Origin of the sequence: Filomicrobium insigne, assembly GCF_900104305.1 — a bacterium.
Classification (GTDB): Bacteria; Pseudomonadota; Alphaproteobacteria; order Rhizobiales; family Hyphomicrobiaceae; genus Filomicrobium; species Filomicrobium insigne.
The window spans coordinates 610543-724575 of record NZ_FNJC01000001.1 but is presented as its reverse complement, the minus strand read 5'-3'; the positions used below and the strand labels follow the sequence as shown (position 1 = coordinate 724575).

The 114033-nt window shown below is 57.7% G+C and carries 112 protein-coding genes, 1 tRNA gene and 2 pseudogenes (1 of these 115 only partly in view); 65 read left to right on the top strand and 50 right to left on the bottom strand.

Annotated elements, in window-relative coordinates; all coding sequences use genetic code 11:
- Positions 1 to 384 carry the 3' portion of a hypothetical protein gene (locus BLS30_RS03290; RefSeq protein ID WP_046477626.1) on the top strand. 42 nt of this gene lie to the left of the window's left edge, so only the last 384 of its 426 coding nucleotides appear in the window; its start codon lies off the left edge, out of view; the stop codon is at positions 382 to 384.
- A gap of 172 nt (positions 385 to 556) precedes the next feature.
- On the opposite strand, the gene phaR is transcribed toward BLS30_RS03290, so the two are convergent.
- Positions 557 to 1207 carry a polyhydroxyalkanoate synthesis repressor PhaR gene (gene phaR, locus BLS30_RS03285; RefSeq protein WP_046477627.1) on the bottom strand — a complete coding sequence of 217 codons (651 nt, stop codon included), beginning with the start codon at positions 1205 to 1207 and terminating at the stop codon, positions 557 to 559.
- Between the two features lie 268 nt (positions 1208 to 1475).
- Between phaR and BLS30_RS03280 the strand changes: the two genes are divergently transcribed.
- Both BLS30_RS03280 and phbB read left to right on the top strand, forming a co-directional pair.
- The gene (locus tag BLS30_RS03280; protein ID WP_090226547.1) at positions 1476 to 2666 is read left to right on the top strand and encodes an acetyl-CoA C-acetyltransferase; all 1191 of its coding nucleotides are present in this window, start codon (positions 1476 to 1478) and stop codon (positions 2664 to 2666) included.
- Positions 2667 to 2769: 103 nt separating this feature from the next.
- Positions 2770 to 3495 (top strand): beta-ketoacyl-ACP reductase, encoded by a 726-nt coding sequence (gene phbB / locus BLS30_RS03275; protein ID WP_090226545.1) that lies wholly within the window; start codon positions 2770 to 2772, stop codon positions 3493 to 3495.
- A 76-nt stretch (positions 3496 to 3571) separates the two neighbouring features.
- Here phbB and BLS30_RS03270 read toward each other — a convergent pair whose 3' ends face one another.
- The 3 genes from BLS30_RS03270 to BLS30_RS03260 form a co-directional block, all read right to left on the bottom strand.
- The gene (locus tag BLS30_RS03270; protein ID WP_244465033.1) at positions 3572 to 3766 is read right to left on the bottom strand and encodes a hypothetical protein; all 195 of its coding nucleotides are present in this window, start codon (positions 3764 to 3766) and stop codon (positions 3572 to 3574) included.
- 179 nt (positions 3767 to 3945) lie between these two features.
- The gene (polA, locus tag BLS30_RS03265; protein WP_090226539.1) at positions 3946 to 6942 is read right to left on the bottom strand and encodes a DNA polymerase I; all 2997 of its coding nucleotides are present in this window, start codon (positions 6940 to 6942) and stop codon (positions 3946 to 3948) included.
- Positions 6943 to 7069: 127 nt separating this feature from the next.
- Positions 7070 to 7279, bottom strand: coding sequence for a hypothetical protein (locus BLS30_RS03260; RefSeq protein WP_046477631.1), 210 nt, complete (start codon positions 7277 to 7279; stop codon positions 7070 to 7072).
- Positions 7280 to 7521: 242 nt separating this feature from the next.
- Here BLS30_RS03260 and BLS30_RS03255 point away from each other — a divergent pair, with 242 nt between their 5' ends.
- Positions 7522 to 8169, top strand: a complete 648-nt coding sequence (locus BLS30_RS03255; protein WP_090226537.1) for a cation efflux transmembrane domain-containing protein — start codon at positions 7522 to 7524, stop codon at positions 8167 to 8169.
- A gap of 39 nt (positions 8170 to 8208) precedes the next feature.
- On the opposite strand, the gene BLS30_RS18460 is transcribed toward BLS30_RS03255, so the two are convergent.
- On the bottom strand, positions 8209 to 8457 hold the full coding sequence (locus tag BLS30_RS18460; protein WP_342027531.1) for a TrmO family methyltransferase domain-containing protein: 249 nt from the start codon (positions 8455 to 8457) through the stop codon (positions 8209 to 8211).
- Positions 8430 to 8687 carry a hypothetical protein gene (locus BLS30_RS18455; RefSeq protein WP_342027530.1) on the bottom strand — a complete coding sequence of 86 codons (258 nt, stop codon included), beginning with the start codon at positions 8685 to 8687 and terminating at the stop codon, positions 8430 to 8432. Before BLS30_RS18455 ends, BLS30_RS18460 begins: the two co-directional genes overlap by 28 nt.
- 120 nt (positions 8688 to 8807) lie before the next feature.
- Between BLS30_RS18455 and BLS30_RS03245 the strand changes: the two genes are divergently transcribed.
- From BLS30_RS03245 to BLS30_RS03225, 5 genes are all read left to right on the top strand, one after another.
- Positions 8808 to 8884, top strand: a tRNA-Arg gene (locus BLS30_RS03245).
- Positions 8885 to 9135: 251 nt separating this feature from the next.
- Positions 9136 to 9891, top strand: coding sequence for an outer membrane protein (locus BLS30_RS03240; protein WP_170832399.1), 756 nt, complete (start codon positions 9136 to 9138; stop codon positions 9889 to 9891).
- 268 nt (positions 9892 to 10159) lie between these two features.
- Entirely contained in the window at positions 10160 to 10756 is a 597-nt protein-coding gene (locus BLS30_RS03235) for a GNAT family N-acetyltransferase (protein ID WP_170832398.1), read from the top strand.
- Between the two features lie 166 nt (positions 10757 to 10922).
- Positions 10923 to 11165, top strand: a complete 243-nt coding sequence (locus BLS30_RS17950; protein ID WP_139165283.1) for a hypothetical protein — start codon at positions 10923 to 10925, stop codon at positions 11163 to 11165.
- Between the two features lie 11 nt (positions 11166 to 11176).
- On the top strand, positions 11177 to 12187 hold the full coding sequence (locus BLS30_RS03225; RefSeq protein WP_170832397.1) for a CoA transferase: 1011 nt from the start codon (positions 11177 to 11179) through the stop codon (positions 12185 to 12187).
- Positions 12188 to 12272: 85 nt separating this feature from the next.
- On the opposite strand, the gene BLS30_RS03220 is transcribed toward BLS30_RS03225, so the two are convergent.
- Together BLS30_RS03220 and BLS30_RS03215 are read right to left on the bottom strand one after the other, a co-directional pair.
- The gene (locus BLS30_RS03220) at positions 12273 to 13253 is read right to left on the bottom strand and encodes an MBL fold metallo-hydrolase (protein WP_076605292.1); all 981 of its coding nucleotides are present in this window, start codon (positions 13251 to 13253) and stop codon (positions 12273 to 12275) included.
- A gap of 132 nt (positions 13254 to 13385) precedes the next feature.
- On the bottom strand, positions 13386 to 13970 hold the full coding sequence (locus BLS30_RS03215; protein ID WP_210183994.1) for an OsmC family protein: 585 nt from the start codon (positions 13968 to 13970) through the stop codon (positions 13386 to 13388).
- Between the two features lie 150 nt (positions 13971 to 14120).
- On the opposite strand from BLS30_RS03215, the gene BLS30_RS03205 reads away from it, so the two are divergent.
- Entirely contained in the window at positions 14121 to 15155 is a 1035-nt protein-coding gene (locus BLS30_RS03205) for a GlxA family transcriptional regulator (RefSeq protein ID WP_210183993.1), read from the top strand.
- 162 nt (positions 15156 to 15317) lie between these two features.
- Entirely contained in the window at positions 15318 to 16199 is an 882-nt protein-coding gene (locus tag BLS30_RS03200; protein WP_046477653.1) for a helix-turn-helix transcriptional regulator, read from the top strand.
- A gap of 95 nt (positions 16200 to 16294) precedes the next feature.
- On the opposite strand, the gene BLS30_RS03195 is transcribed toward BLS30_RS03200, so the two are convergent.
- The 5 genes from BLS30_RS03195 to BLS30_RS03175 form a co-directional block, all read right to left on the bottom strand.
- Positions 16295 to 17146, bottom strand: coding sequence for an ABC transporter substrate-binding protein (locus BLS30_RS03195; RefSeq protein ID WP_052743766.1), 852 nt, complete (start codon positions 17144 to 17146; stop codon positions 16295 to 16297).
- Between the two features lie 27 nt (positions 17147 to 17173).
- A complete protein-coding gene (locus tag BLS30_RS03190; RefSeq protein ID WP_170832396.1) occupies positions 17174 to 17944 on the bottom strand; it encodes an ATP-binding cassette domain-containing protein in 771 nt (256 codons plus the stop codon).
- Positions 17937 to 18644, bottom strand: a complete 708-nt coding sequence (locus tag BLS30_RS03185) for an ABC transporter permease (RefSeq protein WP_046477658.1) — start codon at positions 18642 to 18644, stop codon at positions 17937 to 17939. The genes BLS30_RS03190 and BLS30_RS03185 overlap by 8 nt, the downstream gene beginning before the upstream one ends.
- A 228-nt stretch (positions 18645 to 18872) precedes the next feature.
- Entirely contained in the window at positions 18873 to 19712 is an 840-nt protein-coding gene (locus BLS30_RS03180; protein WP_170832395.1) for a quinoprotein dehydrogenase-associated SoxYZ-like carrier, read from the bottom strand.
- A gap of 88 nt (positions 19713 to 19800) precedes the next feature.
- Positions 19801 to 20535, bottom strand: coding sequence for a thermonuclease family protein (locus BLS30_RS03175; protein WP_082101057.1), 735 nt, complete (start codon positions 20533 to 20535; stop codon positions 19801 to 19803).
- 323 nt (positions 20536 to 20858) lie between these two features.
- Between BLS30_RS03175 and BLS30_RS03170 the strand changes: the two genes are divergently transcribed.
- From BLS30_RS03170 to speE, 3 genes are all read left to right on the top strand, one after another.
- Positions 20859 to 23171 (top strand): AsmA family protein, encoded by a 2313-nt coding sequence (locus BLS30_RS03170; RefSeq protein WP_170832394.1) that lies wholly within the window; start codon positions 20859 to 20861, stop codon positions 23169 to 23171.
- Between the two features lie 324 nt (positions 23172 to 23495).
- Positions 23496 to 24053, top strand: coding sequence for an adenosylmethionine decarboxylase (speD, locus tag BLS30_RS03165; RefSeq protein ID WP_076605293.1), 558 nt, complete (start codon positions 23496 to 23498; stop codon positions 24051 to 24053).
- Between the two features lie 283 nt (positions 24054 to 24336).
- Positions 24337 to 25344: a polyamine aminopropyltransferase gene (gene speE, locus BLS30_RS03160; protein ID WP_090226515.1), complete on the top strand. Its 1008-nt coding sequence runs from the start codon at positions 24337 to 24339 to the stop codon at positions 25342 to 25344.
- Between the two features lie 80 nt (positions 25345 to 25424).
- Here speE and BLS30_RS03155 read toward each other — a convergent pair whose 3' ends face one another.
- The 3 genes and pseudogenes from BLS30_RS03155 to BLS30_RS03150 form a co-directional block, all read right to left on the bottom strand.
- Positions 25425 to 26042 carry a pyridoxamine 5'-phosphate oxidase family protein gene (locus BLS30_RS03155; RefSeq protein ID WP_090226513.1) on the bottom strand — a complete coding sequence of 206 codons (618 nt, stop codon included), beginning with the start codon at positions 26040 to 26042 and terminating at the stop codon, positions 25425 to 25427.
- A 3-nt stretch (positions 26043 to 26045) separates the two neighbouring features.
- Positions 26046 to 26348, bottom strand: a pseudogene (locus BLS30_RS18450) (gamma-butyrobetaine hydroxylase family protein); the annotation flags it as partial.
- A gap of 27 nt (positions 26349 to 26375) precedes the next feature.
- Positions 26376 to 27572, bottom strand: a pseudogene (locus BLS30_RS03150) (Mrp/NBP35 family ATP-binding protein); the annotation flags it as partial.
- Between the two features lie 429 nt (positions 27573 to 28001).
- Here BLS30_RS03150 and fdhD point away from each other — a divergent pair.
- A complete protein-coding gene (fdhD, locus tag BLS30_RS03145; RefSeq protein WP_090226510.1) occupies positions 28002 to 28880 on the top strand; it encodes a formate dehydrogenase accessory sulfurtransferase FdhD in 879 nt (292 codons plus the stop codon).
- A 97-nt stretch (positions 28881 to 28977) separates the two neighbouring features.
- On the opposite strand, the gene BLS30_RS03140 is transcribed toward fdhD, so the two are convergent.
- Positions 28978 to 29256 (bottom strand): hypothetical protein, encoded by a 279-nt coding sequence (locus BLS30_RS03140; RefSeq protein ID WP_139165282.1) that lies wholly within the window; start codon positions 29254 to 29256, stop codon positions 28978 to 28980.
- A 155-nt stretch (positions 29257 to 29411) separates the two neighbouring features.
- On the opposite strand from BLS30_RS03140, the gene BLS30_RS03135 reads away from it, so the two are divergent.
- Positions 29412 to 30206: an aminoglycoside phosphotransferase family protein gene (locus BLS30_RS03135; RefSeq protein ID WP_210184010.1), complete on the top strand. Its 795-nt coding sequence runs from the start codon at positions 29412 to 29414 to the stop codon at positions 30204 to 30206.
- Between the two features lie 3 nt (positions 30207 to 30209).
- Here the strand turns inward: BLS30_RS03135 and BLS30_RS03130 are convergent, their stop codons facing one another.
- Positions 30210 to 30563 (bottom strand): VOC family protein, encoded by a 354-nt coding sequence (locus tag BLS30_RS03130; RefSeq protein ID WP_090226504.1) that lies wholly within the window; start codon positions 30561 to 30563, stop codon positions 30210 to 30212.
- A 25-nt stretch (positions 30564 to 30588) separates the two neighbouring features.
- Positions 30589 to 31386 (bottom strand): alpha/beta hydrolase, encoded by a 798-nt coding sequence (locus BLS30_RS03125; RefSeq protein ID WP_090226501.1) that lies wholly within the window; start codon positions 31384 to 31386, stop codon positions 30589 to 30591.
- A 56-nt stretch (positions 31387 to 31442) separates the two neighbouring features.
- Between BLS30_RS03125 and BLS30_RS03120 the strand changes: the two genes are divergently transcribed.
- Entirely contained in the window at positions 31443 to 32651 is a 1209-nt protein-coding gene (locus tag BLS30_RS03120; RefSeq protein WP_090226498.1) for a glycosyltransferase family 4 protein, read from the top strand.
- A gap of 166 nt (positions 32652 to 32817) precedes the next feature.
- Positions 32818 to 33357 carry a translation initiation factor IF-3 gene (gene infC, locus BLS30_RS03115; RefSeq protein WP_046477675.1) on the top strand — a complete coding sequence of 180 codons (540 nt, stop codon included), beginning with the start codon at positions 32818 to 32820 and terminating at the stop codon, positions 33355 to 33357.
- Between the two features lie 159 nt (positions 33358 to 33516).
- On the opposite strand, the gene BLS30_RS03110 is transcribed toward infC, so the two are convergent.
- A complete protein-coding gene (locus tag BLS30_RS03110; protein WP_244512350.1) occupies positions 33517 to 34008 on the bottom strand; it encodes a CBS domain-containing protein in 492 nt (163 codons plus the stop codon).
- A gap of 352 nt (positions 34009 to 34360) precedes the next feature.
- Here BLS30_RS03110 and BLS30_RS03100 point away from each other — a divergent pair, with 352 nt between their 5' ends.
- The 7 genes from BLS30_RS03100 (at position 34361) to BLS30_RS03070 (ending at position 41608) form a co-directional block, all read left to right on the top strand.
- Positions 34361 to 34831 carry an aminoacyl-tRNA deacylase gene (locus BLS30_RS03100; protein ID WP_090226491.1) on the top strand — a complete coding sequence of 157 codons (471 nt, stop codon included), beginning with the start codon at positions 34361 to 34363 and terminating at the stop codon, positions 34829 to 34831.
- 337 nt (positions 34832 to 35168) lie between these two features.
- Positions 35169 to 35369, top strand: coding sequence for a 50S ribosomal protein L35 (gene rpmI / locus BLS30_RS03095; RefSeq protein ID WP_046477681.1), 201 nt, complete (start codon positions 35169 to 35171; stop codon positions 35367 to 35369).
- A 57-nt stretch (positions 35370 to 35426) separates the two neighbouring features.
- Positions 35427 to 35807, top strand: a complete 381-nt coding sequence (gene rplT / locus BLS30_RS03090) for a 50S ribosomal protein L20 (protein WP_046477682.1) — start codon at positions 35427 to 35429, stop codon at positions 35805 to 35807.
- A gap of 177 nt (positions 35808 to 35984) precedes the next feature.
- Positions 35985 to 37058, top strand: coding sequence for a phenylalanine--tRNA ligase subunit alpha (gene pheS, locus BLS30_RS03085; protein WP_090226487.1), 1074 nt, complete (start codon positions 35985 to 35987; stop codon positions 37056 to 37058).
- A 74-nt stretch (positions 37059 to 37132) separates the two neighbouring features.
- The gene (locus BLS30_RS03080; RefSeq protein ID WP_139165281.1) at positions 37133 to 37741 is read left to right on the top strand and encodes a hypothetical protein; all 609 of its coding nucleotides are present in this window, start codon (positions 37133 to 37135) and stop codon (positions 37739 to 37741) included.
- A gap of 43 nt (positions 37742 to 37784) precedes the next feature.
- Entirely contained in the window at positions 37785 to 40220 is a 2436-nt protein-coding gene (pheT, locus tag BLS30_RS03075; protein ID WP_046477688.1) for a phenylalanine--tRNA ligase subunit beta, read from the top strand.
- A gap of 59 nt (positions 40221 to 40279) precedes the next feature.
- Positions 40280 to 41608, top strand: a complete 1329-nt coding sequence (locus BLS30_RS03070) for an NAD(P)/FAD-dependent oxidoreductase (protein WP_046480109.1) — start codon at positions 40280 to 40282, stop codon at positions 41606 to 41608.
- A 58-nt stretch (positions 41609 to 41666) separates the two neighbouring features.
- On the opposite strand, the gene BLS30_RS03065 is transcribed toward BLS30_RS03070, so the two are convergent.
- The 4 genes from BLS30_RS03065 to BLS30_RS03050 form a co-directional block, all read right to left on the bottom strand.
- A complete protein-coding gene (locus BLS30_RS03065) occupies positions 41667 to 42146 on the bottom strand; it encodes a copper chaperone PCu(A)C (RefSeq protein WP_046477690.1) in 480 nt (159 codons plus the stop codon).
- A gap of 110 nt (positions 42147 to 42256) precedes the next feature.
- Positions 42257 to 43999: a carbamoyltransferase family protein gene (locus BLS30_RS03060; RefSeq protein WP_046477692.1), complete on the bottom strand. Its 1743-nt coding sequence runs from the start codon at positions 43997 to 43999 to the stop codon at positions 42257 to 42259.
- Between the two features lie 413 nt (positions 44000 to 44412).
- Positions 44413 to 45624, bottom strand: a complete 1212-nt coding sequence (locus tag BLS30_RS03055; RefSeq protein ID WP_046477694.1) for a lytic murein transglycosylase — start codon at positions 45622 to 45624, stop codon at positions 44413 to 44415.
- 245 nt (positions 45625 to 45869) lie between these two features.
- Positions 45870 to 46394: a hypothetical protein gene (locus BLS30_RS03050; protein WP_046477696.1), complete on the bottom strand. Its 525-nt coding sequence runs from the start codon at positions 46392 to 46394 to the stop codon at positions 45870 to 45872.
- Positions 46395 to 46709: 315 nt separating this feature from the next.
- On the opposite strand from BLS30_RS03050, the gene lepA reads away from it, so the two are divergent.
- Positions 46710 to 48512, top strand: coding sequence for a translation elongation factor 4 (lepA, locus tag BLS30_RS03045; protein ID WP_046477698.1), 1803 nt, complete (start codon positions 46710 to 46712; stop codon positions 48510 to 48512).
- 117 nt (positions 48513 to 48629) lie between these two features.
- Here lepA and BLS30_RS03040 read toward each other — a convergent pair whose 3' ends face one another.
- The 6 genes from BLS30_RS03040 to ftsE form a co-directional block, all read right to left on the bottom strand.
- On the bottom strand, positions 48630 to 49061 hold the full coding sequence (locus tag BLS30_RS03040; RefSeq protein ID WP_046477700.1) for a hypothetical protein: 432 nt from the start codon (positions 49059 to 49061) through the stop codon (positions 48630 to 48632).
- A gap of 344 nt (positions 49062 to 49405) precedes the next feature.
- Positions 49406 to 51826 (bottom strand): adenosylcobalamin-dependent ribonucleoside-diphosphate reductase, encoded by a 2421-nt coding sequence (locus BLS30_RS03035; protein WP_046477703.1) that lies wholly within the window; start codon positions 51824 to 51826, stop codon positions 49406 to 49408.
- Between the two features lie 104 nt (positions 51827 to 51930).
- Entirely contained in the window at positions 51931 to 52698 is a 768-nt protein-coding gene (locus BLS30_RS03030) for a lysophospholipid acyltransferase family protein (RefSeq protein ID WP_090226485.1), read from the bottom strand.
- A 12-nt stretch (positions 52699 to 52710) separates the two neighbouring features.
- Positions 52711 to 53358, bottom strand: coding sequence for a YdcF family protein (locus BLS30_RS03025; RefSeq protein WP_046477710.1), 648 nt, complete (start codon positions 53356 to 53358; stop codon positions 52711 to 52713).
- A gap of 227 nt (positions 53359 to 53585) precedes the next feature.
- Positions 53586 to 54668, bottom strand: a complete 1083-nt coding sequence (locus BLS30_RS03020) for a cell division protein FtsX (protein WP_090226482.1) — start codon at positions 54666 to 54668, stop codon at positions 53586 to 53588.
- The gene (gene ftsE, locus BLS30_RS03015; protein WP_046477713.1) at positions 54652 to 55308 is read right to left on the bottom strand and encodes a cell division ATP-binding protein FtsE; all 657 of its coding nucleotides are present in this window, start codon (positions 55306 to 55308) and stop codon (positions 54652 to 54654) included. Before ftsE ends, BLS30_RS03020 begins: the two co-directional genes overlap by 17 nt.
- 255 nt (positions 55309 to 55563) lie before the next feature.
- Here ftsE and hpt point away from each other — a divergent pair, with 255 nt between their 5' ends.
- Both hpt and BLS30_RS03005 read left to right on the top strand, forming a co-directional pair.
- Positions 55564 to 56127, top strand: a complete 564-nt coding sequence (gene hpt, locus BLS30_RS03010) for a hypoxanthine phosphoribosyltransferase (protein ID WP_090226479.1) — start codon at positions 55564 to 55566, stop codon at positions 56125 to 56127.
- 64 nt (positions 56128 to 56191) lie between these two features.
- Complete coding sequence (locus tag BLS30_RS03005; RefSeq protein ID WP_046477717.1) at positions 56192 to 56551, top strand: response regulator transcription factor; 360 nt, start codon at positions 56192 to 56194, stop codon at positions 56549 to 56551.
- A 46-nt stretch (positions 56552 to 56597) separates the two neighbouring features.
- Here the strand turns inward: BLS30_RS03005 and moaA are convergent, their stop codons facing one another.
- Positions 56598 to 57641: a GTP 3',8-cyclase MoaA gene (gene moaA, locus BLS30_RS03000; protein ID WP_046477718.1), complete on the bottom strand. Its 1044-nt coding sequence runs from the start codon at positions 57639 to 57641 to the stop codon at positions 56598 to 56600.
- Positions 57642 to 58190: 549 nt separating this feature from the next.
- Here moaA and BLS30_RS02995 point away from each other — a divergent pair.
- The 12 genes from BLS30_RS02995 to BLS30_RS02945 all read left to right on the top strand — a co-directional run bounded on the left by BLS30_RS02995 (position 58191) and on the right by BLS30_RS02945 (position 68727).
- On the top strand, positions 58191 to 58712 hold the full coding sequence (locus BLS30_RS02995) for a TorD/DmsD family molecular chaperone (RefSeq protein WP_210183992.1): 522 nt from the start codon (positions 58191 to 58193) through the stop codon (positions 58710 to 58712).
- Between the two features lie 130 nt (positions 58713 to 58842).
- Entirely contained in the window at positions 58843 to 59049 is a 207-nt protein-coding gene (locus tag BLS30_RS02990; protein ID WP_046477721.1) for a twin-arginine translocation signal domain-containing protein, read from the top strand.
- A 75-nt stretch (positions 59050 to 59124) separates the two neighbouring features.
- A complete protein-coding gene (locus BLS30_RS02985; protein WP_046477723.1) occupies positions 59125 to 62061 on the top strand; it encodes a formate dehydrogenase subunit alpha in 2937 nt (978 codons plus the stop codon).
- Positions 62062 to 62064: 3 nt separating this feature from the next.
- A complete protein-coding gene (gene fdh3B, locus BLS30_RS02980) occupies positions 62065 to 62658 on the top strand; it encodes a formate dehydrogenase FDH3 subunit beta (protein ID WP_046477725.1) in 594 nt (197 codons plus the stop codon).
- Positions 62659 to 62901: 243 nt separating this feature from the next.
- Positions 62902 to 63096 carry a hypothetical protein gene (locus BLS30_RS02975; RefSeq protein WP_046477728.1) on the top strand — a complete coding sequence of 65 codons (195 nt, stop codon included), beginning with the start codon at positions 62902 to 62904 and terminating at the stop codon, positions 63094 to 63096.
- A 108-nt stretch (positions 63097 to 63204) separates the two neighbouring features.
- Entirely contained in the window at positions 63205 to 64362 is a 1158-nt protein-coding gene (locus BLS30_RS02970) for a formate dehydrogenase subunit gamma (protein WP_046477730.1), read from the top strand.
- A 6-nt stretch (positions 64363 to 64368) separates the two neighbouring features.
- The gene (locus tag BLS30_RS02965; RefSeq protein ID WP_090226476.1) at positions 64369 to 65934 is read left to right on the top strand and encodes a c-type cytochrome; all 1566 of its coding nucleotides are present in this window, start codon (positions 64369 to 64371) and stop codon (positions 65932 to 65934) included.
- Positions 65931 to 66053, top strand: a complete 123-nt coding sequence (locus BLS30_RS18385) for a hypothetical protein (protein ID WP_280140607.1) — start codon at positions 65931 to 65933, stop codon at positions 66051 to 66053. Before BLS30_RS02965 ends, BLS30_RS18385 begins: the two co-directional genes overlap by 4 nt.
- A gap of 185 nt (positions 66054 to 66238) precedes the next feature.
- Positions 66239 to 66430, top strand: a complete 192-nt coding sequence (locus BLS30_RS02960; protein ID WP_046477733.1) for a DUF6494 family protein — start codon at positions 66239 to 66241, stop codon at positions 66428 to 66430.
- Positions 66431 to 66474: 44 nt separating this feature from the next.
- Positions 66475 to 67227 (top strand): biotin/lipoate--protein ligase family protein, encoded by a 753-nt coding sequence (locus tag BLS30_RS02955; RefSeq protein WP_046477735.1) that lies wholly within the window; start codon positions 66475 to 66477, stop codon positions 67225 to 67227.
- On the top strand, positions 67224 to 67721 hold the full coding sequence (locus BLS30_RS02950) for a DUF6505 family protein (protein WP_046477737.1): 498 nt from the start codon (positions 67224 to 67226) through the stop codon (positions 67719 to 67721). The genes BLS30_RS02955 and BLS30_RS02950 overlap by 4 nt, the downstream gene beginning before the upstream one ends.
- A complete protein-coding gene (locus BLS30_RS02945) occupies positions 67711 to 68727 on the top strand; it encodes a DUF6352 family protein (protein WP_046477739.1) in 1017 nt (338 codons plus the stop codon). Before BLS30_RS02950 ends, BLS30_RS02945 begins: the two co-directional genes overlap by 11 nt.
- A gap of 150 nt (positions 68728 to 68877) precedes the next feature.
- Here the strand turns inward: BLS30_RS02945 and BLS30_RS18380 are convergent, their stop codons facing one another.
- Positions 68878 to 69000 carry a hypothetical protein gene (locus tag BLS30_RS18380; RefSeq protein ID WP_280140606.1) on the bottom strand — a complete coding sequence of 41 codons (123 nt, stop codon included), beginning with the start codon at positions 68998 to 69000 and terminating at the stop codon, positions 68878 to 68880.
- A 136-nt stretch (positions 69001 to 69136) separates the two neighbouring features.
- Positions 69137 to 71191 carry a 4Fe-4S dicluster domain-containing protein gene (locus BLS30_RS02940; protein ID WP_090226473.1) on the bottom strand — a complete coding sequence of 685 codons (2055 nt, stop codon included), beginning with the start codon at positions 71189 to 71191 and terminating at the stop codon, positions 69137 to 69139.
- 134 nt (positions 71192 to 71325) lie between these two features.
- Here BLS30_RS02940 and BLS30_RS02935 point away from each other — a divergent pair, with 134 nt between their 5' ends.
- Complete coding sequence (locus BLS30_RS02935) at positions 71326 to 71913, top strand: DUF3305 domain-containing protein (protein WP_052743771.1); 588 nt, start codon at positions 71326 to 71328, stop codon at positions 71911 to 71913.
- Entirely contained in the window at positions 71910 to 72617 is a 708-nt protein-coding gene (locus BLS30_RS02930; RefSeq protein ID WP_052743772.1) for a DUF3306 domain-containing protein, read from the top strand. The genes BLS30_RS02935 and BLS30_RS02930 overlap by 4 nt, the downstream gene beginning before the upstream one ends.
- Before the next feature lie 26 nt (positions 72618 to 72643).
- Here the strand turns inward: BLS30_RS02930 and BLS30_RS02925 are convergent, their stop codons facing one another.
- From BLS30_RS02925 to BLS30_RS02890, 8 genes are all read right to left on the bottom strand, one after another.
- Positions 72644 to 72952: a DUF3144 domain-containing protein gene (locus BLS30_RS02925; protein ID WP_052743773.1), complete on the bottom strand. Its 309-nt coding sequence runs from the start codon at positions 72950 to 72952 to the stop codon at positions 72644 to 72646.
- A 37-nt stretch (positions 72953 to 72989) separates the two neighbouring features.
- On the bottom strand, positions 72990 to 73871 hold the full coding sequence (locus tag BLS30_RS02920; protein WP_046477743.1) for a S8/S53 family peptidase: 882 nt from the start codon (positions 73869 to 73871) through the stop codon (positions 72990 to 72992).
- A complete protein-coding gene (gene mobB / locus BLS30_RS02915) occupies positions 73868 to 74443 on the bottom strand; it encodes a molybdopterin-guanine dinucleotide biosynthesis protein B (RefSeq protein ID WP_090226471.1) in 576 nt (191 codons plus the stop codon). The genes BLS30_RS02920 and mobB overlap by 4 nt, the downstream gene beginning before the upstream one ends.
- A 35-nt stretch (positions 74444 to 74478) precedes the next feature.
- Positions 74479 to 75147: a molybdenum cofactor guanylyltransferase MobA gene (gene mobA, locus BLS30_RS02910; RefSeq protein WP_244512349.1), complete on the bottom strand. Its 669-nt coding sequence runs from the start codon at positions 75145 to 75147 to the stop codon at positions 74479 to 74481.
- The gene (locus BLS30_RS02905) at positions 75144 to 76616 is read right to left on the bottom strand and encodes a hypothetical protein (protein ID WP_090226468.1); all 1473 of its coding nucleotides are present in this window, start codon (positions 76614 to 76616) and stop codon (positions 75144 to 75146) included. Before BLS30_RS02905 ends, mobA begins: the two co-directional genes overlap by 4 nt.
- Before the next feature lie 182 nt (positions 76617 to 76798).
- Positions 76799 to 77686 carry an SDR family oxidoreductase gene (locus tag BLS30_RS02900; protein ID WP_046477746.1) on the bottom strand — a complete coding sequence of 296 codons (888 nt, stop codon included), beginning with the start codon at positions 77684 to 77686 and terminating at the stop codon, positions 76799 to 76801.
- Positions 77683 to 78834: a tRNA epoxyqueuosine(34) reductase QueG gene (queG, locus tag BLS30_RS02895; RefSeq protein WP_076605387.1), complete on the bottom strand. Its 1152-nt coding sequence runs from the start codon at positions 78832 to 78834 to the stop codon at positions 77683 to 77685. The genes BLS30_RS02900 and queG overlap by 4 nt, the downstream gene beginning before the upstream one ends.
- Positions 78827 to 79522 (bottom strand): glutathione S-transferase family protein, encoded by a 696-nt coding sequence (locus tag BLS30_RS02890; protein ID WP_046477749.1) that lies wholly within the window; start codon positions 79520 to 79522, stop codon positions 78827 to 78829. Before BLS30_RS02890 ends, queG begins: the two co-directional genes overlap by 8 nt.
- Before the next feature lie 393 nt (positions 79523 to 79915).
- Here BLS30_RS02890 and BLS30_RS02885 point away from each other — a divergent pair, with 393 nt between their 5' ends.
- Positions 79916 to 80713 (top strand): undecaprenyl-diphosphate phosphatase, encoded by a 798-nt coding sequence (locus BLS30_RS02885; protein ID WP_046477750.1) that lies wholly within the window; start codon positions 79916 to 79918, stop codon positions 80711 to 80713.
- A gap of 99 nt (positions 80714 to 80812) precedes the next feature.
- Here BLS30_RS02885 and ptsN read toward each other — a convergent pair whose 3' ends face one another.
- From ptsN to BLS30_RS02855, 6 genes are all read right to left on the bottom strand, one after another.
- Positions 80813 to 81277: a PTS IIA-like nitrogen regulatory protein PtsN gene (gene ptsN, locus BLS30_RS02880; protein WP_046477753.1), complete on the bottom strand. Its 465-nt coding sequence runs from the start codon at positions 81275 to 81277 to the stop codon at positions 80813 to 80815.
- A 106-nt stretch (positions 81278 to 81383) separates the two neighbouring features.
- Positions 81384 to 82010, bottom strand: coding sequence for a ribosome hibernation-promoting factor, HPF/YfiA family (gene hpf, locus BLS30_RS02875; protein WP_046477755.1), 627 nt, complete (start codon positions 82008 to 82010; stop codon positions 81384 to 81386).
- A gap of 306 nt (positions 82011 to 82316) precedes the next feature.
- Positions 82317 to 83849 (bottom strand): RNA polymerase factor sigma-54, encoded by a 1533-nt coding sequence (gene rpoN / locus BLS30_RS02870; RefSeq protein ID WP_046477757.1) that lies wholly within the window; start codon positions 83847 to 83849, stop codon positions 82317 to 82319.
- A 37-nt stretch (positions 83850 to 83886) separates the two neighbouring features.
- Positions 83887 to 84696, bottom strand: coding sequence for an LPS export ABC transporter ATP-binding protein (lptB, locus tag BLS30_RS02865; RefSeq protein ID WP_090227354.1), 810 nt, complete (start codon positions 84694 to 84696; stop codon positions 83887 to 83889).
- A gap of 211 nt (positions 84697 to 84907) precedes the next feature.
- Positions 84908 to 86917, bottom strand: coding sequence for an LPS export ABC transporter periplasmic protein LptC (gene lptC / locus BLS30_RS02860; protein WP_090226464.1), 2010 nt, complete (start codon positions 86915 to 86917; stop codon positions 84908 to 84910).
- A gap of 328 nt (positions 86918 to 87245) precedes the next feature.
- Entirely contained in the window at positions 87246 to 87866 is a 621-nt protein-coding gene (locus BLS30_RS02855) for a ribonuclease D (protein ID WP_046477761.1), read from the bottom strand.
- 431 nt (positions 87867 to 88297) lie between these two features.
- On the opposite strand from BLS30_RS02855, the gene BLS30_RS02850 reads away from it, so the two are divergent.
- Positions 88298 to 89035 (top strand): WD40 repeat domain-containing protein, encoded by a 738-nt coding sequence (locus tag BLS30_RS02850; RefSeq protein ID WP_139165280.1) that lies wholly within the window; start codon positions 88298 to 88300, stop codon positions 89033 to 89035.
- On the opposite strand, the gene BLS30_RS02845 is transcribed toward BLS30_RS02850, so the two are convergent.
- Genes BLS30_RS02845 through BLS30_RS02835 form a run of 3 tightly spaced genes read right to left on the bottom strand, consistent with a single transcriptional unit; the run spans position 89024 to position 91635 of the window.
- Entirely contained in the window at positions 89024 to 89758 is a 735-nt protein-coding gene (locus BLS30_RS02845) for a DJ-1/PfpI family protein (RefSeq protein WP_090226459.1), read from the bottom strand. The two genes, BLS30_RS02850 and BLS30_RS02845, sit on opposite strands and share 12 nt — an antisense overlap.
- 19 nt (positions 89759 to 89777) lie before the next feature.
- On the bottom strand, positions 89778 to 90812 hold the full coding sequence (locus BLS30_RS02840; RefSeq protein WP_046477767.1) for a carbon-nitrogen hydrolase family protein: 1035 nt from the start codon (positions 90810 to 90812) through the stop codon (positions 89778 to 89780).
- Positions 90813 to 90834: 22 nt separating this feature from the next.
- Positions 90835 to 91635, bottom strand: a complete 801-nt coding sequence (locus tag BLS30_RS02835; protein WP_090226456.1) for a TrmB family transcriptional regulator — start codon at positions 91633 to 91635, stop codon at positions 90835 to 90837.
- Between the two features lie 159 nt (positions 91636 to 91794).
- On the opposite strand from BLS30_RS02835, the gene BLS30_RS02830 reads away from it, so the two are divergent.
- From BLS30_RS02830 to BLS30_RS02725, 21 genes are all read left to right on the top strand, one after another.
- Positions 91795 to 92745: a branched-chain amino acid ABC transporter permease gene (locus BLS30_RS02830; protein WP_244512348.1), complete on the top strand. Its 951-nt coding sequence runs from the start codon at positions 91795 to 91797 to the stop codon at positions 92743 to 92745.
- A complete protein-coding gene (locus BLS30_RS02825; protein WP_090226454.1) occupies positions 92742 to 93779 on the top strand; it encodes a branched-chain amino acid ABC transporter permease in 1038 nt (345 codons plus the stop codon). The genes BLS30_RS02830 and BLS30_RS02825 overlap by 4 nt, the downstream gene beginning before the upstream one ends.
- 1 nt (position 93780) lies before the next feature.
- On the top strand, positions 93781 to 94554 hold the full coding sequence (locus BLS30_RS02820; protein ID WP_244465037.1) for an ABC transporter ATP-binding protein: 774 nt from the start codon (positions 93781 to 93783) through the stop codon (positions 94552 to 94554).
- Entirely contained in the window at positions 94551 to 95255 is a 705-nt protein-coding gene (locus BLS30_RS02815; RefSeq protein ID WP_090226451.1) for an ABC transporter ATP-binding protein, read from the top strand. Before BLS30_RS02820 ends, BLS30_RS02815 begins: the two co-directional genes overlap by 4 nt.
- A 25-nt stretch (positions 95256 to 95280) precedes the next feature.
- A complete protein-coding gene (locus BLS30_RS02810; RefSeq protein WP_090226448.1) occupies positions 95281 to 96615 on the top strand; it encodes an ABC transporter substrate-binding protein in 1335 nt (444 codons plus the stop codon).
- 216 nt (positions 96616 to 96831) lie between these two features.
- Positions 96832 to 97296 carry a hypothetical protein gene (locus BLS30_RS02805; RefSeq protein WP_046477775.1) on the top strand — a complete coding sequence of 155 codons (465 nt, stop codon included), beginning with the start codon at positions 96832 to 96834 and terminating at the stop codon, positions 97294 to 97296.
- A gap of 102 nt (positions 97297 to 97398) precedes the next feature.
- Positions 97399 to 99150: an efflux RND transporter periplasmic adaptor subunit gene (locus tag BLS30_RS02800; RefSeq protein ID WP_052743776.1), complete on the top strand. Its 1752-nt coding sequence runs from the start codon at positions 97399 to 97401 to the stop codon at positions 99148 to 99150.
- Positions 99151 to 99179: 29 nt separating this feature from the next.
- A complete protein-coding gene (locus BLS30_RS02795; RefSeq protein WP_090226446.1) occupies positions 99180 to 102434 on the top strand; it encodes an efflux RND transporter permease subunit in 3255 nt (1084 codons plus the stop codon).
- Positions 102435 to 102785 (top strand): copper-binding protein, encoded by a 351-nt coding sequence (locus BLS30_RS02790; protein WP_090226444.1) that lies wholly within the window; start codon positions 102435 to 102437, stop codon positions 102783 to 102785.
- 204 nt (positions 102786 to 102989) lie between these two features.
- Positions 102990 to 103709, top strand: a complete 720-nt coding sequence (locus BLS30_RS02785) for a Crp/Fnr family transcriptional regulator (RefSeq protein ID WP_046477780.1) — start codon at positions 102990 to 102992, stop codon at positions 103707 to 103709.
- 138 nt (positions 103710 to 103847) lie between these two features.
- Positions 103848 to 105794, top strand: coding sequence for a TRAP transporter permease (locus BLS30_RS02780; protein ID WP_090226442.1), 1947 nt, complete (start codon positions 103848 to 103850; stop codon positions 105792 to 105794).
- 9 nt (positions 105795 to 105803) lie between these two features.
- Positions 105804 to 106499, top strand: a complete 696-nt coding sequence (locus BLS30_RS02775; protein ID WP_090226439.1) for a haloacid dehalogenase type II — start codon at positions 105804 to 105806, stop codon at positions 106497 to 106499.
- An 83-nt stretch (positions 106500 to 106582) separates the two neighbouring features.
- Positions 106583 to 107608 carry a TAXI family TRAP transporter solute-binding subunit gene (locus BLS30_RS02770; RefSeq protein ID WP_090226438.1) on the top strand — a complete coding sequence of 342 codons (1026 nt, stop codon included), beginning with the start codon at positions 106583 to 106585 and terminating at the stop codon, positions 107606 to 107608.
- Positions 107609 to 107637: 29 nt separating this feature from the next.
- Positions 107638 to 107961, top strand: a complete 324-nt coding sequence (gene nrtS / locus BLS30_RS02765) for a nitrate/nitrite transporter NrtS (protein WP_090226435.1) — start codon at positions 107638 to 107640, stop codon at positions 107959 to 107961.
- 14 nt (positions 107962 to 107975) lie between these two features.
- A complete protein-coding gene (locus tag BLS30_RS02760; RefSeq protein ID WP_046477788.1) occupies positions 107976 to 108245 on the top strand; it encodes a DUF2849 domain-containing protein in 270 nt (89 codons plus the stop codon).
- Between the two features lie 158 nt (positions 108246 to 108403).
- Positions 108404 to 109939: an amidase gene (locus BLS30_RS02755; RefSeq protein WP_090226431.1), complete on the top strand. Its 1536-nt coding sequence runs from the start codon at positions 108404 to 108406 to the stop codon at positions 109937 to 109939.
- 97 nt (positions 109940 to 110036) lie between these two features.
- Positions 110037 to 110528 carry a methylated-DNA--[protein]-cysteine S-methyltransferase gene (locus BLS30_RS02750; protein ID WP_090226428.1) on the top strand — a complete coding sequence of 164 codons (492 nt, stop codon included), beginning with the start codon at positions 110037 to 110039 and terminating at the stop codon, positions 110526 to 110528.
- A 761-nt stretch (positions 110529 to 111289) separates the two neighbouring features.
- Entirely contained in the window at positions 111290 to 111997 is a 708-nt protein-coding gene (locus BLS30_RS02740) for a hypothetical protein (protein ID WP_090226422.1), read from the top strand.
- An 86-nt stretch (positions 111998 to 112083) separates the two neighbouring features.
- Entirely contained in the window at positions 112084 to 112272 is a 189-nt protein-coding gene (locus BLS30_RS02735) for an excisionase family DNA-binding protein (RefSeq protein WP_090226420.1), read from the top strand.
- 10 nt (positions 112273 to 112282) lie between these two features.
- Positions 112283 to 112555: a hypothetical protein gene (locus tag BLS30_RS02730; protein ID WP_090226417.1), complete on the top strand. Its 273-nt coding sequence runs from the start codon at positions 112283 to 112285 to the stop codon at positions 112553 to 112555.
- Positions 112556 to 112599: 44 nt separating this feature from the next.
- Entirely contained in the window at positions 112600 to 113406 is an 807-nt protein-coding gene (locus tag BLS30_RS02725; RefSeq protein ID WP_090226414.1) for an AAA family ATPase, read from the top strand.
- Positions 113407 to 114033 lie beyond the last annotated feature (627 nt).

The window sequence follows — 114033 nt, the reverse complement described above, 5'->3', positions numbered from 1 at the left end:
TTCTATAATATCGTTGTGTTGCTAGGCGGCAGCGCGGCGCCTGACGACGTTCTGCGTCAAGAAATCTTCCAGTTGCCGTCCTTCCGCGGTGGCGAACGGGTGTGGAGCTTCAACTGGGGCGATCTTATTTTGCTCGTCACCATGCTGATGCTCTTCGCTGAGATCTTGAAGGCGACATACACGTCGACGGCGTCGTTGCTCGATCACGGATTATCGATGGTGGTGTTCATCGCGTGCCTTATCGAGTTTCTGCTCGTGGATGCGGCCTTCACCAGCGTGTTCTTCCTGATCATGGTTGCAACCCTGATCGACGTGGTCGCTGGATACACAATAGGAATTCGTGTGGCGCGCAGGGATATTGGCTTTGGTGGCTTAGACCACTAGTGACGACGGTCGTCCTTTAAGCGAACCGAACATCGACGCGCCAACATCTCGTTGGCGCGTCTTTTTTATCTTGAAGCGTTATGAATTCTGCAAAGGCGTTCGGCTCACGGTAGGAACCGTCTGAGTAACGGGGGCCAGCGTGGGGGATATCCGCCACCTGTTCAGCGTGAACTCAGTCCTGGTCGCGGGAGAGTTTCTCGATTTTCTGCTGCATCGCCGCCAACTGAGACTTCAGCTCGGCAATATCGTCGAGGGAAGCGCTATTTGTTGCTGACGCGGATCCACTTTCCGAGGACTCCGTCTCTGAGCCGGGCTGTGGGGTGCTTTGGGCCGCGTCCGCACCTTTCGGTGAAAAAGGCGTCCACATCGACATGGCCTGCTCAAAAATTGCCATGTTGCGCCGAGCTTGCTCTTGGTATGCCTCGAACGCAGCGGAAGGGTTGCCGAAGGCCGTTGCGAACTGACTGCGGAAGCGCTCTTGTTCCTTCACCAGTGCCTCAAGACTAAATTGCAGGTAGGTGGGCACCATCCGCGCAATACTGTCATCGTAGAAGCGGATCAACTGCCTGAGGAACGGAATAGGCAGCAGCGTCTGTCCCTTGCTTTCCTGGTCGACAATGATTTGCGTTAAAACAGAATGGGTTAGTTCATCGCCGGTTTTAGCGTCGTAGACAACGAAATCGCGATCGGAGCGCACCATGGCCGCCAGATCGTCGAGCGTTACATAGGTGCTCGTTTCGGTATTGTAGAGGCGGCGGTTGGCGTACTTCTTGATGACGACGGTTTCACGCTTCTCGCCGGACGCTTCAGGTTTGTTCAGCATATTCGAAAAATCCCGATGTCCTGCATTGTTGTGCGCTGCATGAAAGTAACATAGCAGCCGGTGCTCTTGAAAGCCGTTTGTGCTGATTGATTAGGCATACTGAGACAATTGACCCTCGTTAGTCCCGATTGCCGTCGTGATCGACTAACTGCTATCACCGCTAGAACGGGTTTCCAGCCAATCGTGTTACGACGCTTGGTCATCACGCCCCGATCCGATTAAATTTATCATTAAGCGGCCGGCATAGACCCGGCGAAGGAGACGCTACATGAGCCAAGATAATGAGACGATCGTAATTGCTAGCGCGGCACGCACGCCCGTCGGTTCGTTCAATGGCTCGTTAGCGGCGGTTCCAGCCCACGAACTCGGAAAAGTCGCCATTACGGCGGCGTTGGAGCGGGCTGGCGTTCAACCCAACGAGGTCTCCGAGGTTATTCTCGGTCAGGTTTTGACGGCCGGTGCCGGTCAAAATCCAGCCCGTCAGGCGTCCATCGCGGCGGGTCTCCCGATTGAAACAACCGCTTGGGGTATGAACCAGGTCTGCGGCTCCGGTCTGCGCGCCGTGGCGCTCGGCGCTCAGCAGATCATGACTGGGTCGGCTTCCATTGTTGTCGCCGGTGGCCAGGAAAACATGAGCATGTCGCCCCACTGCATGCATCTGCGCGACGGTGTGAAGATGGGCGACGCCAAGATGATCGACACCATGATCCGCGATGGCCTGTGGGACGCCTTTAACGGCTATCACATGGGAACGACCGCTGAAAACGTTGCCCGCCAGTTTCAGATTACTCGCGAAGAGCAAGACGCCTTCGCAGCTGCGTCTCAGAACAAGGCGGAAGCAGCCCGCAAAGCCGGTAAGTTCAAGGATGAAATTGCACCGGTGACGGTCAAGACGCGCAAGGCCGAGGTGGTCGTCGATCAGGACGAGTACATCAAGGAAGGCGTCACTGCGGAATCGATTGCGAAGCTGCGTCCGGCTTTTGATCCTAAGGAAGGCACCGTAACGGCCGCTAACGCATCCGGCATCAACGACGGTGCGGCGGTTGCACTGCTGATGACGGCGGCTGAAGCCAAGCGTCGTGGCTTGACCCCATTGGCGCGCATCGTGTCATGGGCAACGGCCGGCGTCGATCCGTCCGTCATGGGTACCGGCCCGATTCCAGCAGCCAAGAAAGCACTCGAAAGGGCTGGCTGGTCAGCGGATGACCTCGATCTTATTGAGGCCAATGAAGCCTTCGCGGCGCAGGCTTGCGCGGTCAACAAGGGACTCGGCTGGGACGTTTCCAAGGTCAACGTCAACGGCGGCGCTATTGCTATCGGCCATCCCATCGGAGCTTCGGGCTGCCGCATTCTCAATACGCTGCTGTTCGAAATGCGTCGTCGTGATGCGCGCAAAGGCCTGGCAACCCTGTGCATCGGTGGCGGTATGGGCATCGCTCTTTGCGTCGCCCGCGATTGAGGTTTCACGCAATTACTTTAGGGTTCCGGAGGCGCAGCTTTGCCCTCCGGCATTTTTCAGTTCGAAAAACATAAGCGTTTACAACTAGGAAGAGGAAGAAAACATGGCAAGGGTAGCCGTCGTTACAGGTGGTACGCGCGGTATCGGTCACGCCGTTTCTGTTGCACTCAAGGAAGCCGGATATCGTGTTGCCGCCAACTACGCCGGCAATGATGAGGCAGCTGAGAAATTCAAGGCGGAAACTGGTATTCCGGTTTTCAAGTGGTCGGTTGCTGACTTTGACGCGTGCGCCGAAGGCATCAAGCGCGTTGAGGCCGAGGTCGGTCCTGTGGATGTCCTCGTCAACAATGCCGGCATTACGCGTGACGGCATGTTCCACAAGATGACACGTGAGCAGTGGGACGCGGTCATCGGCACCAACCTCAACGGCTTGTTCAATATGACCCGGCCCGTCTGGGAAGGCATGCGTGATCGCAAGTTTGGCCGCATCATCAATATCTCGTCGATCAATGGCCAGAAGGGCCAGATGGGCCAGGTGAACTACTCAGCCTCGAAGGCCGGCGATCTCGGGTTTACGAAAGCGCTCGCACAGGAAGGTGCATTCAAGGGCATCACCGTCAATGCGATCTGCCCGGGCTACATCGGCACCGAGATGGTGCGCGCCATCGACCCTGCGGTACTTGAAAAGAACATCCTGCCGTACATTCCTGTCGGCCGATTGGGTGAGCCTGAAGAAATCGCACGTATTGTAGTATTCCTGGCGTCCGAAGATGCTGGTTTCATCACCGGTTCGACGATCTCGGCCAACGGTGGCCAGTACATGGTCTGATCGTTTTTTCTCGATCGAGAATCCACGTTGGAGGGAGCCTCAGGGCTCCCTCTTTTTTTGAAGGCGGCCTCGGATCTCACGGATGTGCGATGCGCTCTTCGGGAGGGTTGCGCTTATCGCCCCGTTGATTGCTTCTCCGGGAATAGGTGATCATCGCTTCGGGATGAACAATCTTCGCCTTAAGGGCGGCGACGAGCGCATCTTCCGCCTCAACGACAACGTGGTTCGCTTTCCCCTCAAGTTTGAGGCCGACAGTGAATTTCTGGGTCACAGGGCACCTCTTGATCAAAAGCATCGCCGAAGTGGCACCCGAGAGTAGATCAAACAGCCCGGTAGTGCATCTTCAACGTGCCGGAGCCGCGAGGGAGACTAACCGAGTCACGTCTCAAACAGTCGAATACGGACAACGGCAATCCCATCAATTTGGTTCGGCAGCCCGTGAAGCGTTGCTCAATGCGCCGCTTCCCAGTTGTCTGCAGCCTTCGCGTCGACATGGATTGGCACGCTAAGCCTGACCGCCGGTTCCGCTGCACCCTCCATCACAGAGCGCACGGTTTCGATTGTACGATCGACGTCCGCATCGGCAACCTCGAAGATCAATTCGTCGTGGACCTGCAGGAGCATGCGTGCGGAACGCAGGTTCGCGTTTTCGAGTGCCGCGGGCATGCGCACCATGGCGCGCCGGATGATATCGGCGGCCGAGCCCTGTATCGGCGCGTTGATCGCCGCACGTTCCAAGAAGCCACGCATGGACGGATTACGCGTATTGATCTCGGGATAATGGACATGACGGCCAAAGATCGTGGTCACGTAGCCATTCTCGTGGGCGAACTTCTTGGTCTGATCCATGTAGTCGCGAATGCCGGGGAAGCGCTCGAAGTAGGTTTTAATGTATTGACCGGCTTCTTCGCGTGAAATTCCGAGCTGATTGGCGAGCCCGAACGCCGAAATCCCATAGATGATCCCGAAGTTGATCGCTTTGGCGCGCCGCCGCACTTCGCCGGGCATGCCTTCCACAGGCACCCCGAACATCTCGGACGCAGTCATCGCGTGAATGTCGAGGCCGTCTGCGAACGCCTGCTTCAACTGAGCGATATCCGCAATATGCGCGAGAACCCGCAACTCGATCTGCGAATAGTCTGCCGAAATGAGCTTAGCCCCCTCCGATGAAATGAAGGCAGTACGGATTTCACGTCCTTCTTTCGTCCGAATCGGAATGTTCTGGAGGTTGGGATCCGACGAAGCCAGGCGCCCAGTCGTCGTCGACGCCATGGCATACGACGTATGAATGCGACCGCTTTCGGGATGAATGTAATTCGGCAAGGCGTCCGTATAAGTCGATCGTAGCTTTGAGAGCTGCCGCCACTCCAGCATTGTCAGGACTAGACGACGAGCATCTTCAGGAAGGTCCTCGTTGTTCGCGAGATCATCCAGCAGGCTTGCGCGCGTTTCCCACTGTCCGCTTTTCGTTTTCTTCCCGCCTGGCAACTTCAGTTTGTCGAACAGCAGAACGCCGAGCTGCCGCGGGGACCCGAGATTGAACGTATCCCCCGCCAATTCGTGGACCTCAGCCTCTAGAGCCGCGATCCGCTGCTGGAACGTGCCGGACAAACGCGAGAGGATCGTTCGGTCGACCTTGATCCCACAACATTCCATGTCGGAGATGATGCGCACGAGAGGTCTCTCCAGCGTTTCGTAAACACTGGTCATGCGTTCGGCGACGAGACGTGGCTTCAGCTTATGCCACAGCCGCAGCGTCACCTCAGCGTCTTCCGCGGCGTACTCTGTCGCTTTGTCGATCGGCACCGCTGCAAACGTTTTCGTCGCCTTTTTTCCGCCCGGCGCCGTCTCAATTACTTTTGAGAATGGCACGCAGCTATGGCCGAGATGGCGCATGGCCAGTTCGTCCATGCCGTGGCCGCCGCGGCCGCCGTCGAGGGCATAGGAGATCAGCATCGTATCGTCGAAGCTGTTCAACCGAATGCCGTAGCGCTGCATGACGAGGCAGTCGTACTTTAGGTTCTGCCCGATCTTCAGAATGCTGGGGTCTTCGAGCAGGGGTTTGAGCAGGTCGAGCGCCTCGCGTATGGGCATTTGCACGAGGTCGCTCTCACCACCAAAATCGAGCCCGCCGCCCGCCGCGACGTGACCCAGCGGCACGTAACAGGCCGCACCTGGTTCGGTGGCCATCGAAAGGCCAACGAGATGCACCTGCATGGCGTCGAGCCCTGTGGTCTCCGTGTCGAAGGCGAAATGGCCGGTTTCATAAGCACGTGTGATCCAGTCGGACAACTGTTCCGTCGTCGTCACCGTCTCATATTTAGTCCTGTCGATCGCGGGCTCTGTCGCGAGCAGATTTCCATGCGCAACCGAGGCGCCAGGTGTGCCCGCCCCACCTGGAGACGACGCAGCACGCGATGTGTCGTCGACCACAGTAACGGTCTTCACTTTCGCGACCGTCACGCCCACGGAAACCTTCAAAGCGGGCGGTGGCTCCGCACCGAGCTTCTCCGCGATGCGCCGCGTCAGCGTGTTAAATTCCATCTGCTGGAGGAAGCCGAGCAGGGATCCCGCCTCAGGATCACGAACGCCAAGGGCTTCCAGCTTGACGTTGACGGGAACATTAGCGTCGAGCCGAACGAGATCGCGGCTGACCCTGGCCTGATCGGCAAACTCGGTGAGCCGTTCACGCCGCTTTGGCTGTTTGATCTCTCCTGCACGTTCCAACAAGGCATCGAGATCGCCAAACGTATTGATCAGTTCGGCCGCCGTCTTAACACCGATTCCCGGCACCCCCGGAACGTTGTCGACGGAATCCCCTGCAAGCGCTTGCACGTCGACGACTTTGTCGGGCGGAACGCCGAATTTTTCGCGCACCTCGTCCGGACCGATGCGCTTGTTTTTCATGCCATCGATCATGACCAGGCCGGGTCTGACGAGCTGCATCAGATCCTTATCGGACGAGATAATCGTAACGTCGGCACCTGCGTCGAGCGCTTGCCGTCCGAATGTCGCGATCAGGTCGTCCGCCTCGTAGCCTTCCTGTTCGATGCAAGCGACATTGAAGGCCTGCACCGCCGTTCGGATAAGCGGAAATTGCGGGATCAGCTCTTCCGGCGGTGGCGGCCGGTTGGCCTTGTAGTCGGCATAAATATCGTTGCGAAACGTCTTGGCGGAATGGTCGAACACCACCGCGATGTGGGTCGGAGCCTCCGACGCCTTGCTGTCGGCGAGCAGCTTCCACAGCATTTGACAAAAACCGTGGACCGCTCCGACCGGCAACCCGTCCGAGGGACGCGTCAACGGCGGCAAAGCGTGAAAAGCTCTGAAAATATATCCGGAGCCATCGACCAGATAGACGTGGCTGCCCTTGATGACCGGCACCGGCTCGCCTTCCGGCACCGTACACGTCGTGGTGATGGAGTCTGCTATTTTGGATGTGCTCATGGGCCGGGACTATAGGCTGAAACCGAAGCCCCGGTCACCTGCAGTCCGCTAAACTCCTGCGTCAAATCGTTGGACCCTGTTTCGCGGCCCCTCGCTGGCCGCGAATCGCTCTGGAGAAGACGCCGGATTAGCGGTTTGATCCAGCCGGGCGGTCGGCGTCCAGGGCTTCGCGCGCCACTTCGGCGACATCGGACCAATTCATCGGGGCATAGCCCGGCACACCTTCGGCCGCAGTCAGGATACGTTGAAGCGCGCGGCGCATGCGCGTTTCACGTGCCCGGTTGCGGGCAGCTTCAGCCTCGATCAGGCTACCTTGGACAGAGCGGAACTCCATCATCGTCGTCGTGCTCCCTTAGCTGTCGCGTAACAGTCGCGATAAGCCAAGTGTGACGCAAAAAGGCTTGCTGCATGAAGATGTTAGATGGCAACAGTGGACGGTCTGTGAACATCCTGTTGGCAACTGATCCGCAGCCCTCAGTCGATTCTGACGATGTCTCCGATCGATAGTCGCCATGTGTTGACCCTATAATGATGACAGGGTTCATTTGAATCGTGGGCCGAATTTGACAAGGTGACGATATGGTCGGCTGCTGCCAACACGATACCTGCTCGTCCAGCAATCCAAACAATAGTCCGCAGTGGCGGCAGGCACTTTGGATAGCGCTTGCTGTCAACGCCGGTATGTTCCTCGCAGAGATCGTGGCCGGCGTCGCAGCCGGCTCGGCCTCACTCCAAGCTGATGCCATCGATTTCCTGGGAGATTCCGCCAACTACGCGATCAGTCTCTGGGTCGCGGGCATGGCACTCGCGTGGCGAGCACGTGCTGCGCTGGTCAAGGGGTGGTCGCTCGCGGTACTGAGCACCGCCGTGCTGGCCTCCACTGCATGGCACTCATATGCGGGGACGTTACCTGAAGCCGGTACCATGGGAGTTGTCGCCGTTCTCGCGCTCCTTGCCAACGCGGGCGTGGCGGTGATGCTTTACCGCTTTCGGACCGGGGATGCGAACATGCGGTCGGTCTGGATCTGTTCGCGCAACGACGCGATTGGCAACATCGCCGTTCTGGCTGCCGCTGCAGGTGTTTTCGGGACCGGCACGGCATGGCCAGATCTGATCGTCGCAACAATCATGGCGGCACTTGGCGCCAGTGGCGGATGGCAGATCATCCGGCAGGCGCGAACAGAGTTGCGCCAACCCGAACTGACACCGGCGCAAGCGGCGAGCTAGTCGCCTCGCGTAAAATTCACGCTCTATACAACATGCCCGTTAGGGTCGCTGTGCGTCTGGATAGCTGTCCGTCGTCGAGAAGTAGGGTTTGAGATCGAGAAGAGGCGTCCCGTCGGCGCAATCGATATTGCGGATGGTCAAAACGTTGTCCGCGACATCAACAAGTTCGATGACGGACAACCCGATAGGGTTGGGTCGTACAGGCGATCGAAGCGCGAAAACGCCACGCGGGGCATCGAGATGGCTCGGCGATTGGACGATCAGATCACGTCGTGACTGGTCAAGCAATAAAGCGCAATGAGATGGTCGAACAGCGCAATATCTTTCAGGCCGGGCGCGAACAGCGGCGACACTTCAATTTTTGCCTCCACATCTTTCCGTTCCGCGGAGTTCTTCGGGCAGTCCGATGGTGTGGGCCACGGGGTCCGGATCACCCCGATGAACTGCAGTCCGGCATCGATTTCGGGCGGCAGTTCGATTTTCAGTTCACCCGGCCGCAGCGGCTTGAATTCTGGCATTGACGCTTGTCTCCTGCGCTTTTTGGCCCGTCCGGGCCAACCCGATTTCGGCTGGAGACTATTTACCGGCATCTGCTCAATTGCGCACGCGGTCCGGATAGGCTATCTACGTGCCTTCAAGCACCCGTAGCTCAGCTGGATAGAGTGTCGGATTCCGATTCCGAAGGTCGCAGGTTCGACTCCTGCCGGGTGCGCCATCGATATTTCCTGCCCTTTGGGCCATATCTCCCTTCCCCCCCATCTCAAATCGCGACGTTGGGACGGCGAGTTCGTGTCGTTCTCATAATTCGGACGATGTAATCCCTCGCGCCGTGAGCTGACGTATGGCTCGCCGAGCGAAGAAAGTCACCACTGCACGTTGCATTATGGCAACCACCGACGAGCACCTTCGGGATATAAGCTAAGCAGTTGGGAATATTCAGTTTCGTGCGTACCCGGTGTGTTTGCAGTGTCAGTTTTGCGTCAGTTTTGGATCGCAAATGCCGCTTTTATTCTCGGCACTCTCGTGCTGTCAGCTAACGCGACAGCTCAGGAGCCTGACTGGACGAAGCCCTATATCGGCGGCCAGCTCGGATACAGTTGGGACAATATCGACGTTTCCAGCAATCCGCCCGGAGCTTTCAGCAACCTCGGTGATTTCGGGGGAGCGATCGGTGGGATTCAGGGCGGCGGCAACTTCATTCAACAAGGCGGCCTCGTCTTCGGCCTCGTGACCGATTTCAACTGGCTCGACGGCAGCGCGCATGCGTCAACCTCCCAGTCCGCCATGGCGATTGTAGATGTCTGCGGTGACGGCTGCCTTGAGGAAACAACGGTCGAGGGCCAAACTGCGGTTGGGTTGGATCTCGAATGGAAGGCCAGTGTTCGCGGCAAAGTCGGCGTCCTCGCTGCCCCCAACGTCCTCCTCTACGCCACCGGCGGCATAGCGTTTGCCCGGCTTGAGGCAAACGCTTCACAATCCACCACTGTCACGACCATTTCGCCTTCGCAAACAACGACGTCAGCGGGCTCCGATAATGCGATCCTGACTGGCTTTGTGCTGGGCGCAGGAGCAGAAGTTTTGGTGACCCCTGCCATCGGCGTGTTTGCGCAGGTGCTGCATTACGAGTTCGAAACCGAGAGCTTGGATCTGCTCGGATCAACCGTGAATGTTGATCTCGATGAAACGATCGCAATGTTTGGCGTGAGCTTCTATCTCAACTGACGGCCGTCCGCCGGACATACGACGGAGTGAGGCTCCTGGGCCTCCTCAGAATTCACTCAATTTCTGAGATGGGCCCGACGGCTCCCGCAATATCAAACACTCGCATTTTTCACGCGTTACACTCGGAACAGAAACTCTCGGATATCTGCCGTATGAGCGCCCTGTACAAACATTTGGGAGCGCTTATGACGAATTTTGGCAGATTGCACATTGGCTCCCGCTCCGTCGCAATGCGCCGCGTTGCGACGCCGATCAGGAGGTCATGCTGATGGATCTGAAACTTAGGCCGGGCAAACGAGAAGACGCGGACGTGCTGGCCAAATTGGTCAACTACGCAGGCGAGGGGCTTCCTCGCTACCTCTGGGAGCAATTGGCCATGTCGGGTCAATCGGCGTGGGATGTTGGCCTTGAACGCGCGCGGCGCGACGACGGTAGTTTCTCCTATCGCAACGCCACGGTCGCTGAGGTGAACTGGCGACCGGCCGGATGCCTGATCGGCTATGAAATCAGCTCGGCGCCAGAACCGATTCCTGACGACATGCCAGCGATGTTTGTTCCCCTGCAGCAGTTGGAGAACCTTGCCCCGGATACGTGGTACGTGAATGTCCTGGCGGTGATGCCAGAGTACCGAAATCAAGGTCTCGGGTCTGCGCTCCTCGATTTCGCCGACACCTGCGGTAAACAGAGCCTTAGAAGTGGCATAAGCGTAATTGTATCGGACGCCAACCCATCCGCACGTCGATTGTACGAACGCCATGGCTATGTCGAGAAAGCACGCCGGCAGATGATCAAGGAAGGTTGGCAGAACGACGGAAGTTCGTGGGTGCTACTCGCGAAATCTTTCGGCGGAAACTCGACGATCTAGGTTCGCAGACAAAATGTGCCGCGGTGGTGCGATCTACGCGGCCCTAATTGCCGCCAGGACCCAGGCTGGAGGACGAGGTGCTAAACGTCTCTTGGATCAGGCGCTGGGAAGGGCAAGGGGAGGCGACCGCTCGTCCAGTATGCGGATCAGGTTGGTCGAGGGCGAAATGTTGTCGTACCTGATCCTCGAACACATAGGCACAAGCCCATACCGGCGAGGCGGAGTCCACCACCAGATCAAGGTTCAGCTGAGAATTGCAGGCTCGGGGAGGTGCAACGTTGCCGACAAGACGTCAGCCAATCGCTTTGGTGGAAGCTCGAAGAACGAGTTCTGTATCGAACTGATTATGGACGAGCGGCGTGCTATCCGGATCGGCGATATGTGCCGTGAGCAATCTTCCGGCGACTGACCCAATTCGGTTTGCGGGAATGCGGACGGTGCGGCAATGACGTTATCGCCCACGCTGCAATCTATGCTGCACAACGCGCCGGTCTCCACATCCCTGACGACATCTCCATTATGGGTATCGGGGACTATGCAGCCTCATCGGCTATAATGAAACGGTTGGGATTGGATTACGATACGGCTGCCAAGATTAATCCGCGCCTCATTTATTGCTCGATTTCCGCATTCGGGCAGACGGGTCCGCGCGCTTCGCAGGGCGCTTTCGACGTTACGATGCAGGCGATCGCGGGCATCATGAGCGTCACTGGCCATGAAGGTGGCGAGCCCGTAAAGTGCGGTGTGCCGATTGCTGACTTCGCCACGGGCCTCTACGCGGCCTACAATATTTCCACGGCATTGCTGGCGGCACGCGAAACCGGCCAGGGGTGCCATATCGATGCGTCGATGCTGGGCTGCTCACTTGGCATTGCGGCGCTTCAGACCAGTGAGTATTTCGCGAATGGCAAGGCTCCCAAGAAACTTGGTTCAGCCCATCCGAGAAATGCCCCTTATCAGGCATTCCGCGCGCAAGACGGATTTTTCGTTATCGCAGCGGGCAACGACCGCCTTTGGGAAATGGTCTGTGACGTAACCAATCTTCCGGAACTGAAAAGCGATCCGCGTTTCACCACCACGACGGATCGCGCTAAGAACCAGGAAGCACTCAAAGAACTTCTCGAGGAGAAGTTTGCTGCCGATACCGCTGAGACATGGTTGACGCGTTTCTCTAACGCTGGTGTCCCGTCGGCGCCGATCAATGATTATGGGGCCGCGCTCGCAGATCCTCAGGTCGACGCGATGGGATGGATCGAAACGATCAGCCTGCCGTCGGGACGAGAGATCAAAACCTTCGGACCGCCGGTCGCCATGTCCGGGCAGGATTTCCGGATTCGTCGTGGTCCACCAGCGCTCAACGGCGATCGCGACGCGCTGCTGCACGAAATAGAGACACAGCGGTCACAACAACTGGCACCGCAGTCTTCCTGATTTTGGTACGTGCGTAATCCGCCGTCGCTGTTCGCGACGGCGGATTTGTATCGTCCTGCGTGCGCCGCGAGACCAAGGCAAGCACTCACAAATTGAACTGATAGCTGGCTGGTACCCAGCGATAGCCTTCAGTCGTCTTCTCCACGAAGCCAACGGCTGGGAACGGCATGTGATAGCCAATGGCCGGGATAGCATCGGTCGCGACCATATCGAGGATACGCCTGCGTGTAGCAACGGCATCCTCTTTGGAGTGGTCAAAAGACACGTGCCACTCGGGTTTCATGAGAGACATCACGTAGTGGTTGGTGACGTCGGCCCAAAGCAAGAGGCGTCGCCCCTCGCTTTCAATGTTGTACGCTAGCATCCCCGGCGAATGCCCGAAGGCATCGACGGCGGTAACGCCTGAGACGACGTTTTGGCCTGGAGCGATGAACGTGGCCTTATCCGCAATGGGTACAGCAACCTTGAGAAAAAGCTCGCGGTTCTTCTGGCGGGCTTCGGGGACATCTTTACCGGCCTTCCAGTAGTCGAACTCGACTTGGCCAAAAACGTAGCGCGCGTTCGGGAAGGTCGGGCGACCGGCTGACATCAACCCGCCGATATGGTCGGGATGCCCATGCGTTATGACAACGATGTCCACCTGTTCCGGCTTATAACCCGCTTGAGGCAAGAGCTCAGCGAGCATGCCGACATCGCTGCCGCGCGCGCCACCGTTCCCCGTGTCGAACAGCACAAGGTCGTTGCCGGTGTTCACGAGCGTAACGATGTAGGGGTTCTCTAGCGTCGTGTCGGGAAGCTGGTTGGCCCGCGCGAACTCCTGGACGACTTGCACGGGCTGGTCATGTCCGAAAATGGGGTGCGGACCCGAGCGCTGCAGGACACCGTCCAGAATATTCGTGATCTCGAACGCGCCGAGTTTGAAACGGTAGATCTTTGGCCGTTTAACGCCGAGCATAGGCGCGGCGGCAAAGGCGCCGGTCTGCTCCCAACCCAGAGTGCACAGAGCTGCAGATGCCATGCCGAGCGAAAGGGCGCGACGCGTGACGTGAAGTGATCCTCTTTTCATGAAAGCGATACTCCAAAGACCAATAATTCCTCGTCGGCCATTTGGGAATGCTCAACTCAATGCGCAAACGCCGACGCGCTATTGAGTAGCGCGTCGCTGGTTTCATCTGGGAGCAGTTTTTCCGAAGGGCACTCAACCCTTGGCCCGTTCAATGACCACAGGCACCGGTCGGCAGACGGTATTGCAAACCGGTGAATGCTGTTGGGCATAGGTCATGAGGTCTTCCAGATCCTTCTCAGAGCAATCAGCTTCGACGTGCATGCGGATGCGAATCTGTTCGTAGCCCGGCGGCACACTTTCATCGATCCCTAGCAGGCCTTGGAGATCGATATCGCCTGCAAGCTCCGTCGAAAGGTCGCGGATGTGGATGCCGCGCGCCATCGCATGCAAAACGAAAGTCGTCGTGACGCAACCGGCGAGGGCATGCAGCAGGAACTCAACCGGGTTTGCCCCCTCGTTGTCACCGAGTAGAACGGGCGGCTCTCCGTTGGTGAATTCGAACGTCATAGTACGTGAATCGTCTTCCCGCCCTACTCCATAAAAATCCCGGATCGTCGAGCGGTTCTCGCCGCCGCTAATCCACGTGTTGCGCGCACGAAATTGAAACCGTGCCAAAGATTTGTCCGCCTGGATGGCTGCAATAGTGTTCCGGGCGGCCGTAACGTCCAATCCGTTGATGAGTAATGCTTCCTCGGCGATCATCGCATGCTGTTCCATGGTCATGCTCCTTTGCATCTGGATCACAAATCGCGCAGCTCACTGGAAGGAGGGCAGCGCTGATCCTGAAACATTGCGCTTGACACCGTCGCGACATCAGATCGAGTTTCGCCAAAAGCGATCTTTTCATGCCACGAACGCGGATGAAACGTGGAGCAGCCTGAGCCGATCGAAGCATTCATAATAGCTTTGCCGGAGACGGCCGGGTCCGCGCTCTATGGGATGGTCGACGTGCTTTCAGCCACGGGAACGCTCTGGCAGGAATTGGTTGGAGAAGGGGCAGGCGGTACGTTGATACGCCCTAGAATTGTTTCGCTGAACCGAAAGCCCTTCTGCTGCGGCAATGCCATTCCAGTCAGTCCCGATCTAGACTTGGCGACCGCCGCCACAGCCGAGCTGATAATACTGCCCGAACTTTGGCTCGCCCCAACTGACGACCTTAGCGATCGCTACCGGGAGTTAAAGGAATGGCTCGTGCAGCGTTATCACGATGGCAGCACGATCTATTCGGCCTGCTCGGGTTCCGTTCTGCTCGCGGCGAGCGGTTTGCTTGAAGGTCGTGAGGCGACGTCGCACTGGGGCTATGAGGATCTGTTCCGCAGAAGTTTCCCACGCGTTCGGTTCAAACCCGATCCCAATCTCGTTTTCGCCGACCCGTCAGGACGCATCGTTACCGCAGGCGGTGCCACGTCGTGGCACGATCTCGCCATTCATATCATTTCTCGTCATTGCAGCCCGGGAGAAGCAATGCGGATAGCGAAGGTCTATCTGTTGAAATGGCACTGCGAAGGACAGCTTCCCTATGCGAGCCTCATGCGCCTCCAGCCACACGCGGATTCAGCCGTACGCCGCGCCGAAGACTGGCTCGCCCGTCATTTCCGCGAAGCGAATGCAGTTTCAGGAGCGGTGGCAGCATGTGGGATTCCCGAACGGAGCTTAAAGAGGCGCTTCAAAACTGCCACGGGCGCCACCCTCATGCGTTATGTCCAGAACCTGAGAATTGAAGACGCCAAACGATTGCTCGAAACCGAACGCGGCCCGTCCGAAGATGTTGCCTCCGCAGTTGGATACGAGAACGCTGCGTTCTTTCGGCGACTGTTCAAAAGGTGCACGGGGCTGACGCCGGGTCAGTACCGGCAAATGTTCCAGCCGGTGGCGCATGCGGCTAACGCTGCAGCGGATTAACCAAACGCGCTCCACCTGAGTTTCAGGAGCTTGAACACCAGCAATGTCCATTCGGCATGGGTAAACGCATCGCCAACACAAAACCAAAGTCGGCAGCGTTCAGCTTTGCAAGTTCCGGCGCACCACTGCATAATCTACCACGCTATTGGTTCGAGAGCTTCGATGCACAGATACCTGACCACGAAAGAAGTCGCCGATTTGCTGCGCTTGAAGGAGCGCAAGGTTTACGACCTTGCCGCGTCGGGTGGCATTCCATGCACGCGCGCAACAGGCAAATTGCTGTTCCCGCGCGACGGGGTGGATGCCTGGCTGTCCAATAATACGGACGCCGGGGCTCTCGGAGCCGCTGGCCAACGCCCGAACGTGTTCCTTGGAAGTCATGATCCGTTACTGGACTGGGCATTGCTCGAGTCCCGCTGTGGTATCGCGACGTTTTTTGATGGCAGCAGCGATGGCTTGGAGCGGTTTTGCAGCCGCCAGGGCATTGCAGCGGGTATTCACCTTATCGACGCGGCGACCGGCGACTGGAATGTTCCGATAGTCAATGCGCGCCTTGGTCTTGCCAGCTGCATCCTTGTGGAATGGGCTTGGCGTCGTCGTGGCTTGATCGTTGCCAAAGGACAGGCGGAAAAGTTCGCAACGATTGGAGACCTCAAGGGACACCGAGTCGTTCCGCGTCAGCCTGAGGCCGGCAGCCAGATCCTTTTGGAGCACGTGATGGCCGAGAACGGGCTATCCGACACCGACGTCCAATTCATCCCCGCTGCGCGGTCGGAAACTGATGCGGCCGTCGCCGTTCTTGAGGGCAAGGCCGACGCTGCGTTTGGTTTGGAAGCCCTGGCTGCCAAGTATCGCCTCGACTTCGTACCGATTTGTAACGAGCGCTACGATCTTCTTGTCGACCGTCGCGCTTGGTTCGAGCCGCCGATGCAGAAGTTGCTTGCGTTTTGCCGATCATCAACCTTCACCGAGTGTGCCGCCGATTACGCAGGCTATGACGTAAGCGGTTTTGGCCGCGTCCACTTTAATGGTTTGAGCGCCTGATCGGCCCGAATAGAAGCAAATAGAAAAAGCCTGGAGCTCCGCGAGGGAACTCCAGGCTTTTTGGATTGAGAGATCAGTGCTCGCCGCGATGTGGCTTAGCCAGCCTTTTGCATGGGTTCGGCTTCAGCGTTAGGGAAGAACAGCTGCTTGCCATCGAGCTGGAATGAGCGGATCGTGTTCTGCCCGTCAGCCGACAGGACCCAATCGATGAAGGACTGGCCGGCCTTTGCCTTCACGTTCGGGCACTTTTCTGGGTTCACGAGCATGATGCCATACTGGTTGAATAGCGACTTGTCGCCTTCAACGAGAATTTCGAAATCGCCTTTGTTCTTGAAGCTGATCCAGGTGCCGCGATCCGTCAGGGCATATGCGCCCATTCCTACAGCGGTGTTCAGTGTCGCGCCCATGCCGGAGCCCGTTTCCCGATACCACTGACCACTCGAATCTTTGATGTCGACGCCTGCGGCCTTCCAAAGCTTGATCTCCGCTTTGTGCGTACCGGAGTTGTCACCGCGCGAGGCGAAGTTGGCTTTGGCCCCTGCAATCTTCTTCAAGGCGTCGCCCGCTGATTTGTCACCTTTGATTTTGGCTGGATCGGAAGGCGGGCCGACGATGATGAAGTCATTGTACATGACGTCACTGCGCTTCAAGCCGAAGCCGTCGGCAACGAATTTTTCTTCGGCTGATTTGGCGTGAACGAGCAGCACGTCGCCGTCGCAGTTCTGTGCGTTCTTGATCGCTTGGCCCGTCCCGACAGCGACGACGTTGACCTTGATGCCCGTCTTCTTCTCGAAGATTGGCAGCATATAGTCATAAAGACCGGAGTTCGCTGTCGAGGTCGTTGACTGCACGATGATCGATGCATCGTCGGCGACAGCTGGTACTGAAATACCTGCTGCGAGGACAAGGGCCATTGCGAAGCGCATACCCGCTTTTGTTGTGGTCATGAGGACGTCTCCCTAACGTTGATTGATTTAAAGGACGATGCGGCCCGCCAGGAAATCGGCTCCCTTGGCGGTCTGGGGTTTTTCGAAGAACTTCTCAGCTGGCGTGTGCTCAAGCACACCACCGCGATGCATAAGGACAATGTCGCCCGCGAGCCTCTTGGCCTGTCCGAAATCGTGGGTGATGAAGATGATTTTTGTGCCGCTCGCGTGTGCACTCGACACAATTTGCTCAATCCGCAGAACTGAAGCTGGATCAAGACTTGCTGTCGGCTCGTCGAGAAACAGAACGTCGGGTTCAAGCGCCAGAGCACGAGCGAGGGCCAACCGTTGCTGCTCTCCGCCCGACAGCAGTCGGGCAGGTTGCTTCGCGTGCTCCAGTAACCCGACATGCTCGAGAATGTGGTCGCGTTTGGCCTTGTCGGTGGGGCCGCGCAAACTCAGCACAAAGTCGACGTTTGCAGCCACGGAGCGTCGCAAAAGCACGGGCCTTTGGAAAACCATAGCCTGGCGTCGCCGCATGCCTTCATTCAGCTGTTCGCCGGACCACGTTATGGAGCCGGAGGTCGGCGTGATCATTCCATGCAGAAGCCGGATGAGTAGACTTTTGCCGGCGCCGTTCGGCCCCATGATCATTGTGATGGAGTTGGCGTTCAGATCGAGATCGACGGCATCGACCAACCGTTTGCCGCTAATCGCCAGCGTCAGGCCGCGAGCCTCCATCGGCAACAAGCCGCGCGGTGCGGCCTTTGACGCAATGATCCGTTCCCCCGCGGTTGTCCGGTCCACCGCATCAAGCATAGGCATGCCTCGCAGCCGTTGAGCGCAAGGCCATGACCGAGGCGTTGACAAGGATGGCGATCGTTAGCAGCACCATGCCGAGTGCCATTGCGAGGGCAAGATCACCTTTCGAGGTTTCCAGGGCAATCGCCGTGGTCATCACCCGGGTAAGATGAGCGATGTTGCCGCCCACGATAATAACCGCGCCGACTTCGGCGACGGCGCGCCCGAAGCCGGCAAGGGCCACGGTTAGGAGGCTGTAGCGGGCATCCCACAACAACGCCCCAATGGCGGTATGCGTTGGCACGCAAAGGGAACGGAACTGTTCGGCGTACTCAGAATAGAGGTCTTCAAGAACCTGTCGGGAGAGCGCTGCGATGATCGGCGTGATGAGGACCGACTGCGCGATAATCATGGCCGTGGGTGTGTAGAGAAGCTGCAAGAAGCCAAGCGGTCCAGCGTTCGACAGCATGAGATACACCACAAGGCCGACGACGACTGGCGGCAAGCCCATGAGCGAATTCATGAGGACGATTACCGCGCCCCGCCCCGGAAACCGCAGTACAGCTACGGTCGCCCCGATCGCGAGTCCGAAGGCGCAGGAAATCAGCATCGCCGAGAGACTGACGCGCAGCGACAGACCGATAATTTCCAGAAGGTCTGGATCTCCGGATAGCACGAGTGTGAATGCTAGCCGAAACGCTTCTGCAAAATCCTGCAAAATTAATCTCTTTATTGCAAAGTTGCCATTTCGATTGGAACTTTGCATGAAATAAAGAAGCGTATCAAGCAGGATTGCCTACCTTGCAGGCGTTTGCCTGCCACGATAGGGGCGCCCCGAAAAAGAAAAACCGGATCGCGTCAAGAATCGGGAAATATTGCAGAAATATGCAGTTTTGGGGCGCCGGCGGAAAAGCGGTCAAGCCTCCGTCATCAAACGAGACCGCGCTTAGCTCGCGTGACCGACCGGGAAGCTCTGTTGCCAGCTTGCTCCGTCGCTATCGCTGATCGTGACGTCCAACGCATGCGCCCCGTTCGCGCGATAATCGAAATCGATTGACGGATTCTGAGAAAGCGTCATGGAGCCAGCCATGGAGAACACGAGTTCATCGCCCTGCCGCACATCGACCTGGCTGACGATGCGCAACGGGATGTAGAGCAGCGAGATCTGATCCAAGACCATGCCGGTGTGGTTCGGATGCGAGATGTCGAGGCGCGCCTTGGCCTCGATCTGGCTCATCGCTGCGGGAGCTGAAGCGTTGGCGAGCTTCATCTGTCCCATGGTGGCCCGGATTTCCTCTGGGTCACCTTGCGGCGGGGCCGAACAAGACGCCTGCCCCCCTGCAAATTTTACATGGCGTTCCACCATATAGAGCTGCCCGTCGCTCGCTTCGATTACGGCACGGACATCCGTCTCGGCATTAAAGCGGAAATTGGCAGCGAGTCGAACATGGGGCCGTTGTCCTCCAATGGTGAAGACGGCTGCCACCGGCGAGGGGTTTTCATCGACAATAATGCTGACGGATTTGATCGTCCGGCCGTCCTGGAAGCGGGCATTGACCGCAACAGGCACCGCGCTTTGGTCGTCAGGTCGCGTCGGTGCGGAAAGTTCAACAACCTCACGGCCATCGAGGATCGCGCGATCGCCAAATACATCTGGCTTTAGGCCATCCCACGTCGGTCCGGCGAGTGCGGCGGCTGGCATAAGCAAACACGCGACAGTCAAGCCCCAAGCGCTGGTCCACACGGAACGTCCCTGCCATCCTGCCAAGTGCGCGCTGCTAGCCATGATCCAATCCCTGCCGCATCCTTGCAATTTTCTGCATGTGTGCGGAGAGTCGTGGAGTGCGGATAATTTGTCAACGTCCACGAAGGAGCTATTCGAACCGCGCAGCACGCCATCCCGCCGCGATGGCCTCTGCCTCATTGCAGAACCAGCGTTCGCCGCGTCCTGTGTCGATGCTTACCCTGTCGTACCAAGGGCTCCACGGAAGGTGATAGATATGGCCCGCGTGTGAGATGTTGCCCTTGATTGCGCAGCCGGCCGGCGCGGTTTGCTGTGCGCTTTGCCAGCGTTGTTTTCGATAGTCCCAGGCCGGTTTGACGGGCTTATCAGCCGTCCAGATTCCGACCTTTGCCGCCTCGGCTTCGCGCTGTTCTCCAGCATAGACGTCCGAGTACTTGGTAAAGGCCCAGGCATAACCCGCGCGCACCATCTCGGCGTTGATGTCCCGCCCTTCCACAAAACAGGTTCCAATGAGACGGCCATAGCTGTCTCGTTCATGCCCCTCACACGTAACCGTGCGCATCTGTATGATCTTGCGAAGTTGATGGCCAGCGGCATCTCCGCAGCGCCAGCTGCCAAGCCAGCGGCTAGGGCAGGATTGACTGGTTTCCGGCGCGTCTATGCCGTTAAGACGAATGCGTTCGCCTTTGATTTCGATCGTGTCGCCGTCGATGATTCGCGCGGCGCCAGAGATCGCTTCCGTTCCGGAGACACGCGCTTTCAATTTCGCAGGCAAAATCTGCAGAGTGAGACACGCGATCAGTGCGCAAGCGAGCGCAAACGCCACCCGCAAAGTTGCGCGACGAAGAAGAACAATTTCACCCATAGGTTGAAATTGCTTGATTCGTGGGTCAGTTTTGCGGCGAAGGATGGATTATAAAATGACATAATTGAATCAGTTTTTTGCGCGCTCTTTCGCGAGAGAGGCTGGAGGTATGTGTGCAATTAACAGTTGCATAGGGAGTATTGCTTAGGGCCGTGTCCGATCCGTTGTGATACGAAGCGGGCTCAGACGCGCCGGTGGGTTCTTAACCCCTAGTTTTTGCGGGATAGAGCGGGACCGTGACATAGTCCGGTCCTACCATGATGGTATCCCGCGCCCGCGTTTGCACGATCAAGCACCCATCTAAGGGAAATCCGAGGCCGACCATGACCAACCGAAACCCGCCCCCGAGTTTCCAGGATTATCGGCCGAGTTATGAGCAGGATGGCCAAACGCGACGCCGCCCACCGGCGCCGGGCGCCGGTCCATCGCGCAGATCGCCGCAACGCCAGCGCCGGGCACATCAGCGGTCATCCGGTGGCTTCGGCACCATTCTCGTTTTTGTCCTCGTCGCAGTCGTGGCTGTGATCGCGGCAGGACTCGCGTTTGTCGTTATTGCACCGCCAACGGACTTGATCCGCAGTCAACTGGTGGCGCAGGTCAAACAGAAGACCGGGCGTGATCTGACGATTGCCGGTCCGGCATCATTTAAAATATTCCCGGCGCTTGGCGTATCACTTGGTGACGTTAGCCTCGGTGCCCCGCCACAAATGGGCGGCGAACCGTTGGTCACGATGGACAGCCTCGATGTCCGGGTGAAACTGCTCCCTCTGCTGTCGGGAAAAATCGCGGTTGATACACTGGTATTGACCAATCCCGTCTTTGCTCTGCGCGTGGATGAGAATGGAGCCAAGTCCTGGGAGTTTGCCTCACAAGAGCGATTGCGTCCTGTGCAGTTGGCTCAAGCGTCCACCAGAACGACCTCTGACGCCCCTTCGCTTGTTCCCGACAGTGCACGAGGGTTTTTAACTGGTGCGTCCCCTTCGGAAGCGGCGCCGATATCGATGTCCGAGATCGAACTTGGCGAGGTGCGCATAGACAACGGCACGATCCACTTCGCTGACGCGCGTACAGGCGCGCGCGATCAGGTCGAGCAGATCAATGTCGCTTTGGGTCTGACGTCCCTTGCCGATCCGCTTCAGCTGCGGGGTGATTTTGCCTGGAAAGGTGAGAAAGTTGCGACGACAGCGACATTGACGTCGCTTGATGCAATCCTGCGGGATGCACCCGCTGATCTAAAAGCTACCGTTGAGGCTGCCACGGTGCTGGCGGGCTACGACGGTTCGATCGCTTTCTCCGATGCTCTCGCGCTGGATGGTGCCACGATTTTGGAAGCTAAGTCGCTGCGGGAGCTTGCGGCTTGGCTCGGCACGGCCCTACCGCAATCCTCTGGCTATGGTCCACTGAGTCTTCAAGGGCGGCTCAAGGTTGCCGGCAACAGCATCTCTTTACTGAATTCCAAGTCGACTCTCGATGGTTCCGAGATTGCAGGCGATATTGTTGTGACGAAGCGGCCCGGGCGTCCGCACATCAAGGCGAATTTGAAACTCGCTGAACTCGACCTCAACAAGTACATCGGCAGTCCGCAGTCACCTAGCGCTATCAAAGTCCGCCCCGCATCCACGCAAACAACAAAGGGGAACTCGCCGCAGTCCATAGAGGATCTGCTTCGCGAGCCGGGGCCACGGGTCAAAGGCTACACAAAGCGCAAGGGGTGGAGTAGCGAGCCGATCGACCTCACATTGTTGTCCGCAGCCGACGCTGATCTGGCGCTGAGCGTCGATCGTCTTCTTTTCCAGGGCCTCAAGGCGGGACGCTCACAGCTGGCCGTCGCACTCCAGGATGGGACGATGCAAGCCGATCTGCAGGAGGCCGTTCTTTATGAGGGCACTGCGCGCGGCGTCATCACGCTGAATGCGGCAAACCCGACGCTAGGTTTCAATGCCAACATCGTCGCCGATGGTGTTTCAGGCCAGCCCTTGCTGACGGATGCCGCAGATATCGATTGGCTGGCAGGACGCGGAAACCTCTCACTTGCCATTGCAAGTCAGGGCGGCAGTGAACGTGAGATCGTTGAAGGGCTGTCCGGGACTGCGGATTTCCGATTTACGGACGGTGCGCTTGTCGGATTTAATTTGGCTCAGGCGATCCGTGGATTAACCCAGGGTCGGGTGTCGGACTTCAATCGCGTCCCGACCCAGAAAACCGATTTCAGCAATCTCTCTGCAACATTTAAGATCAAAGCCGGCGTCGCCGAGAGCGACGACCTGAATATGGCGAGCCCGCTACTGCGTCTGACGGGAGCAGGCAAAATCATGCTGCCATCGCGCGAAGTCGATTTTACGCTTCGGCCCAAATTGGTCGCTAACCTGACGGGACAAGGCGGCCAGACAGGACTTGCCGGTATTGAGGTCCCGGTGCGCGTCCACGGTCCCTTCGACAACTTGAATTACACGCCCGATCTCGGCGATGTCCTGAAGGATCCCGATAAAGCCGCTGATGCAATCAAGAAGGTTGGAGAGCAGTTTAAGGGCAAGAGCGCGCAGGAAATCATCGACGGCTTCGTCACCGAAGATGAGACCGGCAAGAAGAAGATCGACACCAAAAAGCTACTGAACGGGTTGTTCGGAGGTCAGTAGATGTCGACATTGACCCCCGAATTTTAGGGCAGGGATTGATTCGGGGGACCGCGGGACCATATGAACGCGTCGGGTTGGCCATTAGAGCGCCTTGTGTGCTGGCACGTCCGAAAGTAGCCGGAACGCCTCTCGTGAACCTATTGTTTAAGCAAGAGGAAACACGAGAATTTTTTTTTCTCCGCGACCTCGAATTTTTCTTGCATGCAGGGGGCGATCCAGACATAAAGCCGACTTCCGTTCGTCCACCTGCCCCAAAGGTATCAAAACAACCCCTAAGGTAAGGAGCGGACGGGTCACATCTATCTACTGGTTGGGGAGGGTCCGATGGCCTATGACGACACCCTCTTCCAATTGGGGATGGACTTGACTCGTTCAAGCACCGCCCAAAAGGAAGATCTGAATGAAATTGCGCCCGTAGCGCAGGATGAAAGAAAAGATTTCTTCATCGAGCGTGACGGCGTTCGCTTCGCTGGTACCCATTTGATCATTGATCTATTTGGCGCCCGGCGGCTTGATGATCTCAAGTATGTAGAGCAGACGCTGAAGCGTTGTGTTGAAGTTGCTGGTGCTACGTTGTTGCACATTCATCTTCACCACTTCACGCCGAATGGCGGTGTCAGTGGTGTGGCGGTTCTCTCAGAGAGCCACATTTCGATCCACAGTTGGCCCGAGGCGGATTACGCTGCTCTCGACGTCTTCATGTGTGGCGAGGCGAAACCGCATCTCGCGATCGATGTGCTTCGCAAGGCTTTCCACGCTGAAGATGTTGTCGTGAAAGAGCATCTTCGCGGCGAGGAGCTGGAAGAGATGAAGTGGCAGACAGCCGCTTCGCGCAAGGCACCCGTCCGCCTTATGAAGGTGACGGCAAAGCAAGCCGCCTAAGCTGCAACAGATTTTTGACGAGCGGGGTGGCCGGTGTACGCACCGGCCACTTTCATTTTGAAACCGTGCAGGTGACTGTGCGGTGCTCCTGCTCGTTTCCGGAAAAGTGGGAACCGGTTTGTCGATCAGAAGCACGACCAAGCAGAAAGCCAGGAGCTTTCCGTCTTTCAGTGACGATCGGAAAGACCCTAGTCCACTGCGACTGTCATCGTACTATCATGTGAACGCAGTTTAACGCCGCCAGATTCTGATCGCTGATCGTCAGCACCGGAGAGCCAAAAAGATGAGTACCCGCTGGATTGAGGAAACCTTCCACCCCCACTGGCGCGTCGCGCTTGAGGCGTCGGAAGTGTTACATGAGGTCAAGACCGAGCATCAGCATCTCGTAATCTTCCGTAACGAGACCTGGGGCACGGTGCTGATGCTGGACGGCGTCTGCCAGCTCACGACCTCGGATGAGTTTGTGTACCATGAAATGATGGCGCACGTGCCGCTGATGGCGCTCGAAAAGCCCAAGAATGTCCTCGTGGTCGGTGGCGGAGATGGTGGTGTTCTGCGCGAGGTGCTCAAGCACGATTGCGTCGACAAGGCCACCATGGTCGAGATCGATCGCACCGTTATCGATACGGCCCTCGAACACTATCCCGAGATTCCGGGTGCGGCGTTCGATGACCCGCGCGCCGATGTCGTGATCGCCGACGGCCTCGAATACGTCGCCAAAACGGAAGAGAAGTTCGATGCTATCATCGTAGACTCCTCCGAGCCGATAGGGCCATCGGCCGTGCTTCACACACGCGAGTTCTTCGCCGATTGCAAGCGCGCGCTCGCCAAAGGCGGCGTTCTCGTTACGCAGAATGGTCTGCCGTTCTTGTTCCCGGATCATCTCGCGGGAACGACGCGCGTGTTTGCATCGCTCTTCAAGCGGGTGGCACCATATATGTGCACCCAGCCTTGCTATTTCGGCGGCCCCTTCGCGCTCAATTTTGCGACCGACGACAAGTCGATCCTCAACCTGGAGCAGAAAGTTCTGGCAAAGCGCGTGCGCAAGCGTGGTATTTCTGACCTGAAGTACTGGACGCCTGCGGTGCATTCAGCGGCGTTCGCGTTGCCCGCTTATGCAGAGGCGGTGGTCACCGAAGCAATTGCGGCGGCAAAAGCCGGCGACGATAGTGCATACGCAAGCACCCCCGCTCCGGCACCCACGAAGCTGGCAAGCAAAACCAAAAAGAAGCCCGCTGAGAAGAAGCCTGCGGCAAAGCCCACGCGCGCGAAATCCGACTCGCAAGCATGATATTCGACGGGGGTCGGCTGCATGATCTAGCCGACCACCACGATATCAGGCGGTGGGCGTGTCAACCTTAGGCGAGACCCCTAATAGAGAGTTTTTTGGATTCGATCCGGAAGCTCGGCATCGTAGGCTGTGTCATCGAAGCCGGTCTCTACACCGGCGAGAATTTGGCCCGCTGTGGGGAGCGCTGATGCGTCCCGATGACCCGCCGCATCCCACAACTTCGCACGTGTCAAAGCCCGAGCACACTGAAAGTAAACTGAGTCTACGGCAACGATCAGCACAGTACGTGGAAGCTTTCCATCGATTGAAAAGCGCGCCAGTAGATCCGGGTCGATTGAAATTTCTGCGCGTCCGTTGACGCGCACGCACGCGTTGAGACCGGGAACAACGAAGAGCAGCGCGACCCGCGGATCCTCAATTACGTTGCGCAGTGTGTCGATGCGATTGTTGCCCGGCCTATCCGGCATCAGCAACGTTTTGTCATCTGCGATCTGCACGAAGCCTGGCGCATCTCCCCGGGGCGAGCAATCAAGCCCAGTCGCCCCGGAGCTGGCAAGAACGGCAAAGGGAGAAGCTTCAATCCAGGCACGGTATTCGGGCGTAATCCGGTTGACCTCTTTGATGAGGGAAACACGGCGCGGTGAACCATAGATTTGCGTCAGCTCTTCGAGAGATCTGATTTTGTAATCGCCCGTCAACGTCTATCCTCTTTTCAGGCCTTTCTGTTCCAGTTCTGACAGATACTCTGCCCACCGCGCATCTTTCTCGCGTCCGAGCAAATCGAAATAGGACCAAGTGAATAGACCTGTGTCGTGCCCGTCGTCGAAGGTGATCCGCGTCGCGTAGTTGCCGACGGGCTCGAGCTTTGTGATCTTCACATTCTTTTTGCCGCCAACCGTCACGCGCTGATCCGGCGAATGTCCCTGCACCTCAGCCGAAGGGCTCATGACGCGCAACATTTCCGCACTCAATGTGTACGCAGCGCGGTCATCGAACGTGACATTGAGCGCCGCGCCGCCATCAGCGATGTCGAGCTTGGGAGGGTTGAGACGGTTGCCGTGAGTGGCTTCGAGCTCTGACCAGGTTTTGGCGGCGATATCTCGGTAGATCTGCGCATGTGCGCTCTCCGGGCTCGTCGCCGTGATCGGCTGGCCTGAATCTGATTTAGCGCGGATATCCATGTGCAGAGGGATGCCACCGAGGAACGGCAACCCGAGCTTTGAGGCTTCTTCCTCTGCGCCGCCATGACCGAAGATATGGCTTTCTTCCCCGCATTTCGGGCAGATGAAGGTGCTCATGTTCTCGATGATGCCGAGCACGGGCACGTCCACTTTGCGGAACATGTTGAGCCCTTTGCGGGCGTCGATAAGAGCCAAGTCCTGCGGCGTCGAGACGATAATCGCCCCTGACAACGGCACCTGTTGCGCCATCGAAAGCTGCACGTCGCCCGTGCCAGGCGGCATATCGATAACGATCACGTCAAGTTCGCCCCAGGCCACATCGCGCAGCATCTGGTTGAGCGCCGAAACCACCATGGGGCCACGCCAGATAATCGGGGTGCCCTCATCGACGAGGAAACCCATGGACATGACCTTGAGGCCATAACCTTCCATCGCCTTCAGCGTATTGCCGTGCGCAACGGAGGGACGTCCCGTAAGGCCGAGCAGGCGTGGTTGTGAGGGGCCGAAGATATCTGCGTCGAGAATGCCCACCTTCAGTCCGAGGGACTGGAGGCCGAGCGCGAGGTTGACGGTGGTCGTCGATTTGCCGACGCCCCCCTTGCCGGAAGCTACGGCAATGAGGTGCTTCACGCCGGGCAAACCCGCGCCTCTTGTCCCGCCACCTGCTCCAGCTTGCGGACCTGCCGGAGGTGCATTGCCGGCCATACGCTGACGGGCTTCCGCTACACGCGGATGTTCGTGAACGTTGCTGCCCGATTGCGGCGGCGGTGCTCCGTTGGCAGTCGGCGCACTCTTAGTGTTCGCCTCGGCGGTCAAAACCGCTGTGACGCCTTTAACGCCCTCGACGTCCTTGACGATCTTCTCGGCGGCTTCCCGTAACGGTTCGAGCTCCTCAGCGCGTTCGGCCGGAACGGTAATGGAAAAATACACTCGGTCATCCTTGATCAGGATTTCCGACACCAATCCGAGATCGACAATGTTCTTTTCGAGGTCCGGGCCTTTAACCCGCTTAAGCACTTTGAGAACCCGGTCCTTGTCAACCGACATCCAAATTCCTCTCCCTGGGATTGCGGTGCGGCCTGCTCCGTTGAGCGGCGCCAAGCGGATCTTAACTGTCCGCCTCGGCGGCACAGATGGTCGACGCGCGAGTATGAGATACGTCGATACTGGCAGACGATCGCGGTAAAGTCACGGGGCTTGGCAAAGAGAATTGCAATAAGGATTGCAAGGCAATAGTCGGATGCTCTTTACGAATTGGGCCAGGCAATCGAAATATTTGTGGCGCATCAACGAAAGCTGCGCCCATACACCCGGCTATGGGATTGAAAACCAAGGTACAACGCCTGTCCAAGGACCGCAGAATTCGGTCCTCACTTCTGCAGGCCCTTTACCCGCAGCGGACGAACCCCCATTGTCGAGAGATCCAGACCGCGACGACATGGCTGGTCAAAAAACAGGTCCAAGGAGGCCGCCAACGTGAAGGAATTCCAGGTTCGACCGACTCCTGACGATCCACGTCTGTCGGTCCCTGTCACCGGCATCGATCATGAAGGTCACTCTGTAACCACCGATGTGGTGGCGGAACGGCCTCTGACGTTGTTTCTCAACGCTCGCGAAATCGTGACGATGATGACCATCGGCGATCATCCGGATTTGCTGGCAATCGGCTTTCTGCTGAACCAGGGCATGCTGCGACCAGACGATGAGATTACCGGGATCGACTACGACGACGATATTCAAACCATTGTTGTCCGCACGGCACGTGAAACGAATTACGAAGACAAGTTGAAAAAGAAGGTGCAGACGTCCGGTTGCGCTCAGGGGACTGTCTTCGGCGACTTAATGGACGAACTGGAAGGCATCGAACTCCCCGCCGACGCGCGCATCACCACGACATGGCTTTATCAGCTAACACGAAAGATCAATACGGAGCCGAGCCTCTACCTGAAGGCCGGTGCCATTCATGGTTGCGTGCTGTGTGAAGAGGATCGGCCCCTGGTCTATATGGAGGACGTCGGTCGCCACAACGCCATCGATAAGATTGCGGGCTACATGTTCCTCAATTCCGTCGAGCCCGGAAACAAGATCTTCTACACCACCGGCCGGTTGACCTCCGAAATGGTCATCAAATGCGTGAAGATGCGTGTACCGATTCTCGTGTCCCGTTCAGGCTTCACGGCCTGGGGCGTGGAGTTGGCGCGTCAGTCAGGTCTGACGCTGATCGGCCGCGCGCGTGGCAAACGTTTCGTGTGCCTGTCCGGAGCGGAGCGTGTCGTCTTCGATGCCGATACGACGACAATGGATGAAGAAGATCGCAAACATAGCCGCAAGGGCAGCATGAACATGGCCGACTGACCAGTCCACCAACGCGACGACAATGCCAAAAAACCAAGCGGGTGCTGGATTAATCCGGCACCCGCTGGCGCTAGGGGACGAGGAACGAGGTCTTAAATTAGTTATTGAAGGCCCTGCGGAAGATGCGCTTCGCGACGCGCTTCTTTTTCCAGTGACCATGGGCGTGATGCCGCTTGGTGAAGCAGCGACCGATGCGGGTCTTCGAATAGACACGCCCCGTATGGCGGTTTTTGCGGACGAGATACTTGCCGCTGCCGATGCACTGCTGAACCGTAACGACGCGCTTGTAGCCGCCAGAATGAGCCGAAGCCGTTGTCGCGGTGCCTGCAGCTACTACGGTGAACATCGCTGCTGCGATCAGAGTCTTACCAAGCATGTTGCTTATCCTTACCCGTTTCAGTTTGTTGATCCGTTCTGCAATTGCTTGCATGACTGAACAGATCGCATGGCGTGGCTGAACCAATTTGGAAGGACTTGTTCATGCTGAATTCATCGAGCGAGACCAGACAGATAACGGGTGCTGATAGCTCCATATTTGCGCACTACCTGACGGCTTGGGCGTTGACGCCGGACGGCAATCCCCTCCGCACGCGCAGTGGTCATCTCCTGCCGGTCCGACATCGAGGAAGCGCTGCGATGTTGAAGGTCGCCGTCAAGGCGAAGGAGAGGTTCGGTGGCCGCCTCATGAAATGGTGGGAAGGTCAGGGTGCGGCACGCGTACTGGCTCATGATGGAGAAGCGATTCTCTTAGAGCGTGCGGAAGGCAGCAGCTCTCTAATCGAATTTGCGTGCTCGGGACGCGATGACGAAGCTAGCCGAATAATTTGTCGTGTCGTCGCAAAACTGCATACGCCTCGCAACAAGCCACCGCCGGAACTCGTGCCGCTTTCACAGTGGTTTAGCGAGCTCGAAACCGGAGCCAATACACATGGAGGGATTTTGCGACGATCCGCCGATACGGCGCGCGCCTTGCTCGCAGAGCCACAAGACATTCGCGTGCTTCACGGCGACATTCACCACGACAACATCCTCGATTTCGGTTCGCGGGGCTGGCTCGTGATCGACCCCAAGGGATTACTTGGAGAACGCGGTTTCGATTACGCCAACCTCTTTTGCAATCCAGATGCTGGCGTTGCGCTCGCGCCAGGTCGTCTAGAGCTGCAAGTCTGCGTCGTCAGCGCGGCAGCTGGACTTGCCCCCCAACGCTTGCTGCAATGGATATTGGCTTGGGCAGGGCTTTCGGCTGTGTGGTTCCTATTCGACGGCGAGGATCCGAAGCTTCAATTAGCAATCGCTGAACTGGCCGCTGCCAAACTCGACCGCTAACGATCAGCGCTTCGTCCAAACGGCGAGTTCGTAGCCGTCAGGGTCAGTGAAATGAAAACGTTGGCCACCTGGAAAATCGAAAACAGGTTTGACGATCCTCCCGCCGGCAGCTTCAACACGATCCCGCATAGCGAGGAGATCGTCTCCATAAAGAACGACGAGCGGGCCACCATGGGTCGGCTTTGTTGCCGTAGTGAACCCGCCGGTCATGCGACCGTCGGAAAACTCACAATAGGTTGAACCGTAGTCGGTGAACGTCCATCCAAACGCATCGCCGTAGAATGTTTTCGAGCGCGCAATGTCGGTGACGCCGAATTCAATGTAGTCGATACGGCTATCGTTATCCGATCGTGTCATAGGTGTGCGCTCCTCATGGATCTGCTTAGCTGACCTTGTCGGCTACCCGCTTGATTGTTTGATACAGAAGCTCGAGATCCTGTGGTCGTGACATGCGGTGCTCGCCATCAGGGACTTCGGTCAGCTCTGCCCATCCGCTTTGGATGAATTCGACGAGCTTACGGGAATGAGCAGCAGGCACGTCGGGGTCGAGCAATCCCTGCAGGATGACGACAGGCCGCCCTGGGTCAAAGGGTTCTCCCTTGAACAGATGATTGCGTCCTTCCTCGATGAACTTCTGCGTGATCGGATAAGGATCACCGTATTCGGAAGGCCGATACGTCACGCCTTTCTCCATGATTTCGCGCTGAGCCTCCGCAGGAAGCTTCTTCCACATCAACTCTTCCGTGAGATCCCAGGCTGGTGCGATAAGAACGATTGCGGCGATACGATCCGCTGCTGCGGGGGCACGACGCATCAGGTCGCGCAGAAGCAAGAGCGCTAAGTGGCCACCCGTCGACGAGCCGATAAGAATCTGGCGGCCATGCGTGACTTTGGTGAAGATGTCTCGAGACTCTTCGAGCCAGTCGCCAATGGTGGCTTCGGTGAATTCACCGGACGACGAACCATGCCCGGAGTACTCGAACCGTGTCAGGCCGAAGCCGTTGGCGGGTGCCCACTCCGCGAGTGCTGTCGCCTTGGTGCTCACCATGTCGGACTTGAGACCGATCATCCACACCAGCCCAAGCCCGTCGGCGGAAGGAGGCGGGATTGTCAGATAGGCGATTTTCCGCCGTTTGCTTCCATCACCCACATCGAGGAATTGCGGTTCGCCTGAGCTCATCCTATTGAACGTCCTTAAAGTCTGAATGTCTTGCCGTAACACGAGAAGGCGACCCTTTGGCCGCGACCCGCCCGACCATACTTCAAATCATCCCTGAACTCGACACCGGCGGTGCCGAGCTTTCAACCGTCGAGATTGCCCAGGCAATTGTCGAAGCGGGTGGCCGAGCCTTGGTACTGTCTCAGGGCGGACGCCTCGCCGAAGACCTGGCGCGAGTGGGGGGCGAATTGATGCTGTTTCCCGCAGCCACGAAGAATCCGGTACGCATTGCTCGTAACGGCTATGAGATCGCGCGAATCATAAAACGCGAGAACGTCGATCTGATTCACGCGCGTTCCCGGGCTCCGGCGTGGAGTGCTCTGATCGCGGCGCGCCGAACAGGCATTCCATTCGTGACCACCTATCATGGCGCGTATGGTGAAAAGGGGCGTCTCAAGAAGCTCTACAACTCGGTGATGGCGCGCTCGGATCTGATTATAGCCAATTCGCATTATACGGCGGGGTTGGTTGCGAGCCGCTACCGGACGCCTTCTGAAAAGCTCCGTGTGATCCATCGTGGTGTCGAGGCAGCGCGCTTTGACCCCGCCGCTGTCGCCCCGGAACGCGTAATGGAGTTGCGCAAGGCGTGGGGTATTGGCCCGGATGTGCCCGTTATTCTCCAGGCGGCCCGCCTCACGAGCTGGAAGGGTCAGGATGTCGTAATCGAAGCTGTCCGGCGGCTCGCTGATGAAGAGCGCCTGGGCGATGCCGTCATCATCTTGGCCGGGGATCATCAGGGCCGCGCGGCTTATCGGGACGCGCTTCAGGCTCAGATTGCGGCGGCGGGCCTGACTGGGCGTGTCCGTATGGTCGGTCACGTCAGCGATATGCCCGCAGCGCTGGCGACATCTCTTCTGGCGATCGTCGCATCCGTTGAACCGGAAGCTTTCGGGCGGACGGCTACGGAAGCGCAAGTCATGGGATGTCCAGTAATCGCCACCTCCATCGGGGCGCCGCCCGAAACGGTTAAGGGAGGCCCTGACGTATCGCCGGGGCAAGCGACTGGGTGGCTTGTCCCCCCGGGAGATGTTTCCGCCCTTGCTCAGGCAATTGCCGAAGCCCTGGGGTTGAGCCCCGACGCACGGCGGGAAATGGGTGAGCGGGCCCGCGCGCATGTCATCGCATCTTTTTCACTTAAAGCCATGAAACGATTGACGCTGGCTGTTTATGACGAACTGCTGAACAAGGGGATGGTTGATACTTGGTCCGAAACAAGTCGTTCATGAGTTCCCCATCCATGATTTTCAGCGCTTGACTTGGAGACACTTGTTATCGATTCTTCGATCGCTTGTGCTATTGCCGGGTGACGATCGCCTTCATTGGGTTTAAGTGAGCGCCCCAGGCCGTTAATTGGCACAGGAATTTTTTTGAGGCATCCAAGGGAGACCAGCCATCCGCCGCCCACACCGAGCAGCGCCCCAGCGCGAAGATACAGGCCCGAAAATCAACGACGCCATTAGGGTCAGAGAAGTCCGTTTGATTGATGAGAACGGAGAAAATGTCGGGGTGGTAAACCGCCTCGAGGCGCAAGATCGCGCCAATAACGCCGGCCTGGATCTCGTTGAGATTTCTCCGGATGCTCAGCCGCCGGTCTGCAAGATCATGGACTACGGCAAGTTCAAGTTCGAGCAGCAGAAAAAAGCCGCCGAAGCACGCAAAAAGCAGAAGACCGTCGAGATCAAGGAGATCAAGATGCGTCCTGCGATTGATGAGCACGACTACGACGTCAAGATGCGGGCCATCAAACGTTTCTTCGACGACGGCGATAAGGTGAAGGTTACCCTGCGCTTCCGTGGTCGCGAAATGGCGCACCAGCAACTTGGTATGGCTGTACTTCAGCGGGTCAAGGGTGAGCTGGAAGAGATTGCAAAGGTCGAGAGCGAACCACGCCTCGAAGGCCGCCAAATGGTTATGGTTTTGGCGCCGCGCTAACGTCGGGTTTCCGGATCGCGCGCTTTTTGCGCGATAGGAAGAACCCGAACGTTCACGAATTGAACACCGAAACGAGGCCGGCCTTTTGGGCCGGCCTTGCCGCTTCTAGAGTGCTTCCGGAAAGCGGTTTCCCATAGGAAGCACGATCTCAACAAGGACTTAGCGCAACGCGATTGTGTAGTCGCGCAGCACGTTTGCCTGCAGTTCCAATTCGCCCATCCGGCTCTTGAGAACGTCGCCGATACTTATCACGCCGACAAGTTTATCCCCGTCCTGAACAACCGGAACATGTCGGATACGGCGCTGGGTCATAGTCTTGGCAACGCTGGACACGTCATCGTTTGGCGAGCAGGTAATGACGGACTTGGTCATAAGATCGGCGACGGTAAGTTTGTCGATCCTTCCGGCGTTTTCGGCGAGCCCACGCACCACATCCCGCTCGGAAATAATGCCATCTATGGTCCGCCCGCTTCGGCTCACGATCATACAGCCGACGTGCGCATCAAAAAGACGCCTGGCCAAGGATGTAATCGGCTCGGTCGGAGCGATCATTAGGATGCGATATTTTTTGTCCTGCAACAGGTCAGCGACAATCATTTGAGTGCCTTTCGTTGAGGTATTTTCCCCCCACATCGGCTTTCTCAGTCTCACCCCTTTTCCTCTAGAACCAGCCCAGCCTGTTAAGCCGGACCATCCCTCGAGCAGCGATTAAATATTATGGTGACGTCGGTTGCCGCCGTCCAGAGCGCGTTGGCGCTTTTCCGATTTAATCGGAAGATCTTGTTGGAAACGCCCCCGGTGGCTAGATTTATAAACATCTGTGTGTGCGGCGTACGACCGAGCCAGGCAGGCCTGAGCTTAACGTCGTTCATGCCTCCCGCCCCCGAAGCAGTTCGGCACGTGAGGTTCATAGGTAGAGGCCTGCTCTAGAGTTAATGTGTTTCCCGCTCCGGTCGGCTGAGCCGCGATTTGCGCGACAACTGCCGTTTGTCAGGAGGAAACCATGGCTATCTCATTGACTCTTCAACAATATCTAGACGACAAGCATATCAAGTACGATGTGCTGACCCATGATCGCAAAATGACTTCATCGCAGATTGCAGAAGCGAGCCACGTCCCGGGAGATCGTCTAGCCAAAGCGGTCATTTTAAGCCGAGAAGGTGGTTTTGTGGCTGCTGTCATTCCCGCCTCATGCAAGGTCCGCCTCGATGCTGTGGGAGAACTGATCGACGGGCCCATCTGCCTTTCGACTGAGGATGAAATCGAAGTCCTCTTCCCGGACTGCGATCTTGGAGCTATTCCCGCGGTCGCGCCTGCCTATGGGCTGGATGCCATCGTCGATGAGCGCTTGGGTCAGGTTGACGATGTTTACTTCGAGGGCGGTGACCACTGCAGCTTGATACATCTGTCGGGAGATCAATTCCGCCAATTGCTGAACCAAGCCCCGCAGGCCAGCATCGCCGAACATGCCTGATACGTGGGCGAGGACATAGATGCATTAACCGTTTTCTGGGCGATGGGTTTATCGGTTCCGTATCCTTCAACGGGATGCGCCGACCCCATTGCCATAACGGTCAACGGCCTGTATAACGCGCGCTTCTGAGCCGCCCGGCGGGGCATGCCGTGGCGGTTCAAAATGCTTTGCAAAAATTAACTCATGGGCTTGTCGTCCAGGCAAAGCGCCCCTCCCAAGACAATCTTGGCCCGTTGGGTCGAGAGCGTGGCCACGCTTTTTGTGTGTGCTGTCTACAACGAGGGCCAGCGTCTCCAAAAGGCGCGGGACAGTCCGTGAGTGAACCAGGAGAAGCAAAATGCCCAAGTTGAAGACGAAGTCGAGCGCCAAGAAGCGCTTCAAGTTCACAGGGACTGGCAAGGTCAAAGTTGCCGCCGCCGGTAAGCGCCACGGCATGATCAAGCGTCATGCGAAGTTCATCCGCAATGCGCGTGGAACCATGGTGCTGTGCGAAGCTGACGAAAAAATCGTCAAGAAGTACATGCCGTACAATCGCTGAGCTAGATCTCAGAGATTCTATCCCGAATACTTGAACACTTCTTAGTGGAGCACGACCATGGCACGCGTTAAGCGCGGCGTTACCGCCCACGCCAAACACAAAAAAGTTCTCAATGCAGCCAAAGGCTATCGCGGCCGGCGCAAGAACACGATCCGTATTGCGAAGCAGGCTGTCGAACGCGCCCTGCAGTATCAATATCGCGATCGCAAGAGGAAGAAGCGTACCTTCCGGGCGCTCTGGATCCAGCGTATTAACGCGGCAGTCCGTGAGGCAAGCGCCAACGAGCTGACATACGGTCGATTTATCGACGGCCTGAACAAGGCTGGAATCGAGATCGACCGCAAGGTGTTGGCCGATCTCGCCGTAAAGGACGCGGCAGCCTTCAAGGCGCTGGTAGACCAGGCTTCGGCTGCGGTTGCCAACGCACGAGCTGCCTAAGGCGAGCGACCTGCGATAGTCCGTTAGACTCCGTACCGAGGGTCAAGCCGCATTTTTGGGCTTGGCCGGAGGAGTGGTCGCCGCGACGGAACGCTTCTAAGGAGAGGGCGTCGGTCCGTGGTAAGGCCGCCTCGCCCACCTGATGTTGGCGAATGCGTGGACTAAGGGACATCAGTCATGGCTGAAACCATTGATCTCGAAGAGCTGCAATCGGAGCTCTTGAGCGAAATTGCCGCCGCGAAAGATCTCGGGGCGCTCGAGCAGGTGCGCGTCTCCGCGCTTGGCAAGAGCGGGCGCGTATCCGCCGTGATGAAGCGGTTGGGCTCGCTACCTGCCGAAGAACGCAAGACGTTCGGCGCGGCCGTTAATGCCGTCAAAACGCGCGTGAGCGAGGCTCTGGATAGCCACAAGACGATCCTTGAAAGCGCTGCGTTGGAAGCACGGCTCGCGTCGGAGCGGGCGGACATCACACTTCCTGTCCGCCCCGGTCCGGTCTCGGAAGGGCGCATCCACCCTGTCAGCCATGTTATGGATGAGCTGGCGGAGATCTTCGCCGATATGGGCTTCGCGATCGCCGAAGGTCCTGATATCGAGAGTGATGACTACAACTTCACAAAGCTGAATATTCCGCAGGAGCACCCGGCTCGGCAGGAACACGACACGTTCTATTTCCATCCCGACTCTAACGGCGAGCGTCTGGTGCTGCGCACCCATACGAGCCCGGTCCAGATCCGCACGATGCTGTCGCAAAAACCACCGATCCGGATCATTGCTCCGGGCCGCGTTTATCGTTGCGACAGCGACCAGACACACACACCGATGTTCCACCAGATCGAAGCGCTGGTGATCGACGAGTCGACCCACATGGGGCATCTCAAATGGGTGCTCGAAGAAATGTGCAAAGCCTTCTTCGAGGTCGATGAGGTAAAGATGCGTTTGCGCGCGTCTCACTTCCCGTTCACGGAGCCGTCCGCCGAGATCGATATCGGTGCGGAAGCGATCGGCAAGCCGGGTCAATGGCTTGAAATCGGTGGCTGCGGCATGGTCCATCCCAACGTGCTGGTGAACTGCGGTCTGGATCCGCAACGCTACCAAGGGTTCGCCTTCGGCATGGGCATCGATCGCATGGCGATGCTGAAATACGGCATCCCCGACCTGCGTGCATTCTTCTCAGCGGATCTGCGCTGGCTGCGCCATTATGGATTTTCCATGCTGGACGTACCGACGCTCGCCGGTGGCCTGTCGTCGTGAGACAGGCTCTGGACCACCGATCCGCCACGACACAACAATGTCGTTAGGTTTGGATGATGCCGGCGCTGATAAATATGTCCGCGTCCGTCATCATGGCGATAGCTTTGTCTATCGCCATGATCGTCATGGCGATCCTGACGTGGTTTTTTCACGACACCAAGCATCGCGATCTCGACGATTGGATCCAGTACGGATTCAGCGGCGACACGTTGCGTCACGTGCTCATCTACTACCGGTCGATGGGCATCTCGATGCTCGTCTTCTACATTCTGTTCGTCGTCAGCTGCCTGTTTCTGCAGTCCGATGGAATCGGCCTTTTTGTCGACAGCGACAACAATCCGATTTCGGCAGGTCCGATTGGCGCGGCGCTGTTTGGCCTCGACCTTGTCTTGCGGGGCGGTTTCTTCGACATCATGGAGCACTTCGAGATATCGGTAACACCGATACTCATGGATCGCTCCAACCAATGGTTCGTAATTTATTGCTTCGTTTTCCGAATTTACTACGGCTTGACGCTCATTCGCATCGCGCTGTCCTTCGTATGGATCTGGGCACGGATGCGCCGCGTACGCAGGACACTGTACGGAGAGGTGCGACAGCCGCGGGAAAGATCGAAACGTCATGGCTTTCGGTTGAGGCTGCGCGAGCGCTTGGGCGGCCGGAAAGAAAGCGAAGACAACTGAAAAGTGCTATGACACCAAGTGGTGACTGGGAAAGGCAACCGGCATGAAGTTCACGCTCTCCTGGCTCAAAGATCATCTTGAGACAGACGCATCGCTGGATCAGATTTCCACGACACTCTCGGCAATCGGCCTGGAGGTTGATGGCATTGAGAATCTGGGCGAACAGCTCGGTGCCTTCCGCATTGCCAAGGTGCTTGAAGCAAAGCCGCACCCCGATGCGGATCGCCTGCAAGTGCTGCAAGTTGAAACCGAACCTGGCAAGCCACCTCTTGAGGTCGTTTGCGGCGCGCCCAACGCGCGCGCTGGCATGCTCGGCGTGTTTGCGCCCATCGGAACTTACGTGCCGGGCTCGGGCATTACGTTGGAGAAACGGCCCGTCCGCGGTGTCGTGTCCAATGGCATGATGTGCTCCGCAGCCGAGATGGAGCTATCCGACGATAGCGAAGGCATCATCGAGGTGAGCGAGGAATTCGCGGGTCAAGTCGGAACAGCTTATGTCGCGGCGCTGGGCCTGGACGATCCGGTTATCGAGGTTGGTTTAACGCCGAACCGGCCTGACTGCACCGGCGTTCGCGGGATTGCGCGCGATCTGGCTGCCGCTGGATTAGGCGAGCTCAAGCCTGAGCCCAAGCTGGGGGGCGTCGAGGGTGATTATGATTGCCCCGTCGCAATCGATCTCGAGTTCTCTGAGGCCGACGCAGATGCCTGCCCGGTATTCGCCGGTCGCTACGTGCGCGGCGTCAGCAATGGCCCGTCGCCTCAGTGGCTGCAAAACCGGCTGAAGTCGGTCGGCTTGCGTCCGATCAATGCCTTGGTCGATGTCACCAACTACATCTCATACGATCGCGGTCGGCCATTGCACGTCTACGATGCCGATAAACTGACAGGCGGTGTTCGCGCCCGTCTCGGCCGCGAGGGCGAGAGCTTCCTCGGTCTGGACGGGAAGACCTATGTGGTTGATGACACCATGTGCGTGATTGCCGACGACAAGGGGCCGTTAGGTTTGGGTGGCATTATGGGTGGCGAAGATACCGGCTGCACCGAAGCGACGCAAAACGTGCTGATTGAAAGCGCGTGGTTCGATCCCTTGCGGACAGCCGCGACGGGCCGCAAGACCGGTCTCGTAACAGATGCGCGCTATCGCTTCGAGCGGGGTGTCGACCCCGCGTCCGTCCTGCCCGGCCTCGACCTGGCAACCGACATGATCCTCAAATTGGCAGGCGGTACTCCGTCACGTGCCAACGTGGCAGGAAAGCCGCCGGAACCCGACGTTAAGATTCAGTTCGAGACAGCGCGCGTTGCTAAGTTGACAGGGTTGGAGCTCTCCGATGCTGCGATCAAAGCGATCTTGGATGCGCTAGGCTGCGAGGTCTCGGGCAAGGGCGGCAAGCTGACCGTAAAAGTCCCGTCCTGGCGTCCTGACATCTTCGGTCCCGCAGATCTCGTCGAAGAGGTTGTCCGCATCGCCGGTATCGATACCGTGCCGTCGACACCGCTTCCGCGCATGCACGGCGTTGCTCGCCCGGTATTGACCAGCAACCAGTCTCGCGTCCGCCGCACACGGCGCACGCTCGCTGGCCGTGGGCTCACAGAGGCCATAACCTGGTCCTTCATCACGAAGGAAGAGGCCGAAGCCTTCGGCGGCGGTGATGAAACGCTGACATTGGCCAATCCGATTTCGGTCGAGATGTCGGTCATGCGCCCAAGCTTGCTTCCCGGGTTGCTTGCTGCTGCGCAGCGCAACCGCAATCGCGGCAATCCCGATCTGGCGCTCTTTGAGTTGGGCCAGGCCTATGCCGGACCTAAGCCTGATGAACAGATGCTTATTGCGGCAGGCGTGCGCTCGGGAACGGCACGACTGATCGGCGGAGGACGGCACTGGGACGGCGCGGCAAAGCCAGCTGGTGTGTTCGACGCTAAGGAAGATGTCGCCTCTGTCCTTGCAAACCTCGGGTTGGACGTCACAAAGGTGCAGGTCACGCGGGACGCGCCCGCGTGGTATCACCCTGGCCGTTCAGGTGTATTCCGGTTGGGACCAAAGGTCGTGCTTGCCCACTTCGGTGAGCTTCATCCGGGCCTGCTCAAGGGGCTCGATGTTGAAGCGCCTCTGGCGGCCTTCGAGTTATTCCTCGATCGCCTGCCACCGGAAAAGAAGCGCTCGGGCCTGACGCGTCCGCCCCTGGCGACGGCTGATCTGATGCCCGTACGGCGCGATTTCGCGTTCGTACTTAACGCAGACGTTGCTGCGGGAGATGTGGTACGCGCTGCGCAAGGTGCCGATAAGAAGCTGATAACGAGCGTCAACGTATTCGATGTCTTCGAAGGTGGAAATCTAGCGGCAGAAGGTAAGAAGTCTCTCGCAATCGAGGTGACACTTCAGCCGATGGATGCAACGCTTACGGATAAGGAAATCGAAGTGGTCGCCGAAAAGGTTATCGCGGCGGTCGGAAAGGCAACGGGCGGAGAGATCCGCGGCTAGAGGGGAAGGTATCGATGAACGAGACGGCAATCGCCACCTCCGGTGATCCAACCGAACCTATGATCGTGCCGGGCCCCTCCGACAAGCACCGCATCGTCGTTGTTGGCGGTGGTGCGGGCGGCCTCGAACTCGTCACGGGGTTAGGCCGCAAACTCGGCAAGCGTGGCCGGGCTGACATTACGTTGCTAGATCGTGCGCGAACCCACGTATGGAAACCACTGCTGCACGAGATCGCCGCTGGCAGCATGGACATTTCACGCCACGAACTCGATTACCTCGCGCACGCGCACTGGCACGGCTTCCGCTACCGCTACGGTGAGCTGACCGGCCTCGATCGCGAGAAGAAGCTGGTTTACTGCAGCGCCACGTATGATGAAGACGGCCGCCAGATCACGCCAGCCCGTGGCTTCGGCTACGATACGCTTGTGATCGCCATCGGCTCCGTGTCGAATGACTTCGGAACCGAAGGTGTGGCGGAGCACGCCATCATGCTCGACACCAAGGAGCAGGCGGTGCGCTTTAACCGGCGTCTCGTCAACGCGTGTTTCCGCGCCAACGCGCAGCCGGGCCCCGTTGAGCCGGGCCAGCTCCATGTCGCGATCATCGGCGCTGGCGCTACCGGGACGGAACTTGCTGCCGAGCTTCATCACACTGCGCGTGGTGTCGTCGCCTTTGGCATGGATCGCATTGACCCGGAAAAGGACATCAAGATCACTTTGATCGAGGCGGCACCGCGCATTCTGCCGGCGTTGCCGGAGCGCTTATCGTCGGCGACGACGAAGATCCTCGAAAAGCTCGGGGTGGAAGTCCGCGCGAACGCGAGGGTGACCTCCGTTAGCGAAAAAGGCGTGTTGCTGCAGACAGGCGAGTTCATTCCGTCGGCGCTTGTCGTCTGGGCAGCAGGCGTGAAAGGCCCGAACGTGTTGGCAGATCTCGATGGCCTTGAAGTCAGCCGCTCAAACCAACTCGTGGTCAAGCCAACCCTTCAGACGACGCGGGATGACGACATTTTCGTCATTGGCGATGCCGCGTATCTCGTGCCGGAAGGAAAGACAACGCCGATCCCACCGCGCGCGCAGGCGGCGCACCAGGAAGCCTCGCACGTCTTGCGTCAGATCCAGAGGCAAATGAAGGGCGAACCTCTGCGTCCCTTCAAATATCAGGACTTCGGTTCACTAGTCTCTCTAGGTGAATATTCGACCGTCGGCAGCCTGATGGGATTTGTTTCTGGCCGCAGCATGTGGATCGAGGGGTTCTTCGCCAAGGTGATGTATCGCTCGCTATACAAGATGCATCAGTGGGCACTGCACGGCCCCTGGAAGGTCATGCTCGATACGCTGTCGCGCACCATCACACGGCGTACCGAACCCGAGGTGAAACTTCACTGACAACGACAAATGGCCGTTGTCAGTGAATGCGAGCTGCTGATCCCGTGCTTCTTAGGGATCAGTGGTGGTGCGAATGATTGTGGCCGGAGGCGCCAGCCTCAATCTTGACCTCGACCTGAACATCGCCCTGTTTCTCGAACGTGAGGGTCATCGGAAACGATTGGCCCTCTTCGAGTTTTGATTTCAACCCCATGAGCATGACGTGCATGCCGAGCGGTTTGAGTTCGGCTTCGCCATCGGCGGGAACGGGAATGCCGTCCTTAAGCGGCAGCATCTTCGCGACGCCGCCTTCGTCAACGCTTTCATGCAGTTCCGTGCGTTCCGCGATGTCGGCTTTTGCCGATACCAACCGGTCTGCAGCCTTACCCGTGTTCTCGATCTTGAAATACGCTGCGCTGTTTTTGGTTTCACCGATCGACGGTCGCGCCCAAGGATGGTCGATCTTCAACGCGCCGGCCTCGTAGTCATGGGCAACCGCGATACCGGCCAGGGCGGAAGCCGCCAGCGTAGCGATCGCAAGCAATCGGAGTTTTTTCATCGAAGGCTCCTGTTGAAAGTCTCGTGCCCCGTTGCATTGGACCGCAACAACACTGGAGGCACTCGGGCATTCAAGATCCCGCGTGCCTCCAGGTAGAAACGGCGTTCACATCAAGCGGCAAAAGCCAGTTGTGCCTTCTCCATCGCCTGCGCCGGGCGTTCGGTAATATAGAAGTCCCCAAGAACGAGAACGTCCATTTCCGTTCGGAGGTAACAAGAGATGGCTTCTTTCGGCGTGTTCACAATCGGCTCTTGACGATTGAAACTGGTATTTAGAACGACCGGAACGCCCGTCAACTTCGCATACTGTTCAATGAGCGCGTAGTAGCGGGGGTTAGCCGTCCGTTCTACGGTCTGGAGCCGTCCCGTGCCATCGACGTGTGCCGCAGCTGGAATAACATCGACCTTGTTCGGGCGGAGTCGCGGTGCCATCGTCATGAACGGGTCAGCCTGATCGAACTCGAAGTATTCGCTGACCTTCTCGACGAGCACTGCCGGAGCAAATGGCCGGAACGCCTCGCGGTGTTTGATGCGCGCGTTGATCAGATCCTTGATCTTCAGGCTGCGCGCGTCTGACAAGATCGAGCGATTGCCGAGTGCGCGCGGGCCGATTTCTGCGCGCCCCTGGAACCAGCCGACGATCCGGCTGGCGGCGAGATCTTGCGCGACCGTGCGGAGCAAGTCCGACTCGCTGAGGCGCTTATAAGGTAGTCCCGCAGCATTAAGGGCTTCAATGATCTGATCGTCAGTGAACTGGATGCCGAAGAACGGATGGTTCATCGTATACTCCCGGCGATGGCCGAGGGTTTGATGGTGATAGTAGAGCGTGGAACCCAGGCAAACGCCCGAATCCGAAGCGATGGGTGGCACCCAAACGTTTTCATAATCAGTGTCGCGCAGAATCCGAGCATTCGCGACGCAGTTCAAAGCGACACCGCCCGACAACACCAGATTGCGCGACGGATGCCGCCGCGAGAGCTCCCGCACGATGTGGATGATGGCTTCTTCCACGACCGCCTGCAGAGCAAACGCGAGATCGCGGTGATGGTCCGTTAATGGATCTTCGCGACGGCGCGCTGGTCCAAACAAGCCGACGAACTTTTCCGCAAACGGCCGCATGAAGCCATGCGTATCATAGCCGATGTAGTCGCGGTTGATCGCGATCCGCCCACCGTCGAGCAAGCGCACGACATCCCGGAACTTATCGAGATATGTAGGACCGCCACAAGCCGCCAGGGCCATGACTGTGCCTTCTTCGAATACCTTGAAACCGAGATGCTCCGTGACGCACGAATAGAGCATGCCGAGGGAATCGAAGAAATCGTCCTGCCATAGCTTTTCGATACGGTTACCTTTGCCGGCATAGGCGCTGGTCGCGGATTCGTCACCGTAGCCATCCATAATGAGAATGGTGGCTTCTTCGAAAGGCGAAACGAAAAATACGGCAGCGTGAGCGTTATGGTGATTGATCTGCACGAGCCGTGGCAAATTCTGGAAACCGTAGCGCCGTCCGAGCGCTGTTTTGAGCCGGAGCGGCATGTTCGCAGCGCCGAGCGCTGTTGTCTTACGCGCTTCAGGCCAAAGCAGATTGAGGCTATGAGGGAGCTTACGCGTAAGAATGCGTCCGATCGTGCGCCGATAGGAATTCATATTCCACGGAACGGTAATGACGTCGATGTCGGAGAGCTTGAGCCCGTAACCGTCAAACGCTGCAGCCAGCGCCTGTTGCGGGAAGCGCTTGGTGTGTTTCTCTCGATTGAAGCGCTCTTCCTCGTAAACAACGAGAGGCATCCCGTCGCGCAGGATCGCCACGCCGGTATCATGCGTTTCTGTAGTTATTCCGAGTATATGCACACGTAATCATCCCAACTATTATTCAACGCCCCAATCAGCACGTTCCGCGATATGGTTCAGCGAGACGAGCCCTCACATTTCGCCTGCGGATGCGCCGCAAGGCGCCAGCTAGAAGTAACTTGCTGGGAATTCGACTGGCGTACCGGGGGAATGCAAGCCAGCCGCTGCTTAATTGCCTAAACGAAACCTTTTTTCAACCATGCCAATAGGTTTCAGAATTTAGATCTAGCTAAAGATGAGATGAAATATTGCGGGAATAAGGCGTAGACAGTAGGTCTGGAACGACTTTTTCGTTGAAGTCTCAGAACCTGCGCTAAAATGTAGCTCACCAGTTTTCTTGGTCGATATTTGAATAACGGCAGCGGCGAGGGGTTAACGATGATACTTTCGTTTACCCCTCGAAAATGCGGTGCTTAGCCCCCCAATTGTCTCAAAAGATCGATCGTTGGGTAGCTATCGGCGGGCAGGTTGAACTTCAACTGCATTTCTTTCACCGCTGCGCGCGTCTTGGCTCCGAGAATGCCGTCGATTTTACCGACATCATAACCGCGGTCCGTCAGGCTGCTTTGCAGGGCTTTCATTTCCTGACCTGAAAGAGAAGGTATATTGCGATCCTGTCCTTTCATTGGATCCGCGCCGCCAATGCGCGTCGCCAAATAGGCCGCGGTGGTGGCGTAGTTGAGCGATTGGTTCCACTCTAGGTAGATATCGAAATTATTATACGCGAGGAAAGCTGGTCCGGTCCGCCCCATCGGGAGCAGGAGCGAAGCAGGCAGATTGTCGTTGGGCAGCGCTTTTCCATTTGCCAGCTTCACGCCCCAGCCAGCCCACTTTGATCTAGGATGCTTAATAGCAAGATCAGCCTCTTGCCACGGCAGATCACGAGCAACGACGACCTCCTGCAGCCAGGGCTCATTAGGTCGCCAGCCGAGATGCTTCATGTACGCTGCCGTCGATCCGATGATGTCCGCATCACTCTTGAACAAGTTGGCATGTCCGTCGCCATCGAAATCGACGGCGTGATTGAGGTAGTGCGTCGGAAGAAACTGCGTCTGACCGAGTTCGCCCGCCCAAGACCCGATCATCTCACCGGGATCCAGATCACCACGGTCGATGATCTTCAGGGCGGAGAGCAACTCCGCGCGGAAAAGTTCGTGCCGTCGGCAGTCATAAGCCAGCGTCGCGAGCGCCTGTAGGACTGGATAATCACCCATGCCCACGCCAAAATCGCTCTCCAGCGCCCAGAATGCGGTGATTACTTCCGCTGGTACGCCGTAGGTAGCTTCCGCGCGTTCGAATGTTTTTCGGTTCGCGGCGATCTTCTTCCGACCGGCTTGTAATCTGTGGTTTGTTGCGAGCTTCTTGGAGAAATCATTGAAAGATTGAGAGAAGAACCCTTGCCGGCGGTCGCGCTTGATAATGCGTTCATCAAGGGACACACCATCCAGAGCCCGCGAAATCGTGCGTTGGGAAACGCCGTTCTGTGCGGCTTCTTGTCGAAATTCTTTCATCCAAGACGAGAAGCTGCCCCGGTTTGTGCAACTTGCCTCCAGCGACCCGACCGGCAGGGCCGCGGCACACAGCAACCCCAAAGCAACTCCGGCCAACGAGCGCTGATATCGCATATGAACTCTCCCCGTCTATATGATTGCAAAATGTGGGCGGCGGCACCTCGCCTGATCGCTCAAGATCAGTCAAGTCCACCGAGTGCCTACACGTGCGAGCACGTGGGCCTTCGTGTAGGCAGGTAACCTCGTTTTTGGGTATTAATCGGGCAGGTCGGTAAGCTGCCCCGAGGCGGGGAACGATCAAAAGCATCCGCCTTCATGGGCGGATGCAAAGATCACTCGGACAAGAAACCGGCAGTCACTCAGCGGTTGCGTTTGTCAGAGGCGCCGCCGGTCCACATCGACATCGCGGAAGCCATATTCCGCTGCCACATTTCGGCAGCCTGCATCCACATCTGAAACGGAGCCATCGCCATACCTTCGAACCCACCGGTTCCTGGCATGTTGCCGAAGCCCAAGCCCGACGTGCCGGCGTTCATAGCGCCAGCCTGCATCCGTTGAAGTTGCTCCATGAAATCTGTAGGGGTCGGCATGGCAGCTGTCGGAGAATTAAGCTGCTCCGACCAAGCCTCCATCACCTGATCCATCATCTGGAGCTGCATTTGAGATGCGTTTTGCATCTGCATGCGAGTTGTTTCGATAACGTTGTCCGGCCAGCCCATCGCCCGTGTCGCTTGGGCCATTTGATCGAACACCTTTGTCGAATAACGCTCGTTGGCCGCCGCCATATCATCGCGCCATTGCGCAAGGGCATCGAATGCAGCCTTTGCCGCTTCCCGGGCCTCCTCAGTCAGAGCATGGTTCTTGGATTTAGATGAGCTTGCCATGTGGGGCTCCTTGGCTCGGCCAGAAAACTCTGGGGGATGAGTTCTCTCCGCCGGAAATCAGTCTAAGAAACGAACCAAACCGTAGCGTGCCAGAGGTAGAAACGCGAGCCCCAACTGTCGGGGTCACCCGCAAACTTGCACGTTCTGAAAGATTTCAGGCCTTCAGATCTGCCTCCGGCCACCAATATTAACCATTCGGTAGACCGCATCTCGCGTTCGACAAGGGCAAGAGGCACGGAAAAAATGGATATGTGGCCTTGGATGCGGCTTCCAATCTGCTTGGCACCGCCACGAAGCCGGTGCTAATGAGCCGCCATGACAGATACATCGTTGATCCGAAACTTCTCGATCATCGCTCACATTGACCACGGCAAGTCCACGTTGTCCGATCGGCTGATTCAGTTGACCGGCGGCCTGACCACGCGCGAGATGAAAGAGCAAATTCTCGACTCGATGGACATCGAGCGTGAACGCGGCATCACAATCAAGGCTCAAACAGTGCGCCTTGATTACAAGCATACCGACGGCAAAACCTATCAGTTGAACCTGATGGACACGCCAGGCCACGTGGACTTCGCTTACGAGGTCTCGCGTTCATTGGCGGCCTGCGAAGGCGCTATTCTGGTCGTCGATGCATCTCAAGGTGTTGAGGCACAAACGCTTGCCAACGTTTATACCGCGCTCGACAACGACCTTGAGATTCTGCCTGTCCTCAACAAGGTCGACCTGCCTGCAGCCGACGTCGATCGGGTTAAGGAGCAGATCGAGGATGTGATTGGACTGGACGCCTCTGATGCGATCCCCATCTCCGCCAAGACCGGTGTGAATGTCGAGGCCGTGCTAGCGGCGGTTGTCGAACGCTTGCCGGCTCCTGAAGGCGATGCGACGAAGCCTCTGAAGGCGATGCTGGTTGACAGCTGGTACGATGCTTATCTCGGCGTCATCGTGTTGGTCCGCGTCATTGAAGGCACGATGAAGAAGGGACAGAAGATCCGTCTAATGTCGACGGGCGCCGTGCATCCGATCGAGCGTGTCGGCGTCTTCCGACCGAAGCAGGAAATGTTAGACCAGCTCGGTCCGGGCGAGATCGGCTTCTTCACCGCAGCGATCAAGGAGGTCGCGGATACCCGAGTTGGTGACACGATCACCGATGACAAACGCCCGTGCGCCGAGCCATTGCCTGGCTTCAAGCCGGCGCAGCCGGTGGTGTTTTGTGGTCTGTTTCCAGTTGACGCTGCTGATTTTGAAGATCTGCGCGACGCCATGGGGCGCCTGCGCCTTAACGATGCCAGCTTCTCATTCGAGGCGGAAAGTTCCGCGGCATTGGGGTTTGGGTTCCGTTGCGGTTTTCTCGGCTTGCTCCACCTGGAGATCATTACCGAGCGATTGGAACGAGAGTTTAACCTCGATCTCATCACCACAGCTCCGTCCGTTGTCTATCAGATCCATATGACCGACGGGACCATGATCGAGATGCATAATCCAGCGGACATGCCGGACCCCGTCCGCATCGACCGGTTGGAGGAGCCCTGGATCAGCGCCACCATCATGGTGCCGGACGAGTACCTCGGTTCGGTTTTGAAACTTTGCCAGGACCGGCGAGGCCGCCAGAAGAACCTGACATATGCCGGCTCGCGGGCCATGCTGGTATACGAACTGCCACTGAACGAGGTCGTTTTCGATTTCTATGATCGCTTAAAGTCTGTCAGCAAGGGGTATGCGTCGTTTGACTATCAAATGATCGGCTATGAAGAGGGCGACCTCGTCAAAATGTCGATCCTGGTCAACGCCGAGCCGGTCGACGCGCTTTCGATTATCGTCCATCGCTCACGGGCCGAGAGCCGCGGCCGCGTCATGTGCGAAAAGCTTAAGGATCTCATTCCGCCACATATGTTCCAGATCCCCGTGCAGGCGGCGATTGGCGGCAGGATTATCGCGAGAGAAACGATCCGCGCTTTGCGCAAAGACGTTATTGCCAAATGTTATGGCGGCGACATCACGCGCAAGCGCAAGCTCCTTGAGAAGCAAAAGGCCGGTAAGAAGAAAATGCGCCAGTTCGGCAAAGTCGAGATTCCGCAGGAAGCTTTCATTGCCGCTCTAAAGATGGACGAAAACTGACGCCGTGAGCATCCGTGTCTAGAAACGGCTAAATGCTCAAAATATCTGAATATAAAACAACCTCGGTATCGTAAGGCAGATACCGAGGTTCATAAGGCAGATGTTCGCGCTAAGATCTCAGTGGTGAACCATTGTCGCTGTATCGAGCCCGTAAAGGGACGCGCGCAGATCGAATTCAATGAGTTTCGCCTGCTTCAGCGAACCGGCGAGCATGTGCACATGGACTTCATTAGCCCCGAGAAGAGCGCCCCTCTGGCGAATTTCCGCGAGGTTGAGAGATGGTGCGTGGTGGGTGGCAAGACCAACGCCAAGCACCGTGCGCTGCCCGCTAATCTCGTCGCGCTTTACGAGCAAGTAGTTTGTCTTCGGAAGTTCTGGGCATTCGATCAGGGAATAGATCGAATGAACATACCGGCTGCCTGAGGCGCCGCGCCAGAAATAGAAATTTTCGCAATGGGCGACAGGTTGGGGAGCAACCTTCGCGGGGCGCGAGCGACGTCCAGCGCGTTTTGCGCGGACTTCAGCCAGCTCGATAATGCGCGCACTCATTACAATACATCCTCGGACCACGCGGTCACAACGACACCAAGGGTAGCGCAACAATAACAAGTTTAGTTTGATTATCGCGCTGAAATAAGGCTAGTGCCTACTCTTTTCAACAATCGGTAAACATCACGTTATCTGCGCAAACCAAATAGCTTGTTCTTAGCGTAACTTGCACGAAAAAACTCCATGGACGGACTTGTCGATGCCATCCGGCGAGAATTTTGCTTGTGCCGATTTCCCGCAACAAGTGTACGAGTGTCAAACCAGCGACCGGGTAAACCGGTTCCACGTAAGATGAAAAAGAATTGTTAAAGAATTCGGGTGTTTGAGCTGTTGTGTTACTGCACTCAATCACAACGGGAAAAGCCGCACCGCTGACATTCCCAGCAACCTTCCAAGCGGACGTATTGGGCCGAGCCGCACCGCGGGCATTGAGCGGGAGTTTGATGGGCTGAGAAGCCGGAGGGGGCATCGCCCATCTCCGAGCGCGACGTTGGTGTCGCCATATCAGTGCCCGTTGGACCTTCTGACCCGGCATTCATCAACTGAGCCAGCCCCAGCGAATGTTGCTCCTGATCGCCCGGCATAAAGTCGATACGGCGCATGTGTTCCTCTATGATCTCGCCAATAGCTGCGATGAGGCTAGGCACGTAGCGCCCGCCGATCCAGCGGCCGCCCTGGGGATCGAAGATGGCGGTAAGTTCTTCCGCCACAAAAGATACGTCGCCACCTCTCCGGAAAACAGCACTGATCATCCGGGTCAGTGCCACCATCCAGGCGTAGTGTTCCAGGTTTTTCGAATTGATGAAGATCTCGAACGGCCGACGGCGCCCATCTCGAACGATGTCGTTGATCGTCACATAGAGCGCGTGGTCGCTGCCCGGCCATTTCAACTTATAAGTATAGCCCTGAAGCGCTGGCTCGCGTTCGAGGGGTTTGGCCATGTAATGGACTGCGGCGGCCTTGACCGGGGCCTGTGGTGCCCCGGTCCTGGCAGTCGACCCGCTGACTTCGGTCTCGGTTGGTGCTGGCGGTGACTGTTCCACGCTGCGGCTCAAAACGGCACCACGCAATGCGCTGGGCCGGTATGTCGTGCAACCCTTAAGCCCCAGCTCATAGGCTATCGAATAAACATCGCTGAAGGCTTCGAACGTCATCTCCGCGGGGCAATTGATGGTTTTTGAGATAGAGCTGTCGACATGGCGCTGGATGGCAGCCTGCATTTCCAGATGTGCTCTCGGAGTCAACTGGTCGGCACGTACGAAATAGTCCGGAAGCCCTACATCCTCGCCGAATTGGCGCCGGAAGACAGCGTGGGCGTAGTCTTCGATGGTTTCGCTGCGGGTCCCGCCATGCCGGTCAAGCACATTGCGCTGGTAGATAAAATCGAACACCGGCTCGATGCCGCTCGAAACGTTCCCAGCGAGCAATGAAATCGTACCGGTTGGTGCCACCGATGTCAGGCAGCCATTCCGTAGGCCGTGAGCTTCAATCCCGCGTTTGATATCGTCAGGGAGCCCGATGATGTTGGGGCTTTGTAGGAGCGCCTTCGCATCGCAAAGTGGAAACGATCCGCGTTCTCGGGCCAAATTAACGCTCGTGCGATAGGCCGTAACCTCGATGGTCCGCAGCCAGCTTTCGGCCAGTTTCAGGGCGCGCGTACTGCCGTAGGTCTCTCGGCACATGATCAGCGCGTCGGCAAGCCCAGTAACGCCAAGGCCCATGCGCCGCTTCGCCTTCGCCTCCTGCTTTTGGGCGGTCAGGGGATAGCGGGTAACATCGATCATGTTGTCGAGGAAGCGCACCGCGACAGCAACGCGTTCTTGCAGACTATCGATGTCGAGATGGGCGTCTGCCGTGAACGGATCGCGGATGAACTGCGTCAGGTTCAAAGAGCCAAGCAGGCATGCGCCGAATGGCGGCAGCGGCTGCTCACCGCAAGGGTTCGTCGCCCGGATCGTCTCGCAATAGGAAAGGTTGTTCCGTGCGTTGACGCGATCAATGAAAATGACGCCCGGTTCGGCTTGAGTGTACGTGGCGCGCATAATGCGCTGCCACAGGTCCCGCGCCGGTAGGCGTCGGTAAACCTTCCCGTCAAAAACCAGATCCCACTCTGCATCGTCAGCGACAGCCTGCATGAGTTTGTCACTGACCAGAACCGACAAATTGAAGTTTGTCAGGCGCCCAGCTGTGGACTTTGCTTCGATAAAGTCTTCGATGTCGGGGTGATCATCACGCAGCGTTGCCATCATTGCGCCGCGACGGGCCCCAGCTGACATGATCGTCCGGCACATGGCGTCCCAGACTTCCATAAAACTCACCGGACCTGAGGCGTCTGCGCCGATGCTTTTGACAAGCGCCCCCTTGGGTCGGAGCGTTGAGAAATCGACGCCGATGCCGCCACCCATTTGCATGGTGAGCGCACCATCTCTGACGCTATCAAAGATGCCCCTGAGATCGTCGGGCACCGTGCCCATGACAAAGCAGTTGAAAAGCGTGACCTCGCGTTGCGATCCTGCACCCGCGAGGATGCGTCCAGCTGGCAGAAAGCCGAAGTCGGCGAGCGCCTCAAAGTAGCGCTTCTCCCAGCGTTGGCGCTGCTGCGCACCGCCCTTTTCGACGGACGCTGCCGCGCGAGCTACCCGCGCAAAGGTATCGGCGAGCGATTTGTCGACCGCTGCGCCGTCCGCATCTATCAGACGGTATTTGCCGTTCCAGATCGCTTCGGCGATTGCTGCAAAAAAACCCGGTGTCTTGGCGTGAGGCATCGGTTTTTACTGTCGGTCCAACTCATATAGCGTGCGACCGAAACAGCCGCGCGAGAACTCCCGTTAAAATAAGGTCGCTCTGTACGCGCGTCAATAAATGTTCTCTAAATATTCTTATTTTGTTTCTGCTGTGGTTGGATTTGGGATAGGCGGGGCGTAGCGCTTTCAGCCGCTTCAGCCATCAGCCGCTCCGATGCTGTTTCAATGTCGGAGATAAGCCGTTGACGAAACTCGGAGCGTGGGAGGCCCGGCGGAATAGGGTCTAAAATCTCCACAATGATTGTGCCGGGATACCGGATCATAGAGCGGCGGGGCCAGTACAGGCCGGAGTTGAGCGCCAAGGGAACACAAGGAAGGTCCAGGCCGTCGTAAAGTGCCAGAGCCCCCGGCTTGTAGTCAGGCGCAGCTCCCGGTGCGCGACGTGTTCCTTCGGGAAAAATAACGATCTCCCGCCCCTCTTCGGCGCGGGCTTTGGCATCCCGGATCATCTGGCGTAATGCCGCCGGGCCGCGCTCGCGCTGTATGAGGACGTGTTCGAACTTGCGGGAAAACCACCCGTAAAGTGGGATATTGCCGAGTTCCGCCTTCATTACCATCGCGGGGTCGCGAAACAATGGGATCAGCGCGAAGGTATCCCACGCAGATTGATGCTTGGCGCAAACAAGGACAGGCCCGGACGGCAGGCGTTTGAGCCCCCGCACTTCGAGCTTGGTTCCGACAATCACCCGCATCCACCAGAGGGAAGCGCGCGCATGCGCTTTCAGGCCCATCATCGCCCATCGGCGCGGGCCGAAGAGCAGCGGTGAGCCCAGAATGAGGAACACAGCAGTGTTCAGGTAGAACACCCCGGTAAACAGGATCGATCGGAACATGAGAGAACCGGTTTAGATTTTGGCGGGAGTTTCAGGCTGGCTCTGAGCGACAGAGCCATCCTCCCATCCTGAAAGGACACGTGTAACCGCAAGGCGCATCGCGGCCGGGATTAATTTGACGTATTCGGAAAGCAGGACGCGCGCGGTACGCGGGTTAAGCCACCACTCGTTCTGCTGCAAGCTTTTCGGCATGACTCGGTGCGCCAGCAACGTGACATTCGGAAGTTCGCGCGACAACTCAAGCAGGCTGCGTGGCATGTGATAGCTGGCTGTCACTATGATCAGCGAAGTGTATCCGCGCGCACGCGTCCAGCCTGCAGTTTCTTCGGCGTTGCCCTTGGTATTGAGCGCCTCGTAGCCAAGATCGACGCAACAGTCGAGTTCCTCCTCGGTCAGCCCGCTCAGTCGGCCGATGTCGCGGCTGCCCGTCTTCGGATTGACGCCGGTGATCAGCAGACGGCCGGCCCGGCCTTGGCGCAATAGCTTCGCCGCTTCGCGAATGCGGGATTCACCGCCAGTCAGCACGACGATGGCATCGGCCTTTTGATTGTCTGGCTCCGGGTCGCGCATCACGATGCTGGCAAACAACACGAAGCCGAACACGACGAGCCCCGCGCTCATCGCAAACAACCCGATTAGCCATTTCAACCCGCGGGTCATTCTGTCAGGCCACCTGCAAATCGAAAGCGCCCAGTGATGATGCCAAACAACAATCGGGCCCGGTCGTCTGAAGACCCGGGTCCATTCGGTTCATTGACTTCGCTCTTGGGCGTCGCCCCTTATCCCCCGAAACGTGCCGAGCCTGCAACCGCCCCGTCCCGCCACGCTTCTGAGTGCCAGAATACGAAGCTGGCAGTGTTGCGGCAAGCACGCGCTCTCCGGCGTTACTAATCGTTGCGGCTGTTGAGAATGCGATAGACCCCGAAACGTGACGTCAGCATGCAAAGCGCGGCAATCACGACGATGACGATGCCTAACAGAACGTAACCAGCAGCATCGAGCGTGCCGGTGCCGATCAGCCGGTTGAGTTCCACCATGGTCATGGAGCCGCCGCCCAAGAGCAGCGTCACGATGGGCATCAGCAAAAACACGAGCATGGCGCACCCGGCGCCAACGACGCCGGCACGAATGCCCAGACGAAGGAAGTGCTTTTCAAACTCACGCGCGATAAAGCCGTCGGTAGCGCCAACAAAGTGAAGAACTTCGACAATCTCCCTGTTTGAAGCCATGGCGCTGCGCGTTGCTGAGACAATGATCGCTGTCGTGGCGGCGGCAACAAGAAGCAGGATGGCGATCCCGCCAAGAGCCAGAGAGCGAGTCACCGTCCGGATCTGTGTCTGCCACTGGCGATGGTCGTCGAGTGTGACGCCTGTGAACCGCGTCTGGAGTTCGCGCGATAGGGCTTCAAAGTTGGGTGGAGCGCCGCGATTCAGTTCGACAGCGATGAGCCTTGGCACGGGCAGGGATTCCAGTGCGTCGGACTTTCCAAGCCAGGGCTCAAGCAAATGTGTTGCGTTATCAAGGCTCAATACCGTGGCGGCTGCGATACCCTGCTGAGCACGTAGATAAGCAGCCACGTCATCCACGACCTTGTTGATGTCGCTGCCCTCGCGGGGCTCTACCTGAACGGTAACTTCGCTGGCGACATCACGCAGCCATGCATCCGCAGATTGATTGATCATGTAAACGGCGCCTGCTGTCAGGCACGCAAGGAAGCACATGATCGTAATAACGAGGTTGAGTGAGCTACCCGTCACCGACCCGGCAGGTACGACCGCACCCTGGCCGCCGTTCTTATCGATCCGGATACTGCGCGACGGACCGCCGGACGGTTCGCGGCGTCGCTGTGGTATGAGGCGTGGCCGCGCCGTCCGTGTGGGCGGACCTGTCACGACATCATCCAGCGCGTCAGCGTCCGAGAACCGCTGACGAGCCGGTCGGCCTCCTGTGGTGTCAAACGATCCTGACATGACCGTCGTGCAATTCCAATCTTGGCGCCTTGAACTGGCGCATGAGTTGATGGTCGTGCGTTGCAATCACGACCGATGTCCCAAGCCGGTTGAGTTCGATAAACAGCCGCAGAAGCCGGCGGGCCATCTGCGGGTCGACGTTACCCGTCGGTTCGTCGGCCAGAAGCAGTTCCGGCTTGCCGATGACGGCGCGGGCAATAGCGGCACGCTGCTTTTCACCGCCCGACAGAATCGAGGGATAGGCATGCATGCGATCGCCGAGCCCGACCCATTGCAAAAGATCCGTCACGTCCTCGCGATAATCGTCGATCCGTTTGCCGACGACGCGCAAAGGAAGTGCGATATTTTCCCAGGTGGTCAAGTGATCGAGCAGACGAAAATCCTGAAACACGATGCCGATGCGGCGCCGATGTTGCGCGCGCTTGGCTGTCGTAATCTTACTGACATCCTGGCCGAAAAGATGAATTTGACCCCGCGTCGGATGGATGGACATGAACAGGAGCCGCAATAGGGAAGACTTCCCGGCGCCGGAAGGACCAGTGAGGAAGTGGAACGAACCTGGACGCAGGTGAAAATTGACGTCCGTCAGGATGTCAGGTCCACGATCATAGCGCAAAGCAACATTGTTCAGTCGGATCACGTGCTGTGCTCAGTCAGTTCTGCAAGAAGGTTGCATGCATTGAAAAGGCTTGGCGCAAGGCGCGCCAGACTAGGCTAGCGTTCAATCAAGGAGGAATGTGGCCACCTCGTGTACGCAAGTGTTAATGTGGGCCCCCATTGTGTACGCAATTGCGTGACTATCATATTCCGTCGATACCTAGAGACTGGATAGAAGCGAACCGCAGGTCTGTGCAACAGCCCAGACCACAGTTTCTGAAGACAAGGCAACGAGAAAATGAGCCAACCCACGTCCGCGACCAAAAACCAGACGGCCACCAATCTCGAGGTTGTCCTCACCTCTGACCAAATTGCAACCCGCCTTCAGTCGCTTGCGGTGGAAATTGCCGCGCGCAAGCTTGAAAATCTAATCGTCGTCGCGGTTTTGAAAGGCAGTTTCGTTTTTGCGGCTGACCTGATCCGCGCATTAAACGCCGTCGGCATTGAGCCGGAAGTCGATTTCATAACCCTGTCGAGCTATCGCAAGAGCAAGGTTTCATCGGGCACCGTTGACATCCTGCGTGACGTAGAATTGGACGTTCGCGGACGCAATGTTCTGATTGTCGACGACGTCCTGGATTCCGGTCGCACGCTGGCGTTCGCAAAAGACCTGATGAGTGCGCGCGCCGCGCGCAATATTCTGACCTGTGTTCTGTTGGAAAAGCTCATTCCCAGGGCGGTGCAACTCGAGGTCGATTTTCGCGCTTTCCAGTGTCCCAACGAATTTGTCGTCGGCTACGGTATGGATCTAGCGCATCGCTACCGTGAACTTCCCTATGTCGCCAGGATGGCACGTGGATGAAGCTGGCGCGCGCCCTGGTGCCCTATCCCATATGGTAAATATTAGCGTCCTGAGGTGTCCGAAGATGCAGATCCTGTTGGCCGACGACGACACCGCGACGCTAAATTTTTTAAAGCACGCGCTTCAGGGTGATGGCCACGATGTATCGGTAGCTGAGGATGGCAACGTAGCGCTCGAACAACTTACAGCGCCCGGTGCGACCTTCGCATTGCTGATCGCGGATGTTGATATGCCTGGCTTGGACGGGATCACATTATGCCAGCGTGCTGCTACTTTCGCAGCCGATATGCCGATCCTCTTGATGTCGGCGCATCACGCAGAATTGGAACGCGTTAACGGATTGAGCAACGCACGTTACGAGTTTTTACTCAAACCGTTTGCGCTTGAGGATATGCGTGCTGCCGTCCAGCGGCTCTTAAGCTGATAGATTGAGCCGCGCAAAGCCAAACCCGCTCCCGGCCCATCCATTTCTAGCCGCCGGTCACGCTCATATGACGTGATACGGCTGGGCGTTTTGTGCGCCGGTCGATAATGAAATCATGCCCCTTCGGTTTGCGCGCGATGGCTTCGTCGATAGCTGCGCTGAGGACGTCATTGTCATCGCTGGCCCGTAGCGGCGCGCGAAGATCTGCCGCGTCGTCCTGTCCTAAGCACATATAGAGCGTGCCCGTGCAGGTCAGACGTACGCGGTTGCAGCTTTCGCAAAAATTGTGCGTCATCGGAGTGATAAAACCGAGCCGCCCACCGGTTTCCTCGACAGCGACGTAGCGAGCCGGGCCGCCAGTCTTGTAGGGGATGTCATGCATCGTCCAGCGGTCCATGAGCTGAGCGCGTACGAGTGAAAGCGGCAAGTATTGGTCCGTGCGATCGCCTTCGATATCGCCCATTGGCATCGTTTCGATGAGCGTGAGGTCGGCACCACGGCCATGCGCGAACCGCATCAGATCGTCGATCTCTTCGTCGTTGACGCCTTTCAGGGCGACCGCATTGATCTTGATCTTGATCCCGGCGCGTTCCGCGGCGGTGATACCTTTCAAGACCGTTTCTAAGTCCCCCCAGCGGGTGATGGCCTTGAACTTGTCCGGGCTCAGCGTATCGAGTGAAACGTTGATCCGGCGCACGCCGCAGTCATAAAGCTCAGTCGCGAATTTAGCGAGCTGGCTACCGTTGGTTGTCAGGGTCAATTCTTCGAGGTCGCCTGCGTCCAGATGGCGTGACAAAGCTCGAAACAACCACATGATGTTCTTACGGACCAAGGGTTCGCCACCTGTGATCCGAAGCTTGCGGACACCCTTCGATACAAATGCGGAGCACAGCCGGTCGAGTTCTTCGAGCGTCAGCAAATCCTTCTTCGGCAAAAACGTCATATGCTCCGACATGCAATAGACACATCGGAAGTCGCAACGGTCTGTAACCGAGACGCGCAAGTAGGAGACGTGACGACCGAAGGGGTCGATCATCGGCGCAGTTTTTTCAAGCGCGGGCACATGCTGATTGTGACTTTCGGCAGCCATCTTGAGATATTTCTTTCCCTACTTGCCGATCCGGCGCATGATTTTGATCCTAGATTGAACGCATCCAGCGAGCATGATCGGCGATCCAATTGGCCGTTTGCTATATGGTCAGCGCAGAATGTCAGAAGCAGGGTCTGCGCACCGTTTAGGCGACCGTACCTCAGCCTATCGGTGCACGCCGCAAGTGCAAGCCTCAGCATGAATGCGCTGCAGCAATGTGAAAATGCAAATTTGCGCGTTCAATTGATAAATTTACCAGACCTTAGAATACGACGAAAAAAACAGCAAACAGAGCATAATTTATGCATGCTGTGATGCGAGATAGCTTTGAAAAATCAGTGCTTTGGTTCCTGGCATACCAATGAATCTGCCTTGCAGATCGGCATATTTCGTCGCAGTCTGAAGCGGAATTGTTCACACACCTAATGCAGGCGCAAGGGAGGGGTCGCGTTGGTCGCGAAACCGCTGCCCAGGGATAGGCAACAAGATTTCGCAGACAGATCCGAGGAGGACCTGCGAGCCGATCTGTACCGGCTCATATGTGCATACTTGACGCAAACAGTCAAGAAATCGGAACTTCAGCACGCAGCACAACTGACTGGCGACGAGAGCCCATTAGGTCAGGCAATATCAAAGTTTGCTAAGGCGGCTGCTGCGACGGATGAAGTCGCTGCCGATGACGACTTCCACGACTTGTTTATCGGTCTTGGTCGCGGCGTACTGGTTCCATTCGCCTCCTACTATTTGACCGGCTTTCTACATGAAAAGCCACTTGCCAGACTGCGTCTGGATATGGCTGCGCTCGGCATCGAGCGCGATCCGTCGGTCAAGGAGCCGGAGGACCATATCGCGAGTGTCCTCGAAATTATGGCAGGTCTCGTCGACGGATCGCTCGTAGGTCCAGTCGACTTGGAGCGTCAGCGGAAGTTCTTCGAAACGCATGTGGTGTCTTGGGCGCCATATTTCTTCAAGGATCTCTCTGAGACAGATCAGTCTTCGTTCTATGCCGCCCTGGGCCGCATAGGCGTCGAGTTTATGGAGATTGAAAAACGCGCGTTTGAGTACGTCTAACGCGCTTTTTCCTAAGGCCGAAGCTGACCAGTGTCTCTGCAGCTTCAACCCTGATGCCTCTGGGCGTCGAGAGGCACGCAATGCACGAAGGAGGCCCGGTTGTCGGACCGGGCAAAAGGAGGAGCGGACGATGCAAAATGACAAGAAGGCCGCGGCAGCCGACCGGCGTAGTTTTCTTAAACTTGCCGGCGCGAGCGTGGTCGGTGGTGGCGCGGCAGCAGTGGCTGCGGCAAGTCCAGCACTGGCAGCTGAGGTCGAGGCTGAACCAAAGCCCGGCCAGACCTACCGTGAGAGCGAACACGTAAAGCGCTACTACGAACTCGCAAAATTCATGTGATGAATTGAGCTCGGGAGCACGCGTCGCGCGAACCCTATCGCGAACGCGCGGGCTTCCGCTCATGGGAGAAGAGATATGCTCAGGAAAAAGGTTTCCGGTGTAACGCCTCGCCAAGGTATTACTGCGGTGCTGCGTGATGCCGTTCCCGGTGGCGCGATCGACCGTCGGTCCTTCCTCCGCAATTCTGGACTTGCCGTTGGGGGCGTTGCGGCCGCGACTTCGTTTGTCGGAGGGCGCGTTCAGCGCGCGCACGCGGCTGCTCCAAAAGCAGCCGGCAAACTTGAAACGCGTAAATCTGTTTGCACCCACTGCTCGGTGGGCTGCACGGTAATTGCTGAAGTCTCAAATGGTGTTTGGATCGGGCAGGAGCCCGGTTGGGACAGCCCGTTCAACCTCGGCTCGCACTGCGCCAAAGGCGCGTCGATACGTGAGCATGCTCACGGCGAACGACGCTTGAAGTATCCAATGAAGTTGGAAGGCGGAAAGTGGAAGCGGATCACATGGGATCAGGCGATCGACGAGATCGGTGATCAGATGATGAAGATCCGTGAAGAGTCGGGTCCAGATTCTGTCTACTGGCTGGGTTCCGCGAAACATTCTAACGAGCAAGCTTACTTGATGCGCAAGTTCGCGGCCTATTGGGGCACGAACAACGTCGACCACCAGGCGCGCATCTGCCACTCGACCACGGTCGCAGGTGTTGCCAACACCTGGGGCTATGGCGCGATGACCAACTCCTACAACGATATGTTGAATTCGAAGGCGATGTTCTTCATCGGCAGTAACGCCGCCGAAGCGCATCCCGTCGCGATGCAGCACATCTTGAAGGCCAAGGAACAGAACAATGCGCCGCTGATCGTCTGCGACCCGCGCTTTACCCGCACCGCGGCACACGCCACCGAATATGTCAGGTTCCGCCCCGGTACGGACGTCGCTCTGATCTGGGGTATCCTGTATCATATCTTCGAAAATGGCTGGGAAGATAAGGAGTACATCCGCAAACGCGTCTGGGGCATGGATTCCGTTCGCGAAGAAGTGAAGAAGTGGACCCCGGAAGAAACCGAAAAGGTGACCGGCGTTCCCGGCTCGCAGTTGCATCGCGTCGCGCGGACACTCGCCACAAACAAACCCGGCACGTTGGTCTGGTGTATGGGCAGTACACAACACGCGAACGGCAACGACAACACACGCGCTTACTGCGTGCTCCAGCTGGCGCTGGGCAACATCGGTGTCGAAGGCGGTGGCGCCAACATCTTCCGCGGCCACGATAACGTGCAAGGTGCAACCGACTTCGGCGTGCTGATGGACAGCTTGCCGGGCTACTACGGTCTGGCGACAGGATCCTGGAAACACTGGGCCCGAGTCTGGGATACCGATTACAACTACCTCCTCTCACGTTTCGAAAATAAGGAGATGATGGAGGCCAAGGGTATCCCCGTCAGCCGGTGGTTCGACGGTGTACTCGAAGATAAGGAGAACATCGAGCAACGCGACAAGGTCCGTGCGATGGTTTTCTGGGGTCATGCTCCCAACTCGCAAACGCGCGGGCCGGATATGAAGAAAGCGATGGAGAAGCTTGATCTCCTCGTCGTAGTTGACCCCTATCCGACGGTAACAGCAGTGATGCATGGCCGCAGCGACAACGTTTATGTCCTGCCGGCAGCCACGCAGCTTGAAACGTCGGGTTCCGTGACCGCGTCAAACCGCTCGCTGCAATGGCGCGAAAAGGTTTTTGAGCCACTCTTCGAATCCAAGGTCGATCACGAGATCATGTATCTCTTCGCCAAGAAGTTCGCATTCGACAAAGAGATGTTCAAAAACATCAAAGTCGAAAACAACGAGCCGAATGTCGAAGACACGACTCTCGAGTTCAACAAAGGCATGTGGACCATTGGTTACACGGGCCAGTCCCCTGACCGGCTGAAACTGCACATGGCCAACCAGCACACCTTCGACAAACGAACGTTGAAGGCCAATGGTGGCCCATGCGACGGCGATTACTACGGTCTGCCATGGCCATGCTGGGGCACCGCCGAGCTGAAGCATCCTGGCACGCCGGTGCTCTATGACACCTCGAAGCCGGTTGCCGAAGGTGGCCTCTGCTTCCGCGCCCGGTTCGGTGTTGCTGCGCCAGAGAAGTGGGCGAAGGGGAACCCCGACGCCGACAACTTGCTCGCAGTCGAATCTTACCCCGAAGGCTCGGAGATCAAGGATGGGTATCCGGAGATTACCTATGCCATGATCGACAAGCTCGGCTGGGCAGGTGACCTGACGGCAGAGGAAAGAGCTGCCATCGAAAAGGTGGCCGGAAGCAGCGATCCGGAAGCTATGGGCAAGGTCAACTGGAAGGTGGATATGTCCGGTGGCCTCCAGCGCGTTGCAATCAAGCACGGCTTGGCGCCGTTCGGGAACGCTAAGGCCCGCACAGTGGTTTGGACCTTCCCCGACCCTGTTCCGCTTCACCGCGAGCCACTGTATTCACCGCGGCCAGATCTTGTCGCCTCTTATCCAACGTTCACGGATCGTAAGCTGCATCGCCTACCGGTCCTGTTTGAGACCATCCAGAAGAAGGCGATGGAGGAAAAGCTCTACGACAGCTATCCGATCGTCCTCACCTCAGGGCGCCTCGTCGAGTACGAGGGCGGCGGCGACGAGACCCGTTCGAACCCGTGGTTGGCCGAGCTCCAGCAAAACATGTTCGTCGAAATCAATCCCAAGGACGCCAACAATCTCGGCATCAAGGACGGCGAGACTGTTTGGGTGGAGGGCCCTGAAAAGGGCAAGGTCAAGGTTATGGCTTTGGTCACCGAAAGGGTCGGGTCTGGCGTCGCCTTCATGCCCTTCCACTTCGGTGGTCACTTCCAGGGTGAAGACCTCAGGTCGAAGTATCCTCCGGGTGCAGATCCCTACGTATTGGGTGAAGCCAGCAATACAGCGCAAACCTACGGCTATGACGCCGTCACGCAGATGCAGGAATCAAAGACCACGCTCTGCAAGATCTGGAGGGCCTGATCCATGGCACGTATGAAGTTTCTCTGCGACGCTGAACGCTGCATCGAGTGCAACGCTTGCGTCACCGCTTGTAAGAACGAGCACGAAGTGCCGTGGGGCGTAAACCGTCGGCGTGTCGTCACAATCAACGACGGCAAACCGGGTGAGCGGTCGATTTCGGTCGCGTGCATGCACTGCTCTGATGCACCGTGCATGGCCGTCTGCCCCGTCGACTGCTTCTACCAGACCGACGAAGGCGTCGTTCTGCATAACAAGGACCTGTGCATCGGCTGCGGCTATTGCTTCTACGCGTGCCCGTTCGGTGCGCCCCAATATCCTCAGGCGTCTAACTTCGGATCACGCGGCAAGATGGACAAGTGCACGTTCTGCGCAGGTGGGCCGGAGAAGGCGAATTCGGACATCGAGTTCAAGAAGTACGGCCGCAACCGTCTCGCCGAAGGCAAGCTGCCGCTCTGCGCAGAGATGTGTTCGACCAAAGCGCTGCTCGCAGGTGATGGCGATATCGTCTCCGATATTTATCGCGAACGTGTCGTGGCCCGCGGGTTCGGTTCCGGCGCCTGGGGTTGGGGTAAGGCTTATCCTGGTCCTCAAGGATAGGTCGTGCCCATCCGACAGCATCGAAGTAACGATCGGGGCGGCATAAGCCGCCCCGTTTCGTGCCCGAAACCAGAAACATTACGGGATCATACTTTTTGATCTGGCCGCCCGCGCACACAACTATGGAAATTCCTGAACGCTTGCGCGATCATGAAGCAGAGCGATCTATGGAAAGCCCAATATCGCTCGCAGCCGATCGGTATGACCCATCATGAACGACATTGAGCGTGGGGGAATTCGGCAATGAAGTCGGCGACGTATTTGGCACCATTTATTGCGGCAGGGCTCGCGCTGTCGTTAACTGCGTGCCGCGAGGCGGAGCAGAACCGCCCCCTCATGCACACGCCTGGCGTTTATGCCGGCAAGAAGGATGAGAAGCTGAGCAAGCAGCAGGTCGAAGAACTGCGGGCACGTGCTCAGAACCTACGGGGAAATTGAGGGGTGTGAAGGAGCGCAGGCCAACAGCCGGCTGCGAGAACAAGAATAATTCAGCGGCTGCGCAGCTTGGTCTGAGGAATAGGTGGAGAAGGCTCTAGGGAGACAGCCATGGCTGAGTTGAAAAATAACGGGGAGCGTGGGGCTGAGCGTTGGGCATTGTGGAATGCGCTGATCGCTCTGCTGGCACTATTCATCGTGGCCGCGCAACCGGCTTTTGCCCAATCCTCCTCGGGCAATCCCAACGTGCGCCCGCCGGCCGGAGCAGTAAACGGTGGCGCCACAGCTCCTATGGTCGTTCCTGAAAAAGGTGGAAGCTACGACATCGAGCTTTGGACGAAACTACGCCAGGGCGTTCAGGGTCAGGTCTCGATCATGGACAAGAAGGCCGGCGTGCTGGTCGATTCCTCTGGCGAAACTTGGCGTGCCGTACGTAATGGCCCGTTGCCCACTTATGGTGCCTACGCGATGGCCGGAATCCTGGGCCTTCTGGCGCTGTTTTTCCTCATCCGTGGCCGTATCCGTATCGAACATGGCAAGTCGGGTGCCACGATCGAGCGCTTCAACTATCTCGAGCGTACAGGCCATTGGCTTCTAGCGACGTCATTTATCATTCTGGCGTTGACCGGCCTGAACGTGCTGTACGGGCGCTACGTACTGATCCCTGTCATGGGTAAAGAAGCGTTCGCAAGCATGTCGATCGTCGCCAAGTGGTTGCACAACTATGTCGCCTTCGCATTCATGGCCGGCCTCCTAATCACGTTCGTCCTCTGGTTGCGCCATAACTTCCCAAGCAAGGAAGACTTCATTTGGCTGGCCAAGGGCGGCGGTATGTTCTCGCGCGGCGTGCATCCACCGGCCCGCAAGTTCAATGCAGGTCAGAAAATTCTCTTCTGGCTCATCATGTTGAGCGGCATATCAATTACGCTTTCGGGCCTCTCGTTGATGTTCCCGTTCGACATGCCGATGTTCTCAAAGACGTTTGCGGCATTGAACATGATCGGCTTCGATTTGCCGACGCAGTTGACCGCTAATGAGGAGCAGCAATTGGCCTCGTTGTGGCACGCGATCATGGCGCTGTTCCTGATCTGCGTGATCTTCGCCCACATCTATATCGGAACGCTTGGCATGGAGGGTGCGTTCGATGCCATGGGAACCGGACAGGTGGATACAAATTGGGCCAAGGAACACCACAGCGTTTGGGCGGAAGAGGAACTGGCAGCCGGAAAAGCGCACCGTCCGTCAGGTCAGCCAGTACCCGCCGAGTAGCCGGCTATGAGGCACAATAGCCTGCAAGCGCGCGTCCTGCGCAGCAAACGGCTGGCCATTTGGTCGGCCGTTTGGATGCTGGTGGCGCTGGGAACGTTGGCAGGACCGGCCGTCGCAACGGGCGGGGCCGCCGACTCTCCCGCAACAGGTACATCCTCCGCGAAGGCTATGCAGGCTCCGGCTCCAAAAGGGTTGCCAGATGCATCGGAACGCCGATCCGCGCATGGCAATCTGGTCGGACATGGCGGTCCCGTCAAAGCCATAAGCGTCGACCGAGCGCATGAACGCGTCCTTACGGGTAGCTTCGACTACGCGATGATGCTGTGGGATGTCTCCGGCGAGAAGGTTGACGAGGGACGGCGGTTCGACGAACACGACGGTGCCGTCAATGCCGTTGCCTTCGTAGGAGAAGAGGGCAAAAAGGCGCTCGCTGCGGGCGACGACGGTGTGCTCGTCCTGTGGGACCTCGAAAACGGTAAGGCGTTGCATCGCTTTTCTGGTCACAAGGGAAAAATCGTGGGGCTTGCAGTCTCGCCGGGTGGCCGCTGGGCGGCGACGGCGAGTTGGGACCATACGGCCCGGCTTTGGGATCTGGAGCGGCTCGTGCCCGGCCCCGTGCTCGAGGGGCATCGCGGGCCAGTCAACGATGTCGAATTCTCCGCGAACGGCGCAGACGTCTATACGGCTGGCTATGATGGCGAGATCCGCCTTTTCAAGGTCACGGACGGCGCGTACCAGCGTCCCATCTACAGGCTGGGCTGGGGGATCAATGTTCTCGCGCGTCTTCCCGGCACTGAGAATCTGGCCTTTGGCGGTCTGAACGGCACCGCTGGCGTCGTATCGGCGCGCACAGGGGAAGTCGTTGCAGAATTAAAGAGCTCCGAACGCCCGATCCTGTCTCTTGCTGCGACAGACAAGCCCGGCCTTTTGGCGACGGGGGGCGCTGACGGCACTGTCCGGGTCTATCGCTCAGCGGACTTCACGTTGATCGAGGAATATCAAAACCCCTACGGTCCAATCTGGGCCATGAATTTCGCGTCCGATGGAAAGAGAATATATCTGGGCGGTCTGGATGATTTTGTGACGGCTTGGCAGATCACGCCGCGTCAACCCTTCGAGCCCATCGACAGTCCCTATCCGCGGCGGTTTCAGTTGAGCGAAGCCAGCGACGATCCTCTTGCCCGCGGCCGTATTCAATTCGCGCGGAAATGCAGCGTCTGCCACACGCTGAAACCTGATGGCAAAAATCGCGCTGGTCCAACGCTCTACGGCATATTTGGGAGAAAGATCGCAGCGCTCCCGGGATACCCGTACTCGGAGCCCTTGAAGGACCTCGACATCATCTGGACCGAGGAAACCGTCTCCAAGCTTTTTGAACTCGGACCGGATGTCTTCACGCCGGGCTCAAAAATGCCGCTGCAGAAGATGACCGACCCTGAACAGCGCGATGATCTAATTTCATATCTTAAAGAAGCGACCCGCCCCGGCGGATCGGATAAGCTTGACGAGAAAAATAGCGATCCGAAGAAGCCGAGTGCGCCAGCAAACGAATTGGGAGTAGACAAGCCATGAAGGCATTTCTTTCGAGCCTCGTTATCCTTGCGGTCATTGCAGCTGCGGCCGCAGTGACGTTGAATTACACACGCGTCTCCTCATCGGATGCCTACGCGGATCGCAACGTTCGTTTGTGAGGCTGATTATCTGGACCGGACAAATGCCTGACCCCGCGTATCGTCACTGCGCAGCAGGCCATCGAGATGATGTCAAAGACATCATACGCGAGAAAGCCCGTCGTTCCCGCGTGCCGATAAGGCGCAGTGTCTCAATCATGCAAATGAGAGACAAGTCCCGATCTCTACGTATAAGAGGATGTGAAATGGACGAAGAAAAGTTCAACCTATCGATGCGCAAGTTCCTCAAGCAGGTTGGCGTAACGTCACAACACGAGATCGAAGCGCTCGTTCGCGAGCGCGGATTGACAAGTGGCAAGTTGAAGGTTCGTGTTGTTTTGACTTCGGAGAATACCGATCTCAATCACGTTGTTGAGGGTGAGATCGATCTAGGCTGATCGATGGCCTTATCCGGAGCACGTCCCACCGCGCGAGAAGAGACATGCATTTGCCGGATCCAGAATTTCCCCCGATCTTGACGGGCCATGCCATCAAGGCACCGGCCGAAGCATTCGAGACAGCCTGCCGTCGCGCCGCTAGTGGCGAGCTTGGCGCGGCGGACATCGTTTGGGCGAGAAGTACGCAACGGGCCGAAATGGCTTTAATTTTGGAGCCAGAGGTTTCGCGCCGTGTGGCATTACAGATCAAGCCGCTGTTTTTTTCGGCCATTGCAGACAGCCTCGGCACACTGATGCCGCCGAAGACTGCAGTCCACCTGCGCTGGCCCAATAGCATCCTGCTCAACGGTGCATTTGTCGGACAAGTGAAATTCGCGCTCGCGCAATCTGGTCCGGATGATGTTCCCGATTGGCTGGTCGTCGGCGCGAGCATTCAGGTCGCAAGCCCACACATAGACCGTGAACCAGGAGAAGCAGAGCAACTGACATCAGTCTTTGATGAAGGGGGCGGGGATGTCGACCGTACCCAGATTCTGCGTTCCCTGAGTGCGCATATGCTTTCGTGGTTGCAGGTTTGGCAGGATGACGGTTTCAAAGCTGTCGCGGGTCCGTTCATCGGCCGCGTCGAGGGCTATGAACACGAAGCCGCTTTTAGTATTGGCGGCCGGCTGGTTCGCGGGCGCGCATTAGGTATGTCAGATGAGATGCAATTGCTTGTTCGGCTCGCTGACGGCAAGACAATAGCGCTTGAAAGCGAAGCGGGCGCACCGGCAGCTGGGATGGATTTAACAGGATGAGCGGCCACAAACTGCTGCGTACCATCAACTTCGACATGAGTGATGCGCACGTGTTCGAAAAAGCCGCCGAACCAGACGAATGGGCGATCTCGGGAGCGTTTGAGTTCGCTGATCTCGACAAAAGTGCGATTGCCGGGAAGCTTCGCCAGGCTTTCGCGAATGGCTTCCTCGGTCTGACAAGTTTTGGCCGTTCCACATTCGCGGTCGTAGCCCAGGCGCAAAGCTCGGACTATGATGAAGCTGAGTATCGGCTCGCGCAGCATTTCGTTACCCGATACGGTGCGCCCGACATCGAAGCGGCGCTTCCAGCGGCACGCGGAGAACTGTTTTTCATAACCGACCTCGTACAGGATGCGCCGATAAACACGGTATTCACTGTGCGTCGCGTTCTGGATGCCGACGGAGCCATAAAAGAAGAGTTCCGCACCATTCGCCCGCCGACGGACAAACCTTTGCACGCCCGTGTCTGGAAAGTTGAGCCTGATGAAACGTGATTTTTGGAAATCAGCCGGAATGCACCTGCTGAACGTAGGTGAAGAAGGCTGGTTGGAAGTCACACCAGATTTCATTCGGGCCTATCTGACGCGCCCCGAGATTCATCCGATTGATGAAAGCTGCGCCGAGGAGGTCAAGCTCCACGACGAGCTTATGGAAGATCCCTTCCTGGTCGTTTCCGATGCGCGTCTTGCGACTCTCGCCGATCGTGATGCAGCGGAGAACTATGCTGTCGTTCTCGCTTATCGTGACCTGCTGAAGAGTGCGCGCACGATCGAGGGGGCTTACCTCGCGTTGATGCGCCATCCCACGCCGGTCGTCCCGCCCGTCTTCGTCGATCAGATGGTGCATCTCATTCTGCGCAATATCTTGAAGGATGTGCGTGATCCGATCCGACTGCGTGCTGCGGAGATTTTTTTCCGCGAACAATCAGTCTCGACTGACGATGGCCGTTTAATGCTGGCCGATGAAGAGATCGTCGACATGCATGCGCGCACTGGCACGGACACGGGTCTCGGGCAGCTTTTGGCTGAAACGGGCACTCAGATGAAGAGTGTCACGCTCGACGTTCTGAGCGAGGACAATAAGGACATCTACTGGGGCCGATCCGACCGTTTCGATACCGTCGTCGATTTTCGCTTTGAACAGCCAGCGTTGGATGCGTTCGCCCGTGTGATCGAAGGGTGGTTGAACCACCTTGTCCGTATCGAAGTCACAGTCGAACCGCGTCCGCGTATCGAGGATAGCGATTGGCGTTGGCATATCGGCCTAGACCGCGAGGCTACGGAGATTCTCAATGCGCTCTATGAGGGAAATGCGCCTCCGGCCGACAGTATGACACGCCTGATCGGTTTGTTCCGGATGAAAATACCGGACGAGCGCTTGGTTATCGAGCGCGTGAAGGGGCGACCCATTTATCTGGCATTGGCTCAGACCGCTCAAGATCGGGTCAAGATGAAGCCGCAGAATCTTATCACGAATTTACCCCTTCTCACCTCCGTTTGATCTTCGACGTAAGAAATCTCTGATCAAGGGATCGGGGAGAGGTCCCAGTTGGTGCTGCTCACTGAGACCTCTACCCGTTGGACGCCGGCTCGGGGGGAGGGGGAGAGAAGGCCGACGTCGTTTCTCATGTTTCCTGTGTTGGGCTTCGCCTCACCATGCATTGCCGACGAGCCGCGTTTGCGGCTGGTTGTTTCCGCGCTCCGGATCGATTGCGGCAATAACGCCAGCGATCAGCAGCAACCCAGCAGACAAGATAAGCAGTTTGGAAGCCATCTGACTTGTCTCCGAGGCGATTTCTCATCTTGCCTTAAATGCACACGTCAAGCGCCAATGGAAAGGCCCTCTCACGGCCTGTTGAGCGGACGTGAGAGGGCGTGCAATTGAGCCGTATCTGATGAGGCCCGCGGGGCTAATTAAGGAAGTCTTCTGGCGCTTTGCCGGTCCGTGCCGCCTCAGCCTCGGCTGATAGATAATCGTCCGTTGTGCGAACTCGTGGCCGTTCACCTCCGGCAAACGGATCATTCCCGGAGTTGGCGAGGGTTTCGATGCGGCACGTATCGCACATCTGGATGAGGTCAAGTTGCCCAGCATCGCGGAACATCGAGTGCCCTTTCAAGCGCTCGACAACCCGCTCAACAGAAGAACGGGCGCCGAAGGGGGTTCCGCAGCGAATGCAATTGAACGGTTCCTCGAATTTGACCACCGTCGGGGTTAGGGCTTGCGGCGAGAAGTCATAACGCGGCTCGAGTGAAATGACCTTTTCCGGGCATGTGGCAACGCAGACGCCGCATTGCACGCACGCAGCTTCGGTGAAGCTGAGTTCCGGACGTTCCGGATTATCACCGAGGGCATTGGCGGGGCATGCACCCACGCACGACAGACAGAGCGTACAGCCGCTAACATCCACCACGATGCGGCCATATGGAGCGCCTTCTGGAAGCGCCACGAGCTGGGTTGGTGTCGGTGCCCTTTCGTGAAGCTTGGTGAGCGCGATGCGGGCGACTTCGCGTTTGCTACCGAGTGCCGAGAAAGCATTCCGCGTCATCGCGGTAAGCTCGGTCTGGTCATGCAAGCTATTCTCGAGCGAGTCGGGATCATGCTCGTCGATCATAACGATACGGTCGCCCTCGTAGCCGAGTGCCGAAACAATCGTGCGAGCCAGCTGGCACTGCGCACGGAGTGTTTCCAATTCCTCTGGATGCTCAGGTGAACAAAGAATGGCGACCTGATCGGCGCCGAGCGCCAACGCAGCCGCAATCGTATCGTGTCCGATCATGAGTGTGGAATTGACACGAACCGGTATTACATTGGCCGGCAAGCCACGACCGAAGCGGGCTATGGCGCCAATCAATTCAGTCCCGTGTTTCTCATCATGAAACATGATCCTGGGATGCGTTCCCCCGGCGCCGATATAGGTGTCGAGAATGATCCCAAGGCGGTTCACGAGATCACCGCGCCGTGGAACCGCGTAGCTCGCGGCACCGGTCGGACACGCAGCCGCACAGTTGCCACAGCCGCCACATACGGCTGGATCGATCAAAACGCTGTCACCGTTCGGAGAAATTGCTCCCAGTGGGCAGACGTCCAAGCAATTGGAGCAGCCGACCTTGCCGGAGCGGGCATGCGCACAGATACTGGCGTCGTACGCAATGTAGCGCGGCTTTTCAAAATCGCCGACCAGATCCGAAATTTCAAACATCGCGCGTGCGACAGCACCTGGGTTGTTCGGATCTGCACTGATGTAGCCGTCGCGGCGTCCGTGACCTGTAAAGAGTGGGTGCCCTCCGGATATGTCTAGGATCAGATCACACTTTGCGGAAGCTCCGTCTCGCGGCATCGCAAACTCAAGCGAGCCACGCGAAGACGGCAGCACCGGCGCATAACCATCGACGACCACTTCAAAACGGCCCAACGCACCTCGTGCCGCCCGGATCTTGCCCTTGTAAATCGGTTGGGCAACGACGTTCGGTGGTATCGCATCATCAGCATCGCTCAAGAGAACGGTAACCGATAGCCGGCCTTCGAGACTGGCAGCCGTATCAAGTGCCGCCTGTCCGGAACCGTAAACGAGGCACATACCCTTGGATTCAAGGGTGAGCGTTGTCGCCGGCTCTGGTTCGTAGCTGGCATCGGCAAGTAGCGCTGCCATTTTCGGCATGACAGAACTTTTTGCTTCCGACCACCCAGCCGTTTCCCGAATATTTATAAATCGCAATTCCGCTTCGGATTCATGTTCGGATGCGATTTCGAGAAAAAGGGGTGCTTCCTGCGTGCATGCAACATGGAGGGGGTGGCCACTGGCGAGACCGGATTCGAATGCGGAAATTCCGGAGCGGCACAGTTCCTGGTGAACCACTATTTTATCCGAGAACCCCAAAGCCTTGCTCAAGCCTGCCGCATCGATGTCCATCGAGCGCTGGCAGTTGCAGACCAGCAGCTTGGAATCGTTGGTTTTTTGCGTCATATGGGGGCACCGCCGTATGTTATGTGGCAAGGAGCAGCAATTATGACCTTAACTGCTGTAAAGTGCACTTGCGGAAGGTTCAATTGGCAATATACAATTTCTTTTGTCTAGGAGCGTAGGGAGCTGTCGAATAAATGAGCCTTGCGGTCTCCATTCCCCTAGGGGTTGTGATCGCGCGAGAGCGCATTTCGCATCCATGGCAGGAATATCGTTGGCGCCCGATCAGCGTATTTCTCGACGCGCCGTCAATTGACGATTGGCGCGAGCTTCGTCGTACGGATGATGTGGTGCATTACCACGCTGCGACCCTTCCACTTGAATTACATCGGAAGGAAACGACCGCCTACTGCGTAAACCTGGCCAACGGCGAACCGTCTGTGTACGTGGTGACGCGGGAAGATCCAGAATCCGGAAGCGAACACCCGCTGGACGTTCACTTGGTCACGGCCTCGCCTTTCGAGGCGCAACCGCATGCGAGCATGGGGCTCGATTCCGTAGACTGCGTGGCGATGCCGGAGCGGTTGGTCTTCATCATCCGGGATTTCATTGATAAGCACCACGTTGAAGAGACGTTCAAGAAACGTCGACGTGAGCCGCACCTTGAGCCGGAAAAGCATCTCTTTGGACAAGAGCCGATATTCGCTTTGAGCGAGCGGCGTGCCATGATGGGCAAGGTGAATGGTGCAAAGGGTGCCAAGCAAGGAAAGACGGAAAACGAATGAGCCAGGAACGGATCGAGGGCTTTCTCGGACGCTGGTCACGATTAAAGCAGGCGGACAGGACCGGCGAAGCTCAGGTAGATGCTGATATCTCTGAGGCCGAGGCCGGACGTAAATCCCCTGCTTCCGAAATTGACCAGCAGACTTCAGCTGCCCCCTCAGAGGGTGAGGTCCGCGGGGAAGCAGAGGCACAAAAGCCGGAAGTCCGGGACTTCTCGAAATTCGATTTCGACTCGCTCGGCTACGATTCCGACTACGAGCAATTCATGGAAGCCGACGTCCCGGATGACGTTCGCAATACCGCGCTTCGCAAATTGTGGGTCTCCAACCCTGTCCTCGCGAATATGGATGGTCTTGATGACTACTGCGAGGACTATACTGATGCCGCCGTTTGTCTGCCAAAGGGGATGATGAAGACGGCTTATCGGTTTGGCCGAGGGTTCCTCTCGGACGAAGAGGTGGCGGAGTGGGAGGCGTTGGGCAAGCCTGTCGAAGAGACGGAAGTTACAGCGGTTGATCCCGAGGCTAAGCAAGGGGCAGAGGAAGCAGTCGCCTCAAAAACCTCCCAGGACGACTGGTCTGATACAGCGGCCACATCAGGGGCGGCTTGCGCAGCGGCGTTGAAGGCGGAAGAAGCGGAAGCTGAGGCCGCTGACGAGACTGCGGACACCGAAAGCACCGCGTTACCTCCGTCGCAAAAATCGTAATCGTGCCTACGCTGTACGAAGGAAGGTCACTCTGGCTTTGCTGCGAGGTTTGGATCGGCCAGATTCTGCCGTAGCATTTCGGCGTACTGCTTCACCATGGTCTGGACAAATTCCTCATGGTTCTCGACTTCGAGGACCGTATTAGCGACGAAGGCGTTATAACGCGCGGCTGCATAGAGGAACGCATTGTGCAGGTCAGTAGCCTTGACGCGCGCATTTTCACGGTTGGCGAGATCGATGAACTTGTCGGCGACCTTGAGAAAAGCGGCGCTGTCGAGATGACCGGCTTTACGTGCAGCGCGACGCTCTTTGCGATTCATATTGTCTTCGTCCATCACGCTTCCTCCGCGGCTGGCCATCTATACGGCTTTCTTACGGTGATGGCTTGGGCTCGTTGTTTTGTTCGCAAACGGTATCGTACACGTTCTTCGGGCCGTTATCTCCAACCGATGATGCGAACTCCTGGAGGGCCGCCTTCGCAGCGGCGACCTGAGTAAATTCGCGACCGCGAAGCACACAGGTCGTATAGCCGCCAAGAAGCGCAGCCGCCTGCAATCCGTCTGACGGTACGACAACGGGTTGGTCGTTGACCTGCGTTTCGCGCGTCTTGACCCAGACATCGGCCGGGGCCGCGCCTTCCGCCGTATCATTTTCTGCGGAACTGGGCGTCAGCGGAGCCACGGTCAGGATATTCTCTAGATTGAGCCCAACGGGATAAGCCTGGCCGCCGAGCGCTTCATCCGGCATCCCGGCGGGGACAAAGAACAGCACATTTTTCGCCGCAGCGCTGGCTGCTCCACCGAAGCGATCCCATCCATCCTGTTTCTGCGGAAATGTCCCGACAACGGCAACGGTTGCCGGCGTGCGCGCGATGAACATTACGGCCTTCGCCAGGGAGTCTGGCTCGTTTCGCGTTACGCGCACAACGATGAGGCGCGCCTTATCATCGGTCGCTAGGATCAGCTTCGCGAGTCGGGTCCCATCGTCGGTACGGTCGGAGGGAGCTGCAAAGGGTTTGAGATCGTTGTCGACGAAGTCCCACGCGATGGGTTCGCCCTCGCCATCGCGTGCCAAACGTGAAGCGATCGCAGGATCGGTATAATCGACGCCGGTAGAGATTAGCGCAATTGCAGGTCCTCCGGGATCAAGCGCTGCGGGCGCTGCAGGATTCTGAGCCAGCGCCGATCCGCAGGCAAATGTAACAACCGAGAAGATGGAAGCGGCGAGAGATCTCAGAGAAATATGCCCGTTCATTCAGGGTCCTGCATCTGCGCTCCGGCGGAGCTTTCGCTGTTGGCCTGCCTCGGCAGTGGGCCGAGTATCCGTTCAATCAAGTCGGCAATCGCTTCGATATCGTCGAGATCAAAGACGGGCAACCCCTTGCCATCGATCGCATGATCGGTAGCGATCCCGATAACGAGCGGATCATCGTCGGCGAGGGGCTTCGTTGTCAGGGATTTGACACGCCGCGCTTCGATCTTTGCGATAGGAGATGATTTGTAGCCTTCGACAATGATGAGGTCGGCTGGCTCCAGAGCCGCGATGATTTCCTCGAAGTTGGGCTCCGGCGCGCCGCGGAGTTCTGTCACCATGGCCCAGCGTCGCCCAGAAACAACGGCAACTTGCGAGGCACCGGCACGACGGTGACGCGCCGAATCCGTTTCTCCATTGTCGACATCGAATGCGTGATGCGCGTGTTTAACTGTCGCCAGCTTTAGACCGCGCTTCACGAATTCCTCGACGAGACGAACGGTCAAGGTTGTCTTCCCCGACTTCTTCCAGCCGACAATTCCGATGATCGGTGTTCCGTTTGGTGCGCGCAGCATGGCGTGGTGGTCATCTTGAATTCGCACGATGCGTCTCAGAGCTCACCCAAAATCAAGCGGGCTTCGTCTAGTTCATCGGGCGTGTTGGCGTTGAAGAATGGATCGATTTCGCGTTCTCCAATGCGGAAATATGCAAAATCTACAATGACCGTACCATGTTGATCCGTCCAGTGCAGCACCTTGCGGACGCCGTCCCGGAGCGACTGTTCGAGATCATCAGCCAGTGCAACCGGCCAGAGACCAATGACGGGGTGCAGGTTTCCACCTGAGGCGGCTAGAGCAATGGCGGCATCAGGATCATCTCGCAGTTTCGCTGCGAGCTGGGTAACCAAGTCGGCGGGTATGAGTGGCGCATCGGTCGAAGCGGTGACGATGTATCCGTCGCCACCGACGTTGGCCGCAGCCCAACGCATCCCCGCGAGGACGCCGGCCAAAGGCCCGGCATGTCCTTCGATTGTGTCGGCGAATACGGGAAGGTTAAAGGCGTCGAAACGGCCGGGATCGCCGTTGGCGTTAATGACGACGCGGTCAACCTGACCCTCAAGACGCGCCAGGACGTGGGCGAGCATCGGCTTGCCCGCCAACTCCAGCAAACCCTTGTCACCGCCCCCCATGCGTCGGGACTGGCCGCCAGCAAGCAGCACGCCCGTCACTGATTGTGTAATACCAGCGTATTTTACCGCGCTTTGCGCAGGTTCGTTCAATCCAAACCCTCCAACCCAGATTCGAGCGCCATTTCCAGCGCGGCCGGCCCGGCTCGCTTGGCGACGCTCTCGGGTACGATCCACGCGCGCCAGTCGGTGGTGCCGACCGTATGCCCGCAGACTAGTTCGCCTCGGATCAGATCGCACGTTTTGTCGGCTCGGATCAATTGGGTTTCCCGACGATCGTGACGCAGGACCCGCAGATCGACTGGTTGCAGGATCGCCTCAGCAGTTTCCAAATCAATATCCCGGAAAATGCACGATGGTGAAGAACGGCACGAAACGCCCCGTTTGACGAGCGCCACGGTCGGGCCAAAGGCGGCATGCCGAGAGAGCTTTTCGGCGGGCAAATCCGATCCACGGCTCAAGAAACAATGCTCATGCAAGCAGAGCATTGGATCAGCCGTTTTGCTGAGACGTCGCCAGCCTCTTTTGCCAACATCCATGATCAGCAAGATGGTGACATGCTGCTCGGCGCGCGCGGTTGGCTTAGACGGTTTGGTTTCCATTCTGATTGCGGCAGGTGTCACCGTCACCGGCTTGGCCCTGGCCGGTACCGACTGAACGGTAGGCCCGCCGAGAGCGCTGTACTTGTGTCGCGCCTCTCGAAGCCGCTCTGCTAACTCTTGCGCCTCGCGGTCGCTGCTATGATTGGCGTGGATTGGCTCGCGTGCGGCCAGTTCAGCTTCTGCCTCTTTTGCTGTTGCCTCGGCTGCCCATCGCGCAGCTTCGCGGATCCGACGGTCCGCTTCCGCCTGTGCGGCGCGCTTCGTTTCACGGGTAGCTTTCTCCAGAGCGACGCGGGCAACTTCGTCAGCCTTGGCTTTCGCCTCAGTCTCCGCACGCGCTTTGGCTTGGGCGACTTCCTTTGCGCGGCGCGCAGCCTCGACTTCTGCGGCGCGCTTCTTTTCACGCGCAGCTTTCTCCTGAGCGACGCGGGCAACTTCGTCAGCCTTGGCTTTCGCCTCAGCCTCCGCACGCGCTTTGGCTTGGGCGATTTCCTTTGCGCGGCGCGCAGCCTCGACTTCTGCGGCGCGCTTCTGTTCACGCGCGGCTTTCTCCTGAGCGACACGGGCGACTTCGTCAGCCTTGGCCTTAGCCTGTGCTTCCGCGCGTGCTTTGGCCTGAGCGCCTTCTTCAGCTGCCGCCCGCCGGGTCGCTTCCGATTCTTCGCGCGCCCGCTCTAGTAACTCCTGCTCGTACAGGCGGCGGCTTTCAGTCTCTTCTGCTTGGCGTTGGGCGTTCGCGCGCGCACGGGCCTCATCAGCTTTCTTTTTGAGTTCCGCCATCGTGCGCTGAAGCTCTTTTTGTTTCGCGTGCTCCTCATTGGATGCGGTGTCTTCTGCGAACTTGTTGGCGATGGTGTGTGCTGCATCCTCGGCCTGTACCGGGAACCCGAATGTCAGAGCAGCACTCACACATGCGGCCAGCGCCGCTCCATTGAAAATTCGCTCAGCAATAAACGACATCGTTTTAAAACCAATCCTGCATGTCCGGCATCTCTCACCCAGCAAGCCTGACAGCCTCCTGAACTCCGACGCAATAATTCCGGAGCTCAACACCTCGGCCATGGCCTAGCCTGGATGACGGTGAAAATAGGCCTCGATTTCGGCATTATCACGTTCTCTGATTGAACGGCGCCTGAACAAGTTCACTTGTATCGGCGCGCAGCAAGAACGGCTTCGAGACCTGTCCGATAATTGGGGTAGGAGAGATGGATACCCAGATCATTCTTGACCCGGCCGTTGCGCACGCGTTTGCGCTCGTCATAGAAACTCCGCGCCATTGGCGAAAGCTCTGCGTCTTCAAAGGGAACTTCCGGTGGCGGTTGTACGCCCAGCAATTCTGCAGCGTAGGCGACGACGTCTTGTGGTGGCCCCGGTTCGTCATCGGCGACGTTGTAGACGACGTGACTGCCAGCGCCAGTCATTCCGGCTTTAACAATTGTGGCGATATCACCGACATGGATCCGGTTGAAGACCTGATCCTTCTTGATGATACGCCGGGCCTTGCCTGCCTCAATCTGGTCGATTGCACTGCGACCGGGACCGTAGATCCCGGCGAGTCGGAAAATCTGCAAACGCCAGGGTTTGGCGCGTGCGAACTTTTCCCAGGCATGTTCGGCTTCGACCCGCAGTTTTGATCTACGCGACAACGGTGCCGGGGGCGTCGTTTCATCGACCCAATCACCGTCATGATTGCCATAGACGCCGATGGTCGAGAGATACCCGATCCATTCGAGATGTTTGAACCGCGCGATGTCCTCAGCGTGATGATGGAGGATGCCGTCCCCGGTCTCACCGGGCGGAATTGAAATGAGGAGATGCGTGACGTCGCTAAATGCACCTGCTGGCTCTGCGCGCAGAACGTCCCCACCCCGCTCAGCATCGAAGATCTCACCGTGCCAGCCGCGTGCTATCAGTGCGGCCACCTTTTCGGCACTTCGCGCCGTCCCGCTGATCTTCCAGCCTTCGCGCGCCATCTCGTGGGCAAGCGTGCTGGCCGAAAAACCCATGCCAAGACAGACGAGGTGTTTCATGCGGATTGTGCCTCCCACTCGTTTCGGACATCAGGATCAGCTTCTCGCGGCAAATACGCTTTGCGTAGATCGGCAAAGTGATCGGGATCTGCAAGCTGAGACAAAGCCCAGACGGCCATCGCACGCACGAGTTCTGATTCGTCTTTTAAGCGTTCCTCGACAAGCGGGATCATCGTCCGGTCTTGGGAATTGCCGGCTGCGATAAGGGCGTTGCGCACGATCCGGTCACGCCCCGTCCGTTTTACAGGCGTGCCCGCAAACCTCTCGCGAAATGCGCGGTCATCAATCGCGATCAATTCCGCAATGGGTGGATTGTCTGTTTCAACGCGCGCGGCGAACTTTGCCTCCCGTGCGGCCGAGGCGAATTTATTCCATGGGCATACCGCCAAGCAGTCGTCGCATCCGTAGACGCGGTTGCCCATCGGCTTGCGAAACTCAACTGGGATATGCGCCTTCGACTCGATGCTTAAGTAGGCAAGGCATCGCCGCGCGTCGAGTTGGTAGGGAGCTGGAAAGGCTGCTGTCGGACACACATCGAGGCAGCGTTGGCAGCGTCCGCAATTGTCGCGACCAGCCGTGTCGGGGGGGAGCTCCGCAGCTGTTAAAATCGCCCCTAGAAAAAGCCACGAGCCATGTTCGCGCGATACGAGATTGGTGTGTTTGCCTTGCCAGCCAATACCGCCAGCCGCAGCCAAAGGCTTCTCCATGAGCGGCGCAGTGTCGACAAAGACTTTCACGTCTTCCCCGCTGCGCGAGGCCAGATAGCCCGCGAGTTGTTTCAAGCGCCCCTTAAGGACATCGTGGTAGTCACGGCCCTTGGCATAAACTGAGATAAGTCCGCGGGATGTCTGGGAGAGCGCCTCCATAGGATTTGTGTCGGGCGCATAGCTCATGGCCACAGCAATGACGGAGCGTGCGTTGGGCATGAGGGCTTTGGGGTCGCGGCGACGTTCAAGCGTCGTTTCCATCCATGCCATGTCGCCGTGGTGTCCCGCCGCAACATAGGTCTCAAGTCGCGCTCCGGCGAGAGCGATAGCGTCGGGACGGCTTACGCCGAACGCGTCGAAACCAAGCTCACGTGCTCGCTTGCTAACCGCCTCCTTCAGAGCGACCGCTTCGGCAGGCGCAACGTCAGTTTGCTTAGAAATCGAGGTCTGTGTAGTGCGCGGGGGGAGCAGCGCCGGGGACGCGGTCGCTGAGGATCGCTCGAAATGCCGGTCGCGATTTGACACGCGCATACCACTCCTTGGCTTGCGGAAACTCGTCCCAAGCGACTTCACCGAGGTAGTCGACGGAGGACAAATGCGCAGCTGCGGCTATGTCGGCAAACGACAAATCTTCGCCGGCAAGCCAGCGCCGCCCGTGGGCGAGATAGCTGATATAACTTAGATGATAACGCAGATTACCGCGAATTGCCCGCACGATATCGGCGTCGGGTCCTGATGACGGGTTACCTTTAAGGCGCGCATAGACCTTCTCAAAGAGGAGCTCTTTGGTTACCTCGCGATTGAACTTCCCATGGAACCAGTCGACAAGCCGCCGGACTTCGGCGCGTTCTTCACGGTTGCCGGGAAAGAGGGGAACTTCGAGCCCATCTACAGGATGCCGCTTCAGTTCTTCTGCGATGTACTCTGAAATCGCATACGTGCCGCACAACACCGGGCCTGCATCGATTTCCAATACGGGAAGCTCGCCGGCCGGGTTTAGCTGTAACAGATCATCGCTTACATCCCACGGCTGTTCTTCCACGACCTCAACTTGGAGGCCGAGTTCCGCCAGCGTAATACGAATGGAACGGGACAACGGGCAAAGCCTGAAGTGCCAGAGCCTATGCATAGTGTTCGCCTACATCTCGCCGTGGCAGGAAATTCACAGAGCTTCTCCTCCGCGTCGGTTCGCTTCCTTCAAATTCTGGAGCCTTGATTGCATCAAGGACAAGCAGTTGGCGGTACCGCATCTCGCGAACGAATGCCAGTGTGGCCAAGGTGCGGCAGCCTAGAAAGCTTCCTGTTCATCTCTCTGCCATTTGTCTTGCAGAAGCCGCCCAGCTCGTGGTCATTGCCCTGAAGACGACGAAAGATCCCCACATTCTTCCCTGCTGGAGTTCCGATCCGTACGGATGTGCTCTTAAGGGCCCGGCTCCAAGAGCATCTTTGTAAGGTGAATAGCCAGCGGATGGGCACCCCATCAGCAGAGACCTCTTCGGCGCCATAACTGGAGTTCGTGATCATGTCCACATGGCAAGTGGTCCTGCTCGGGTTGATCGAGGGGCTGACCGAATTCATTCCGGTCTCATCCACGGGACACATTCTGCTTGTCGGGCATTTCATTGGCTTTGATTCACCGGGCAAAACCTTTGAAGTGCTCATTCAACTTGGCGCAATCCTGGCCATCCTCAGCGTTTACTTCGCGCGCATTCTGCAAATTCTCTATGACTTGCCGCGCGATCGGAAAACACAGCGCTTTGTATTGGGTATCCTGATTGCTTTTCTGCCCGCCGCTGTGATCGGGGCCTCAGCGCATTCAATCATCAAAGGCGTTCTGTTTGAGAGCCCGATGCTGATCTGCGTGATGCTGATTATTGGTGGAATAATTCTTTTGTACGTCGATCGGTTGGATCTGGAGCCGCGCTATCACGACGTCATGGACTTTCCACCGTCACTGGCCTTGAAAATCGGCTTGTTCCAATGCCTGGCCATGGTCCCCGGCGTATCGCGGTCCGGAGCGACGATCGTCGGAGCTCTTTTAATGGGCACGGACAAGCGATCAGCTGCCGAATTTTCGTTCTTCCTTGCCATGCCAACGATGGCAGGCGCCTTTGCCTACGACCTCTATAAGAATTGGTCTGTCATCGACACCGCAGATGTAACGAGCATCGCAATAGGTTTCGTGACGGCGTTCATCTCGGCCGTCTTCGTTGTGCGATATCTCTTGGCTTTTGTAAGCCGCCATGGCTATGCGCTGTTTGGGTGGTGGCGGCTGATTGTGGGCGGCCTGGGCCTCGGCGCTCTTCTCGTACTCGGTTAAAAGGCTGGCCACCAAAAAGGCGACAAATCTCAGGTTTGTCGCCTATGTCTCCGCGCCATCCTCTTGGCTGCGGACGAAGTCTTAAGCCTAGACTTTCTTTCAGGCTGCGTGTGACGCGGCCGGTGTCGTCAGGATTTCGCGGATGGCGGCTGCATCTTTGGCGTGCCGCAGGCGCTCCAGCATGGTGGGTTCGCGCACAAGCCGAGAAATGCGAGCCAGGGCCTTCAAATGATCTCCGCTGGCATGCTCCGGGGCCAGCAGCAAGAAGATGAGGTCGACGGGCTCGTCGTCATGAGAATCGAAGGGGATTGGCTCGGGGAGCCGAGCGAATAACGCCACGATCTCATTGAGCGCCCGGAATTTGACGTGCGGGATTGCGATTCCGCGGCCGAGGCCGGTGGAGCCTAAACGTTCACGCTGCAACAGCGTGTCAAAAATGTCCCGTGCCTCAAGGCCGGTCACATCTGCGGCGCGTGCAGCAAGCTCTTGCAAAGCCTGCTTTTTACTCTTTGCCGCCAAATCAGGAATAATCCCGTTCGGCGCGAGTAGATCACCCAGATCCATGGTTCTATCCCACCGTGTCATATGACGTCCGTTGAACCTTTAAGCACAAATCGTGCCGCTCTAAGGCCAAAGGCTGTTAACTCACTGGTTTATACACTCCGACAACTTATCGGAGAGCGTGTCCGGTCCCGTTTAAGGACTGTTTCGATGAGTCCGTACTTGGGTCGACCCAGCCGACATTTCCATCGGGACGTCGGTAAACAACATTCAGTTGGCCATTTCCCGCATTTCGGAAAATGAAGAAGGGACTTTCAGCGAGGTCCAAATGCATAACGGCGTCACTCACTGTTAACTCTCGTATGCCGCGCTGGTTTTCCGCGATGATAACCGGGTGATCGGCGTCCACAGCCGAAATGGCTTCTTCGTCGGTAACCTGCAGTACGTAATCTCGCGCCATGACTTCAGCTGGCAACGCACCGTTGCCATCATTCCGACGCTGATGATGATCTTTCAAGCGACGTTTGTAGCGCCGTACGCGCTTATCCAAACGATCCACGGCCATGTCTGCGCTGGCATAAGCATCTGCCCCGGTTCCATGGGCTTCAACAATCAAACCTGTGCGCAAGCGTATCGAGCAATCCGTCCGAAAGTGGCTTTTTTCCTTCTCCAGACGAACATGCCCAGAAAACTCAGGTCCTATATACTTGTCCAAAACGGACGCTATCTTATCGTAGATATAGGTCTGGAATGCATCCCCTGCATCGACGTTTTTGCCGGTGACTTGCAGTATCATTCTGTCGCCTTCGACTTTTCTTTAGACAACCCCAGCCGTTCGGCCGAAGACATCTGCCATTCGGTTCGAAGTTATGAACTGACCAATATCCCCTAACGTCTTCCCCAGGTCTACTCTGATTTAAGCAGAACAGAAGTGACGGTAGAGCCACCATCAAAACGTGTCAATGTGGAGGACGGTTCGCTTTTTTGCAATGCAACATTAAAAGAAAATTGCTTTTGATTAATCCGATCTAGGCGGTCCTAGAAAGATACAAAATATCAATACCGTATTGAAAAATATGAATATATTCTGAAATTCGCGACGTCACGTCGCACGTGCGGTAACTCCGCTCAGCCTTTTTTCACGCCGCCGCTGCACCGACGAAGGGATTCGCATCGCTTCCCGGTATTTGGCGACGGTGCGCCGGGCGATGTCGATGCCGTCACTGCGCAGCAGATCCACGATTTTATCGTCAGATAAGATCAGGTTTGACGTTTCGCCATCGATCAATTGCTTGATCCGGAAGCGAACGGCTTCGGACGAATGTGCCTCTCCGTCGTCGGCAGCTGAGATGGAGGAGGTAAAGAAATACTTGAGCTCGAAGATGCCGCGTGACGTCGCCATATACTTGTTGGACGTAACGCGCGACACCGTCGATTCATGCATCGAGATCGCTTCAGCGACGGTTTTGAGATTGAGGGGGCGCAGATATTGAACACCGTAGGTGAAAAAGCCGTCCTGCTGGCGGACGATCTCCTGTGCCACCTTGAGAATGGTGCGAGCGCGCTGATCCAAGCTCTTCACAAGCCAGTTTGCCGTTTGTAGGCAGTCGCTGAGATATTCCTTGTCATCACCCGTAGAGGCCGCTTTTGCGACCCGCGCATAGTAACTTCTATTGACGAGCACACGCGGGAGGGTGTCGGAGTTGAGCTCAACAAGCCAGCTCCCGTCGGCTGCCGATCGAACGAGCACATCTGGAACGACAGGTTGAACCTGGACAGACCCAAACATGAGACCGGGTTTTGGATTTAACCCCTTGATCTCAGTTATCATATCCGTGAGTTCGTCCATATCGACGCCCACGACGCGCTTGAGCTTGGCAAAATCGTGCGTTGCCACTAGCCCAAGGTTATCGAGCAAGGCGGCGATCTGAGGATCGTAGCGGTTGAGCTCTTTAAGCTGCAGCTCCAGACACTCACCGAGTGAACGCGCAAAAACACCGGGAGGATCGAATTTCTGCAACGCCTCGAGAACCTCTTCGACCATAGATTCGGGCGCGCCAAGTTTTTCGGACAACTCATCGAGATCCGCGTTGAGGTACCCGGCATCATCGACAAGATCGATGAGATATTGGCCAATGATCCGATGCGCTGGCTCGGTAAGTGCGAGCGGCAACTGCTGGCTGAGATGGTCTTTCAGTGAAATACTGCTGGAGACGAACGCTTCAATGTTGGCATCGTCATCCGACATGCTACCTGGCCCACGACCTTTGAGCCCGGCCCAACCGGAACCGAACATGTCCTGACTGACGTCGGCTGCTGAGGCGTCCGGATAAACGTTGTCGAGGTCGGTGTCGAACGTCCCATCAGGGTCGGAGCGAGGTTTATCGAGGTCGAGCCAATCATCGTCGAGACTGGCGCCGTTAACCTGATCGCCATCACTTCCGGGGCTTTCACCGTTCGCGTCCCCAGAAGCGCCCTCTTCGCGCTCAAGCAGCGGATTGCGCTCCAGTTCGCCGTCAACATACTGTTCGAGTTCAAGATTAGACAGCTGCAAGAGCTTAATGGCCTGCTGCAGCTGGGGTGTCATCACCAGCTGCTGGCCTTGTCTCAGCTCTAATTTGGCCGTCAGCGCCATGCCCTAACCTTCGAATGCGTTCCGAGGTTGGGTATACTCAACGCCCATTAACGAACATATCCCCGAGATAATGGCGACGGACGTCTTCGTTCGTTATGATTTCTTGAGGGTTACCCTCTGTCAGAACTTGACCCTCGTGAATGACATAAGCTCGCTCGACGAGGCTTAAAGTTTCACGAACGTTATGATCCGTGATGAGAACGCCGATACCGCGCTGCGTCAAGTGCCGCACCAATTCCTGAATGTCGCTGACCGCCTTCGGGTCCACACCAGCAAACGGCTCGTCGAGTAGCATGAACGACGGTCGCGAGGCTAGTGCTCTGGCGATTTCGCAGCGCCGGCGTTCACCACCTGACAGGGCGACGGAGGGCGATTTCCGCAAGCGGGTAATGTTGAATTCGTCGAGAAGCTGATCGAGCTGTTCATGGCGTTTCTTCCGGTTCGGCTCGACGATTTCCAGAACGGCCATAATGTTGTCTTCAACAGACAGCCCACGGAAGATCGATGCTTCCTGGGGCAAATAACCGATGCCGAGACGTGCACGCCGGTACATCGGCAGGCGTGTAACATCCTTCCCGTCGATAGTTATTTGACCGGAGTCTGCCGGGACGAGGCCGGTGATCATGTAGAAGACGGTCGTCTTACCCGCACCGTTCGGGCCTAGCAGGCCGATGGATTCTCCACGTCGAACATTGAGGCTGACACCCTTAACGACGGGTCGCTTTTTATAGGTTTTTTTGACGTCAGTTACCGTCAGCCAGCCAGATGCACCGACGATAGGGGCAGGATAGTGCTCAGCGCTGTTAGCACGCGCACCGCGGACGGCGCCGTTTCGGTGATCGCGCATGTTTGCACGATCCGCCCGCGAGTGCGGCGGAGGGGCATCGTTCCCCGTGCGCGATCCAAATGGCAAAAACTTAACCAACGCTCATCCTCATTCCCAAGGCTGTGCTTCCCGCTAGCCCACCAGTATTTTTGACTCATATCGAATGCAGCCGATTGGTCGCTTCGACAAGTCACAACGTTTTCGCACCCACGACGATGACGCGTCGAGAGTGCTAATTGCCTGGAGCAGTCGTCGCGCCCCAGCTGCTTGACGACGGGCTCGAGCCACTCTCGCGTTTTGAGGTGCCGCCGTTTTTGCCGGATTGTTTGAACTGAGTTGGATAAAATACGGCGCTGGGTCTTCCGCCGCGTGCTCCAACCCCGCCGGGAATCGGGACTGACGCCGCGGATCCACCATCGGGCTTCATTGTGGAGGCCCACCCCGCGCCTGCAGCTTCCGGTGCAGTCTCGATAATGCTATTGCCGCTCGTCATATCGATCTTCAAGCGGGTACCGCGAACAATATTCTTCCCCTGGGTGAGAACCACATCGCCACCGAGTGTCACGCTGTTCCCAGCCACGTCGAACTCGGCCCAGTCTCCCGTCGCGCTCTGTCCGCCCGACGAAGCAACGAGCACTTTGCCTCGCGCGGATATCCTTGTGAGTTGAGTGTTCGATCCTTGGTCGCCGCCGGTCTTGTCGTTCGAGGCTGGGTCGAGCAGGCCGCCGTTCCCCGAGTAGTGCGCGATCAGTTTCGCAGTTCGGATTGAAAAGCCACCTTGGACGGCGTGCACGTTGCCGCGAAACTCCGCCGTCTTTACGGCATCGTTGACGGTCAGTTCATCGGCCTCCAGAGCGATTGGTGCGTCCGGGTCGGTCTTGAAGGTGACGGCAGTGAGGCCGGAAACCGCGTTCTTTTCAGCCTCCGGTGCTGCGGCTGCTTTTGGTTTCGCCGGGTCCGCCTGCCGTTGGAGCTTGGCAAAGATGCGGCCGTCTTCCGTGCCAGCCGTTTGAGCAGGGCTCGTCAGATGACTTGTGCCGTGCTTCCGGTCGATCAAAAGCCGTTCGCCTTTGATCTGATTTTCGCCCTGGGTGACAATAACATTGCCGGTAAGCAGAGCCGTATCGTTTTGCGCATTGATCTGGGCCGCATCGCTGCGTGCGCTGCGCGTGAGACCGGACACCATTTCGACGTTGCCTGTCAGCAAAGCGACCTCATTGATCGCGTCCACATCCAGACGCTCCGCCGTAATCCTTTCGCTGTCGCCGCGTGTGATGACAATCGGTGTTTCAGACACCATTCGGGTGACTTGCGCCGAGGTCGCAGCATCGCTGGCAGACGGAGCCGAGCCGCTGTCTGCGTCGTTGCTTTGATAGAAGACGTCGAGCCGCTGACTGTGCAGGGCCTGGTCGCCCTGCACGGCTTGAACGTCTCCAACGAAGCTCGCAGTGTTCTTGAGATCCTCGACCCTCAGTATGTTTGACGTGATATCTACGGGACCGTTGGAGCTTCCTATCAGAGCGGAGGAGCCTTCCTTCTGAGGAGAGGCGGCTTTCTCTTCGCCCGGTTGCGGCGTGAGGCGTGTCTTGACGTTGTCGACAAACGTGACCTTGCGCTTCTTCTGCCAAATCATGAGACGGTCCGCAGAAATCTCACCTTGGCGAACGTTCACAACGGAGCGCTCTTTGCTGAGAATGACGCCGCGTTTCGCGAAAATGCTGGCACTTTTCAATTGAGCTGCCATGCCATCGGTCGAGTTGATCTTGATGCCGTCAAGGAGGTTCAATTCGTTGGTCTTGGTGTGGAAGATGCCGCGAGCGGCGGTCAGCTCTGTTTTCACCTTCTTGGCGCTGAGCATTTCGCCGGAAATTTCGTTGAGGTGGATCAGCTCAGTCTGCTTGAAGTCTTGTCGAGCGGTGCGGGCTTGTACGACATAGGACCCGCCGTCTTTTGTGAAACCCTCGTAACGTGGATTATCCATCGTCACGTTTTCGGCGGTTATCGTTGGCACGGGCAGCTGTGCCAGTTTCTCGACGAGATCGAGAGATGTCATGGCTGAGGCTACGTACAACCCAACGACGGCAACGGTGACCACAGGCAACATCACACGCAGCGTACGCACCATCCAAGTGTGACGACGTGCACGCGCAAACTGCCGGCTGCTATCCACCGGTCCCGTGACCGGACGTTCCGATCGGCGCCGGGGCTTGGTAGTCGCGTCGAAGGGGTGGTCGAGTGACATTCGCTAAGAGGCCGCTAGAGCTTAGGACGGGTCCGCGCGCTTACGTGGGGTACGGGCAAAGAAAATCAATCTTCGGCATCATCGATTTCCCCGACGCAACCTGGGCGCCACAGAAGAAACCCAAACACCGAGGGTGAAGAGCGCCCTGACATGCGCCAGGATCCAGCCGGCATTCCGCCAGCCAGCTGCGCGAAAGTGTCAATGAATTGGGGTGATATTGGGACTGATCGAAGGACGTAAGGCGCCTGATTAGGTAGTTTTACTCAAAATTGTGCTTAACGCGCTGCGTTGCCAGGAGGGTGTTGCAACTTTACGCCGCGAGCGAGCGTCAATGTGAGAAGATGTCCATCTCCCCATAACCAGCGAGGTCGAGCTGCGCCCGGATAGGAAGAAAGCCGAAGGCGGCCGACGCGAAGTGCGTGCGCCCTTCCCGTGCGAGCATCTCGTCAAGTCGCGACTTTAACGCATGCAGGTGCAGCACGTCGGAGGCCGCATAGGCCATCTGTTGCTGCGTGAGGGTTGGAGCTCCCCAATCTGAACTCTGCTGCTGTTTAGACAATTCAACGCCGAGAAGTTCTGAGGTGATGTCCTTGAGCCCATGGCGATCCGTATATGTCCGCACGAGCTTGGATGCGATTTTGGTGCAGTAGATGGGCGTCACCACCACGCCGAGATATTTGGCAAGCACGGCGACATCGAAGCGCGCGAAATGAAAGATTTTGAGGACGTCCTGGTCCGCGAGCAGCGCCTTGAGGTGTGGTGCCGAATAATCCTTGCCGTCAAACTGGACAAGATGCGCGGTGCCGTCGCCCGCCGAGAGCTGTACCACGCAGAGGCGGTCGCGATGAGGGTTGAGGCCGAGAGTTTCGGTATCGATCGCAACGCTTGAGCCGAAAGTCACACCCGCAGGCAGATCGCCTTTATGCAGTTTGATTTTGCTGTCAGCCATACCGCCACCCCGCCATGCTTCGCACTGCACATCCCAGATCAAACGTCCTTCTAACGAAGGAACGAGGGGTATGGGGTGGCAAGCTCTTGATTATCGAAGAAAATTTTGCGCAACGGCCACGTATGTATCACCCATGATATACAGTTTCAATGGCTTAGGCAGTACTCCGCAGTTAAGCGTGAGCTCAACGCATCAAGAGCCATTCAATCCTGCTCCACCCAAACCGTTTCGTTAAAAACGGACGTCAGATGAAGCCTTGGAAGATTGGCACAAGCTACGCCGTCGCCATTTCGCCAGATGGACAACGACTTTCGACGGTCGGGCGAGATGTGTCCATGTGGGATTTGCGGACGAGATCAAAGATATGGCGAGCCTCCCCGCTCGCCGATCCTGCTTGCACAGTCTTCTCTCCGGACGGGAGCACCTTGGCTGTGAAAGGTTCATCAGGACACATCATCGTCGCCGACGTGAAGTCGGGAAGACGTCTTGTCGATTTTAATAATATGACAGATGGCGAGGGATCGAACCTTCGCTATTCGACTTGCGGTGAATACATCGTGGACGCCACTTGGAATGGACGTCTGATGGTAAGAACTGCGAAATCGGGGTGTACCGAGTTTGCGCAGGATTTTCCCGATGAGATGATCCAGAGCATCCACCGATCTGCGGACGGGAAGATGTGGGTTATCGTACACGCTTGCAAGGCGATATCAGACGATGCGCCGCCGGCGCCCGACTATTTCTCCCTTTGGTCATGGCCGTTCCGCTCTGGAGAATTTCGAGTGCTGCCCGAGCGCGTAGCTTTCTCGCGCACGTCGTCCCTTTTGCCTGACGGATCATTATTAGCAGTCGTTCACGGTGCGCCACCTGAAAATCTCTCTGTATTTCAGCTAAGCGACGGTGCGTGTGTGGAAACGGTTGCCATTCAGAGCGGTGGTACGGGACACGCAATTGGATGGTCGGCCGATGGTCAGCTTATCGGATCTGTTCAGGACAATGTAGTCGTGTTCTACGCGTGGCCAAGCCTTGCGAAATGCCATGAGATTGAGTTGGCCTGTCCGAGCGATCTGGCATATTCGCTTCGCGGCGATGTATTAGTTCTCGGCTCTTGGGAAGAAGGCTGGGTGATGTCTCAGAAAGCACCAGACGCCATGAACCTACCTCGGTAGAGGTTGCTTGAACGAAGCCTGCTCCGATGCAGTCTCCTTAAGGCGTTGCGCGGCCTGCGCGACCGCCTCGCCCCTTCGCTTCAGCATGCCCTCGGCGTAGCTACGGAACTCACTAACGACGGCAGGCGGGGCTGTGTCTGGGGAGCCTGCAGTGAAGGGCGGCTCAGGGTTGTACTCCATATAGAGTTGAATCTTTTCGGCGGTCATGCGGTCGGAAAGCGCTTCCGCCAGGAGCAATCCAAAATCAATGCCTGCGGTAACTCCACCGCCCGTTATGCGGTTGCGATCGATGCAGACGCGCGTGTTGACTGGCGTGGCACCGAACGACTCAAGAAAATGCATGGATGCCCAGTGCGTCGCTGCCTTGTAGCCCTGAAGAAGACCAGCGGCTCCCAGTACTAACGCACCGGTGCATACTGAGGTGACAAAGCGCGCATTGGCTCCTTGACGGCGCACGAACGCAAGTACTTCCTCATCATTAAGCAGGTCATTCATTCCTGGACCGCCAGGAATGCAGATCACATCGAGATCCGGACAGTCCGTGAATGTCGTGGTCGGTAAGATCCGCAGGCCGACATCGCTCAGGACCGGATCTAGGTCCTTCCAGATGAGATGCACCTGGGCGTCGGGAAGCCGCGCCAGCACTTCGAAGGGACCCGTTAGGTCGAGTTGCGTCAGTTGCGGAAAGAGAATGAGGCCAATCTGGTGCTTGGTGTCATCCATGACATTTCCCTTACCCTAACTACGCTCTTTCTGAGGTCGGTTCGTCACCCTCAGCGGCGAGCGAAGGGGACGCTACCTCAATGTATCTCGCGGGCTCGCGCGGAGAGCGATCAATCTCGAGATCGAAGATGTCGAAGCGATTGTAATAACCGACGACGTCGTGAAATTGCTTCGGCTCGACGGAGAGCGCCGTATCGATGTCGGCATAAACGATGCCTTCCTCGTCACTGAGCACGGAACTGATGACCGAGCCCGTGGGATCAAGGCACATGGACACGCTCTTCGGAGACCGTTCGATAATCTCGCGGATTCGCTTGTCCTCCTTAGAGACCGCTGCGATCAATGCCTCGTCGGCAAAGGCTGATGAGACGATATTGAAGACTTTCGCCTCAAAAGCGTGCGCGCCCGCCCGGATTTCGATAGCGCGGCGCAGATCATATGCGCCATTGTCGGTTGGTGGGCGTGTCGGCCACACCGGCGGGTAAGTCGAAATATGAACCTGCTCACCTTCAGCCATGAGCGCGTAGCGCGAGAGCGGATTTGTGTTCTCACCGCAAATCAGCATGCCGATGCGGCCAATGTCAGTCGGGATAACCCGCAGGCCTCGAGCATCGCCGTTCGCCCAGACCAGCTTCTCATAGAACGTGGGAACAAGCTTGCGATGGTGATTAAGGATGCTGCCATCAGGACCAATCAACAGGTTCGCGTTCCACAGGCAGCCGACGCTTGCATCCGTGCCCTCACTGATGCCGACGGAGACGTATACGCCGTGATCGCGCGCCGCCGCCGCGAGCCGCGCGATCTCAGGGCCGTCTCGCCGTATGGACTGAGTGGCGAGCGCACGAAAGAAGTCATGGTTCTCGATCGGCGGGCGCAGCGCAGCCCACACCGGAAATCCCGGGATAAAGCTCTCGGGAAACGCAACCAGTGACGCGCCGTTACGGGCCGCCTCGCTGATATAGGAAATCCCCTTCTCCACAGTGGCCGTACTGTCGAGGAAGACGGGCGCGATGTGGCAGGCAGCAGCCTTAAAGCGCGGGTAACTTAGTGGCATACGCGTGTCCCAGTTGGTTAAGTTATTTCTTTCGTTGAAGGTCGATGATCTTGCCGCGGCCGGATCGCTTTCCCGCCGCTGCCGTTGGGCGGCTCGCCGCCCAGAGCGTTTCGAAAAGGCCCGTCTGCATGGCAGCGAACTCGGCGCTCTCGATGGTCATGGCGAAGTTCTCCTTGCGTGAGGAGATGAGCGCCACTTTGTCGTCGTAGATGTACGTCGTCATCGAGAAAGTGAAATCATCTGGAGCGTAGCGCACAATACGCAGGTCGGCTGGATTGTCCGCCCAGAAGGGATGCAAGTCTTTCGTCGGCGAGCGCACAACCCGCAGGGTAACGCCGGCTTCGATGCGGCGACGGACGTTGTCGTCCATCCACTCGCGTCCCGGCACCTCATAGAGATCGCTCATAGAGAGTATGCCAAGAAGCACCTTGCTGCGGCACGTCAGTGTCTCGTCAAGCACGGCCTTTATGCCATCCGGCCCCTGGAAATAGCGCACCTTGGGTTTGGCTGGCGTGCGATTGTGTAATGAGAGTAATTCCGGCATCACCGCGTCGAGCTTTTTCCGGCGCTCATCGACAATCTCCAGCACGCGCTCCGGTGACTCCGCCATGATCAGCATCGAACGATCTGTCGGCTGTGGAATCTCGTTGACGAGCCGCTGCGCCAGCAGGCGTGAGAAGACGTCATAGGCATTCGTACGACTGATCCCGGCCTTGCGCGCGATGTCGCGCATGGGCGCCTGCCCGAGTTCGAGCGCCGCCAGATAAAAGCGCACTTCCGTCTCGTGCAGACCTATGTCCATCAAAACGCGATCAATAGCCATCGTGAGATTTTTCCGTATCGCAAGGCCCGCTTTTTTGGGCCGGGAACACCATGCCACAACCTAGATGAACTGTCGAATAAGATTGACAGCAATTCGATAATTGCCTCAAAAATTCGCTAGTAATGCCGTTATTATCAGCAAAAACTCGTGTTGCATTGAGTGTCAATTCGTGTTGAACTTTATCGGCATCTGGCTGCAAAGCCTCTGTTAATTGTTCGCGGCGCGCTGCGATCGGTCGGGGGAGTTTCTGTTATCGAACTCGTGCTGGCACTTGCCGTGAACGGCCTAGTTTGGGGGTTGATTATTGCGCTGATTGCGCTTGGCCTCTCCATCATCTTTGGGCTTCTCGACATCATCAACGTTGCGCATGGCGACTTCTTCATGCTGGGCACCGTGGCGGCGCTCACGCTGACGGTGGCGAGCGGCTCGTACTGGATTGCCCTCTTACTTGTGCCGATTATTGGCTTTGCTGTCGGCATCGTGCTTGAGCGCCTGGTTATCCGACCGACGATCCGCCAGGCCTCGCTCACTATCGTCACGACGTTCGGCCTCTCGATGATGCTTCAGGAGGGTGTGCGTGCGATCTACGGAGCGCAGCCGCGGCGGATGGAGGCGCCGATCGAAGGCACCCTTCCGCTGTTCGGCATCGATTACGATGTCTACCGCCTGTTTGCCGCGGCATTCGCCGCACTGTGCCTGATCGCATTCTTCGCTTTTCTTACGCGCACGAAGCTCGGCACTTGGATCCGCGCCGTGCGTCATGATCCGGAGACGGCGACGGCGCTCGGTGTGCCTGTTGCGCGCATCTGCGCCATAACGTTCGGTCTGGGCACGGCTATGGCGTTTCTGGGCGGGGTGATCGCAGCGCCCATCACGACCGTCGAATTCCGCACGGGTGTCGACATCCTACCGTTCTGCTTCATGGCGGTGATCATCGGCGGACTGGGCAATTTGCAGGGCACCGTCGCCGCTGCCGTATTGCTTGCGGTTCTGGAAGGACTGGTCACAAGCGTCACCGATCCGACGATCGCTAGAATTATTTCGCTCGCGTTCATGAGCGTGGTGCTGCTCGTTCGACCCAACGGGCTCTTTTCAGGGGCGACGCGATGACAGCAACAAATATCTCTCGTGTTGCGCTCGTGGTCTTCGCCGGCCTCTTGTTGGCTGTTCCCGTCGTTATGCCGATGTTCGTCAGCCCGTTTTGGATCGACATTATTGCCGAGATCCTGATCTGGTCGCTGCTCGCCGCGAGTGTAAATCTTCTGCTCGGGTACGTCGGCCTGCTCTCTTTCGGACAAGCGCTTTTCTTCGGCGTCGGCATGTATGGAGCTGCGTTGTCAGTTATTCATTGGGGTGCTGACTTCTGGGGCGGACTTGCCGTCGGCATCGTTGCTGCAATGCTCATGGCCGCCATAGCAGGTAGCGTCGCCGTGCGCCTGACCTGGCACTACTTTGCAATTATCACCGTGGTCTTTTCGCTCATCCTGTACTTTGCGGCCATGAGCGCGAAGCCGATCACGGGTGGCGATGATGGTATTTCGTTCAGCACGCCCAAAGTCTTTTCCTTCGGCGACCTGGAACTCTCCCTCGCCGACCAGTCCGTCCAGTACTACACGATCCTGCTCGTCGTCGCTGCTTGCTACGGGCTTTTTGGCCTCATTGTCCGCAGCCCGTTGGGGGTGCGCTTCATGGCTGTGCGTGAGAACGACCGGCGTGCCGCGCTCGTCGGAATCAATGTCTACCTGACGCGCTATCTCGCATTCGTTCTCGCCGGTGGACTCGCCGGCGCTTCTGGCGCGCTCTTCGCCTTCTTCGGGCGCTATGCGTCGGCATCGTACATGTTCTACCACGTCTCGGGTGAGGCCGTGGTCTGGGCGATCGTTGGCGGTGCTGGAAGCCTGCTCGGTCCCCTGTTCGGCACCGGTTTGCTGATCATATTCCGGGAGCTCATCTCCACCGTCTGGGAGCATTACCTGTTTGTCGTCGGGGCCATCACTGTTCTCGTTGTCATGTTTGCGCCGCGCGGTCTCGCTGGTGCTTGGAGCGACTTCATGAAGGTGATCGGGCGTAACAAACCCGCCGAGACGCCAACTTCCAATCCGGGCCTGTCAAAGCCGGCCGCGGACACCAAGTTGGGGGGCTGACGTGCGCAGTGGGGGAGAAGACATCGTCGCCTTGAGCGTAGCAGGATTGACCCGGCGGTTCGGCGGACTCGTTGCCGTCGATAACGTGAGCTTCGAGCTGCCAGCGGGGCGTTTGAACGCGATTATCGGGCCGAATGGTGCTGGCAAGACCACGCTCTTCAATCTCATAACCGGCGAGATCAGACCAGACGCTGGCCGCGTACGCGTGCACGGCCGGGAGATCACGGGGCTCAAACCGCATCAGATCGTGCGTCGCGGTGTCTCGCGCACGCTTCAAATCAAAAGCGTGTTTTCTGGCCTCACCGTCGCGGAAAACATACGCACGGCGGTCATGGTTCATGAGGGCCTCGCTTCACCGTTCCGGCCCGCCTCCTCCTACGTCGCCGTCAATCGCCGCGTCGAAGAGCTCGCTGCGCAGGTCGGTCTTTCGGCGCATTTGCAGACATGTGCCTCGACGCTCTCATATGGTGATATCGCGCTTCTTGAGATCGCCCTGGCCCTCGCCAACGAGCCGCGGCTCCTCCTACTCGACGAGCCGGTTTGCGGGATGGGCCCGCGAGAGACCGAAGAGACCGTCGCCACCATCCGCAACATCGCGCGAACTGTCGATATCGTGCTCATCGAGCACGACATGGAGGTCGTATTCGCCATCGCGGACGAAATCATCGTCATGGCGCAGGGCGGTCTACTCGCCCGTGGGACGCCCGATGAAATTTGCAATTCGCCCGATGTTCAGGAAGCCTACCTCGGCGCGCCGGAGGAGGAGGACCTATGACGGCGCTCGCGATTGATGATCTCAAAGCCAACATTGGCAAGGTTCCGGTACTGCGCGGCGTCAGTCTCAGAGTCGAACCCGGCGAGACCGTAGCGCTGCTCGGGCGCAATGGCGTCGGCAAGACCTCGACACTTCGCGCAATTCTTGGCCTTTTGAAACGCACCGGCGGTACCGCCAGCTACAACGGGGTCAATCTCGAAAGCGTCGCGCCCCATAAACTGGCCGCGCTTGGTCTCGGGTATGTTCCCCAAGGGCGCGGCATGTTCCCGCTGCTCACGGTGAAGGAAAATCTCACACTCGGCCTGACCGGTACTCCAGATCCGGAAATCATTGCTGACGTATTCCGCCGCTTTCCCCGCCTCGAAGAACGTCTTTCTCAGCCGGCTGGCACACTCTCCGGCGGGGAGCAACAGATGCTTGCGCTCGCGCGCTGCCTCGTCATGAAACCCTCTCTCATTATGCTTGATGAGCCGACGGAAGGCATCATGCCTAAGCTCGTCTCCCAGATCCGTCACGAGATCGATGAGATCGCAAAGCGCGGTATCTCCGTGCTGCTTGTTGAACAGAACCTGCGTACGGCGCTGCGCCTTGCCAACCGCGTCTATCTCATGGAGCGCGGCACCATCGTACACGAAGCGACGCCGGCCGCGTTGCGTGCCGATCCTTCGACTATCCACCGCTACCTTGGCGTTTCTCTCTAGGTTCATCAGGAAGGAGTCTTCAGTTATGACTAAGCACCCCCCGAAGGTCCGCCCCAAGAAGACTGCTTCCGACAAAGGCACCACAAGCGGCGTGACACGTCGCAGTTTTCTGCAAGTCGCGCTAGCCGGCGGGACGGCTGCCGGTGCCTATATCAGCCTCGGCCGCGACATGTCGGCGTTCGCCCAGGCGAGCGGGCCGATCGTGATCGGGCATCACTGCGAACTGACGGGCGGCTTTGCGTCATGGGGCTACTGGCACAACAAGTGCGCGCTCGCCGCGACGAAGGTGATCAACGAGGCAGGCGGTATCGCCGGCCGCAAGCTTGAGCTTGTGACCGAGGATACGGAATCCAATCCTGCTGCCGGTGCACGCAAGCTGCGTTCGCTCATTCAGCGTAGCCGCGCGTCGTTCATCACCGGCTCTGTGCATTCCGGCGTGATGCTCGCGTCGATTCCCGTCGCAAGTGAAATGAAGACAGTCTACTTCTCAACGGGCGAGGCGACCGAGGCGACCGGCGAGAAGGGGACGCGCTACAGCTTCCGTACCGGGACGGACACGTATGGTCTAGCTGCGGCCGGTGCGCCGTGGGCTTATGAGAACCTCGGCAAGACATGGACGATCATCTCGCCGGATTATGCCTGGGGTCATAGCCACTACAAAGAGCACAAAGCCGTCATCGAGAAGCTCGGCGGCAAAGTCCATGAGCCGATCTACGTCCCGCTCGATGCCAAGGATCTGGTTCCTTATCTTGCGCGCATCCCCGAAGACACGGAAGTGCTCTTCTCGGTGTTCTTCGGTGCGCTCTCGGTCGCCTTCTACACGCAGGCCAAGTCCATGGGTCTTGAGAAGACGATGAAGATGTACTCCGTCTCGGGCACCATCGAGGCGATTGCGCCAGCGGATCTGAAGGGCGCCGCTGAGGGTGTTTATATTGTCGAGAACTTCCCGCGCATGCTGAAGTACAAGGACGATGAATTCCATAAGGAGTTCATCAAGCAGATTGGCATCGACGGCGTAAACGCGCGCGAAGAAGGTTCTGACAAAGTCAATGCCAAGAGCCACTCATGGCAGAGCTGGGAAAATCTCTTCGCGCTGAAGCAAGCGATTGAAGGGAGCGGCTGGAAGCAGAAGAGCGATGACCAGGGTGTTATCGAAGCCCTTGAAGGCCTCCAGATGGCGAACTCGCTCGGCTTTCCGCAGGGCGCCAAGACACTCCGTAAGGAGGACCATAGCGGCATGATCGACTGCTACATCAGCCGCATCGAAAACGACGAATTCCACGTCAAGAAGACAGTTGCTAAGGAAGACATGGCTTCCATGCTGACCCCGCGCTACGACTTCTCCAAGCAGGAACTCTGATTTCGCGCCGCAGACAGCAGGCGCGGACTGCCTTGGTCCGCGCTGTCCCTATATTCGGATGAGCTTGAAGTCGCTTGTCGAAACCGGAAAAAGGACTTCCTCATCCCAACGACGTCCCGATCACCATTTCGTAATGACGCATCATACTTTGAGGCTTGACCGCACGCCACAGTCTGGATCAACTAGCGCCCGGTGAAACGGACTAGTCTTGCAACGATGCGCGGACGCAAAAAAATCCTGGGATGCGTGTGCTGTGCCATCCTGATTTGGATGAATGCCATCGCTGGGCTGTTCCCGGCGGTGACCGCGCACGCCGACCACACAGCGCACAACGCGGCGACCACCGCTGAAACGATCCATCACGCCCACGCGGGATCGGCTGGCCTACACGATCATAGCTACGTGGTGCAGGAGGTTTCCCACCACCAATCCGATAATGAGGCAGACTGCGTAGCGACATGCCTCGACCGGATCTCGGACAAACTCGTCCCTAAAATATCTGACACCGAACCGCGACTGGACTGGAAAGTGGTCGCAGTCCATCCGTTACGCATCCAGGCAGTGTGCGCGGACGGATGCCAGATCAACGCTTACTGGCCTGCCGGTCCGCCAAACTTCGGCGGCCTCACAAGAACCGGCACCGAGCGGCTTGTCGCGTTCAACGCCCGCCTGCGAATTTAAGAACCTTTGAAGAGTTCATTGCGCCGCCCTCGATGAAGCGATGGGGCGGTCGAGCCTTGGCGTTTGCACGCCTGGGGCAGGACCCTCTTCAAGGAATTTCTCATGAAATACCATCGGCTTGTGATCGCAGCCTTTCTGGTCATGTTGCTCCCGCTCTCCAGCGGCTTACCAACGTACGCGACGGAAACCCCGGGTAGCCAACCGTCGGACGCAAAGAAGGGTGACGTCAAATGGACGTGCCCGATGCACCCCCACTACATCGCGTCCGAATTCGGTGCTTGTCCTATCTGCGGCATGGATCTGGTCAAACTTGAAAGTGATGGTGCAGCCGAAGCGGCTTCCGAAGGTCAGCAGCGGACGGCGATCGTGGTGGCTCCAGAGACACTTCAAACCATGGGTGTCCGGATAGCGAAGGCCGAGCAAACGAGCTTCGGACGAATCGTCCGGAGCTTCGGCCGCATCTCCGAGAATGAACGGCTGCAAACGGAAATGTCTGCGCGTACCGAGGCCTGGATAGAGGATCTGCGCATCCGGGCCATCGGCGATGCCGTGAGGAAAGGCGACCTTCTGTTTACGCTGTACGCACCGGAGTTCATCGTATCTCAGCGAGACTATCTCGAAGCCCTGAGCGGCCAAAGCCGCACGCGGATCCAATCTGTAGAGACCCGCCTTAAAGCGTTCGGCATGCAGAAGCGCACCATCGCCGAACTCAGACACAGCCGCGAGGTGATGGAGTTTGTGCCCTTTTATGCCGACCGTGACGGCACGGTGACAATGATCGATTTGCGCCCAGGAAGTTACGTGAAGCGCGGCACGATACTCACCAGAATTCAGGATTATTCGCAGGTCTGGCTAATGGTCAGCGTGTCGGAGAAAGACCTCTCCTTTATCGAGCCTGGCATTCCAGCGCGCGTGACCTTTCCCAACATTCCGGGGCGCGAAGTTTTCGCCAAAGTCGAGTACGTCTACCCGACGATTGATCCAGCGACCCGGACAGGGCAGGTGCGCCTCGTTCTTGATAACAAGGACGGGCAGTTACGGCCGGGAGCCTATGCCGATGTCGCCTTTGAAGTTGGAACTGAGCAGCGGCTCGCGGTTCCGTCGGAGGCCATTCTGAAGAGTGGCGGTGCACGATATGTCGTAGCGTCCCTTGGCGGAGGACGATTTGAACCGCGCACCGTGACGACGGGGCTCATTTCGGGACGTTGGACGGAGATCGGCGGCGAGATCGAAGCCGGCGACGATATCGTCGTATCAGGGCAATTCCTCATCGATTCCGAAAGTGCCCTGCGTGAAAGTTTCCGGAAACTTGAGCGGCTGCAACTGCCACTGTCCCTACTCAAGCTCGATTCAGCGCAATTTGCGATGGTCGATCATTTTGTCGATGCCGCGCTCTATCTCCATGAGACGCTAACGGATGGCTACCAGGTTGAGCCGAAGTTTCTAGATCCAGCGATCGAAGTGAAGACGCTTCTGTGGCCAGCTTTCCAGCACACGAGGCTCGCCTTCGTTATGGAAGATGCCGTGAAGGCGATCCGCGATGCGCAGGCAGCCAAAACAGACAGCGAGGTGAAAGCGGCGCTCGCAACGCTTGTCGACGCTGTTGCGCCCTGGATACGCGAAGGGGCGCCGGACCATTATCGCGAAAAGAAGATCGCGCTCTGGAAAGACGACGGATCTGCCCGCATGTGGCTTCAACTCGAAGGGCGCGAGTTGAACCCTTACGGCAAAGGTTCATCGTCAATGATTTCCTACTCTCAGCCTGCACCTGAAGAGGGAGCGGCATCGGCGAATGCCGCTGCGGAAGAAATGCCGTCCACCAAACCCAAGACCATGCCGGGTCATCAGCATTGATCGCGTCGACGCGAAATGGAGGCGCAGCAATGACCACGCGACCTGACGATTTTACAGGCCATGATCCGACGGAGTCTGCGGTCGCGCGGGTCATTGATTGGTCCGTCAATAACCAACTCCTCGTTCTGGTGGGGGCATTGGCGCTCATCATCATGGGATGGCTTGCAATAGAGAAATCGCCGCTCGATGCAATCCCCGACCTCACCGATACGCAAGTCATTATTCGCACGGAGTTTGCCGGCCAGTCGCCTCAAATCGTTGAGGATCTCGTTACATACCCACTCTCAACAACACTGCTCGGACTGCCGCGCACCAAGGCCGTACGTGGCTTCTCGCTGTTCGGAACAAGTTTTGTCTACGTCATTTTTGAAGACGATGTGGACCAGTACTGGGCGCGCTCCCGCGTCATCGAAGCCTTATCGTCGGTTCAAGGATCGCTCCCGGAAAACGCCAATCCACAACTCGGGCCCGACGCGACTGGCGTCGGCTGGATCTTTCAATATGCGCTTGTTGACCACACCGGCACGCGCGACCTGGCGCAGTTGCGCACACTTCAGGATTGGTTCTTGAAGTACGAATTGGCGACGGTCCCTGGCGTATCGGAAGTGGCGTCCGTCGGCGGGTTTGTGAAGGAATACCAAGTCCTTGTCGACCCCAACCGGCTCCGTGCTTACGACGTGCCTCTTTCCCGCATTCGGGAGGCGGTTAAAGCTGCATCCAGTGAGGTTGGCGGCCGGGTGATCGAGCAGGCGGAAACTGAGCTGATCATTCGTTCGACGGGCTACATCCAGAACCTCGATCAGTTGAAGGACGTGGTCGTTTATTCGGCAAGGGGCACGCCGGTTCTTCTGTCTGATATCGCCAACGTGGTGGAAGGTCCGGAACTTCGACGTGGTGTTGTTGAGCTTGGCGGTGACGGAGAAGTCGTCAGCGGTATCATCGTCATGCGCTCAGGTGAAAACGCCCTCGACGTGATTGAGGGGGTAAAGAAGAAGTTGGCCACCCTTCAGGCCGGCCTTCCAAAAGGCGTGGAGATTGTCACGGTCTACGACCGCGCACCGCTCATCCAAGGTGCCGTGAAATACCTGACGACGAAGTTGGTCGAAGAGGGCATCGTCGTCGCAATCGTCTGCTTCCTGTTCCTGCTTCACGTCCGCTCGGCGTTCGTCGCGATCATCACGCTGCCGCTCGGTGTACTTGCTGCATTCATCGTCATGGCAGAGCAGGGCATCACAGCGAACATCATGTCACTTGGGGGTATCGCGATCGCCATAGGTGCGATGGTTGATGCGTCTATCGTCATGGTGGAAAACGCCCACCGGAAACTGTCGGCACTCCCTCAAGAGACATCTGCGCGAGAACGCAGAGACGCTCTCGTTCTGGCGGCAAAGGAAGTGGGGCCGGGGCTGTTCTTCTCACTTCTGATCATCACCGTATCCTTCCTGCCTGTCTTCGCACTCACGGGGCAAAGCTATCGTCTCTTTGCACCCCTCGCCTACACCAAGACTTATGCCATGGCTTTTGCCGCGTTCCTCTCCGTGACGCTGGTCCCAGTGTTGATGTTGTGGCTCGTGCGCGGGCGCCTCCTTCCCGAGATGCGTAATCCGCTGAACTGGGTGTTCGTTTCAGCCTATCGGCCGCTCTTGTCGATTGCACTCAAAGCACGCTGGCTTGTGATCCTGCTTACGTTGGCGGCCACGGTGTCGATTGCGTATCCGATCTGGAACACAGGCAGCGAGTTCATGCCCGCGCTCTATGAGGGTGAGTTGCTTTATATGCCGACGACGCTTCCTGGCGTTTCAATCACAAAGGCGAAGGAGGTGCTGGCTCAGACCAACCGATTGATCAAAACGGTTCCTGAAGTGGAGCGTGTTTTCGGAAAACTCGGCCGCGCCGACACGGCAACAGATCCAGCGCCGATCTCCATGATCGAGACCTGGATCAAGCTCAAACCACAGGACGAATGGCGGCCGGGCCTGACGAAGAACGATCTTATCGCTGAGCTTGATCAACGGACGAAACTTCCCGGCCTCGTCAATTCCTGGGGATACCCGATCAAGATCCGGATGGACATGATCTCAACCGGGATTCGTACACCGATTGGCATCAAAATCTCAGGCGACAATCTGCAGACGATTGAGCGTCTCGCCTTGGCAATTGAGAGTGCCGTCAAGGATGTGCCGGGCACGCGCTCCGCATTTGCTGATCGCGTGCAGGGTGGAAAGTACCTTGAGATCCGGCCGGACCGACGAGAACTCGCCCGCCGTAATATTGATCTTGCCGTCTTCCAATCCGTTATCCAGACGGCGCTGGGCGGGATGAAGCTCGCCGAAAGTGTCCAAGGACGTGAACGCTACGACATTATCCTTCGCTACGATCGCCCGTTCCGCGAGACGACTGAGCAGATTGGCGACATTCTCGTGCCCACACCTGCTGGACATCACATTCCACTCGCGGAACTCGCTGAAATTGCGTACGTCGACGGCCCGCCGCTCATCCGCTCCGAGAATGCGCGACTGACTGGCTGGGTCTTTGTCGACATCGCGGATCGCGATATCGGCGGATACGTAGCGGAAGCTCAAAGCATCATTGCGGGTTCGATCGATCTGCCGCCCGGCTATGCGATATCCTGGTCCGGTCAGTTTGAGCAAATGCAGGAGGCGCGTGAACGGCTGACGATCGCGATCCCGGCTGTGGTGCTCATTATCTTCGTCCTGCTGATGCTGCACTTCGGTAAGCTCGACCGGACGCTCATCATCATGCTGTCGTTGCCGTTCGGGCTGATCGGCGGCCTCTGGGCCGTTTATCTCGCAGGCTATAATTTCTCGGTCGCCGTTGCCGTCGGGTTCATCGCGCTTGGCGGGATCGCGGTCGAAACAGCCGTTGTGATGTTGCTGTACATTGATCAGCAGATGCGCGAGCGCCCACCGAAAAGCTTCGCTGAACTTCAGGACGCGGTCATTGCCGGTGCCGCCATGCGTGTGCGCCCCAAACTAATGACGGTCCTCACAATCGTGGCAGGTCTCGCGCCGATCTTTTTCACTGAGGGACTGGGCGCCGACGTTATGCGGCGCATCGCGTTGCCCATGCTCGGCGGCATGGCCTCCACCACGCTCCTCACGATGTTCGTCATTCCAGTCGTCTATCTCATTTGGGAGGGGCGGCGTTTCAACACGAAATCCAACGACATTCAGCGCGATAGCACTGAGGTCCGTCCTCTCGCACATCCCGCTGAACAGCACGGCGGATTTCCAGCTCGTCTCAATCCAAAGGAGGAAGTTTAAATGGTTAGAACGTTCGTTTCCGCTGCGGTACTGGGCCTCTTCATCAGTACGAGCCCTGTCGCATCGCAAGACATGAAAATGGATCATTCCGTCCATGGTCAAATGGAGGTGAAGCCGGGCACGGAAGCTTCTGGCGTTGGTGTTATCAATTCGGTTGATGCTGACAAAGGCCTCATCAACTTGACTCACGAACCGATGCCGGACGTAGGCTGGCCGACCATGACGATGGACCTACCTGTAACCAAGCATGTGGAACTCGGCGGCATCAAAGCGGGAGACAAGGTCGATTTCAAAGTAAAGCTTGGCCGGGACAAGCAATACCGCGCAATCGAGATTCTGCCCGCGAAGTAGCGCCAACAAGCGTCTGGACACGGCACGTGTCTGGACGCTTTCTTTAGGCCGAACAGTCATCCCATGTTACGGGCGATCAAGAAGCCCGCTTGAGAAAACTACGGAGCTGGAGAAGCTCTTTACAAGGGGGCTCCCCTCAAAGGCGATTTGTCTCTAGATTAGGAACGCCTAGGCTTTGTCAGCAACTGGAATTGCAAACCCCAAATGTTGGATCGTGACGAGAAAACCATTTCGATCGATCCTCAGGACATTGCGGTTCTGCCTGACCTGAGCGTTGAGGCTCGGGAAGCGCTATTCCGCGCCGGAGAACTGCGCATCCTCCCTGCAGGAAGTCAGCTATTCGAGCAGGAATCTACCCATACCCATACCTCCTTGATCCTAGATGGGCTCGTGCGGGTCTACTACGTCTCCCCATCTGGGAAAGAATCGACGCTGTCCTATTGGAGCGCAGGAGATCTTGTCGGTGGGCCGGACCTATTCGAGAGGGCGGGGCACGTCTGGTCAGGAAAAACCCTCAGCCGCACGCGACTATTGTCGATCAGCGGTGAAAGGGCAGGGAGTGTGGCGCGGGCCCACCCGGAAGTTCTCTGGTGGTTTCATCGCAGCCTGACAGCAAAGCTGCGTTGGGTATCGATCCTGTATCAGCTACTCGGCACTGAAAACGTCCGAGAGCGGCTCGCGCGGTTGCTATTGCTCCTGTGTGAATCCTACGGCGAGCAATGCGGTCAAGGCACTCTCATCCGTTACTGGGTGAACCAAGGCGATATCGCGACGCTCATTGGGTCGTCACGTCAATGGACAAACCGGGGACTCCAGGATTTCCGGCGCGTGGGACTGATCGATATTCAGGATCGGCACATCATCGTGATCGATATCGAAGGTCTGCAAGACCTCATCGAAGCCGACGACGGCCCCTGCCTCTAGCGCGTTTCTTTTTCGACGAATTCATGCAGCTGTCATCCAATTGACAGGAGCATACCGCGCCATCTGCTAGCTTTTCTTTGCCAAAACATAAGCGCTGAAATGAGCGCATAGAGGAAACGCAAAGAGGAGCGAGTAACCGTGCTCGGCTATACGTCTATTCGACTGCTTCGAGACGCGACCATAGCCCTGGCAATAGCATATCAACTTGCTATTATTATCTATCCAATCCATGGCGCCCTCGAATTTTACTACTTCCATCTCGGACTGGTGCTCGCAGTCGTGGGGCTATCGCTCCTGACGGAGTGGTCAGCTTCCGACGCTTCCCCCAAAGCACGCTTGGGGCGATGGCCGCTCATCGCTGTCCTTATCATTGGCTTGGCGGCCACCGCCTATCTTCACCTGATCGTTGGCGAGTTAGAACTGCGCCAGCCCTTCATCACCCAGACGGACTTCATTGCCGGCTTTTGCGTACTCGCAGCCGTTATTGTGTTGGTCTATCTCGTCTGGGGCAGTGTCCTGGCAGGTTTGATATTCCTGTCCACGCTCTATTTCGCATTCGGGGATCTGCTACCTGGTGCGTTCAACTACGAATCCCCCAGTAGCGACGTCATCATGAGCTACCTCGCTGGCATGGGCGGCGCGCGTGGCGTGCTCTGGGGGATTCCCGTTTCCGCCGATACGTTGTTCCTGATCATCCTCTTCGGTGGACTGCTGAAGGGAACGCGTATTCTCGACATGTTCAACGAGGTCGGGAAGCTGCTCCTCAGCGTAAGCCGCGGCGGGATTTGCTATTCGAGTATCCTGGCCAGTTCGGCTATCGGCATGGTCACGGGACAAGCAGTCGCCAATGTCGCCTTGTCAGGCCCGGTCACGATCACCTCGATGAAGCAACGAGGGCTAAGCGGGGCCGCGGCGGGTGCAGTTGAAGTTGTCTCGTCGCTCGGCAGTCAGCTCATTCCACCCATCATGGGCTTGGGCGGATTTCTAATCGCCGTCAATCTTGGTGTTCCTTACGTCGAAGTCGCTGCAGCTGCGATCATACCCGCGTTCTTGTTCGTTCTGACGGTCTTCATCGCGGCCTATTTCCTGGCGGAAGCCACGCCAGGCCTCGAGCGCTCCAACGAGCCGGTCGATGTCGCAGGGATCTTGTGGACGCTGCCGTCATTCCTGATTTCGTTCGGCGTGCTCGTTACCCTTCTCTACCTGCGCTATTCGGCTGGTTATGCAGCGTTCTGGGCGCTCGGGCTATTGCTTACGCTCTCTTTCCTGCGGCCGGCGCAGTATCGCCCCAGTTGGACAGAGCTTTGGGCTGGCGCGACTTACGGTACGATTTCCGCTCTGCAGCTTGGTCTGATCATGGCAGGCATCGGTATTCTGGTGCAGGTCCTGATCACGACCGGAGCGGGCTTCGAGTTGGGCCGCACGATCATGGTCGCGGCGGGCGATAACGTGGCGCTCGGACTGCTTCTTGGCATGGTCTTGTCCATGCTTATCGGCCTCGGCCTGCCGACGCCCGCAGCCTATGCGCTGATCGCCATCGTGATGATCCCGTTCTTGATTGATCTCGGCGTCCCGGCAATGGCCGCGCACTTCTTCGGGTTCTACTTCGCGATCTTCTCCGCTGTTACACCGCCGGTCGCCGTCGGCGTTCTGGCGGCGACCCGGATTTCGGGAGCCGGGTTCTACGCCACCGTACGTGAAGCAGCCCGTATGTCGCTTGTCGCGATCCTGATCCCCTACACGTTCGTCGTCTTCCCCTCGATCCTGGCATTCCCCGATGTCGGGCTGAGAGCCACGTTTGCCTGCCTGTCACTGATGGCAGCAATCGTGATGTGGGGCGCCGCGATTTATGGGGTCATGGGACGGCCGTTGCGTCGGATCGAGCGTCTGGCTCTGCTCCTCGGCCCCGCGCTGCACTGCGCCTACCTGGCGACTCAGTGGGTTCTCGTCGCAGCCATCGTCATCGCTGCTGCGATCGTTCTGATCCTCCGTACCTGGCAGGAACAGCGCCGCAAAGAGGTCGGTTCGTCGCCGGTCGCTCTCGGCCCCTACTCGATTTCCAAACCCAGTTCACTCAAACCATAGGAGACTAATATGACTAAGACACTTCTCTTCGATACCTGGGGTACCCTCGTCGATAACTACTCGATCGCCGATGTCATCGAACAGTACGTCCAAGAATCCCACTTGGCCCATCGGATCGCTGCTGATTGGCGCTTCCAACAGAAATGGGCGATGTTCTACACGACCCTGGCCGACAACTTCGTCCCCCACCCAGACCTTACCGAAGCTTGTCTCCGCTGGGCTCTGGAACATCAGGGCGTAAAGCTCAGCTGCGCCACGATCAAAGAAATCAACGGCGAGTATCACCGGCTGCGGGCCTACCCGGATGTCATTGGCGCCCTCAAGTCGTTCAAGGAGCAGGGCCTGACGGTCAAGATCGTCGCCAACCCGACCAAGAAGATGATCGAAGATCACAGTCGCTTCGCGGGAACGATCGACTACATCGATGAGATCATAAGCTCCGGCGAGGAGGCCCGCGCGTTCAAGCCTTCACCAAGGGTTTTCCAACTTGGAATTGAGCGTGCCGGATGCGCCAAGGAAGACATTCTGTGGGTCACGGGCCACTTCTGGGAAGTGGTTGGAGCCATGCGTCAGGGCCTGCGCTGCGCTTGGACCAATAGAGCCCGTCAGCCCATGCTGCAGATCGGCGTACAGCCGACCTACATCACCGCGAACCTCCAGGAACTGGCTGACACGCTCGCCCAGGAATCCAGAAAGGTAGCTTAACCCCAAAAGCAGGTGCCCGGCTTTACCGGGCGCCTGCTCACGCACGACCAAACAATCAAAAATCAATTTGGGAGGAAGACGTTATGAAACAGGTGACCCTGCGGACGCTACTCTCTGCGGCTGCGCTTTTGCTTGTCGCCGCTCCGGCGACCGCTCAACAAACAGTCCGAATTATGACGTCCCCCAGTGGCTCAGGCCCCTACAACGCCTTCGCCGCTATCCAGACCCACATGGAGCAATTTTCAAAGACCCTGCGTCTCAAAGTGGAAGAGACGTCCGGCTTCAATTTCAACGTCAAGGCAATGGCGACACAACCTAATCGTCACAAGGATACGCTGTTTGGGTCCGGTAGCGTTCTGGATTGGGCAGCGAAGACAGGGTTGGCGCCCTTCTACCTGAAGCCGCTTCCCAACGCTGAAGACTTCCGTATCGTTGCGGTGCTGGGCCTTTCCTACAATGTGTGGGTCACGCTCAATCCGGAGATTCGCACCCCTTCGGATTTCGTCGGACGTCGGGTCGGAATCGGACTTCTCACGCAAAACGAATGGGGCATGCACCAACGCATGCTACTCGACGGATGGAAGCTGACGCCCAAGCTCACGAGCTTGGATACGCTCGGTACGAGCCCGAATATCGAAGCTCTACTCGATGGACGGACGGACGTCGGAACGCTGTTCGGTGTAACCAGCGCGGATGGCAAGCATACCGTGGTCAGCGGTCCGCACCGGCAGATCGAAGCGTCGAACCGAGACTGGCGCTATGTACAGGTGCCGGCTGAGATGACGGAAGAGTACAATAAGAAAACCGGCGCACCCTTCCGCATCGTTAAATACGAACCCAATGTTCTGCCAAATCAACCCGATCCCCTCGTTACTTTTGGGGACCTGCTATTGCTGGAAGCGCATGTTTCCTTTCCAGAGGAACTCGCAGCGGAACTGATCCGGGTGATGGTCAAGAACTACGACAAGATCGCCCAGTATAACGCGTTCACGAAGGCATGGACGCCCGCGACGCTCGCCTATGGCGCTTCCGAAAATCCAGACGCTTTTCATCCCGGGTCGCTTCGTGCGTTCCGTGAGCTCGGCCTCATGGAAACGGCAGTGCGATAGGCGGTGGAAGCGGGGGGGATTTGCTTCGCATGGCGTGGGATGTTGAAACGGAGAGAGGTAAACGTGGTGCTCCCAGTCGTCCGGCGGCTCACGGATCGGCACTTCGTTCGGCCTTCTCCTGGCATGTGGTGAAGCGGTCTCTTCTCATCGCTACAGCGGTTGGGACAGTTCTCAACCTCATCAATCAGGGGGACGCTATTGCCGGCAACGCAGAGGTGGAATGGGGCAAACTGATCCTCACGTTCTGCGTCCCATTTTTTTCCGCCACGTTAGGTGCTTACGCCGCGCAGGGTGACGTTCAGTGCGAGGGTCGCCTTCGTGACGTGACTATGTCGCACGAAGACCTGGGCTAGGTGGTTATCTGTTCATGACAAGCATCATTTTTTCCAGACCAACCGGTTCCCGATACGTCGTGTACTACGCAGGGACGGGCGATTGGGTGCGCGACATACGTGAAGCCGCGCTGGCCCGGAACCGAGCCGATCTCCTCAAAATAAAAGAAGCCGCGCAGAAGGACTGTGACGCGCAGATTGTCGACAATGTCTATGCGCTCAATGTCGACGTGGTCGACGGCCGCCCTATTGTGGCGCCGTTTATCCGCGAGCGCATACGGATACTCCTTGGCTCCGCACAATAAGCTCAGAGTGTGGCTATCCATAATGCTGGGTGGCGGAAAACGTTGATGCGAACGCATGTTCCGCCATCCACGGTTTTTCCATCAAAAAACTGGACACATTGTCTCAATAACTGCAAGAGTAATGCTGCATAAAAAAATGGCAGGAGGAAACGTTCCTTATGGACGCTAATAAAAACAAGGGCCTAAATCGGAGAGACGTGCTTGCCGGGGCGACTGCTGCGGCTGGCATCCTTGCGGTTGCAGGAACGAGCACGCGAGCGCTTGCGGGTGCATCAGCCGGGAATGAAGGTCTTCCGAACTCGGTGGTTGAGGCTGGAAAACGCTTCCGTTCCGGCTCTCTGACATCGAAGCAGCTCACAAAAGCCTACCTTAGCGGCATCGAAAAACTTGAGCCGCAGTTGAACGCGTTCATCTCGGTCCTGAAGGAGGAAGCGCTCCGCACTGCCGCGGAACGCGATGAAGAACTTAAGAATGGCAAAGACCGCGGGCCACTGCACGGCATTCCGATTGTCATCAAGGATCTCATGGATGTCGAGGGGACCAAGACAACGGTCGGGTCCGAGGCATTTAAGGATCGCCAGTCGACGTCTGACGCCACTGTCGTTCGCAAATTGAAGGAAGCCGGTTGCATCCTCCTTGGAAAGACGAACATGAACGCCTTCGCGGCAGGCGTTTCAGGAACGAACACAACATTCGGCGATGCTCACAACCCTTGGGATCTTGATCGTTCGCCGGGTGGTTCCTCCAGTGGAACCGGTGCCGCCATCGCCGCCAATCTCTGCCTTGGCGGACCTGGCACCGATACCGGCGGATCGATCCGCGTGCCGGCCTCTTGGGTTGGCATAGCGGGTATCCGGCCAACGTTCGGGCTGGTCAGCCTGAAGGGGCTCTATCCGCGCTCGCACAGCCTCGACACGACGGGGCCACTTGCGCGTAATGTGCGCGACCTCGCGATATTCATGGACGCAATGGTGGGCTTCGATCCTGAAGACAAGAACTCGGCGCTCGCGCAGCCTCGGGTCAGCTACACGGCGGCATTGAAGGATGGCGTGAAGGGCCTGCGTATCGGTATCGTTGACAACTATACCTATGCGGACATCGACGAACCGGTCGCTGCTGCAGTCAAGGAGGCAGAGAAGACGTTCAAGGACCTAGGCGCCGAAATCGTGCCTATCAAGGTCAAGCCTCTGGAGGGGCAACTCGATTACGCAAAACTCTTCAGCGAAATCCTTCTCTATGAGTTCAATCAGATCCTTGGCGATCAGTTTCGCTCCACACCGGACGCGGAACGGCTCTTCGGGCCGATCGTCACCGACAACATCGCGAAGGGATCAAAGGTTACGGCCGAGCAATACGAAAGCCGGATTCGCGAGCGTCCCTTCGTGATCGCGGAAGTCAAAGAAGCCTTCCGATCTGTCGATGCATTTCTGACGCCTTCCCTACCGACAACCGCACCGCTGCTCAAAGCCGCGGCTAAGGACTTTGGACGTGGACGCCAGTTCACGATCCCCTTCAGCTACACAGCTCTGCCGTCGGTCGCCATTCCTTGCGGTTTCTCGCCGGAGGGGCTTCCTATTGGCATGCAGCTCGTCGGCAATCACTTCCAGGAAGCGCTGTTGCTCCGGATGGCTGCGGCGTTCGAGGATGCCACTGCGTTTCACAAGCGTCGCCCGCCTATCTTCTTTGAAGCTTGAGTGGAATTTTTATCGACCCGTTGATGCTTAGCTAGCGGTATACTTTGGGGGAAGGCGACACCAAGCGCCTTCCCCACCTCCAACGCGTTTGTGAAACATGGGCTGCGCTTACAAGATTATGGGTTCGCCTGTCGGACAGCTCAAGCTGGTCGCAAGCGATGATGGCTTGGCTGCGGTTCTTTGGGAAAACGACGATCCTCATCGGGTCAAGCTCGGAGAGCTTTCCGAGCGTGTTGATCACCCACTCCTGTTACAAGCAGAGGCTGAGCTGACCGAATATTTTAACGGGAAGCGGACAGCGTTTTCCGTTCCGCTCGATCTGGTTGGTACTGATTTTCAGAAAAAAGTTTGGGGTGCACTTCAAGGTATCCCATTCGGAGAAACACAAACATACGCGGACCTCGCGAAAATTATTGGCAGTCCCAAAGCGTCGCGCGCTGTCGGTGCAGCCATCGGCAAAAATCCTGTGTCGATCATTACGCCGTGCCATAGAGCCATCGGCTCCGACGGCTCATTGACCGGCTTTGCGGGCGGTCTCGATGCAAAGAGATTCCTTCTCGCTCTCGAGGGCTACCGGTTCTTAATTTGAACTCAGGGATGCTGGCTTGTGCTGCGGCGAGTTTGATCTCGTTGCGGCTCGTCGCCGAACGCCCGAAATCACGAGTCATCTGGCTGACCGAGGCTGTTAGGCGCGTCAGCCAAACGATCAAAAGACCTCAGGCGTCGATAGAATTTGGAGTTCGGCTTGCCGTTCAAGGCGAGATGGGCGCGAAGGGGCAGGGCTGAAATTTTGCCCGTAACGTGGTGATCGAGCCGAGCAGCTGGTCGAGCTTGTTGACCGAAGCCGATCTATCCGAAGCCGCTGGAGGTCATTCCCTGTTGGGCGGACAGCGTGCTACGCCGAGCCCTCCGCAAGATCCCTACCGCGGTCTCTCCAGTGTACCTCATCGTTGAGCGTGACAGGCGCGAGTATAGGATCGTCGCTACTCTTTGAAGACGGAGGCAGTAGAGCAATGCGCGGGCTCCGATTGATCTTCAAACGGCAGCTGAAACACGCTTTCTGAACTGATAACTGGATGGGTCTGAACGCTCGTTGGCCGCGCCATAAGCAGCACCCCTGTGTAGCAGTGGGGCGACCGATTTCTCAATGATGCTAAAATCGTACGGCGTTGCAGACCCTGAAGAAAGTGATGGTGCCAGGAGAGGCATTTAATTAATGGTCTTAGCTATTGTTATTATTAGATTATGTTCTTGGCGTCGCGATCCAATACCAACCATTGTACCAACTTTCTGGGTACGTCCTCCGTCAACGGCCTTGCTCGTTCGAGTGGTTCTGGCTACGTCGTGACAATGGCTCACGACGACCCTCCAGACGACCTCCACCTCCTGCACATCGACGCGCATGGGGTGCTCCGTCACCGCATCGAACTCGACCGCATGCCGGCGCCGGGGCAGCCGTGGCGTGTCGAGGGGCTGGCAGCAAAAATCCCCTGGCGTATCCCCATCTCAGTCAACGAAGCAAGCTTGTACGCAGGGCTGGCTGTTCTCCGAGCCCATGAAGACGCACGTGCCGCTCTCAACAGGGTACGCGGTAGACGCGAACGAGAACATATGGCGCGCTATGGCCCATTGAACTTGCGCGATCCTGTCGCCGCTCTAGAGCGAGGCGAAGAAAGCACCTATACGACCGTCGCGGGTGGCGACCTCGCGGCTGCGCTGGGCGTCACGAGGCGTCCCGACGAGGATGCCGCAAGCTTCGCTGCGCGGGTCAGGGAGGCAGGCCGCTCAGGCTCTGGTCGAGCCGAGGCAGCGGACGTCCGGGCCTTCATTGAGAGCTTGGCGAATTGGTGGTGGCGCCAGACACACAGGCGGCCGAACGGCCGCACGAGTGCCGTTTCGGCTCGGGCGGATCGGACGCGCAGACGGCCCGTGACATTTCTTGAGTTTGTGGAGGCTGCTTTCCAGGATGCGGGCGGCCGGGGCAGCATTGCTCGAAGCGTCCGCACTGTCCTGGACGAGCTGAACCGGGGCGACCCCTTACCGCCTTGGACACGCTAGCGCGATTTCTGTCCACAAAAGCTTGGACCGGAAACGTCAAGGTCCTCCCACGTCCTGCAACGGGCAGGCGTGAACTAGGAGGACCCATGACAGAAAAGAACGCCTACTCACCTGCTGAGATTTGCCGTCGTAACGGCATCGGGAAGACGACACTCTACGCCGAGATCAAGGCCGGTCGCTTGGAGGCCATCAAAGTTGGCCGCAAGACACTGATTACCGCGTCGGCGGAGCAGACGTGGCTGACCACTCTGCCGCGCCTGTCGGCTCAAGCGTAGGAGGTGCGGAATGGCAAAGTGCAACACGCATCGGCTGGGGAACACCGCTCCGGGGCTGAAAGACACTAACCTAGGTACCGTCGCTCATCTCAGGTACGAGCCATTGCGAACAGGCATGTGGATAGTCTTCTTGGGGCTTCAACGGCTGGCTGTCCTTATATCATCAGGTGCCAAGGGTTTCTCAGTCTACCGCCAGAAGCCTGAAGGGCTGCGGCTGCTGGGAGACTACCACGCGACCGTTCCGGCCGCCCTGGCAGCTCTTCTGCGCGAGGTGCGCTGGTGACCCAAGCAGACAAGTCCACTCGCCGGAACAAGGGAGGTGCGCCGATGCACCTCCGGTTCCTAGACGATCCACCACCACCGCCGCAGGAATGGCTGGTTCACGGACTATTCCCCAAGGGCTGCGTCACAGTTGTGGCGGGCGCTGCAGGTTGCGGAAAGACGGCTCTTGTCACCAACCTCGTAGTAGCTGGATGCACGGGTGGCTCATGGCTTGACATCCCAGTGAACGGCGGGCCGACCTTGTGGCTCGCCGCTGAAGCGGCGGCGAGCACTGAGCGACGCCTCCGCGCGCTGGCCGACACTGGGTCCCGGACCCTGCCGATCTCGATCGCGTCTCCGGTTCCTAACCTTCTGGACGAGGACGCCTTCGAAGCGATCAGTACTGCCATAGACGCGGTCTCGAAGCGTCTTGGAGTTCCGATCGAGATCGTCGTCCTAGATGCCCTCGCCAGTTCCATGCGTGGCGCTGACGAGAACGCGGCTAGAGATATGACGCGCGTCATGGGCGTGTTGCTCGATCTTGTCGAGAAGAAGAACGTCACGGTTATCGTGCTGGCTCACACGGGCAAGTCGGGCGACGCCAACGTCAGGGGACATTCATCGGTTATAGCCGATGCAACGGCCGCATTCGCCATCACCGAGAAGTCCGGCTGTAAGCGGCTCATTTGCCTTAAGCAGCGCGACCACGAGATGTCGAAGCCCATACCGTTGCACATCGTTGCAGACTGTTCCGCGTTGCGGGTGGAGCGCGTCGCTGATGAGCGAGGCGAACCAGCAGAGCGTGAAGGCGGCGTAACGTCAGCAGAAAGCGTCAGCCCAGCACCCCCTTTGGGGGGTGCGCTGACGCACTGACGCGCCATCGCGGGCGCTCGAGCCGTCAGGATGACAGTCGGCGTTGGTACTGGGCCCCTGCCATCGCGCCAGTGCGCGCCGCAACCGAGCGAGGGGGGGGTTACCCTCTGGGTCCTTCCTAGCCCCTACCACCCCTTGCGGGGCGCGGCACCGCATAAAGTGCACGTTTTCCGGCTTTCAATTTATCGTTTTTGTTTTGATCTCGGAATTATTCGCCTGACGCACGGAGGGTCAATCTCCCGCTGGCGGAGGAGCCCAGCTGAGAGCGCTTCGGTACGAGCAACGAGAGGGTCGATCTCCGCATGGGCGGAGGAACCAATTGGTGCACTTTTGTCAAGCGTGGCCTGATGGGACCATCTCCGCGTGTGCGGAGGAGCCCGAGACGTAAACTCGCTTGGGTCAAACAGCATGGGTCGACCTCCGCGTGGGCGGAGGAACCGCACTTTCAAACGTCACTGCGCCGATGATATTGGGACGACCTCCGCGTGGGCGGAGGAACCGTGCCGCCGCTTGAACGGCTGCGGCTTCGCTCGGGACGACCTCCGCGTGGGCGGAGGAACCGTGCGCGCGACGCGGACAACTTCATCAAAGCAGGGACGACCTCCGCGTGGGCGGAGGAACCCCCCT

Bases quoted from the DNA above. Each gene is read 5' to 3' on its own strand.
- BLS30_RS03050 (WP_046477696.1), bottom strand. From the start codon at position 46,394: ATGGCAAGCTCATCTAAATCCAAGAACCATGCTCTGACTGAGGAGGCC.
- BLS30_RS02835 (WP_090226456.1), bottom strand. From the start codon at position 91,635: ATGGCTATTGATCGCGTTTTGATGGACATAGGTCTGCACGAGACGGAA.
- BLS30_RS03070 (WP_046480109.1), top strand. From the start codon at position 40,280: ATGATCGTGCCGGGCCCCTCCGACAAGCACCGCATCGTCGTTGTTGGC.
- BLS30_RS02735 (WP_090226420.1), top strand. From the start codon at position 112,084: ATGACAGAAAAGAACGCCTACTCACCTGCTGAGATTTGCCGTCGTAAC.
- BLS30_RS02755 (WP_090226431.1), top strand. From the start codon at position 108,404: ATGGACGCTAATAAAAACAAGGGCCTAAATCGGAGAGACGTGCTTGCC.
- BLS30_RS03215 (WP_210183994.1), bottom strand. From the start codon at position 13,970: ATGGAACAGCATGCGATGATCGCCGAGGAAGCATTACTCATCAACGGA.
- BLS30_RS03175 (WP_082101057.1), bottom strand. From the start codon at position 20,535: ATGGGTGAAATTGTTCTTCTTCGTCGCGCAACTTTGCGGGTGGCGTTT.
- BLS30_RS03035 (WP_046477703.1), bottom strand. From the start codon at position 51,826: ATGCCTCACGCCAAGACACCGGGTTTTTTTGCAGCAATCGCCGAAGCG.
- BLS30_RS03200 (WP_046477653.1), top strand. From the start codon at position 15,318: ATGCACAGATACCTGACCACGAAAGAAGTCGCCGATTTGCTGCGCTTG.
- BLS30_RS02990 (WP_046477721.1), top strand. From the start codon at position 58,843: ATGCAAAATGACAAGAAGGCCGCGGCAGCCGACCGGCGTAGTTTTCTT.
- BLS30_RS02890 (WP_046477749.1), bottom strand. From the start codon at position 79,522: ATGCATAGGCTCTGGCACTTCAGGCTTTGCCCGTTGTCCCGTTCCATT.
- lptC (WP_090226464.1), bottom strand. From the start codon at position 86,917: ATGTCACTCGACCACCCCTTCGACGCGACTACCAAGCCCCGGCGCCGA.
- BLS30_RS02800 (WP_052743776.1), top strand. From the start codon at position 97,399: ATGAAATACCATCGGCTTGTGATCGCAGCCTTTCTGGTCATGTTGCTC.
- BLS30_RS02975 (WP_046477728.1), top strand. From the start codon at position 62,902: ATGAAGTCGGCGACGTATTTGGCACCATTTATTGCGGCAGGGCTCGCG.
- BLS30_RS02760 (WP_046477788.1), top strand. From the start codon at position 107,976: ATGACAAGCATCATTTTTTCCAGACCAACCGGTTCCCGATACGTCGTG.
- BLS30_RS03030 (WP_090226485.1), bottom strand. From the start codon at position 52,698: ATGTTCCGATCGATCCTGTTTACCGGGGTGTTCTACCTGAACACTGCT.
- BLS30_RS02930 (WP_052743772.1), top strand. From the start codon at position 71,910: ATGAGCCAGGAACGGATCGAGGGCTTTCTCGGACGCTGGTCACGATTA.
- BLS30_RS02885 (WP_046477750.1), top strand. From the start codon at position 79,916: ATGTCCACATGGCAAGTGGTCCTGCTCGGGTTGATCGAGGGGCTGACC.
- BLS30_RS02840 (WP_046477767.1), bottom strand. From the start codon at position 90,812: ATGCCACTAAGTTACCCGCGCTTTAAGGCTGCTGCCTGCCACATCGCG.
- BLS30_RS02775 (WP_090226439.1), top strand. From the start codon at position 105,804: ATGACTAAGACACTTCTCTTCGATACCTGGGGTACCCTCGTCGATAAC.
- BLS30_RS02730 (WP_090226417.1), top strand. From the start codon at position 112,283: ATGGCAAAGTGCAACACGCATCGGCTGGGGAACACCGCTCCGGGGCTG.
- rplT (WP_046477682.1), top strand. From the start codon at position 35,427: ATGGCACGCGTTAAGCGCGGCGTTACCGCCCACGCCAAACACAAAAAA.
- BLS30_RS03040 (WP_046477700.1), bottom strand. From the start codon at position 49,061: ATGAGTGCGCGCATTATCGAGCTGGCTGAAGTCCGCGCAAAACGCGCT.
- BLS30_RS03220 (WP_076605292.1), bottom strand. From the start codon at position 13,253: ATGAAAAGAGGATCACTTCACGTCACGCGTCGCGCCCTTTCGCTCGGC.
- BLS30_RS03055 (WP_046477694.1), bottom strand. From the start codon at position 45,624: ATGCGATATCAGCGCTCGTTGGCCGGAGTTGCTTTGGGGTTGCTGTGT.
- BLS30_RS02845 (WP_090226459.1), bottom strand. From the start codon at position 89,758: ATGGATGACACCAAGCACCAGATTGGCCTCATTCTCTTTCCGCAACTG.
- BLS30_RS03020 (WP_090226482.1), bottom strand. From the start codon at position 54,668: ATGTCAGGATCGTTTGACACCACAGGAGGCCGACCGGCTCGTCAGCGG.
- BLS30_RS02955 (WP_046477735.1), top strand. From the start codon at position 66,475: ATGCATTTGCCGGATCCAGAATTTCCCCCGATCTTGACGGGCCATGCC.
- BLS30_RS03080 (WP_139165281.1), top strand. From the start codon at position 37,133: ATGTCCGCGTCCGTCATCATGGCGATAGCTTTGTCTATCGCCATGATC.
- BLS30_RS02985 (WP_046477723.1), top strand. From the start codon at position 59,125: ATGCTCAGGAAAAAGGTTTCCGGTGTAACGCCTCGCCAAGGTATTACT.
- BLS30_RS03130 (WP_090226504.1), bottom strand. From the start codon at position 30,563: ATGACACGATCGGATAACGATAGCCGTATCGACTACATTGAATTCGGC.
- speE (WP_090226515.1), top strand. From the start codon at position 24,337: ATGAGTACCCGCTGGATTGAGGAAACCTTCCACCCCCACTGGCGCGTC.
- BLS30_RS02740 (WP_090226422.1), top strand. From the start codon at position 111,290: ATGGCTCACGACGACCCTCCAGACGACCTCCACCTCCTGCACATCGAC.
- pheS (WP_090226487.1), top strand. From the start codon at position 35,985: ATGGCTGAAACCATTGATCTCGAAGAGCTGCAATCGGAGCTCTTGAGC.
- BLS30_RS02935 (WP_052743771.1), top strand. From the start codon at position 71,326: ATGAGCCTTGCGGTCTCCATTCCCCTAGGGGTTGTGATCGCGCGAGAG.
- BLS30_RS03260 (WP_046477631.1), bottom strand. From the start codon at position 7,279: ATGATGGAGTTCCGCTCTGTCCAAGGTAGCCTGATCGAGGCTGAAGCT.
- BLS30_RS02900 (WP_046477746.1), bottom strand. From the start codon at position 77,686: ATGAAACACCTCGTCTGTCTTGGCATGGGTTTTTCGGCCAGCACGCTT.
- BLS30_RS02785 (WP_046477780.1), top strand. From the start codon at position 102,990: ATGTTGGATCGTGACGAGAAAACCATTTCGATCGATCCTCAGGACATT.
- BLS30_RS03180 (WP_170832395.1), bottom strand. From the start codon at position 19,712: ATGGCTAGCAGCGCGCACTTGGCAGGATGGCAGGGACGTTCCGTGTGG.
- BLS30_RS03100 (WP_090226491.1), top strand. From the start codon at position 34,361: ATGGCTATCTCATTGACTCTTCAACAATATCTAGACGACAAGCATATC.
- BLS30_RS02795 (WP_090226446.1), top strand. From the start codon at position 99,180: ATGACCACGCGACCTGACGATTTTACAGGCCATGATCCGACGGAGTCT.
- BLS30_RS03255 (WP_090226537.1), top strand. From the start codon at position 7,522: ATGGTCGGCTGCTGCCAACACGATACCTGCTCGTCCAGCAATCCAAAC.
- mobB (WP_090226471.1), bottom strand. From the start codon at position 74,443: ATGCTGCGCGCACCAAACGGAACACCGATCATCGGAATTGTCGGCTGG.
- BLS30_RS02815 (WP_090226451.1), top strand. From the start codon at position 94,551: ATGACGGCGCTCGCGATTGATGATCTCAAAGCCAACATTGGCAAGGTT.
- BLS30_RS02960 (WP_046477733.1), top strand. From the start codon at position 66,239: ATGGACGAAGAAAAGTTCAACCTATCGATGCGCAAGTTCCTCAAGCAG.
- BLS30_RS02925 (WP_052743773.1), bottom strand. From the start codon at position 72,952: ATGGACGAAGACAATATGAATCGCAAAGAGCGTCGCGCTGCACGTAAA.
- phbB (WP_090226545.1), top strand. From the start codon at position 2,770: ATGGCAAGGGTAGCCGTCGTTACAGGTGGTACGCGCGGTATCGGTCAC.
- BLS30_RS03195 (WP_052743766.1), bottom strand. From the start codon at position 17,146: ATGACCACAACAAAAGCGGGTATGCGCTTCGCAATGGCCCTTGTCCTC.
- polA (WP_090226539.1), bottom strand. From the start codon at position 6,942: ATGAGCACATCCAAAATAGCAGACTCCATCACCACGACGTGTACGGTG.
- BLS30_RS18385 (WP_280140607.1), top strand. From the start codon at position 65,931: ATGAAGGCATTTCTTTCGAGCCTCGTTATCCTTGCGGTCATTGCAGCT.
- fdh3B (WP_046477725.1), top strand. From the start codon at position 62,065: ATGGCACGTATGAAGTTTCTCTGCGACGCTGAACGCTGCATCGAGTGC.
- BLS30_RS02920 (WP_046477743.1), bottom strand. From the start codon at position 73,871: ATGAACGGGCATATTTCTCTGAGATCTCTCGCCGCTTCCATCTTCTCG.
- BLS30_RS02790 (WP_090226444.1), top strand. From the start codon at position 102,435: ATGGTTAGAACGTTCGTTTCCGCTGCGGTACTGGGCCTCTTCATCAGT.
- BLS30_RS02805 (WP_046477775.1), top strand. From the start codon at position 96,832: ATGCGCGGACGCAAAAAAATCCTGGGATGCGTGTGCTGTGCCATCCTG.
- BLS30_RS03235 (WP_170832398.1), top strand. From the start codon at position 10,160: ATGGATCTGAAACTTAGGCCGGGCAAACGAGAAGACGCGGACGTGCTG.
- BLS30_RS18380 (WP_280140606.1), bottom strand. From the start codon at position 69,000: ATGGCTTCCAAACTGCTTATCTTGTCTGCTGGGTTGCTGCTGATCGCT.
- BLS30_RS02945 (WP_046477739.1), top strand. From the start codon at position 67,711: ATGAAACGTGATTTTTGGAAATCAGCCGGAATGCACCTGCTGAACGTA.
- moaA (WP_046477718.1), bottom strand. From the start codon at position 57,641: ATGGCTGCCGAAAGTCACAATCAGCATGTGCCCGCGCTTGAAAAAACT.
- BLS30_RS03190 (WP_170832396.1), bottom strand. From the start codon at position 17,944: ATGCTTGATGCGGTGGACCGGACAACCGCGGGGGAACGGATCATTGCG.
- BLS30_RS03140 (WP_139165282.1), bottom strand. From the start codon at position 29,256: ATGCTTGGTAAGACTCTGATCGCAGCAGCGATGTTCACCGTAGTAGCT.
- ptsN (WP_046477753.1), bottom strand. From the start codon at position 81,277: ATGGATCTGGGTGATCTACTCGCGCCGAACGGGATTATTCCTGATTTG.
- BLS30_RS02750 (WP_090226428.1), top strand. From the start codon at position 110,037: ATGGGCTGCGCTTACAAGATTATGGGTTCGCCTGTCGGACAGCTCAAG.
- hpf (WP_046477755.1), bottom strand. From the start codon at position 82,010: ATGATACTGCAAGTCACCGGCAAAAACGTCGATGCAGGGGATGCATTC.
- BLS30_RS02950 (WP_046477737.1), top strand. From the start codon at position 67,224: ATGAGCGGCCACAAACTGCTGCGTACCATCAACTTCGACATGAGTGAT.
- BLS30_RS03065 (WP_046477690.1), bottom strand. From the start codon at position 42,146: ATGAAAAAACTCCGATTGCTTGCGATCGCTACGCTGGCGGCTTCCGCC.
- BLS30_RS03125 (WP_090226501.1), bottom strand. From the start codon at position 31,386: ATGAGCTCAGGCGAACCGCAATTCCTCGATGTGGGTGATGGAAGCAAA.
- speD (WP_076605293.1), top strand. From the start codon at position 23,496: ATGGCCTATGACGACACCCTCTTCCAATTGGGGATGGACTTGACTCGT.
- BLS30_RS03280 (WP_090226547.1), top strand. From the start codon at position 1,476: ATGAGCCAAGATAATGAGACGATCGTAATTGCTAGCGCGGCACGCACG.
- BLS30_RS03005 (WP_046477717.1), top strand. From the start codon at position 56,192: ATGCAGATCCTGTTGGCCGACGACGACACCGCGACGCTAAATTTTTTA.
- nrtS (WP_090226435.1), top strand. From the start codon at position 107,638: ATGGCGTGGGATGTTGAAACGGAGAGAGGTAAACGTGGTGCTCCCAGT.
- rpmI (WP_046477681.1), top strand. From the start codon at position 35,169: ATGCCCAAGTTGAAGACGAAGTCGAGCGCCAAGAAGCGCTTCAAGTTC.
- hpt (WP_090226479.1), top strand. From the start codon at position 55,564: ATGAGCCAACCCACGTCCGCGACCAAAAACCAGACGGCCACCAATCTC.
- BLS30_RS03170 (WP_170832394.1), top strand. From the start codon at position 20,859: ATGACCAACCGAAACCCGCCCCCGAGTTTCCAGGATTATCGGCCGAGT.
- BLS30_RS17950 (WP_139165283.1), top strand. From the start codon at position 10,923: ATGTTGTCGTACCTGATCCTCGAACACATAGGCACAAGCCCATACCGG.
- BLS30_RS02725 (WP_090226414.1), top strand. From the start codon at position 112,600: ATGCACCTCCGGTTCCTAGACGATCCACCACCACCGCCGCAGGAATGG.
- BLS30_RS18455 (WP_342027530.1), bottom strand. From the start codon at position 8,687: ATGCCAGAATTCAAGCCGCTGCGGCCGGGTGAACTGAAAATCGAACTG.
- BLS30_RS02965 (WP_090226476.1), top strand. From the start codon at position 64,369: ATGAGGCACAATAGCCTGCAAGCGCGCGTCCTGCGCAGCAAACGGCTG.
- BLS30_RS02970 (WP_046477730.1), top strand. From the start codon at position 63,205: ATGGCTGAGTTGAAAAATAACGGGGAGCGTGGGGCTGAGCGTTGGGCA.
- lptB (WP_090227354.1), bottom strand. From the start codon at position 84,696: ATGCGCGATCACCGAAACGGCGCCGTCCGCGGTGCGCGTGCTAACAGC.
- BLS30_RS02825 (WP_090226454.1), top strand. From the start codon at position 92,742: ATGACAGCAACAAATATCTCTCGTGTTGCGCTCGTGGTCTTCGCCGGC.
- phaR (WP_046477627.1), bottom strand. From the start codon at position 1,207: ATGCTGAACAAACCTGAAGCGTCCGGCGAGAAGCGTGAAACCGTCGTC.
- BLS30_RS03025 (WP_046477710.1), bottom strand. From the start codon at position 53,358: ATGACCCGCGGGTTGAAATGGCTAATCGGGTTGTTTGCGATGAGCGCG.
- BLS30_RS02940 (WP_090226473.1), bottom strand. From the start codon at position 71,191: ATGACGCAAAAAACCAACGATTCCAAGCTGCTGGTCTGCAACTGCCAG.
- rpoN (WP_046477757.1), bottom strand. From the start codon at position 83,849: ATGGCGCTGACGGCCAAATTAGAGCTGAGACAAGGCCAGCAGCTGGTG.
- pheT (WP_046477688.1), top strand. From the start codon at position 37,785: ATGAAGTTCACGCTCTCCTGGCTCAAAGATCATCTTGAGACAGACGCA.
- BLS30_RS02905 (WP_090226468.1), bottom strand. From the start codon at position 76,616: ATGTCGTTTATTGCTGAGCGAATTTTCAATGGAGCGGCGCTGGCCGCA.
- lepA (WP_046477698.1), top strand. From the start codon at position 46,710: ATGACAGATACATCGTTGATCCGAAACTTCTCGATCATCGCTCACATT.
- BLS30_RS02810 (WP_090226448.1), top strand. From the start codon at position 95,281: ATGACTAAGCACCCCCCGAAGGTCCGCCCCAAGAAGACTGCTTCCGAC.
- BLS30_RS02770 (WP_090226438.1), top strand. From the start codon at position 106,583: ATGAAACAGGTGACCCTGCGGACGCTACTCTCTGCGGCTGCGCTTTTG.
- BLS30_RS02855 (WP_046477761.1), bottom strand. From the start codon at position 87,866: ATGGCTGACAGCAAAATCAAACTGCATAAAGGCGATCTGCCTGCGGGT.